Source organism: Sinomicrobium endophyticum, from assembly GCF_052983315.1.
The window spans coordinates 18,991-134,333 of record NZ_JBRKIS010000041.1; the positions used below are offsets into that span (position 1 = coordinate 18,991).

Annotated in this window: 90 protein-coding genes, 2 tRNA genes, 1 pseudogene and 1 CRISPR repeat array (1 of these 94 running past the window's edge); of the genes and pseudogenes, 36 read left to right on the forward strand and 57 right to left on the reverse strand. The window is 42.9% G+C overall.

Going from position 1 to position 115,343, the window contains the following annotated elements:
• Positions 1–252: 252 nt before the first annotated feature.
• Complete coding sequence (gene recG, locus ACVBDU_RS15385; protein ID WP_447180620.1) at positions 253–2,358, forward strand: ATP-dependent DNA helicase RecG; 2,106 nt, start codon at positions 253–255, stop codon at positions 2,356–2,358.
• 115 nt (positions 2,359–2,473) lie between these two features.
• On the opposite strand, the gene ACVBDU_RS15390 is transcribed toward recG, so the two are convergent.
• On the reverse strand, positions 2,474–2,755 hold the full coding sequence (locus tag ACVBDU_RS15390; RefSeq protein ID WP_447180621.1) for a chaperone modulator CbpM: 282 nt from the start codon (positions 2,753–2,755) through the stop codon (positions 2,474–2,476).
• Positions 2,706–3,668 (reverse strand): DnaJ C-terminal domain-containing protein, encoded by a 963-nt coding sequence (locus ACVBDU_RS15395; RefSeq protein ID WP_447180622.1) that lies wholly within the window; start codon positions 3,666–3,668, stop codon positions 2,706–2,708. Before ACVBDU_RS15395 ends, ACVBDU_RS15390 begins: the two co-directional genes overlap by 50 nt.
• Before the next feature lie 235 nt (positions 3,669–3,903).
• Here ACVBDU_RS15395 and ACVBDU_RS15400 point away from each other — a divergent pair, with 235 nt between their 5' ends.
• Both ACVBDU_RS15400 and ACVBDU_RS15405 read left to right on the forward strand, forming a co-directional pair.
• Positions 3,904–5,922 (forward strand): S9 family peptidase, encoded by a 2,019-nt coding sequence (locus ACVBDU_RS15400; RefSeq protein WP_447180623.1) that lies wholly within the window; start codon positions 3,904–3,906, stop codon positions 5,920–5,922.
• 548 nt (positions 5,923–6,470) lie between these two features.
• On the forward strand, positions 6,471–7,166 hold the full coding sequence (locus tag ACVBDU_RS15405; RefSeq protein ID WP_447180624.1) for a hypothetical protein: 696 nt from the start codon (positions 6,471–6,473) through the stop codon (positions 7,164–7,166).
• Positions 7,167–7,234: 68 nt separating this feature from the next.
• Here ACVBDU_RS15405 and ACVBDU_RS15410 read toward each other — a convergent pair whose 3' ends face one another.
• From ACVBDU_RS15410 to ACVBDU_RS15420, 3 genes are all read right to left on the reverse strand, one after another.
• The gene (locus tag ACVBDU_RS15410) at positions 7,235–9,010 is read right to left on the reverse strand and encodes a MutS-related protein (RefSeq protein WP_447180625.1); all 1,776 of its coding nucleotides are present in this window, start codon (positions 9,008–9,010) and stop codon (positions 7,235–7,237) included.
• 275 nt (positions 9,011–9,285) lie between these two features.
• Entirely contained in the window at positions 9,286–9,738 is a 453-nt protein-coding gene (locus ACVBDU_RS15415; protein WP_447180626.1) for a type II toxin-antitoxin system VapC family toxin, read from the reverse strand.
• A gap of 86 nt (positions 9,739–9,824) precedes the next feature.
• On the reverse strand, positions 9,825–10,073 hold the full coding sequence (locus ACVBDU_RS15420; RefSeq protein ID WP_447174962.1) for a DUF6364 family protein: 249 nt from the start codon (positions 10,071–10,073) through the stop codon (positions 9,825–9,827).
• 144 nt (positions 10,074–10,217) lie between these two features.
• On the opposite strand from ACVBDU_RS15420, the gene ACVBDU_RS15425 reads away from it, so the two are divergent.
• The 3 genes from ACVBDU_RS15425 (at position 10,218) to katG (ending at position 16,715) form a co-directional block, all read left to right on the forward strand.
• Positions 10,218–11,123 (forward strand): AEC family transporter, encoded by a 906-nt coding sequence (locus ACVBDU_RS15425; protein WP_447180627.1) that lies wholly within the window; start codon positions 10,218–10,220, stop codon positions 11,121–11,123.
• A 570-nt stretch (positions 11,124–11,693) separates the two neighbouring features.
• Positions 11,694–14,120, forward strand: coding sequence for a phenylalanine--tRNA ligase subunit beta (gene pheT, locus ACVBDU_RS15430; protein WP_447180628.1), 2,427 nt, complete (start codon positions 11,694–11,696; stop codon positions 14,118–14,120).
• A gap of 387 nt (positions 14,121–14,507) precedes the next feature.
• Positions 14,508–16,715 (forward strand): catalase/peroxidase HPI, encoded by a 2,208-nt coding sequence (gene katG, locus ACVBDU_RS15435; RefSeq protein ID WP_447180629.1) that lies wholly within the window; start codon positions 14,508–14,510, stop codon positions 16,713–16,715.
• A 152-nt stretch (positions 16,716–16,867) separates the two neighbouring features.
• On the opposite strand, the gene ACVBDU_RS15440 is transcribed toward katG, so the two are convergent.
• Together ACVBDU_RS15440 and ACVBDU_RS15445 are read right to left on the reverse strand one after the other, a co-directional pair.
• Positions 16,868–17,836: an SRPBCC domain-containing protein gene (locus ACVBDU_RS15440; protein WP_447180630.1), complete on the reverse strand. Its 969-nt coding sequence runs from the start codon at positions 17,834–17,836 to the stop codon at positions 16,868–16,870.
• The gene (locus ACVBDU_RS15445; protein ID WP_447180631.1) at positions 17,833–18,159 is read right to left on the reverse strand and encodes an ArsR/SmtB family transcription factor; all 327 of its coding nucleotides are present in this window, start codon (positions 18,157–18,159) and stop codon (positions 17,833–17,835) included. The genes ACVBDU_RS15440 and ACVBDU_RS15445 overlap by 4 nt, the downstream gene beginning before the upstream one ends.
• A 451-nt stretch (positions 18,160–18,610) precedes the next feature.
• Between ACVBDU_RS15445 and ACVBDU_RS15450 the strand changes: the two genes are divergently transcribed.
• Entirely contained in the window at positions 18,611–19,324 is a 714-nt protein-coding gene (locus tag ACVBDU_RS15450) for a hypothetical protein (protein ID WP_447180632.1), read from the forward strand.
• A 78-nt stretch (positions 19,325–19,402) separates the two neighbouring features.
• On the opposite strand, the gene ACVBDU_RS15455 is transcribed toward ACVBDU_RS15450, so the two are convergent.
• On the reverse strand, positions 19,403–20,227 hold the full coding sequence (locus tag ACVBDU_RS15455) for an N-acetylmuramic acid 6-phosphate etherase (RefSeq protein ID WP_447174955.1): 825 nt from the start codon (positions 20,225–20,227) through the stop codon (positions 19,403–19,405).
• Positions 20,228–20,659: 432 nt separating this feature from the next.
• Entirely contained in the window at positions 20,660–21,409 is a 750-nt protein-coding gene (locus tag ACVBDU_RS15460; RefSeq protein ID WP_447180633.1) for a DeoR/GlpR family DNA-binding transcription regulator, read from the reverse strand.
• A 315-nt stretch (positions 21,410–21,724) separates the two neighbouring features.
• On the opposite strand from ACVBDU_RS15460, the gene ACVBDU_RS15465 reads away from it, so the two are divergent.
• From ACVBDU_RS15465 to ACVBDU_RS15495, 7 genes are all read left to right on the forward strand, one after another.
• Positions 21,725–24,949 carry a SusC/RagA family TonB-linked outer membrane protein gene (locus ACVBDU_RS15465; protein WP_447180634.1) on the forward strand — a complete coding sequence of 1,075 codons (3,225 nt, stop codon included), beginning with the start codon at positions 21,725–21,727 and terminating at the stop codon, positions 24,947–24,949.
• A gap of 17 nt (positions 24,950–24,966) precedes the next feature.
• Entirely contained in the window at positions 24,967–26,679 is a 1,713-nt protein-coding gene (locus ACVBDU_RS15470) for a RagB/SusD family nutrient uptake outer membrane protein (protein WP_447180635.1), read from the forward strand.
• A 95-nt stretch (positions 26,680–26,774) separates the two neighbouring features.
• Positions 26,775–28,313, forward strand: coding sequence for a glycoside hydrolase family 10-like protein (locus tag ACVBDU_RS15475; RefSeq protein ID WP_447180636.1), 1,539 nt, complete (start codon positions 26,775–26,777; stop codon positions 28,311–28,313).
• Between the two features lies 1 nt (position 28,314).
• Positions 28,315–29,763, forward strand: coding sequence for a sodium:solute symporter (locus tag ACVBDU_RS15480; RefSeq protein ID WP_447180637.1), 1,449 nt, complete (start codon positions 28,315–28,317; stop codon positions 29,761–29,763).
• Positions 29,760–30,950 (forward strand): C40 family peptidase, encoded by a 1,191-nt coding sequence (locus tag ACVBDU_RS15485; RefSeq protein ID WP_447180638.1) that lies wholly within the window; start codon positions 29,760–29,762, stop codon positions 30,948–30,950. Before ACVBDU_RS15480 ends, ACVBDU_RS15485 begins: the two co-directional genes overlap by 4 nt.
• A gap of 523 nt (positions 30,951–31,473) precedes the next feature.
• Positions 31,474–32,391: an N-acetylmuramoyl-L-alanine amidase gene (locus ACVBDU_RS15490; RefSeq protein ID WP_447180639.1), complete on the forward strand. Its 918-nt coding sequence runs from the start codon at positions 31,474–31,476 to the stop codon at positions 32,389–32,391.
• Positions 32,388–35,387: a serine hydrolase domain-containing protein gene (locus ACVBDU_RS15495; RefSeq protein ID WP_447180640.1), complete on the forward strand. Its 3,000-nt coding sequence runs from the start codon at positions 32,388–32,390 to the stop codon at positions 35,385–35,387. The genes ACVBDU_RS15490 and ACVBDU_RS15495 overlap by 4 nt, the downstream gene beginning before the upstream one ends.
• 1,897 nt (positions 35,388–37,284) lie before the next feature.
• On the opposite strand, the gene ACVBDU_RS15500 is transcribed toward ACVBDU_RS15495, so the two are convergent.
• The 4 genes from ACVBDU_RS15500 to ACVBDU_RS15515 form a co-directional block, all read right to left on the reverse strand.
• Positions 37,285–38,385 carry a slipin family protein gene (locus tag ACVBDU_RS15500; RefSeq protein WP_447180641.1) on the reverse strand — a complete coding sequence of 367 codons (1,101 nt, stop codon included), beginning with the start codon at positions 38,383–38,385 and terminating at the stop codon, positions 37,285–37,287.
• A 411-nt stretch (positions 38,386–38,796) separates the two neighbouring features.
• Positions 38,797–38,870: transfer RNA gene (locus ACVBDU_RS15505), tRNA-Lys, on the reverse strand.
• A gap of 3 nt (positions 38,871–38,873) precedes the next feature.
• Positions 38,874–38,936: transfer RNA gene (locus tag ACVBDU_RS15510), tRNA-OTHER, on the reverse strand.
• 306 nt (positions 38,937–39,242) lie between these two features.
• Positions 39,243–40,610, reverse strand: coding sequence for an RtcB family protein (locus tag ACVBDU_RS15515; RefSeq protein ID WP_447180807.1), 1,368 nt, complete (start codon positions 40,608–40,610; stop codon positions 39,243–39,245).
• Positions 40,611–40,778: 168 nt separating this feature from the next.
• On the opposite strand from ACVBDU_RS15515, the gene ACVBDU_RS15520 reads away from it, so the two are divergent.
• From ACVBDU_RS15520 to ACVBDU_RS15565, 10 genes are all read left to right on the forward strand, one after another.
• Positions 40,779–41,798 carry a helix-turn-helix transcriptional regulator gene (locus ACVBDU_RS15520; RefSeq protein ID WP_447180642.1) on the forward strand — a complete coding sequence of 340 codons (1,020 nt, stop codon included), beginning with the start codon at positions 40,779–40,781 and terminating at the stop codon, positions 41,796–41,798.
• A gap of 283 nt (positions 41,799–42,081) precedes the next feature.
• A complete protein-coding gene (locus ACVBDU_RS15525) occupies positions 42,082–43,245 on the forward strand; it encodes an alpha/beta hydrolase-fold protein (protein ID WP_447180643.1) in 1,164 nt (387 codons plus the stop codon).
• A gap of 86 nt (positions 43,246–43,331) precedes the next feature.
• Complete coding sequence (locus ACVBDU_RS15530) at positions 43,332–43,823, forward strand: hypothetical protein (protein WP_447180644.1); 492 nt, start codon at positions 43,332–43,334, stop codon at positions 43,821–43,823.
• Positions 43,824–43,827: 4 nt separating this feature from the next.
• The gene (locus tag ACVBDU_RS15535) at positions 43,828–44,565 is read left to right on the forward strand and encodes a hypothetical protein (RefSeq protein WP_447180645.1); all 738 of its coding nucleotides are present in this window, start codon (positions 43,828–43,830) and stop codon (positions 44,563–44,565) included.
• A gap of 731 nt (positions 44,566–45,296) precedes the next feature.
• Positions 45,297–45,869, forward strand: coding sequence for a Crp/Fnr family transcriptional regulator (locus ACVBDU_RS15540; RefSeq protein ID WP_447180646.1), 573 nt, complete (start codon positions 45,297–45,299; stop codon positions 45,867–45,869).
• Between the two features lie 73 nt (positions 45,870–45,942).
• A complete protein-coding gene (locus tag ACVBDU_RS15545) occupies positions 45,943–47,073 on the forward strand; it encodes an oxidoreductase (RefSeq protein WP_447180647.1) in 1,131 nt (376 codons plus the stop codon).
• Between the two features lie 121 nt (positions 47,074–47,194).
• A complete protein-coding gene (locus tag ACVBDU_RS15550) occupies positions 47,195–47,602 on the forward strand; it encodes a RidA family protein (protein WP_447180648.1) in 408 nt (135 codons plus the stop codon).
• Positions 47,603–48,095: 493 nt separating this feature from the next.
• Positions 48,096–48,857, forward strand: coding sequence for a helix-turn-helix domain-containing protein (locus ACVBDU_RS15555; RefSeq protein WP_447180649.1), 762 nt, complete (start codon positions 48,096–48,098; stop codon positions 48,855–48,857).
• A 123-nt stretch (positions 48,858–48,980) separates the two neighbouring features.
• Positions 48,981–49,436 carry a DoxX family protein gene (locus tag ACVBDU_RS15560; RefSeq protein ID WP_447180650.1) on the forward strand — a complete coding sequence of 152 codons (456 nt, stop codon included), beginning with the start codon at positions 48,981–48,983 and terminating at the stop codon, positions 49,434–49,436.
• Positions 49,433–50,068, forward strand: coding sequence for a hypothetical protein (locus ACVBDU_RS15565; RefSeq protein WP_447180651.1), 636 nt, complete (start codon positions 49,433–49,435; stop codon positions 50,066–50,068). Before ACVBDU_RS15560 ends, ACVBDU_RS15565 begins: the two co-directional genes overlap by 4 nt.
• A gap of 650 nt (positions 50,069–50,718) precedes the next feature.
• Here ACVBDU_RS15565 and ACVBDU_RS15570 read toward each other — a convergent pair.
• From ACVBDU_RS15570 to ACVBDU_RS15580, 3 genes are all read right to left on the reverse strand, one after another.
• Complete coding sequence (locus ACVBDU_RS15570; protein ID WP_447180652.1) at positions 50,719–51,816, reverse strand: hypothetical protein; 1,098 nt, start codon at positions 51,814–51,816, stop codon at positions 50,719–50,721.
• A 1,457-nt stretch (positions 51,817–53,273) separates the two neighbouring features.
• Positions 53,274–53,444 (reverse strand): hypothetical protein, encoded by a 171-nt coding sequence (locus ACVBDU_RS15575; RefSeq protein WP_447180653.1) that lies wholly within the window; start codon positions 53,442–53,444, stop codon positions 53,274–53,276.
• 60 nt (positions 53,445–53,504) lie between these two features.
• Entirely contained in the window at positions 53,505–54,314 is an 810-nt protein-coding gene (locus tag ACVBDU_RS15580) for an RNA polymerase sigma factor (RefSeq protein ID WP_447180654.1), read from the reverse strand.
• Between the two features lie 555 nt (positions 54,315–54,869).
• Here ACVBDU_RS15580 and ACVBDU_RS15585 point away from each other — a divergent pair.
• On the forward strand, positions 54,870–55,115 hold the full coding sequence (locus ACVBDU_RS15585) for a helix-turn-helix domain-containing protein (RefSeq protein ID WP_447180655.1): 246 nt from the start codon (positions 54,870–54,872) through the stop codon (positions 55,113–55,115).
• Positions 55,116–55,532: 417 nt separating this feature from the next.
• On the opposite strand, the gene ACVBDU_RS15590 is transcribed toward ACVBDU_RS15585, so the two are convergent.
• The 5 genes and pseudogenes from ACVBDU_RS15590 to ACVBDU_RS15610 all read right to left on the reverse strand — a co-directional run.
• Positions 55,533–56,000, reverse strand: coding sequence for a nuclear transport factor 2-like protein (locus ACVBDU_RS15590; RefSeq protein WP_447180656.1), 468 nt, complete (start codon positions 55,998–56,000; stop codon positions 55,533–55,535).
• 151 nt (positions 56,001–56,151) lie between these two features.
• Complete coding sequence (locus ACVBDU_RS15595; protein ID WP_447180657.1) at positions 56,152–57,681, reverse strand: dienelactone hydrolase family protein; 1,530 nt, start codon at positions 57,679–57,681, stop codon at positions 56,152–56,154.
• Between the two features lie 180 nt (positions 57,682–57,861).
• Positions 57,862–58,788 carry an alpha/beta hydrolase family protein gene (locus tag ACVBDU_RS15600; RefSeq protein ID WP_447180658.1) on the reverse strand — a complete coding sequence of 309 codons (927 nt, stop codon included), beginning with the start codon at positions 58,786–58,788 and terminating at the stop codon, positions 57,862–57,864.
• A gap of 159 nt (positions 58,789–58,947) precedes the next feature.
• On the reverse strand, positions 58,948–59,373 hold the full coding sequence (locus tag ACVBDU_RS15605; protein ID WP_447180659.1) for an SRPBCC family protein: 426 nt from the start codon (positions 59,371–59,373) through the stop codon (positions 58,948–58,950).
• A gap of 221 nt (positions 59,374–59,594) precedes the next feature.
• A pseudogene (locus ACVBDU_RS15610) lies at positions 59,595–59,978 on the reverse strand (DNA alkylation repair protein); the annotation flags it as partial.
• On the opposite strand from ACVBDU_RS15610, the gene ACVBDU_RS15615 reads away from it, so the two are divergent.
• Entirely contained in the window at positions 59,872–60,168 is a 297-nt protein-coding gene (locus ACVBDU_RS15615; RefSeq protein WP_447180808.1) for a winged helix-turn-helix transcriptional regulator, read from the forward strand. The pseudogene ACVBDU_RS15610 and the gene ACVBDU_RS15615 sit on opposite strands and share 107 nt — an antisense overlap.
• Positions 60,169–60,238: 70 nt before the next feature.
• On the opposite strand, the gene ACVBDU_RS15620 is transcribed toward ACVBDU_RS15615, so the two are convergent.
• The 21 genes from ACVBDU_RS15620 to cas9 all read right to left on the reverse strand — a co-directional run bounded on the left by ACVBDU_RS15620 (position 60,239) and on the right by cas9 (position 79,846).
• Positions 60,239–61,150 carry a helix-turn-helix domain-containing protein gene (locus ACVBDU_RS15620; protein ID WP_447180660.1) on the reverse strand — a complete coding sequence of 304 codons (912 nt, stop codon included), beginning with the start codon at positions 61,148–61,150 and terminating at the stop codon, positions 60,239–60,241.
• Between the two features lie 232 nt (positions 61,151–61,382).
• A complete protein-coding gene (locus ACVBDU_RS15625; protein ID WP_447180661.1) occupies positions 61,383–62,183 on the reverse strand; it encodes an SDR family NAD(P)-dependent oxidoreductase in 801 nt (266 codons plus the stop codon).
• Between the two features lie 154 nt (positions 62,184–62,337).
• Positions 62,338–63,258 carry a helix-turn-helix domain-containing protein gene (locus ACVBDU_RS15630; RefSeq protein WP_447180662.1) on the reverse strand — a complete coding sequence of 307 codons (921 nt, stop codon included), beginning with the start codon at positions 63,256–63,258 and terminating at the stop codon, positions 62,338–62,340.
• Between the two features lie 18 nt (positions 63,259–63,276).
• Complete coding sequence (locus tag ACVBDU_RS15635; RefSeq protein WP_447180663.1) at positions 63,277–64,110, reverse strand: SDR family NAD(P)-dependent oxidoreductase; 834 nt, start codon at positions 64,108–64,110, stop codon at positions 63,277–63,279.
• Positions 64,111–64,297: 187 nt separating this feature from the next.
• The gene (locus tag ACVBDU_RS15640; RefSeq protein WP_447180664.1) at positions 64,298–65,224 is read right to left on the reverse strand and encodes a helix-turn-helix domain-containing protein; all 927 of its coding nucleotides are present in this window, start codon (positions 65,222–65,224) and stop codon (positions 64,298–64,300) included.
• A 65-nt stretch (positions 65,225–65,289) separates the two neighbouring features.
• Entirely contained in the window at positions 65,290–66,042 is a 753-nt protein-coding gene (locus ACVBDU_RS15645; RefSeq protein ID WP_447180665.1) for an SDR family oxidoreductase, read from the reverse strand.
• A 90-nt stretch (positions 66,043–66,132) separates the two neighbouring features.
• Positions 66,133–66,960, reverse strand: coding sequence for an SDR family oxidoreductase (locus tag ACVBDU_RS15650; protein WP_447180666.1), 828 nt, complete (start codon positions 66,958–66,960; stop codon positions 66,133–66,135).
• Positions 66,960–67,337 (reverse strand): putative quinol monooxygenase, encoded by a 378-nt coding sequence (locus ACVBDU_RS15655; protein WP_447180667.1) that lies wholly within the window; start codon positions 67,335–67,337, stop codon positions 66,960–66,962. The genes ACVBDU_RS15650 and ACVBDU_RS15655 overlap by 1 nt, the downstream gene beginning before the upstream one ends.
• Before the next feature lie 720 nt (positions 67,338–68,057).
• The gene (locus ACVBDU_RS15660) at positions 68,058–68,492 is read right to left on the reverse strand and encodes an SRPBCC domain-containing protein (RefSeq protein ID WP_447180668.1); all 435 of its coding nucleotides are present in this window, start codon (positions 68,490–68,492) and stop codon (positions 68,058–68,060) included.
• A gap of 14 nt (positions 68,493–68,506) precedes the next feature.
• The gene (locus tag ACVBDU_RS15665; RefSeq protein ID WP_447180669.1) at positions 68,507–68,917 is read right to left on the reverse strand and encodes a RidA family protein; all 411 of its coding nucleotides are present in this window, start codon (positions 68,915–68,917) and stop codon (positions 68,507–68,509) included.
• 161 nt (positions 68,918–69,078) lie between these two features.
• Positions 69,079–69,288 (reverse strand): SymE family type I addiction module toxin, encoded by a 210-nt coding sequence (locus ACVBDU_RS15670; RefSeq protein WP_447180670.1) that lies wholly within the window; start codon positions 69,286–69,288, stop codon positions 69,079–69,081.
• 17 nt (positions 69,289–69,305) lie between these two features.
• Positions 69,306–70,037: an acetolactate decarboxylase gene (locus ACVBDU_RS15675; protein WP_447180671.1), complete on the reverse strand. Its 732-nt coding sequence runs from the start codon at positions 70,035–70,037 to the stop codon at positions 69,306–69,308.
• Positions 70,038–70,060: 23 nt separating this feature from the next.
• Positions 70,061–70,399, reverse strand: coding sequence for an MmcQ/YjbR family DNA-binding protein (locus ACVBDU_RS15680; RefSeq protein ID WP_447180672.1), 339 nt, complete (start codon positions 70,397–70,399; stop codon positions 70,061–70,063).
• Complete coding sequence (locus ACVBDU_RS15685; protein ID WP_447180673.1) at positions 70,399–70,782, reverse strand: nuclear transport factor 2 family protein; 384 nt, start codon at positions 70,780–70,782, stop codon at positions 70,399–70,401. Before ACVBDU_RS15685 ends, ACVBDU_RS15680 begins: the two co-directional genes overlap by 1 nt.
• A 266-nt stretch (positions 70,783–71,048) precedes the next feature.
• The gene (gene rhuM / locus ACVBDU_RS15690) at positions 71,049–71,222 is read right to left on the reverse strand and encodes a RhuM family protein (protein WP_447180674.1); all 174 of its coding nucleotides are present in this window, start codon (positions 71,220–71,222) and stop codon (positions 71,049–71,051) included.
• Between the two features lie 226 nt (positions 71,223–71,448).
• Positions 71,449–71,781, reverse strand: a complete 333-nt coding sequence (gene rhuM, locus ACVBDU_RS15695) for a RhuM family protein (protein WP_447180675.1) — start codon at positions 71,779–71,781, stop codon at positions 71,449–71,451.
• A 196-nt stretch (positions 71,782–71,977) separates the two neighbouring features.
• The gene (locus ACVBDU_RS15700; RefSeq protein ID WP_447180676.1) at positions 71,978–72,772 is read right to left on the reverse strand and encodes a hypothetical protein; all 795 of its coding nucleotides are present in this window, start codon (positions 72,770–72,772) and stop codon (positions 71,978–71,980) included.
• A 374-nt stretch (positions 72,773–73,146) separates the two neighbouring features.
• A CRISPR array of direct repeats spans positions 73,147–73,723; the repeat unit is 46 nt; unit sequence GTTGTGAATTGCTTTCAGAATTGTACTTTTACCTAGGATTCACAGG.
• A 70-nt stretch (positions 73,724–73,793) separates the two neighbouring features.
• A complete protein-coding gene (gene cas2, locus ACVBDU_RS15705; protein WP_447180677.1) occupies positions 73,794–74,099 on the reverse strand; it encodes a CRISPR-associated endonuclease Cas2 in 306 nt (101 codons plus the stop codon).
• Positions 74,100–74,288: 189 nt separating this feature from the next.
• Positions 74,289–75,182, reverse strand: coding sequence for a type II CRISPR-associated endonuclease Cas1 (gene cas1, locus ACVBDU_RS15710; RefSeq protein ID WP_447180678.1), 894 nt, complete (start codon positions 75,180–75,182; stop codon positions 74,289–74,291).
• Positions 75,179–76,156, reverse strand: coding sequence for a virulence RhuM family protein/type II toxin-antitoxin system death-on-curing family toxin (locus ACVBDU_RS15715; RefSeq protein ID WP_447180679.1), 978 nt, complete (start codon positions 76,154–76,156; stop codon positions 75,179–75,181). Before ACVBDU_RS15715 ends, cas1 begins: the two co-directional genes overlap by 4 nt.
• 129 nt (positions 76,157–76,285) lie before the next feature.
• On the reverse strand, positions 76,286–79,846 hold the full coding sequence (cas9, locus tag ACVBDU_RS15720) for a type II CRISPR RNA-guided endonuclease Cas9 (protein WP_447180680.1): 3,561 nt from the start codon (positions 79,844–79,846) through the stop codon (positions 76,286–76,288).
• A 322-nt stretch (positions 79,847–80,168) separates the two neighbouring features.
• Here cas9 and ACVBDU_RS15725 point away from each other — a divergent pair, with 322 nt between their 5' ends.
• On the forward strand, positions 80,169–82,130 hold the full coding sequence (locus ACVBDU_RS15725; RefSeq protein ID WP_447180681.1) for a glycoside hydrolase family 97 protein: 1,962 nt from the start codon (positions 80,169–80,171) through the stop codon (positions 82,128–82,130).
• A gap of 4 nt (positions 82,131–82,134) precedes the next feature.
• Here the strand turns inward: ACVBDU_RS15725 and ACVBDU_RS15730 are convergent, their stop codons facing one another.
• The 6 genes from ACVBDU_RS15730 to glyA all read right to left on the reverse strand — a co-directional run bounded on the left by ACVBDU_RS15730 (position 82,135) and on the right by glyA (position 94,112).
• The gene (locus ACVBDU_RS15730) at positions 82,135–83,118 is read right to left on the reverse strand and encodes an arabinan endo-1,5-alpha-L-arabinosidase (RefSeq protein ID WP_447180682.1); all 984 of its coding nucleotides are present in this window, start codon (positions 83,116–83,118) and stop codon (positions 82,135–82,137) included.
• Between the two features lie 116 nt (positions 83,119–83,234).
• The gene (locus ACVBDU_RS15735) at positions 83,235–85,214 is read right to left on the reverse strand and encodes an alpha-L-arabinofuranosidase family protein (RefSeq protein ID WP_447180683.1); all 1,980 of its coding nucleotides are present in this window, start codon (positions 85,212–85,214) and stop codon (positions 83,235–83,237) included.
• Between the two features lie 179 nt (positions 85,215–85,393).
• Positions 85,394–86,356, reverse strand: coding sequence for a glycoside hydrolase family 43 protein (locus ACVBDU_RS15740; protein ID WP_447180684.1), 963 nt, complete (start codon positions 86,354–86,356; stop codon positions 85,394–85,396).
• A 307-nt stretch (positions 86,357–86,663) separates the two neighbouring features.
• On the reverse strand, positions 86,664–88,238 hold the full coding sequence (locus ACVBDU_RS15745) for a RagB/SusD family nutrient uptake outer membrane protein (RefSeq protein ID WP_447180685.1): 1,575 nt from the start codon (positions 88,236–88,238) through the stop codon (positions 86,664–86,666).
• A 30-nt stretch (positions 88,239–88,268) separates the two neighbouring features.
• Positions 88,269–91,355, reverse strand: coding sequence for a SusC/RagA family TonB-linked outer membrane protein (locus tag ACVBDU_RS15750; RefSeq protein ID WP_447180686.1), 3,087 nt, complete (start codon positions 91,353–91,355; stop codon positions 88,269–88,271).
• Between the two features lie 1,482 nt (positions 91,356–92,837).
• The gene (gene glyA, locus ACVBDU_RS15755) at positions 92,838–94,112 is read right to left on the reverse strand and encodes a serine hydroxymethyltransferase (RefSeq protein ID WP_447180687.1); all 1,275 of its coding nucleotides are present in this window, start codon (positions 94,110–94,112) and stop codon (positions 92,838–92,840) included.
• A gap of 179 nt (positions 94,113–94,291) precedes the next feature.
• Here glyA and fahA point away from each other — a divergent pair, with 179 nt between their 5' ends.
• The 3 genes from fahA (at position 94,292) to ACVBDU_RS15770 (ending at position 97,821) form a co-directional block, all read left to right on the forward strand.
• Positions 94,292–95,581: a fumarylacetoacetase gene (fahA, locus tag ACVBDU_RS15760; protein WP_447180688.1), complete on the forward strand. Its 1,290-nt coding sequence runs from the start codon at positions 94,292–94,294 to the stop codon at positions 95,579–95,581.
• Between the two features lie 97 nt (positions 95,582–95,678).
• Positions 95,679–96,152 (forward strand): GNAT family N-acetyltransferase, encoded by a 474-nt coding sequence (locus tag ACVBDU_RS15765; RefSeq protein ID WP_447180689.1) that lies wholly within the window; start codon positions 95,679–95,681, stop codon positions 96,150–96,152.
• Between the two features lie 328 nt (positions 96,153–96,480).
• Positions 96,481–97,821 (forward strand): M28 family metallopeptidase, encoded by a 1,341-nt coding sequence (locus tag ACVBDU_RS15770; protein ID WP_447180690.1) that lies wholly within the window; start codon positions 96,481–96,483, stop codon positions 97,819–97,821.
• Here the strand turns inward: ACVBDU_RS15770 and ACVBDU_RS15775 are convergent.
• Positions 97,818–100,226 (reverse strand): zinc-dependent metalloprotease, encoded by a 2,409-nt coding sequence (locus ACVBDU_RS15775; protein ID WP_447180691.1) that lies wholly within the window; start codon positions 100,224–100,226, stop codon positions 97,818–97,820. The genes ACVBDU_RS15770 and ACVBDU_RS15775 overlap by 4 nt on opposite strands.
• 136 nt (positions 100,227–100,362) lie before the next feature.
• Here ACVBDU_RS15775 and prfB point away from each other — a divergent pair.
• Positions 100,363–101,458, forward strand: a protein-coding gene (gene prfB / locus ACVBDU_RS15780; RefSeq protein ID WP_447180692.1) for a peptide chain release factor 2 whose coding sequence is annotated in 2 segments (ribosomal slippage) — positions 100,363–100,425 and positions 100,427–101,458 — 1,095 coding nt in all. Because the reading frame shifts where the segments join, the coding sequence is not laid out codon by codon here.
• A 189-nt stretch (positions 101,459–101,647) separates the two neighbouring features.
• Positions 101,648–101,989 carry an arsenate reductase (glutaredoxin) gene (arsC, locus tag ACVBDU_RS15785; protein WP_447180693.1) on the forward strand — a complete coding sequence of 114 codons (342 nt, stop codon included), beginning with the start codon at positions 101,648–101,650 and terminating at the stop codon, positions 101,987–101,989.
• Positions 101,990–102,193: 204 nt separating this feature from the next.
• On the opposite strand, the gene ACVBDU_RS15790 is transcribed toward arsC, so the two are convergent.
• The 8 genes from ACVBDU_RS15790 to ACVBDU_RS15825 form a co-directional block, all read right to left on the reverse strand.
• Positions 102,194–103,519 (reverse strand): acetylxylan esterase, encoded by a 1,326-nt coding sequence (locus ACVBDU_RS15790; RefSeq protein WP_447180694.1) that lies wholly within the window; start codon positions 103,517–103,519, stop codon positions 102,194–102,196.
• Positions 103,520–103,780: 261 nt separating this feature from the next.
• Complete coding sequence (locus ACVBDU_RS15795; protein WP_447180695.1) at positions 103,781–104,356, reverse strand: DJ-1/PfpI family protein; 576 nt, start codon at positions 104,354–104,356, stop codon at positions 103,781–103,783.
• 255 nt (positions 104,357–104,611) lie between these two features.
• The gene (locus tag ACVBDU_RS15800) at positions 104,612–105,151 is read right to left on the reverse strand and encodes a YceI family protein (protein WP_447180696.1); all 540 of its coding nucleotides are present in this window, start codon (positions 105,149–105,151) and stop codon (positions 104,612–104,614) included.
• Between the two features lie 251 nt (positions 105,152–105,402).
• Entirely contained in the window at positions 105,403–106,275 is an 873-nt protein-coding gene (locus tag ACVBDU_RS15805) for a pirin family protein (protein WP_447180697.1), read from the reverse strand.
• Positions 106,276–106,293: 18 nt separating this feature from the next.
• Positions 106,294–106,578, reverse strand: a complete 285-nt coding sequence (locus ACVBDU_RS15810; protein WP_447180698.1) for a GNAT family N-acetyltransferase — start codon at positions 106,576–106,578, stop codon at positions 106,294–106,296.
• 283 nt (positions 106,579–106,861) lie between these two features.
• Entirely contained in the window at positions 106,862–107,575 is a 714-nt protein-coding gene (locus ACVBDU_RS15815) for a pirin family protein (RefSeq protein WP_447180699.1), read from the reverse strand.
• 98 nt (positions 107,576–107,673) lie between these two features.
• Entirely contained in the window at positions 107,674–108,534 is an 861-nt protein-coding gene (locus ACVBDU_RS15820) for a helix-turn-helix domain-containing protein (RefSeq protein ID WP_447180700.1), read from the reverse strand.
• Between the two features lie 228 nt (positions 108,535–108,762).
• Complete coding sequence (locus tag ACVBDU_RS15825) at positions 108,763–110,226, reverse strand: aminoacyl-histidine dipeptidase (RefSeq protein ID WP_447180701.1); 1,464 nt, start codon at positions 110,224–110,226, stop codon at positions 108,763–108,765.
• Between the two features lie 206 nt (positions 110,227–110,432).
• On the opposite strand from ACVBDU_RS15825, the gene ACVBDU_RS15830 reads away from it, so the two are divergent.
• The 4 genes from ACVBDU_RS15830 to ACVBDU_RS15845 all read left to right on the forward strand — a co-directional run.
• Positions 110,433–111,488 carry a DUF3810 domain-containing protein gene (locus ACVBDU_RS15830; RefSeq protein ID WP_447180702.1) on the forward strand — a complete coding sequence of 352 codons (1,056 nt, stop codon included), beginning with the start codon at positions 110,433–110,435 and terminating at the stop codon, positions 111,486–111,488.
• Positions 111,489–111,710: 222 nt separating this feature from the next.
• Complete coding sequence (locus ACVBDU_RS15835; RefSeq protein WP_447180703.1) at positions 111,711–114,686, forward strand: amidohydrolase family protein; 2,976 nt, start codon at positions 111,711–111,713, stop codon at positions 114,684–114,686.
• A 116-nt stretch (positions 114,687–114,802) separates the two neighbouring features.
• Entirely contained in the window at positions 114,803–115,126 is a 324-nt protein-coding gene (locus ACVBDU_RS15840) for a GIY-YIG nuclease family protein (RefSeq protein ID WP_447176633.1), read from the forward strand.
• A protein-coding gene (locus ACVBDU_RS15845; RefSeq protein WP_447180704.1) for an amidohydrolase family protein crosses the window boundary here: on the forward strand, positions 115,113–115,343 show its 5' end (the start). The gene runs 1,077 nt beyond the window's last position; 231 of the gene's 1,308 nt are visible here — the first part of the coding sequence; its start codon is at positions 115,113–115,115; its stop codon lies off the right edge, out of view. The genes ACVBDU_RS15840 and ACVBDU_RS15845 overlap by 14 nt, the downstream gene beginning before the upstream one ends.

The window sequence follows — 115,343 nt, forward strand, 5'->3', positions numbered from 1 at the left end:
ATACTCAGCCACCGGGATTACAGGTCCCTCAGCGGAACCGAAGGGCAGTCTTTAGCAATACAAAGCTTCACAGAGCGGCCACAAAGTACAATTGCTCCGTGCATCTATGTGTTTTCTTTGCGCATCTCCGTGTAATATTTTTTTTATTCACTATAATCAGGAACTACCAACTAAAAAAACGCCACAACTTTTATACCTGATCCGTCTCGTCCCGGTATATACATTTAAGGTTAATTAATTATCTTCGTCCTTATGAATCCTAACCTGTTGCAAACTCCTATCGATTACCTGAAAGGTGTAGGGCCCAACCGTGCCGACCTGCTCCGTGGCGAACTGGGTATTCATACCTACCAGGACCTCATTAACCTGTTCCCTAACCGCTATATAGACCGCACCCGGTATTACAAGATACGCGAACTACAGGAAAACACATCGGAAGTGCAGGTTATCGGTAAGATTGTTCACCTGAAAACGGTAGAACAAAAACGTGGAAAACGACTGGTGGCTACGTTTGTGGACGACACGGGAGAAATGGAACTGGTATGGTTCCGGGGACACAAATGGATACGCGAAAGTGTTCGTATCAATGTACCTTATGTGATTTTCGGCCGTTGCAACCGCATAGGGCATCTCTTTTCCATGCCCCACCCGGAGATGGAACTGCTTACGGAACACGAAAGCAGCCTTCGCACCGCCATGCAACCCGTCTATCCGTCAACCGAAAAACTGGCGAATAAAGGGATTACCAACCGGGTCATCAACAAGCTGATGCAACAGTTATTTACAGAAACGGGCGGCAGGTTCGCGGAAACCTTATCCCCTTCCCTTCTGGGAGAATTAAACCTCGTATCCAAACAGGCGGCCCTCTTTAACATTCACTTCCCGAAAAGCCAGGAACTCCTGGCCAAAGCACAGTACCGGTTAAAGTTTGAAGAACTGTTTTACATTCAACTGCAACTCCTGATAAAAAACCTGATACGGAAACAAAAAATCAAGGGTTATGTTTTTGACCTCGTAGGTGAGCATTTTCACAGCTTTTATGACGATCACCTGCCTTTCTCCCTCACCGGGGCGCAGAAAAGGGTTATCCGGGAGATCCGGCACGACCTGGGCACCGGGGCACAGATGAACCGATTGCTTCAGGGTGATGTAGGTTCCGGAAAGACCATTGTTGCCCTTATGGCCATGCTGCTTGCCCTGGACAACGGTTTCCAGGCCTGTATCATGGCTCCGACGGAGATACTCGCAACACAACACTTCAACGGCATTCAAGAATTGGTTAAGGACCTGGGAATAAACATAAAAATCCTAACGGGTTCAACAAAAACTTCAGCCCGAACGGAAATACACGAGCAACTCCGCAGCGGAGAATTACATATTCTTGTGGGCACACATGCCCTGCTGGAAGACAAAGTGAAATTCCACAACCTGGGACTGGCCGTTATTGATGAGCAACACCGTTTTGGTGTGGCCCAGCGGGCCAAGTTATGGCATAAAAACACCATTCCGCCACATATCCTGGTAATGACCGCCACGCCCATTCCCCGCACATTGGCCATGAGCCTTTACGGCGACCTGGACATTTCGGTGATCGACGAACTCCCGCCGGGACGAAAACCGGTGAAGACCGTCCATCGTTTTGACAGTAACCGGTTGAAAGTATTTCGTTTCCTCAAAGAAGAGATCGCCAAAGGCCGGCAGGTCTATGTAGTGTATCCGCTGATCCAGGAATCCGAAAAAATGGACTATAAAGACCTGATGGACGGTTATGCCAGTATAGAACGGGAATTTCCCAAACCGGAATACCAGATATCCATAGTACACGGACAGATGAAACCTGCCGATAAGGATTATGAAATGGACCGTTTTGTACGGGGGGAAACGCAGATCATGGTGGCCACTACGGTGATCGAGGTAGGTGTGAATGTACCGAATGCTTCCGTAATGATCATTGAAAGTGCGGAGCGTTTCGGGCTGTCACAACTACACCAGCTTCGCGGAAGGGTGGGCCGCGGAGCGGAGCAGAGTTATTGTATCCTGATGACCAGCCACAAACTCTCTAACGACTCCAAAACCCGCCTGGAAACCATGACCCGGACCAACGACGGTTTTGAAATAGCGGAGGTCGACCTTAAACTCCGCGGACCCGGAGATATTATGGGAACCCAGCAAAGCGGGGTGCTGCATCTCAAAATAGCCGATATCGTAAAAGACAACCAGATACTCAAAGCCGCACGCTATTATGCACTGCAACTGCTAAAACGTGATCCCTCCCTGGCCGCGGAAGAAAATAAGATCATACGATATACGTACGGGCAGCTGAGCAAACATAAAAATATCTGGAATTACATAAGTTAATCCTTTACCTTGTTTATTGTGGAAAGGGATCGGAGGACAATGGATGCCCGTTGCAAACAAACGCCAGGGAAATAATCGTATAATGACATTAAAGCTTTACTACGGATTTCCCGCATTAAAAATTCCTGTTCCTGAGCCGTATTAATTCATTTTGCAGTTCATCTATACGCTGTAACAGGTGATGTATGGCATTTAATCCTTCTAAATTGATTTGCAGGTCGTAATGTAACCGCATCAGTTTTTCCACATCTGGCAGATGGCTGCTGTACAAAAACTCTTCTTTGTCCCGGTTTACGATCTCCACAAGATCATAAGCCGCCAGTTGACGAATAAAGGTTACCTCTATTTTATGAGACGTACAAAAAGTGGTGATGGATATTAATTCTTCCTGGCTCATGATCTCTGTTTTTGAAGTTCCCAAATAATTTTTTCTCTTCCGCCGTAAGCTGTTTCGGGATCCTGATGCTATAGGTAAGGTACAGGTCGCCAAAGTTTCCTTCCTTTTTATAAACCGGGAAACCTTTTCCTTTTAGCTTTATCTTCGTTCCGTTTTCGGTCTCCGGTTTTACTTTCAGTTTCACTTTACCGTCAAAAGTAGGTACGGTTATCTCGCCCCCCAGCATTGCGGTATAAAGATCCAGGTCCGTTTCCGAATAGAGATCGTTCCCTTCTCTTCGGAACCCCGTATTGTTAGTGATTACAAAAGTGATGTAAAGGTCTCCTTTCGGTCCGCCGTTAATACCCTCTCCCCCGTGCCCGGCAATTTTAATGGTTTGCCCGTTCTCTACCCCGGCAGGTATGGTAAGTCGTATGTTTTTACCGTTTACCGTCAGTGTACGTTTATGTGTACTGTATACTTCGCGGAGATCCAGGTGTAGTTCCGCATTGAAGTCCTGTCCGCGGAAACCGGCCGTCCTGCGGCTTCCCCTTCCGGCTGTCCCTCCGAACATGGATTCGAAAAAATCGGAAAAGTCTTCGCCGTCTCCGCCGGTGTAAGTATACTGCCTCTGCCCTGCACCGGGTCCGGAACTACCGGCGTAGCCCGATTGTTGTTGTCTCCGCTTAGCCTCTTCAAAAGCCTCCGCATGTTCCCAGTCTTTACCGTACTGGTCGTATTTTTTACGTTTCTCGGGGTCTCCCAGAACTTCATTAGCTTCATTAATGCGCTGAAATTTTTGTTGTGCCTCCTTATCATTCGGGTTGAGGTCCGGGTGATATTTCCGCGCCAGTTTGCGATAGGCCTTTTTTATATCCTCCCGGGTAGCATTCTTGCCCAGCCCGAGTTCTTTATAGTAATCTATATATTCCATATCAAAAAGAGCTATTATTAGCTTAAAGATACGGACAATTTAAGGGTTTTACACAGGGTAAAAAAATTAAATATCCCCGGAAATGCGGAATATATCACAGCATAATATGCATTTTACCGGGAGATAAAAAGTGATTTTTCCAATTTTCCTGTTACTTCTCCTTTTACGTACCCATATCACGTGTAAAATTCGTATTTTGGTAAAACTAACTTCAAATTCATTAACTGTCCATACTATGAAAATAAAATTCCTGCTACCCCTGCTTTTAGGATGCCATGCTATCTTCGCCCAGGTATCTGACAAACTGGAGCTCATTGATGTTTTTAACCTCGAATATATTTCCAGTCCCGCAATATCCCCGGACGGGAAGAAAATCGTTTACGTACGGCACTTCTCTGATATTATGACAGACAAAAACCTGTCAAATCTCTGGATAATGAATGCGGACGGAAGCAATAACAGGCCGTTAACGACCGGCAATCATAACGACACACAACCGGTATGGTCGCACAACAGCCAAATGGTGGTTTATAAATCCAACAAGGATGGTAAAACGCAATTGTACCTGCATCGGCCGGATAACGGGGAGGAAATAAAGTTGACCAACGGTGTAACCACTCCCGGAAGCGTTAGTTTTTCCCGGGATGGCAGCTACCTGGCCTTTAACATGTTCATCCCTTCCCGTAAAAAGCAAACGGCCATTAAACTCCCCGAAAAACCGGAAGGTGCCAAATGGAATGACCCGCCCAAATATATCGATGACCTGAAATATCGCGCGGACGGCTCCGGGTACCTGAAAGAAGGATATTCCCATATTTTCACATTACCTGTCACCGGCGGAACACCGCGGCAACTGACTTCCGGGGACCTGAATTACGGATCTCCCGTTTGGGACAAAGACGGTAAGCACCTGCTCTTTGCCGCTAACCTGCACAACGACCGGGAATACGAACCCAATAACAGCGAAATTTATCGTATTTCCATAAATGCCGGAACCATAGATACCCTGACCACAAGGAAAGGCCCGGACAGGAATCCTGTGATCTCTCCCGACGGAAAAACCATCGCTTACCTTGGGAATGACGAACGTTATATGGGCTACCAGATGACCCGGTTATACACCATGAATGGAGACGGTTCTTCACCAAAACTCATTTCCGGGGATTTTGACCGGGATGTGCGAAATATTTACTGGGCTAAGGACGGTAAGTCCCTCTATTTCCAGTACGATGAAAAAGGCGATACCAAAATAGGCAGCATAGATCTGAACGGAAAGATAAAAACCCTGGTCGAAGGCGCAGGCGGACTCACATTGGGACGCCCGTACAATGCAGCTGATTTTTCTGTTTCCTCCAACGGGACCATCGCGTATACGCTTGGCGGAACACAACACCCGGCCGACCTGGCCGTTTTCAACGGAAAAAAATCGTCACGACTGACGGAGGTGAATAAAGATATTTTCGATTACAAAAAACTGGGGGATGTAGAAGAAGTATGGTATAAATCTTCTTTTGACGGTAAGGACATACAGGGATGGGTCGTTACCCCGCCGGATTTTGATCCGAACAAAAAATACCCCCTGATCCTCGAAATCCACGGCGGGCCTTTTACCAGCTACGGTTCCGTTTTTTCTGCCGAGATACAAATGTATGCCGCACAGGGTTATGTGGTGTTATATACCAACCCGAGGGGAAGTACCGGCTACGGCGAGGAATTCGGTAACCTCATACACCACGATTACCCGAACCACGACTATGACGACCTGATGAGCGGTGTGGACGAAGTGATCAAAAAAGGATATATAGATACGGATAACCTGTTTGTCACCGGCGGAAGTGGCGGCGGGGTGCTTACGGCATGGATCGTAGGGCACACCGATCGTTTTGCTGCGGCCGTGGTGGCCAAACCGGTGATCAACTGGTACAGCTTTGTCCTGTACGCCGATAATCCCGCATACTTTGCCAAATACTGGTTCGGGGAATTTCCTTGGGATAACCCGGAACCGTACCTCAAACGATCTCCCCTGACCTATGTTGGCAATGTAACCACTCCAACCATGTTACTCACAGGAGAATCGGATTTCCGCACACCTATACCCGAATCCGAACAGTTCTATACTGCCCTTAAACTCCGTAAGGTAGATGCCGCCATGGTCCGTATACCCGGGGCCTCACACGGCATTACATCCAGGCCGAGTAACCTGGTAGGCAAAGTTGCCGCCGTATTGTCCTGGTTTGACAAGCACAAAAAATAACGATACCGGAAGCTGTCCGAAAACCAGTCAGAACCGGTATTTCGACCGAAGCCGGGAAATACATCGGACTGAAAGTCTGTCTTGCCACGGATATATGAATAGTTACCTTAAAATTATCCGTGTATCCGTGGCTAATATGTATAGAAAGTAAATAACTGCTACAGACTTCTTTTCCTTTTCCCTGAAAGAAACGACGTCAGAAAATCAGGAATATTCTTTCCCTGAATCCGGATTATGTAAATCCGTATTGTATATTTACATTCTGAACTCATTTAAGCTTTTTTGCATTAGTGCATGACGGAATTCAATCCCGGAAGATTTTCCTCTCCCGAAAGCTTTCGGGATTTTCACCCCGACCATTTCGATTGGGCTCAATGCACCGCCTAAAGGGAAAAATTGAGGAAAATCAGGCTCCCTTTAGTCCCGATAATTATCGGGAGGGGTAAAACGGATTTTCCGATAAAGTATAAAAAATCAAATTTTGTCATGTACTAAAATTTTTTGCTTTAATCAAAAAAATTTAAACAAGCTCTTTATAACCATTCGACATGAACAACAGACTGAAACACTTATTCTTTATTGCGACATTTGTCTTAGGACTGACCACAGTATGTGCTCAAAAGACATTTGACAACGGGGTTATTACCTATAAAATGACCACCAAGGCACAGGACCCGCAAGCCGGGGAAATCACCATGGAAGCCGACCTGGTATTTCATATCTCCGGCAAGGAAGCAAAAACCGCAATGGTCATGAACGCTATGGGAATGAACATGAACGTGGAAAGCCTTATCAATTCGGAAAGCCGGACCGGCCTGGTACTTATGGAATTCTTCGGGCAGAAAATGGCCGCCAAGGTTACCCCGGACGATTACGACGACCTGATCAAAAAAAACAAGGACTTTGAGGTGGAAAAAGTAGTACCTACGGATGAAACCAAAGAAATTCTGGGTTATTCCTGTAAAAAAGCGATAGCCACAACAAAAGAAGGTATGGAACTGGAAGTGTATTACACGGAAACCATAAAACCCGTATCTATAGACGGCCTGGGGAACATCAACATGAAAGGCATAAACGGGTTGCCACTGGCATATACCATGCAGACCCCGGATGCCGACCTTACCTTTGAGGCTACGGAGATCAAAGAAGGTGGCGTAAACGCATCGGACTTTAATTACAGTATTCCCGAAGGATTTAAAGAAATCAGCTATTCGCAGTTGAGCCAGATGAGTGGCGGTATGTAACTGAAAAACATGAACTGAAACCTGATTTTTAAATATCCTAAAAGGCTTCAGCCAAAAAATAATAGAACTTAATCATCCACAATCTCCATTTTACGGAGCAGGAAGGAAGCGTTCATATTCCGGCAGATCCCCTCTTTGAACTTATAGTCGAAATACAGTTCATCCCGGACAATTTCAGCGTCAAAATAATGGTTTTTCACCTGGGGAATGTTATCGGCTACTTCACACAGACTTAAATCGTGTGTAGCTATAATGCCCGTTGCGTGAGAAGCCACCAGTTTTTCGACAAACTTCCGGGAACCAATGGCCTTATCTGTGCTGTTGGTTCCTTTTAATATTTCGTCCAGCACAATAAAATAGTCCTCTTTCTTAACGGCATCCACGATAAATTTCAACCTGCTGAGTTCCGCGTAGAAATACGAGGCTTCGTCCGCCAGGGAATCTACCGTACGCATACTGGTGATAAGTTTTACGGGCGTGTATTCACAGGTTTCAGCACAGACCGGAAGCCCGGTATTGGCCATGACGATCTGCAGGGAAACCGTTCGCAAAAAGGTGCTTTTCCCCGCCATATTCGCCCCGGTAATAATAAAGAATTCTTCTTTTCTGATAATGTAATCGTTCTTTACCGCTTCGGCAGGATCAATGAGGGGGTGTACGGCACTGGTGGCCTTCAGGATATTTTCTCCGGAATTAATTTCGGGGAAAACGTAATCCGGATGATTAAAAGCAAAATTCCCAAGGGAATTAAAGGCATCCGTAAAATGAATAACTTCAAACCAGTCCTCCACTTTATCCCCGTAAGTCGTTATCCATTTTTCCAGCTTATAACACTGGTTCAGGTCCCACAACATAAAACCGTTGCCTAAAGCCCCAAAAATAAAGTTGTTCCGCTGGTCCAGGGCATCTATAGCCTTTGCAAACTGTCTTAAAACAGCCGAAGCTTCCCTGGACAATTCTTTAATCTGCTCCTGCCGTTCCCGAAGCAGCTCCGATGAAAATTCCTCTTTTTCAATAGCTGCAAGCAACTGATGATACTGATGAAAAGTATCCTGTACTTCCGTGACATGCACAGAAAGTTCATTGATCTTTTTCAGTCTGGTGGTGGTGATCGCCAACCCGAGGAGAAAAAATATAAAAATGGGATATCCGGAAACAAAATCCAGGAAATACGAGGCTATAAGGCCGGCGGAAATCATCGAAAAAACCATTGGCAACCATCGCATTAACGAAGGAACAAAGGTCCGGTAATTTTTCAGCCAGTCCGTAATAACCCTGGCGGACGTCTCTGTTTTTATAATCCGCGCAATAGCGGTAAATTCCTGGCGAAATTTTATCTTGCCCGCCAGTTCCCGGACAACTTCCTGTTTTTGAGGGATTCCCTGTGTATTATTAGATGTCAGGAACGCTGCCAGTTTTTGCTTACCCGATGCCAGTGCCGTACGGTTCAGGTATTGAAAAAACGAACGGTTACCAAAAAGATCGATGTCCTGGCTGAACGCATGTGTGGCATCTGTAAATTCCTTTCCGTCCGGCAGGTGATCGAAACGGCGATGCAATACTTCTATCTCGGTTTCATTAAGCGCTATCAGTTCCTGCAATTTTCGTTTTCTCTGTTGCAGGTTGGTATGCCGGGATACCAGGAAGAGAAAAATGGCAATTCCACCAAGGATACACCCCATCATAAGCCTGGTATTGCCAAAGAAACTGTACATAAGGAATACAAAAAGCAAAAACACCGCCAGCCGGAACATACTGGAGACCAGTAACTGCTTTTTTACCTTGTTTAAGGTTTCTTTATATTGACTGATATTATTTTGATAGACCGATAAAGGTGAACTCATGGAAAAGGAATTGCTTTGGATTGGTGGCTAAAATACACAAAGCTGCCCTTTTTTACTAAAAAAGAATAAGTAGAGCTGTAAATTTTTGGTTGCAGGTTGCAGGTTGCAGGTTGCAGGTTTGCAGGTTGCAGGTTCCAGGTTGCAGGTTTCAAGTCCCTCATAGCCGAAGCACAGATTTTAGCGGTTATATAAAGTAAGTACAAAAAACTACAAAAGATAACTCGCGTAATAAGCGGGAATCGGTCTTTATAAGGCTTCTTTTCTTTTTCTGCCGATTATTTTTTCCGAATACTGCTCAAATATTCTCCTGCTGTCATTACCGGAATTAAAGATTCTTTAAAGTCTTTTCCGTTTCTTGTAATAATAATTTCGCAATCAGCATCAATAGCACAAAAGTATTGAAGAGCATCTTCAAAATCTTTAAAAGAAGAGTTCAGTCCTTTTTCTATGGTGTGTTCATCTAACCTGCAGATATCGCTGATAATTTTAAACTTTCTAAGTTTCTCTTTGGCAATTTCCGGTGTTTCAAACTTGGCAAGAAAATAATTTACCGTAGCAAATGAAATCGGAGAAACCACTATTTTTAATTTTCCTTTATCAGCAAGTGTTGCCAACCTGGCAGCATTTTCGTAAAACGGTTGCCTCTCCCCAAGAAAATCGAGCATTACATTCGTATCGATAAAAATCCTCTTTTTCATGTGTTTTTTTATTGCTTTTTTAACGGTCACTACCTGTCCCGAAACATTGAGGATGTAACCTCCACTGGTTTGACGATTAAAACAATCAGCATGTTTGTGTTTTAATCATGTCGGTTTCATTTATATTTTTTTAGCAGATAATCCGAATATTCCTTTTTATAATCCAGGTTTTCCGGAATGCTCGTGCCCGTGGAAATACTTTTTACAAAAGGAGAAATTTCAATATCATCATTTTTATTTTCGGAGGTAAGAGATTGCAAATAAAATTCTACAATCCGCGAAAGACTGAGTTTTTTATCCGCAGCGTATTTTTTCGCCCTTTCAATAACTTCCTGATTAAGCTTTAATGTCAATTTAGTATCCATCTCATCCCACTTTTACTTATACGTACAAATTTAAAAAAATAATCCGTACATATAGAAACTGTCGTCTGAATTTACCGATATTCCCTGATCTATTTCATCATACCTCCTATCTTTGCCCTTCGAATAATTACAACTAACCGGCACATGACCAATTTTATTCTTATTGCCGTATGTATCCTCTCCGGTATCCTGGTAAAACGTTATAAAGCGCTGCCCCCGGACAGTTTTAAATCGGTCAATGCCTGGCTGATCAATATCGCCCTGCCCGCCGTGGCGCTGAAGTACCTGCCGCAAATGGAATGGACGGAAGAACTGTTACTCCCTTTATTTATGCCTGTAGTCGTATGGACGGGGGCATATCTTTGTATCCGGGTATTGGACAGGGTTCATCCTTTAGACAAGGAAACCAAAGCCGTTTTGCTGCTGACTGCCGGGCTCGGAAATTCTTCGTTCATCGGGTTTCCGCTTACACAGGCTTATTTCGGAGATAAAGGGCTTCCCATAGCTGTATTTTACGACCAGGTGACTTTTATCATTATATCCACCCTGGCCATTTTCACCGCCATAAAAGCATCCAATGGCGGTAGTTTTCACCCTCGTGCCACTATAACGAAAATATTCTCCTTCCCTCCCTTTATAGCATTTATACTCGCTTTTATACTGCCGCGGTTTCTCTCTTTCGATCCCATACTCCCGGTGCTGGATGCGCTGGCCGTAACCCTGGTACCACTCGCCCTTTTTTCCGTTGGTATGCAACTTCCACTGAAAGACTGGAAGACCGACCGGGGACTTATCACTTTTGCCCTATCCTATAAACTCGTTCTTGCCCCCCTGTTCCTTTTCGTCATATGCCTGCTCTTTTCCTTCAAAGGACTTACCACCCAGGTCAGCGTTTTCGAAGCCTCTATGGCGCCGATGGTCACCGGGGCCATCATTGCTATCGACCACAACCTCAACCCTCCCCTGGCCAACAAAATCCTGGGGATCGGGATACTGGTATCGTTTTTCACTACTTTCCTATGGTCGTTCGTACTTCCGGCTATTGGTTAGCTTGGGGGAGGTTGCAGGTTACAGGTTCCAGGTTACAGGTTGCAGGTTGCAGGTTGCAAAGCAGAAACGGAGGTGGCTGAGTGCCCGGGCGCAGCGAAGGGTGTATCGAAGCCACCGGGGGTTACAGATTTAACATATTGACATCCGCAACCAATAAACTCCCAACTAAAAAACTCCGAACTCCCCAACTAATCAACTCTCCAACATTATTCAGCAAAGATCGCTTTTATAGGAATTTCATAACTATTATCTTTGCGCTTCGGTAGAAGAAGAAAATAGGGATAAGACTTCATTCCTCTGCCGGTTAACCTGTAAGAGCATGTTTAAAAAGGATTGATTGTAGCGAAAAATGATGATTTTTGTTCCATATGAAGGCTTTTTTGAGCTGCATAGCCGTAGCTATGGGGCGAGAAAAAGACAGGACCGAACGTTAAGAAAACAGCCAGTGGCTGTTTTTAGTGAAGGGGCCAGGTGGCGCATTGGCAACAAAAAGGGCATTTTTTTAGCCTCCCGATATTTATCGGGATGAATTCTTTTTAAACATGCTCTAAGCTACAAATTTCAAAATAGATGAAAATATCCTACAACTGGCTTAAGCAGTTCATTAAACTGGACTGGGAAGCGGAGAAAACTGCGGAACTCCTCACAGATCTAGGCCTGGAAATAGAAGGTATTACACCTTTTCAATCGGTAAAAGGCGGACTGAAAGGTGTTGTGGTGGGCCAGGTGTTATCCTGCGAAAAACACCCCAATGCAGACAGGCTTAAAGTAACCAAAGTAGATTTGGGCAATGGCGAAGCGGTACAGATCGTATGTGGCGCTCCCAATGTAGCGGAAGGACAGAAAGTACCCGTAGCTACCATAGGGACCATACTCTACGATGACAAAGGAGAGCCCTGGAAGATCAAAAAAGGGAAGATCCGGGGAGAAGAATCCCACGGGATGATCTGTGCGGAAGACGAACTCGGCCTGGGGAAAAGTCACGATGGCATTATGGTGCTGGATGAAAGCCTGGTACCCGGAACACTGTGCAGTGAGATCTTTAAGGTCGAAGACGATATTGTTTTTGAAATAGGCCTTACCCCAAACCGGGCTGATGCCATGAGCCACTTCGGTGTGGCGAGGGACCTGCGTGCGGGACTGATACAGCAGGATATTAACCTGGAAATGATAACGCCTTCGGTCAGTAGCTTCCGGGTAGATAACAGGACGTTGCGGATAGATGTAGAGGTAATGGATAAGAAACTTACGCCGCGATACGCGGGAGTTACCATATCCGGCCTGAAGGTTATGCCATCCCCGCAATGGCTTCAAAACCGGTTGAAAGCTATCGGCATCACCCCTAAAAACAACATCGTGGATGCCACCAATTACGTACTCCACGAACTGGGACAACCGCTCCATGCCTTTGATGCGGCAAAAATAGCAGGAAATAAGATCATCGTTAAAACCGCAGAACCGGGTACGAAATTCACTACCCTGGATGATGTGGAAAGAGAACTCAGCCCGGAAGACCTCATGATCTGCGATGCGGAAAAACCGATGTGTATCGCCGGGGTTTTCGGAGGGGTCCATTCCGGGGTTAACGAGAATACCACGAGTATCTTCCTGGAAAGCGCCTACTTTAACCCGGTTTCTATCCGTAAGTCGGCAAAAAGACACGGACTGAGCACCGACGCATCGTTCCGTTTCGAAAGAGGTATTGATATCAATACGGTAGAATATGCCCTTCGCAGGGCTGCACTGCTCATCCAGGAAGTAGCCGGGGGAGAGATCACCAGTGATGTGGTAGACCTTTACCCTAAAAAATTCGAAGACTTCCAGGTATTCCTGCACTATGAGAAGATCAATCGTCTTATCGGCCAGAACCTGCCCGAGGAAGTGATAAAATCCATTCTCAGTTCCCTAGAGATCAAAGTAAACAATATTACAGAAGCCGGTATGGGCCTTACCATCCCCTCCTATCGTGTAGACGTACAGCGGGAAGCCGATGTCATAGAAGAGATATTAAGGGTATACGGGTATAACAATATAAAATTCGGAGAAAAACTGAATGCTTCCGTATCCAATTCTTCCAGGTTCGAGGATTACAAAATACAGAATAAAATAGCAGACCTGCTTGTAGCCAGGGGCTTTTTTGAGATCATGGCCAACTCCCTGACCTCCCCCGGGTATAATGCGCTGTCCGACAAAATAAAAGAAGAAAACAACGTCACGATGCTCAACCCGCTGAGTAATGACTTGTCTATTATGCGGAGGACATTACTCTTCTCCGGGCTGGAAGCAATTGCTTATAATGCAAACCGTAAGCGAGGTGACCTTAAACTGTTTGAGTTCGGAAAATCCTATCACCGGTTTGGCGAAGAACGCGTTGAAAATAAACACCTCGCCCTGTTCTTCACCGGGAACAAGAATGAAGAAAGCTGGAATACGACAACCGATAAAACCGGTTTCTTCCATGCAAAAGGTATAGTAACTGCCATACTCGAACGCCTCGGCTTCGAAGAAATGAAATTTACCCCGGTAAAGAATGATATCTTCTCCGAAGGGATCACCTTTAACACGGATAAAATAAAACTCGTGGATACAGGAGTAGTCCGGACAGATATCCTGAAAGCATTCGACATCAAACAGGAAGTGCTTTATGCGGATTTCTACTGGGACAACATCCTGGAACACCTGCAAACTTCCGGTATGAAATACACCGATATCCCCAAATTCCCGGAAGTACGCAGAGATTTCGCCCTTCTGCTGGACACTTCGGTGAAATTCAGTGATATTTACACTACGGCAAGACAAACCGAAAGCAGCCTGCTTAAAAATATCAACCTGTTCGACGTTTACGAAGGGGACAAACTTCCGGAAGGCAAGAAATCCTATGCTGTAAGCTTCGTTTTCCAGGATAAAAACAAGACACTTACGGATAAACAGGTAGACAAGATCATGGATAAATTCCGTGAGGCCTTTGAAAAACAATTACAGGCAGAGTTGCGCTAACCGGATAACTCCCGAATAATAATATAAAGGGCAAAACAGTGTGCTTACTTCACTTGTTTTGCCTTTTTTATATCCTTCTCCTTCCTCCGCCCCCTTCCTCCCACCCCGTTCAGCACAAACAAAATCTGAAATACAGGCCGTTTCCGGATTTTCCAAAGCCAGAACTAAAATAATTTTCCCGTCCATATCGCTTTCAGTACACATGGTAAAATTTATAGTTTCCTTATTCCTCGTGAGATGCATAGTTTTTTACGATAATAATTACATGTATTATAATTAAAATCGATTTTGTTATTATAATATTTTATTCTCAGAATTGAGTTAGGGCAGTTTTTTTAGTAATTTTAAGCAAATTAACTTACGTATAATGCAACAAAAACAATAAAAATGGAAAACAACTCAAACGACATGAGTAAGTGCCCGTTTATGGGAGGTGCTCCAAAACAAGCAGCAGGTGGCGGTACCAGTAACCGGGACTGGTGGCCTAACCAATTAAAAGTAAATATCCTTCGTCAGAATTCTTCGCTTTCCGATCCCATGGATAAAGATTTTAATTATGCCGAAGCGTTCAAAAGCCTGGACCTGGCCGCGGTAAAAAACGACCTGCACCAGCTAATGACCGATTCACAGGATTGGTGGCCGGCAGATTTCGGTCATTACGGAGGTTTGTTTATCCGTATGGCCTGGCACAGTGCAGGCACCTATCGTATAGGAGATGGCCGTGGCGGTGCCGGCGGGGGACAGCAACGTTTCGCTCCTCTTAACAGCTGGCCGGACAACGCCAGTCTGGACAAGGCACGCAGGTTACTCTGGCCTATAAAACAGAAATACGGTAAAAAGATCTCATGGGCCGACCTGATCGTACTTACCGGTAATGTAGCCCTCGAATCGATGGGATTCAAGACTTTCGGTTTTGCCGGGGGACGCGAAGATGTATGGGAACCGGAAATGGATGTTTATTGGGGCTCCGAGACTACCTGGCTGGAGGACAAGCGTTATTCCGGGAAACGGGACCTGGAAGATCCGCTGGCTGCGGTAGTAATGGGACTTATTTATGTAGACCCGGAAGGACCTAACGGAAACGGTGATCCCCTATCGGCAGCTGCGGATATCCGCGAGACCTTTAAACGAATGGCCATGAACGACGAGGAAACCGTGGCGCTGATCGCGGGCGGACACAGTTTCGGAAAAACACACGGTGCAGCCAATCCCGGCGAATATGTAGGTCCGGAACCGGAAGCCGCACCGATAGAAGAACAAGGATTCGGATGGAAAAACAGTTTTGGTACCGGCGTAGGACCCCATGCCATTACCGGCGGCCCGGAAGTAACCTGGACTCAAACTCCCACGCAATGGAGCAATCTTTTCTTTGATAATCTTTTCAAATTCGAATGGGAGCTGGAGAGAAGTCCCGCAGGTGCCAAACAATGGGTTGCCAAAGATGCGGAAGCTACTATACCGGATGCTTTCGATCCGAACAAAAAACACCGTCCCACCATGTTGACGACGGACCTCTCCCTGCGTTTTGATCCGGAATACGAAAAAATTTCAAGACGTTTCCACCAAAACCCGGATGAATTCGCAGATGCTTTTGCACGTGCGTGGTACAAACTCACACACCGTGATATGGGGCCAAAAGAACGTTACCTGGGGCCCGAAGTTCCCGAAGAAGAACTGATATGGCAGGATCCCATTCCGGATGTAGACCACGAACTGATAGACGAACAGGACATTGCTGCCCTGAAATCGAGAATACTCGATGCCGGACTGTCCGTATCCCAACTGGTATCTACAGCCTGGGCTTCCGCTTCCACGTTCCGCGGTTCTGACAAAAGAGGAGGCGCCAACGGAGCCCGTATCCGTCTTGCCCCGCAAAAGGACTGGGAAGTAAACAACCCGGCACGACTGTCCATCATACTGAATATACTGGAAGACATTCAGAAAGATTTCAACAGCTCTCAATCCGGCAATAAAAAAGTCTCTCTCGCCGACCTCATTGTACTTGCAGGTTGCACAGGTGTGGAAAAAGCGGCTAAAGATGCCGGACATGCGGTAGCGGTTCCTTTTACTCCCGGCCGTATGGACGCCACCGCAGAGCAAACCGATGTGGAAGCATTCGAATACCTGGAACCGGCAGCAGATGGTTTCCGGAATTACAGGAAGACAAAATTTGCCGTATCTACGGAAGAATTGCTGATAGACAAAGCACAATTGTTAACGCTTACTGCCCCGGAACTAACCGTTCTTATCGGCGGATTGCGGGTGCTCAATACCAATTACGATCATTCCCAGTACGGTGTTTTCACGAACAAGCCGGAAACGCTCACCAATGATTTCTTTACAAACCTGCTGGACATGAGTACGGAATGGAAACCCGTTTCACCGGACAATACGGAAGTATTCGAAGGCAGGGACCGTAAAACAGGAGAACTGAAATGGACAGGAACACGGGCCGATCTTATTTTCGGTTCCAATTCCGAATTAAGGGCCGTAGCCGAAGTTTACGGTTGCTCCGATGCCAAAGACAAGTTTGTCAAAGACTTTATAGCCGCCTGGGACAAGGTGATGAACCTGGACCGTTTTGACCTGGCTTAATTCCGGCATACACTCCGAAAATAATTTCGATTGAAGAGAGGTATTTTTACCGTTATATATGTAAAAGGTGGTCCTGAACAGGCCACCTTTTTTAATACGGAACACGTTTAATTTTTTTGATTGCTTTTTGAACTCGTCTTGAGTTGTTTGTTTTATTCTTTATTTTGAAAGTTTATCATCCAGTTAATTCCGTATTTATCGGAAAACTCTCCGAAGTAGGCGCCGAAAAACATATCTGCCATTGGCATTGTAACATTACCACCTGCCGAAAGTTCATTAAACAATCTGTCTGCTTCTTCTCTTGTTTCCGGTTCGATGCAGATGTGCATATTGTTTCCTTTGGTCAATGTAAAGCCCATTTCTTTTGGTGCATCAGTTCCCATTAAAACGTGGTTTCCTGTGATCGGCAACTCAACGTGTATTACCATCTCCTTAATTTCTTCGGCAACAGGCGGGTGCCCTGCACTTGCGGGAATGTCTCCAAAACGTTCAATACCTTTTCCCAAAAACGCTGTTTTGAAAACGCTCTTGTAAAACAAAAATGCTTCTTCTGTTTTTCCGTCAAAATTCAAATAAGTGCAAACTCTTGCTTTGTTACTTGTTTTGTTTTGTCTGCGAAGTTTGAATTTTGTTTCAATGTATAGGTCAAGATTTTGCATAGCCATGGTAAAGCCCTCTTTAAATCCGACTTCAATTACTCTTTCAAGCGCTTCCAGACTTTCGTATTGAATGGTAATGTTTAAACTTGTTATTTCCCCGTTTTCGCTAAAAACATTTGTCCAGAATGAATTAGGAAATTTTTCACTCACATTTCCGTTCTCATCACAAAAATTGTCCGTGTATGAATAACTTTTTTGATGTTCAATTTTTTTGTAATCTGCCCTACACCAATGTATTTCGTCTTTCGGACTGATCATTGCATAAAGCCACATTCCACCCTCCCGAAAATCCATGGACCTGGTTTTGGTTTTATATGGCTTCGGTGCCCACCATTGGTCAAGAATTTCAGGGTTTGTCCATGCTTCCCAAACCAATTCAAGGCCTGCGTTAAATTCACGTTTTACGTTTACGGTGTTGTTTTCTTTGTTGACCGTAAAATCAAATTTTAAGTTGCTGTTCATTTTTTCTTGTTTTTAATCGTTGATAATACTTCGTCAAGTTGATTGAAGCGGGTTTCCCAGATCTTCCTGAATTGGTTTAGCCATTTGTCAATTTCTTTCATTTTATCTACTTCAAGTTGGTAGTAGATTTCTCTACCTTGTTGTTTTTGTGTTACCAATTCGCACTCCGTTAAAATTTGTAAGTGCTTTGACACCGCTTGCCGGGTGGTGTCAAAGTGTTTAGCAATGGCGTTTGGTGTCATTGCCTGTAAAGCGATAAGCGCAATAATCGCCCGCCTTGTCGGGTCGGCTATTGCTTGAAAAATATCTCGTCTTGTCTTCATTATGAAACTATTTGATTGCAAATATATGTGCAATTATTTAGTTGCGCAAATTTTTAAATAGTTTAGGGTTACAAGTTGCAGGCTTACAGGTTGCAGGTTTCAAATTACAGGTTACAGGTTTCAGTTACGGGTTGCAATTACAGGTTGCAGTTGCAGGTTTGCATCAGAGCGTAGGCGGCTGAGTGCCCAAGCGCAGCGATGGGTGTACCGAAGCCACCTAGTCTCCCGATCATCCCTGCAATTTCCATTCATCTAACTCCATCCCTTCCCAAACTCCTTTACCTCATTATCAAGTTCTCCCATTCTCCCTTTCTCCCTTTCTCCCATTCTCCCTTTCTCCCACCACCAAATGCGCTACACATAATGCGTTTGCCCTGCATTAATAACCCGGCAATTTGACGGTTCTTATCATTTTCCTTATTTTTGAAGTAACATTCATTTCTTCAAAAAAATGCTGTTACCCAGGGTCAACATAGAGGATAAATTAAAGAGATGCCGTGACAGGTCGCCCGGGGTTCCCGATATGCTGCAACAAGTAGCGAGGATCCTGGAAGAAGACGACCGGAGGGAAATCCGTATTGCCGGAATTTTAAATGAAGGTACTCCGGGGATCAACCACTGGCAAATTTCGCAATTGGATACGGAACGGATATATCATATTTCGCACATCAAAAAGATCTGTACGGATTACAGGCTCCGTTTCCTGGATACGAAATATTTTAAGGGTGAGTTTCCCCGGGAAGCTTTATCAGAGATCAAACGATTGGAAAAACAGCATCAGACCGAATTCCGCAGTTTTAAGATCGTCGCTCCTGCAGGTTTGTTCCGCCTGGAGAATGCGGACGACCCCCTGCTCTTTGCCCCTCTCGGTAATGACTATTTTTACCTGGTACACCAATGGGGCAATGATCTCCACCCGCTGCGAAAGTGGTTCATGCTTCCGTTTAAAAACCTGCTCAACCTCTTTTTGCTTATTGCCGTTATAAGCCTGGCAGTAACCGCCATGATCCCCTTAAAGTTGTTTACCCCGCACCCGGATGCTTCTCATTTCTGGATGCTGTATTTCTTTGTCCTGAAATCCATTTGCGGTATTACCTTGTTTTACGCTTTTGCCCTCGGCAAGAACTTTAACGGGATGGTGTGGAATAGTAAGTATTATAATTAGGTAGGCCTATCGACAGGCAGGTTTGTATAATAGCTATCTCACAGAGACTCACAGAGGTTTCGCAGCGTTTCACAAAAATCACCCCTTCTTATTTCCGTAGGCATCCATGGCTTTTTTTACGGAACCGTACTTTTTCAGCAATGCTTCGGCCTGTTTGTACTCCAGTTTCAGTTCCTCCGCTAAAAAGCGCACGCCACGATCTACCAGCTTTACGTTATTGAGCTGCATATTCACCATCTTATTGCCCTTTACCCTGCCGATCCTTATCATTAAAGCCGTACTGATCATATTTAACACCAGTTTCTGGGAGGTCCCGCTTTTCATTCGCGTACTTCCGGTCACGAATTCAGGACCAACATTCACTTCGATCGGGATATCCGCAGCGGCGGACAAAGGAGAACCGGGATTATTCGTTACACCGGCGGTTAAAATGCCGTTTGCCCTGGCGTCTCTGATACCCCCCAATACATAAGGTGTTGTCCCCGAAGCGGCAATGCCCACTACGGTGTCCTTTTCGTTTATATCATACTCTTTAAGGTCTTTCCATGCCTGTGCCATATCATCTTCGGCATATTCCACCGCCTTTCGGATAGCTTTATCCCCTCCGGCAATAATTCCTATCACCCTGTCATGTGGTATACCGTAAGTAGGCGGAATTTCGGAAGCATCCAAGACCCCTAACCTGCCACTGGTCCCGGCGCCAATATAAAACAAACGTCCGCCATCCATAAACCTCAGGGCCAGTTCATCAACTAATTTTGTAACCTGCGGAATGACCGCGCGAACGGATTTCGCCACTTTCTCATCTTCTTTATTTATATTCTCCAGGATAGAAGCTGTTTCCATCTGTTCCAACTCCGTATAAGGAGAGGGCTTTTCCGTAATTTTTGTGTATTTGGACATAAGTATTGAGCTATTAAAGCGTATTGTTGACCATTAAATAGTACTAATGCATTACATTTTGATTTGAATTTGCCTTTTGTGAACTTTGTGCATACTTCGTGTTCTCTGTGGTTAAATATCAACCACAAAGAACACGAAGTTGACTTGTTATAAATATTTAATGCATCAGTACTAATCATTAAATAAGAAACAAGAGGCCTTTATTTACCTGTGACGGACATGAAAATTGAATTTTGATAATTCCTCTCCCGAAAGTCCCGATAATTATCGGGATCGGGATTGTTACCCCAACCCTAAAGGGAGCATCCCGATGAATATCGGGACGAGGAAAATCAGGCTCCCTTTAGTCCCGATAATTATCGGGAGGGGTTAAACTGATTTTCCGATCAAATTGTGCAAAACCGGTTTTTGTCATGTACTAAAATCCGGGGATCAAAGCACTACTATATTTTTATCGCGGAAACTTTCCAGTGTCCTGTCTTCGGGCTCCAGTTCGGTTATAAGGACATCCACTTCTTCTATATTGCATATTTTATACCGCTGCACCGTATTTAATTTCTCGGAAATCACCGGGGCCACAATTTTTTTGGACGCCCTGATCATAGCCTTCTTCATCTGCACGATCTCCCAGTCAAATTCCGTAAGCCCCTGTCCCGAATCAATGGAATTGGTCCCCAGGAAACAGACATCCACTTTTATTTCCGAAAGCATATTTATTGCGGTCCCTCCTACGGTAATCTGTGAATCTTTGGATAATTTTCCGCCTATAAAAATCACTTCCACGTTTTGTTTTGCCAGTAATTGATTAGCTACCCCAAGACTTGGTGTAAAACAGGTTATGGCAAGTCCGGGCGGCAAAACCCGGGCCAGTTCCATATTGGTTGTTCCACCGCTTAGCAAAACTACCTGCCCGCTTTTCAATAATCCCGCGGCCTTCCTGGCTATTTGCAATTTCTTTTCGATGGAATACACATTTTTATCCTGTACATTATGATTGTAAAAACCTAAAGAGATTGCACCCCCGTGAACCTTTTTAAGTTTTTTCTCATCGTGTAATTCCTTTATATCTCTCCTTGCCGTATCTATGGAAACCTTTACAAGTTCGGCAATATCGGTAAGCAGTACCCGGTTGTGTACCATGACCTCATTGAGGATGATCTGCTTCCTCTCTTCTTTTAACATTCTTCCTATGCTCTTTAAAAGATTAAAACACCACTAATTCCAGCAAATATAAGAAAGAAAAAACCAAGATAATTAAAAATACTGCATATAACTGCAAAACATTGCAATTAATTTCAAATAATTGCATACATTTGAAAATAGTTAAAATTTAACATAATACCACAAATAGCTAAATATAACCTTTAATATTGTTAAAATAGAATAAATAACACACACTAGTAAAACTCACTCACCACGAGTACGCACTTTATATTGCAGCAATTTGCAGCAATAATTGACATTAAACTAAATAACTAACTTTTAAACAATCAAATTATGAAGCATTTCAAATGGATATTTTTGTTCCTGTTTTGCTTGTTCTCCGCATCTTTACATGCCCAAAACATAACGATCTCGGGGGATGTAAAGGATGAAGAAGGAGCGCCTTTACCGGGAGCAAGTATTGTGGTAAAGGGTACTTCAACGGGTACGGAAAGCGATTTCGACGGCCTGTTCACCTTAGATATTCCGCAGAAAGAGAATACAATCCTGATCATTTCCTCCCTGGGTTTTATCGCACAGGAGGTGGAAGTCGGAGATAAAACATCATTTTCCATATCGCTCCGGACAGATATAGAAAGTCTTGATGAAGTAGTCGTAGTCGGTTACGGTACCCAGAAAAAGAAAAACTTAACCGGGGCCGTAGCTACCATAGACTCAAAAGTACTGGAATCCAGGCCTATTACAGATGTGGGAAGAGGGCTTCAGGGGGTTTCTCCCGGTTTAACCATAACTTCGTCCAGCGGACAAATAGGCCAGGATCCGAAAATAACGCTAAGAGGTTCCACAGGCACCCTGGGAACACCCGGTGGCGCCCAACCGCTTATATTGGTGGATAATGTGGAGATCCCCAGTCTTCAAACCATTAATCCCGAAGATATTGAAGATATCTCCGTACTTAAAGACGCGGCTTCAACCTCCATTTACGGGGCCCGTGGAGCATGGGGGGTTATCCTTATCACCACCAAGAAGGGTAAGCGCAATTCGGCCCCGACAGTCTCCTATTCCAACAACTTTTCCTGGGCCACCCCCACCAATACCCCTAAAATAGCCCCTGCAGCAGAAGGGGCCGAAATGGCCTTTGCAGCGGTACAAAGAAGAATTCCTTCTTTAGACGCGTTTGGTATTGTGGGAATGTACATAGACCAGGTGGCCATAGATAAGATGAGAGAATGGGACGAACTGTATTCCGGCCAGGACCTCGGTATGGAAATGGTCGAAGGCCGGGATTATGAAATACGCGACGGGAGACTTTTCTTTTACCGGTCGTGGGATCCCAGAAAACTGTTTGTAGACAAATGGGCATTACAGCAAAAACACGATGTCTCCGTTGCAGGTGGTAGCGAACGCACCAATTATTACCTGGGACTGGGATATTTAAATCAAGGGGGCGTATACAAAACCAATCCCGATAAATTTGAAAGATATAATGTAAACCTGAGTTTAAATACCACTGTTACGGACTGGGCCGAGGTCCGGGCCAAGATCTTACACACCAATTCCAAAACTACAGAACCTTTCAAATTCGGTTCCAATACCTATGACGCCTGGTATTATACTACCCGGTGGCCCGCTTTTTATCCGTACGGGACCGTGGACGGCAAGCCGTTCCGGAACCATATTTCGGAAGTGGAACAGGCCAATATGAATGAAAACAACTATTCCCTATCCAGGTTAAATCTCGGCGCTACACTTACTCCTATCGACAATTTGTCCTTAAATTTCGATTTCACTCACGACCGTGTCGAAGAGCACGAGCACCAGGTCGGGGGAACACTCTACGCTTATAATTTCTGGGCGCAGGGCGCTGATTTTTCATATGTTCCTTACAGCAGTCCTTCCTTTAATCGTGTACAATATAACTCGGAATGGAGCCGCAGAAACACTTTTAAGGCATTTGGTATTTACGATATTGACCTGGATGATCACCAGTTCAAAATAACCGTAGGAGGAGATATGGAAAAATATGAAGACTGGTTCCATTACTCCCAACGGAGAAATCTCTTAAACCCGGAACAGGGAGAACTGGACCTGGCTACCGGGGATCAGTTTGTTGGCGGTGACCGGGACAAATGGTCCACTCTCGGATTTTTCGGGCGTGTAAACTATTCGTATAAAGATAAATTCCTGGTGGAAATAAATTCGAGATATGACGGTTCGTCCAGGTTGTCTTCGGATGAAAAATGGGCTTTTTTCCCTTCTGCTTCCCTGGGCTACGTTCTTTCCGAAGAAGATTTCATGCAACCCGTCAAAAACACGTTGTCCTTTTTTAAACTGAGAGGGTCTTACGGGTCTATCGGAAATCAGAATACGTATTTGCGTAACATTTACCGGATCATGACATCGACGAATTCCGGATGGCTCATAGATTCGAACAACCAGGCTACAGTGGGTACACCGGGAGCCCTCCCCTCATCACTCACCTGGGAAACCATAACCACGCTCGATTTTGGTTTAGACGCCAGGTTTTTCAACAATAAACTCGGGTTTGTTTTTGACTGGTACCGGCGTACGGTAAGCGATATGCACAGTCCCGGTGTTACCCTGCCCGCTACTTTTGGTACCGCTTCCCCGGTACGAAATTACGGTGAACTGCAAACCGACGGATGGGAAATTACCCTGGATTTCAGACACCAGTTTAAAAATGACCTGAATATCAACGCTACGGTAGCCCTGACCGATTATAAAGAAAAGGTCACCAAATATGCCAATACAATCCGGGGAATAAATTCGAACTACGAGGGCAAATACCTCGGGGAGATATGGGGATATGAAACCGATGGTTTCTTTACCGAAGCCGATTTCAATGCGGACGGAAGTTATGCATCCGGTGTAGCGGATCAAAGTCTTCTCGAAGGGAATTACGGATGGTTCAAATACGGTCCCGGAGATGTTAAGTTCAAAGACCTTAACGGCGACGGCGTCATTGATTTCGGATCCGAAACGGTTGGCGATTCCGGCGATATGAAAGTAATAGGGAACTCCACTCCCCGCTATCAGTACAGTATTCAGCTGGGAGCGGACTGGAAAGGTTTTGACCTGAATATTTTCATGCAGGGCGTAGGCAAAAGAGATTTCTGGGCCAATGGCCCTGTCTTCATCCCGGGATTCCGATACGGCGAAGGCTGGTATGACCATCAGCTGGATTACTGGACACCCGAAAACCCGGATGCATACTACCCGAGGCCCAATGACCAGTCACAATCCAACAAAGCGATGAATTTCCATCCGCAGACCAAGTACTTGCTGAACATGGCCTATCTGAGAATGAAGAATATCAGTTTCGGATATACATTGCCCGAATCCGTAACGAGCAAGTTGAAGCTCTCCAGGTGCAGGCTTTATTTCAGCGGGGAGAACCTGTTTGAATTCACCCCGGTACAGATCCCGGTAGACCCCGAAGTGGATTATACCACCGCAGGTTTAAATGACACTTCTACATTCGGAAGGGTTTATCCCTACCGAAGGTCTTTCTCTTTCGGACTTCAAGTTTCCCTGTAACCGCAAAAACGAAAACAATGAAAAAGGTATATTATATTTTAACTATAACACTGTGTTCCTTCCTGCTAACAGGTTGTGACAAAGATTTTTTGGAAGTTCCCCCGCAAGATCAGTTGGTAGACGAAACCTACTGGACCAGTGAGGAAAATGTCAGGACATTTGCATACGGTTTTTATACGGGGTATTTTATCGGGTACGGGTCCGGTTATACCTGGGGCAAATATTTCTCAGGGCAGGCCCTGAACGATGATTTTGCACCTTCCAATCCTTCCATGTTTCCCCAACAGGTTCCTACCTCTGGTGGCGGATGGAGTTTTGCATGGGTGCGAAAAGCCAATATATTTATAGACCGGGTTCAAATCGTCCCCATGGAAGAAGAAGCTATTAATCACTGGACCGGCATCGGTCGCTTTTTCCGTGCCCTGGAATATCACGACCTGGTCAAAGCCTTCGGGGACGTTCCGTATTTCGATGCGGAATTATCCGAAGACGATTACGACATGCTCTATAAGCCCAGGGACGGTCGTGTTGTTGTCATGGACAAAGTACTCGAAGATTTTACTTATGCCGTAGATAACGTACGAACTTCCGTAGATAACGAAGGCCTGGAAGTCAACAGGGATGTTGTCCTGGCCTATATGTCCAGGGTATTCCTTTTTGAAGGTACCTGGCAGAAATACCATGAAAACAATAGTGAAAAAGCAGCCGAATACCTGGAAGCCGCCAAATGGGCCGCCGAACAGGTAATAAACTCGGGAAATTACACTTTGGGAAATTACAGGGAGGTTTTTAATTCCCTCAGCCTGTCCTCCAATCCCGAGGTTATCTTATACCGGGAGTATGAGGAGGGGATGCTTACACATGCTCTTAACAGTTACAACAATAAGGAACCCCAGAGCGGAGTTTCCAAAAACGCGGTAGATACTTACCTGTGCAGCGACGGGCTGCCTATCTCCGTTTCCCCGCTTTACCAGGGAGATCAGGGTATTGAAAATGTAATGACGGACAGGGACGGGCGTATCTATGAGACTCTGGTTTCTACCGAACTCCGTCTGAACGGCATTGCTTTTAATCATTCCACAACAGGTATAGCCACTCATAAATTTCTCAATGAAGACATCAAAGATGATCCTATAGGAAGTTCCAATTTAAACCCTACCGACGCCCCCGTGATCCGGTTCGGTGAGGTACTTATGAATTACGCGGAAGCCGCTGCCGAACTGGCTAGCGTGGGAGGTGGTAGCCTGAGCCAGGCCGATTTGGACAAATCGATAAACGTTTTACGAGACAGGCCCGGAACAGACATGCCCCATTTACAACTTAACGGCGGTCAACCATCCGCCAATGGCGTAACCTATGACGACCCCGACAGGGATCCTGACGTATCTCCGATACTTTGGGAGATAAGACGGGAGCGCCGTATAGAACTCATGATGGAAGGATTCCGGCTGGACGACCTCAGACGATGGAAAAAACTGGAATACGCGGATATGACAGACAATTCTGAGATCAACAGGGGCGCGTGGATAAGAAAGAGCGATTACCCCGATGCCAACCTGGACAACATGGTACTTACGGAAGGTACCGAAGGTTATATCATACCGGCCCCTGCTTCCGAATCCCAGAGAGTATTTGACGACCCGAGAGTTTACCTGGCCCCTATTCCGTTGGATCAGATCAATCTGTACCAGGAACAGGGATATCAGTTGACACAAAACCCGGGTTGGTGATTTTAGTTAGTTGTTGTTTGAGATTCTTTGAGAATGCTCTCAAAGAATCTCTTTCTTTACCTTTGAAGTTTAATCGTTATCCCATCATTTAAAAAATGGCAAAAAGAAAATCCGTACGGATATACTTCATAGCACTGCTTGGCATCCTTATCACCGGGTGTCATTCCGGTTTAAAATCCATATATACCAATAAAGCCGGTAAGGCCAGGTGGGACCCGGAAACCCCATATAACACAGAAGAGTTCCGGGCCGCCTGGATCGCTACCGTGGCCAATATAAACTGGCCCGGTGCACCCGGACTGCCTGTAGATATCCAAAAACAGGAAGCCATAAAACTCCTGGACTTCCTGGAACAACATCATTTTAATGCCGTTATTTTCCAGGTACGCCCTCAGGCCGATGCTTTGTACAACAGTTCCCTGGAACCCTGGTCTTACTACCTGACAGGCAAGCAAGGCGAAGCCCCCTACCCATTTTACGATCCGCTTGAATTCTGGATAGAAGAAGCCCATAAAAGAGGGCTCGAACTACACGCCTGGTTAAATCCGTACAGGGCACATCATACCCAGGGTGACGTTATCAGCGATAAATCTGTCATTCGCACCGATAAAGAACTCGTCGTGGAGCTCGACAACGGCATGTGGTGGATGGACCCCGGGTTAAAAGGGACCCAGGATCACTCCCTGGCTGTGGTTATGGATATCGTTAAAAGATATGATGTAGACGGCATTCATTTTGACGATTATTTCTACCCTTACGACTCTTACCATAACGGAAAAGATTTTCCGGATGATGTAAGCTGGCGGCAATACCGGGAATCCGGTGGCAAATTATCCCGTAATGACTGGAGGAGGGAAAATGTCAACCGGTTTATAAAAAGGGTATACGGTGCGATCAAACAAGAAAAACCATTTGTCAAATTCGGTTTAAGCCCCTTCGGAATATGGAGACCCGGACACCCGGAGTCCGTTTCCGGTTACGATCAGTACGACAAGCTGTTTGCCGATGCCAGACTGTGGCTCAACAAGGGATGGATCGATTATTTTTCGCCCCAGTTGTACTGGAGCATAAACAAAGCAGGACAAAGTTTCCCGGAACTCCTGGGATGGTGGCAGGGAGAGAACACCTATAACAAACACCTGTGGCCGGGCATAAAAGACGACCTCGGCGGAGGTATTGCCAATGCGGATGAAGTGGTAAACCAGGTCATGATCACCAGGGGCATGGTACCGCAAAGTAAAGGTGTCATACACTGGAACGTAGCCCCGCTTATGAAGTACGACACCGTAACCGAAGCCCTTATGAACGGTCCTTATAAAAACAAGGCCCTGGTCCCGGCCAGCCCCTGGCTGGACAATACGCCGCCGGATCAACCTGTTATTGATTTGTCGGATAAAGGAGATACTATTTCCGTATCCTGGACACATTCCGATGAAAAGGATATCTTTAAATGGGTAGTATACTATCAGTATCAAAATGAAAACTGGCAGCATTCGATCTTAACCGGGCCCGACAGAAACCATGCTTTAAAAAAATTATCGGAGCATGGGAACAGGTTGCATAAGATAGGAATAACCGCCGTGGACAGATCGGGAAATCAAAGCAAATTCTTTACTAAAACAGTACATAACTAATATGGGACCGGCAGTAGTTTTTGGTGTTATTGCTATTTATTTTATTCTCCTGATGGTCATCGGGCACCTGACATCCGGAACAGCGGACAACCGGGCTTTTTTTACCGCTAACAAACAATCTCCGTGGTACCTGGTCGCTTATGGTATGGTAGGGGCTTCCTTGTCCGGCGTTACTTTTATATCCGTTCCCGGGGAAGTAGGAAACAGCGGCTGGACCTACCTGCAATTCGTCATGGGGAACATGGTGGGATATGCCATTATAGCATACATACTCATTCCCCTCTTTTATAAAATGAACCTCACTTCCATCTACGAATATCTCCAAACCAGGTTCGGCCACAAATCGTATTATACCGGGGCCTCCTTCTTTTTGGTTTCCCAGACCATAGGAGCTTCCTTCCGCCTGTTCCTGGCCGCACTGGTATTACAACTGGCCTTCTTTAACGCTTTTGGCATTCCTTTTTGGGTAACGGTTCTTGTAACCATAGCTTTAATATGGCTATACACCAGAAAAGGCGGTATCAAAACCATCGTATGGACCGATACCCTGCAAACCACATTTTTACTGCTCGCCGTCACGATCAGCATTTATGTAATTATTCGTCACCTGGATATCAATACCACCCTCCTTATCGATAAAGTAAAAAACACGCCTATGTCCAGAATATTTGACTGGGAGTGGTCCTCCGGCACTTATTTTTTTAAAAATTTCCTCGCCGGTATTTTTATAACCATAGCCATGAACGGCCTGGACCAGAATGTAATGCAGAAAAACCTGACCTGTAAAAACGAAAAAGAGGCCAGGAAGAATATTTTCTGGTTTGCCCTTACGTTCTTCATGGCTACCCTCCTCTTCCTGGTCCTGGGGGTCCTGCTGTACGAATATGCGGATGCACATCACATTGCCATCCCCGACAGGACCGACGACCTTTACCCGATGCTGGCCCTCAATCATTTCGGAACCGTGGCGGCAATCGTCTTTTTGATCGGTATTGTAGCCGCAGCGTTTTCCAGCGCCGATTCCGCGCTGACGGCTTTGACCACATCTTTCTGTATTGATATTCTCGACATCAACAACAAAAGAAAAAACCCGGAAAAAACCCGGCTGTTCGTACATATCCTGTTTACGGTGTTGATGTTTTGTGTAATTCTTATCTTTAACAGTTTTAACGACAGCAGTGTAGTAAACGCCGTTTTTAAAGTTGCCGGATTTACCTATGGCCCCCTGCTGGGGCTGTTTGTTTACGGTATTTTTTCCAAACTTCAGGTCCGTGATAAATTTGTTCCCTGGGTTTGCATAGCATCTCCCGTTATTGCCGTTATCCTGGATATAAATGCCGAAAAATGGTTCGGGGGATATAAATTCGGATTTGAAATACTACTTGTGAATGCCCTGATAACCATTGCCGGGCTACGTTTGCTGTCTTTTAATTTTAACCGGACAAGATGAAAAATATAATTGTCGTATTATCCCTATGTGTACTTTTCACGACTTCCTGCACAGAGAATTCCCGATCTGAGGAAACCGAATTTGTAGAAAAGAGCATACTGGATATCAAAAACGAATTTGCTCCCGACAAGAGAGTCGCCCTCTTTGATATTACTGCAAAAAAAGAGACGGACACATACGTACTGAAAGGTGAAACCAATCTTCCCGATGCCCTGAAGGTGTTAAAGGCCGGATTGGAAAAAAATAATATAACATATACGGACAGTATAACCCTATTACCCGTACCCGCTGCGAACAGCAAAGGCATCGTCAGAATATCCGTAGCCAATCTCCGGGCAAAGCCTTCACATGCTGCCGAAATGGTTACCCAGGCCACATTGGGAACCCCGGTTACCATCCTCAAAGAACAAAACGATTGGTACTATATACAAACCCCGGACAAGTACCTGGCATGGGTAGATAAAGGGGGCCTGGAACCAAAAAACAATGCTGCTTTCACCGCATGGGATAATTCGTCAAAAATTATCTACCGGGGCGTATACGGAACATCGTATACCGAACCGGAAACTACGGCAACTCCCGTTTCCGATCTCGTTGCCGGAAGTATACTGGAATACCTGGACGAAACACCGGAGTATTACAAAGTACAATATCCCGACCGGAAAACAGCGTATCTCAAAAAGACCGATGCCGTACCGTATACGGATTGGCTGCAATCGCTTTACGCCGACAGTACCAGCCTGGTAAAAACGGCAAAACGTTTGATGGGACTCCCCTATTTGTGGGGCGGAACTTCAACCAAGGGAGTAGATTGCAGCGGATTTACCAAAACCGTTTATTACCTCAACGGGATGATACTTCCACGCGATGCCTCCCAACAGGTACACACCGGTGTTCCCGTAGATGATTCCGGGGATTTTAAAAAACTGGTACCGGGCGACCTGCTGTTCTTCGGTGTCCCGGCAAAAGATGGCAAGCCCGAACGGATCATACACGTGGGAATGTGGATAGGCGACAACAAATTCATCCATTCCATGGGAGATGTTCGCATCAGTTCGGTGGATAAAAATTCTCCGGAGTTTGACGAGTACAATTACAACCGTTATCTCCGTACGAAGCGCATCATCGGCAAAGAAGGACTGGATTTCAAAGACAAAGAGAAGCACATGCTTATAACCTCAAAGTAGAACAATAGCTATAGAATTAAAATTTAATACATGACAAAATTTGTTTTATGCGGATTTATCGGGATCCATGCAGGGCGCCTAAAGGACAAGGTTATTCAGTTAAACAGATTTTTCATTTTTTGTCCTTTTTCAGGGCTCCCCTCTTCATCCCGATGATTATCGGGAGAAGAGGGGTGGACCGCTTTGCGGGACGGGGAGTTTTGACCAGCCCAGGCTTTAGCGTGAGTACGCAGGTATTTGCGGTTATACCAATGACCCGGGATTTCAAACCCTCCCCCCATTGCTTCGCTCGGGTACCTCCCTTCTCCCGATAATCATCGGGATGAAGGGAGGAGCCTTTAGACATTTATAATATGGAACATCTGTCTTTTTAAAATGACTATAACACTAACTGAATAACATTACCCTTTAGACCCTGCATTGATCCCGATCACGATAATTATCGTGATCGGGATTATCGGGAGAGGGAAATCTACCCGGATCGAATTTTATCATGTGCTAAATAATTAAAAAACAAAACCTTATGCCAGCCAATCCGATTAAACCCCTGATCATACTACTGCTTATTCTCGGCGGTGCAATTTCCTGTAGTCCCAATCCTTATGCCGCTACCGACCGTTTTTACAAAAAACAGGCGCGGGAGTATGCGAAAATACTTTTGCAACGCCCTTCCGGCAAACAGAAGACCCAGCCGCAATTACACTGGGTAGGCACTACCAATTACAACATGCGAAAACCCAATTACGTCGTTATTCACCACACGGCACAGGATTCCGTAGAACAGACCTTGCGCACCTTTACCCTGCCCCGGACCTCGGTCAGCTCCCATTATGTCATTGCCAAAAACGGTACGGTGTACCAGATGCTCAACGATTATTTCCGCGGATGGCATGCCGGCGCCGGGAAATGGGGAAGCAACAGTGATATCAATTCAGGTTCGCTGGGTATAGAGCTCGACAACAATGGTTTGGAACCTTTTCCGCAAGCACAGATAGACAGCCTTATTTCCCTCCTGAAAGTCCTGAAAGAGAAATACGACATTCCTTCGGAGAACTTCCTGGGGCATGCGGACATTGCCCCCGCCCGGAAGAACGATCCCAGTATATTCTTTCCCTGGAAAGAACTTGCGGACAACGGGTTCGGTATCTGGTATGACGACACCCCGGATATCCGGAACACGATAACCAAAGAACTTGTCGTTGAAAAAGACACTATCCGGCTAAAGGAAACCGCGCCGCCCGTTACGACACCACAGGACAATCCGGTTCCGGATTTTAACGAACAGGAAGCCCTGAAGATCATAGGTTATGACATCTCAGATCCGAAGGCCGCCCGCAAAGCCTTTAAGATCCACTATATACAACAAAATATAAACGATTCTTTAAACGGGCCCGAAAAAGCCATACTCTATAATATGTATAAAAAATTCCTGCATTTATGATCCCTTTCCCTCCTACAGAAGACCTGAACACGACAATAGCACACAAAATGATGAAAATAAAATACATGCTTCCGCTTATCCTGCTCCTCCTTACGGGAATACGGTCAAATGCCCAGAAAGTTCCTGTTCAAAAACCGGAATTCCTTGAATACACACACAGTAAATGGGTAGATTCGATCATGAACACCCTGGGCTTAGACGAAAAAATAGGACAATTATTAATGGTACGGGCCTATTCCAACAAAGAGGAAAAACACAAACAGGACATACTGGCCATCATTAAAAAACACAAAATAGGCGGAGTGGTCTTTTTCCAGGGCAACCCGGAAAAACAGGTGCAACTGATGAACGAATTTCAACAAGCTTCCGAAATACCGCTATTGGGCGCTATTGACGCGGAATGGGGCCTGGGCATGCGCCTGGACAATACCGTCAGTTACCCGTTCCAGATGGCTTTGGGGGCTATACAGGACAATGCACTGATATACGAGATGGGAAAGGAAATCGCCGGGCAGGTAAAACGCTCCGGGCTGCATATCAACTTTGCGCCGGTTGCGGATATTAATAACAATCCCGATAATCCCGTTATAAATGCCCGGTCCTTCGGGGAAGATAAAAAGAACGTCACCGCCAAGGTCATTGCCTATATGAAGGGTATGCAAGACAGCGGACTGCTCACCACCGCCAAACACTTTCCGGGACACGGGGATACCAATGTAGATTCCCATCACGATCTGCCGGTCCTGAATCACTCCAGGACCCGTATGGATACCCTGGAGATCTATCCCTTTAAAGAACTCATAAAGGCAGGCATTAACGGGGTTATGGTAGCCCATCTCAATATCCCTGTCCTGGACACCACCGGAAAACCCGCTACCCTGTCCCGCCAAATCGCCACTTCCCTGCTACAGGACGAACTCGGCTTCGAAGGGCTTATCATTACCGATGCCATGGGGATGAAAGGAGTTACCAAAGGAAACGCTCCCGGAATCGTAGACCGGGACGCCCTGATGGCCGGGAACGATATCCTGGAATTATCGGAAGATGTGGAAAAGGCCATTTTTGAGATCCGGAAGGCCGTACAAAAAGGAATGATCCGTGAAAAGGATATTGATGCCAAAGTCCGCAAGGTCCTCGCCGCCAAACAGTGGGCAAAACTGTCGGACTACCGGCCCATGGAAAGCAAAAATATCGTACGGGATCTCAACACCCCCCATGCCCGGTTACTGAACCGAAAACTGGTGGAGGCCTCGCTTACCGTACTTAAAAACGACGGCAATATCCTCCCGGTATCCGGACTGGAAAAACTCAAAATAGCTTCGGTGTCCGTAGGCGCTTCCGAAGAAACCGTATTTCAGAAAACCCTCGCACTGTATACCGCGGTCGATCACTTCCGGCTTCCCCATGATGCATCTTCCGCTGCCATTGAAAAACTCAAAGAACAACTCGACGATTACAATTTAATTATTATAGGTATTCACGACCAGGGAAGACTTCCGAAAAACCAGGTCGGTTTCCCGGAACCCGTGTTGGCGTTCCTGAAAGAGATCAGTGGTAAAAACAGCATTATCACTTCCTTTAAAAACCCGTATGTCCTGGACAAAATACCGGGAATTGAATATGCCGGCGGACTTATCGTAGCTTACCAGGACAGTAAACTCACGGAAGAACTCAGCGCGCAACTTATTTTCGGGGCTTTTGGCGCCGGCGGTAAACTTCCCGTACGTATCGGGAACAAGTTTCCCATCGGCTCGGGTATGGAGACCCGAGGGGGTATCCGGTTCAAATATACCCTTCCGGAAGAAGCGGGAATGAATTCGGAATTCCTCAATGGCAAAGTCGATTCTCTCATGCAGGTGGCCATGGACAATAAGGCTATCCCGGGCGGACAGGTTTTCATTGCCAAAGACGGTAAAGTAGTACTGTATAAGGCTTATGGTTTTCAGGATTACAGGGATACCCTTGCCGTCCGGAAAACCGATTTGTACGACCTTGCCTCCGTCACGAAAATCTCCTCTTCCCTGCCAGCACTTATGCAATTTTACGACCAGGGAAAATTTGATATCGACAAAAGCCTGGGGGATTACCTCCCCTATTTCAAAAATTCCGACAAAGGGGACCTTTCGTTCCGGGAGATCCTTACGCACCAGGCCGGGCTTACCCCCTGGATCGCCTACTGGAAAAATACGTTGCGGAACAACGGTAGCTATAAATGGAGTACGATAAAAAAAGATTCTTCTTCCCGGTTTCCCGTCAGAATCACAGATCATATGTGGCTGCATCGTAATTACAGGAAAAAAATATACAAGGCCATCAAAAAATCACCGCTTACCGGAAAGAAGGAATACCTGTACTCCGGGCTGGTGTTCTATCTCATGCCGGAGATGGTGAAAAACATGAGTAATACTCCCTTCCTCACCTACCTGGACAGGGAGCTATACCAAAAACTCGGGGCAACCACCCTGACCTATAATCCGCTTTCCAGATTCCCGGAAGAACGCATTGTTCCCACGGAACACGATTATGAATTCCGTCACCTGCCCATACACGGTACGGTACACGATGAAGGAGCGGCAATGATGGGAGGTATTTCCTCGAATGCCGGGCTCTTTGCCAATGCCAACGACCTGGCCAAACTCATGCAGATGTACCTGAATATGGGTACCTACGGAGGTGACCGTTATATCGAGGAAAGCACGTTCCGCGAATTTACCAGGGCCCAGTTCCCGGAAAATAACAACCACAGAGGACTTGGCTTTGACAAGCCGTGCCTGGAAAGTAAAGGCGCAGACGGAAATACCGCTGCAGATGCTACTAAAAGCAGCTTCGGACATACCGGGTTTACCGGGACCATGGTATGGATGGACCCGGAAAAAGGAATTCTTTATGTATTCCTGTCCAACCGGGTATTGCCTACCAGGGAAAACACCAGGCTCTACAAACTCAATACCCGTACCAATATACAACAGGTTATTTACGATGCCCTGAAGGAATAGCAATTGGGGAAAAGGATGGGTTATTAGGTTACTGGGCTATTGAGTTAATAAGTTATTTAGGCAATGCCTGTAAACTCAGTAACCCAATAACTCAATAACTTAGTAACTCAGTAACCAAAGTCCAATAACCAAAACCCAATTTCCCCGTCCGCCGGACAGACAGGATTGTTTATCAAAATATCCCCCTAAGGTTATAAAGAAGCCGGGGACAGCCCGCACTATGCCCGGACAAACTATACACTCCTGTACCTGACCCCAAAAAAGCGCCCCGATTCTTTCCGCTTTAATACCCGGAAAATGGCCATTTAGGGGATTGCGTTTACACCGAACCGGGTCCGGTATACGGCTTACCTGTTTTCTTTAGCTGCTTATCGGGTTGCTTAGGATATCCTATACAACTGCTTTAGCCGCTAACCGGGTTAGGTTTACCGCTTAAGGGAACGGGCATGAAATCGTAAGGGATCCAGTTTGCCGCATACACAGTTGCGTTGACCGCTTACCGGGTTGCTTGTGAATTCCTACGCAATTGCTTAAGCGGCTAACCGGGTTATGTTTGCGGCTAAAGGAAATGGATATGCGGCCTAAGGGATTCCGTTTGCAGCATATACAATTCCGATGACCGCTTACCGGGTTGCTTGTGAAATCAAACGCAATTGCTTAAGCGGCTCCCCGGGTTACGTTTACCGCTTAAGGGAATGGGTACGAAATCGTAAGGGATTCCGTTTGCAGCATACGCAGTTCCGTTGACCGCTAACCGGGTTGCTTGTGACATCACACACAATTGCTTAGGCGACTAACCGGGTTGCTTTTGCGGCGTAAGGGAATGGATACGAAATCGTAAGGGATCCTGTTTGCTGCATACGCAGTTGCTTATGCTGCAAACGTAACCTGGTTCAGTGTATACACAATCCCTTAAATGGCAAAAACCGGCTCCGGAATATCCGGCCGGGAATACGATATGACGGTCCCGTGACAAAGGCAGGCGTATCTTTGCCGGGAGGCTACCCGTCCTGAACTTGCCGGGAAGCCGGCAGTGATACCGTCTGTTTGACGGTTATGTTCCTACCGGTATTACACCGGGAGAAATGCTTTTGGTTGTAACCCCGGGGTTTTACCGAACGCAGACTGCGAAGTCAGAGATATTCGCAATACCAGAAGGAGCACACGCCGTATCCGGATTTACACAGTGATGATAGCCTATTGCTCAACAGCAATAATATATGATAACCGGAGCGTGGATCGTTTAACTTACGGAATGGAACTAACCCCGGATACCTCCCTGCCTGACAAAACACCTGTAAAAAGAACTGTTTGCAAGTACAGATTACAATTATGTCAAAGAATACAAGTGTAAATATATGAAAATCAAACTACTTTAAGCAGACACGAATATTCAGCAATATATAATATTTACGAACTCCTATAAGAAACGATAAGCACATACCGGGAGTAATTGAACTTTTACCCGGGATAGGAGGTTCGAATCCTGCCATCCTTCGAATAATAGGTTAAAGTCAAGAAACCTTTGCAACATTGAGAATAAATGTAATCGCTTTCGATTCCAACGTTTCTCATACATTGGTTGCTGTGTTGGAAAGAACTTAACTTACAGCCATTTCATTCACTTTGCCCAAGACATCATTATGAAATGTTTGAGGTCAATTTCCGTGGTTTTTAGTGAATTGTGCCCGAGCTTTCACTTTAATAATTTCCGTAGAAACTCCTAAACATTTGGTGATGGTGGTAGTTAAAAGTAAAAGAAGTAATGTTTTTTTCATGGTGATTAATTTTCCCTAAGTACTAAAGTTACACTTTTAAATTCAAGTGTCAATGAGTAAAGGGGTTATATGTGTTAGGGAAAAGAAAAATACGCCAGCTTTCGATGGCGCATTCCATTCTACTTATTGACAGAGAAAATCTCTTTCAATTGTTTTACCATGCCTCCGTTTCCAGAGACGGTGATCTCACCAATTTTTTCAGCAATCTTTTCCACGTATTCCATCTCCTTCAACTTGAAGAGCATTTCGTTTTCCTCCATCAGTTTTGCTGTGTTCAGCAAGCTTCGGGTAGAAGCGGTCTCTTCACGACGGGTAATGATATTTGCTTGGGCTTTCTTCTGTGCCACCAATACCTGGTTCATGATGTCTTTCATTTCCCCGGTAAGGATCACATCACGGATACCGCAGTTCAAAACAGTGACCCCTAAAGTAGTGGCCTCAGTTTTTATGTTTTCAAACACTGCTTCCGCAATGCTTTCTTTGCGTTCCAAAAGCTCATCCAAACTATATCCGCCAACATAAACGCGCAATACAAGTTGCATGGCGATATAAAGCTGCTTTTCATACTCCTTGTTTTCCAAAAGCGCCTTTTCAATATTGGTCACTTTATACTGGGTATAAAAGTTGATACGAACGGCCGCTTTGTCCTTTGTCAACAATTCCTGTCCCGCGATCTCCAATTGCAATTGACGCATATCGGCTTTGGCAATTTTGATGGTGGTGTCGTTCTTCCAGAAGCGGTAGGTGCCACCTTCTAGGGTTTTGACATATACATCATCAATTAGCATTACCGCCTTTTCATAAGCTGCCACTTCGAACAAACGAATATACTGGTTCAATTCAGGTCGACTAAACCAAGACTTATCAATTTCCTCTATGATTTCAATCTTGCTTCGGTCAATGGTAATGAACTTGTAGTGCAGCAGATTTTTCCAGAAGAAATACCTGCCTGCAGTAAGCACCTGCTTGAAATTTCCGTTCTCAACTACCAAGATCAACTCGTTGTCCTTGACCTCGACCACATGAAGCATTGCCTCCAAGTTTTTGTCCTGAAGCAAGATCTCTGCTGCTATTGGGGCTACAAAAGGTCTTGTAAGGTCATATTGAACCAATTGTTCATTAAACCCTAACCAATAGGTTCCATGGGGCATCACTCTTTTGTAATCTCCCTTTTTAAAAACTAAACCTACTTTTCCCGCATTGATTCTTACTCGTTTCATTTTTTTACAATTTTAATTAAACAATGATTGGACACAAGGCCTGTTGTGGCTTTGTAAACTTTGAATATCCGCTACGGGTATCGCTTTTATCCAAAGGGTATTTTTATTTGATTCATTCCTTTTTTTTAAAAACAGTGGATGCAAATCATCCGTCCACTACGGAAACCTGATGATTGATAAGCTCCAAGAATCTGTTTTGAGCAGTGGGCCAAATCCCGATTTGGGTTGCAATGCAACTGACATATCTAAATTGGCTGACCACAAAAAAGTGATTCCTTTGCTTGACAATACTTTCAGATTTCAAGGTACTTTTCAGATTGTTGTTCGTCCAAAAAAGACATACAACTAATCTGCATACACTGTTTTTTGTCAATTTTGCAGCGTGACAGGCTGGAGACCAGTTTTACAAGATGGTCAGCTTTGGTATGGATTTTCATCCATAATCCTACGTTAAAAGCGTAGTGCTCTACCACTGAGCTATCCCGCCATGGCGGGAGCGGGAGTCGAACCCGCGGCACCCACGTCTGTTGTTCTGCCCCCTGAACTATCCCAAATAATTGGGAGTGGGATTCGAACCCACGTCCTACAGATTTTGGCGATTGTTTTTTGGCTAACAATCCAAACCTCCAAGTCAAGTTGCACATGAAAACATGATACCTCTCGGCAACATTTCATACAATAGTGCCATTCAGAAACACCCAACAAGACCCGCTTGATATCTAGTTCCCACTTAAATGGGATTTTTATTTTCAATGTACTTTTTTATTGGGTTTGACCAATTGTCCCACAAATTTCAAACCCTTCAATGGTTATGGATGTGGCCAAAACATCGAATAATTTCTTTTTCAAAGCTGCCATCACTTTTTTCTTTTCTTCCAAGGGGCACTCTTTTTCCAATCCCCGGCCATAATACAGCCATAAGGCAATACTTCATCAACCACGGTTCCCAAACCAAATTCCTCCATTTGGTTTCTAACGTTCTCAGCATTTTTATAGGCACTAGGCAATTCGGTGATATCAATCTCATTGGAGAAAAAACGAATGTCCAAACCTTTGGTTTCTTCCTCAAAGATTTCCTGAAGGGTACCGATCTTGCTTTTTCTGTGTTGCGTTCTGCTCATGTTTCTACCGGCACCGTGGGGAGCAAAACCTAAATTGGCCTTGGTGGTTCCACCTTCAACAATCAATACGGGTTCCGACATGTTCAAAGGAATCAGTCTAGGACCAGTGATATCTGGCATGAATTTGGCATCCAATGGAGTTGCTCCTTTGGCATGGTAAAATAGTTCGTCATCGCGGAACACAAAATTGTGTTCGTTCCAAAATCTGTTCTCTGGGTTGATGCCCAATTTATGCAAAGTGGCGTCATGAATACATTCATGATTCTTCTTGGTCCATTTTCGCACAATTTGCAAAGCATTCCAGTATTGCTCCCCCTCTTCACTACCGATAGGAATCCAAGCGTTTTGTTTTAGCGTTTCAGGCGATAATTCTTTTCTGAACTGCTCGGCAACTTTTATCCCTTTTGAGTACAAATTGGCACCAAAACCGCGGCTGCCGTGATGAGTTATCATCATAGTATTGCCTGTCTTTTTGGATATGCCCACAAACAGGAAATGATTTCCGTCCCCCTGTGTTCCCAAATGAGATCTAGCTACTGAAATTGACTTTTGATCATTCAAAAAATAGTTGTCTTTAATTTCCTCCAATAAATCCATTGGAAATCTAAACTGGTTTTCCCTTGAACGCCCACCTGGACCAAAATGCGTAACCCCATGTGCTGCATCCAATACATCTTTTGGATCAGCATTTCCAAAATCGGTCAACAATACAGAACAACAGATATCCGCACTGTGCATCCCGGGATGGATTGCATTTTTGGCAACCGCCACTCCGCCAACAGGAATAGTTCCGGTGGGGCCTGTTGGACAGGCATCAGGCATTAGGGCACCGTCTACCAATGTAGGCGTACGCATTAAAGCATCCATGGTTTCAATAACGGAATTGACATTGGTCTCTTCCAATTCATTTTGCGCTTTTATATTAACTGAAAAAGGAACGACCTCTTCATGCAATCCCACTGCCGGAGGTGACTTGAACTGTTCCAAGTAGTTGATCAATGCCTCACCTTGTAATTGGTTTTTATTAATATGTACTATGGCCTCTTTAAACCATTTCCCCGATTTGAAGCCCATGGCTATCAGTTCCTTTCCGGTAAAATTCATTTTTGGTTCCATTGTATTTCTTTTTTAAGCTCCGTCGACTCCCCGTTCGACGGAGCACTACTGATGAGCCTTCTTGACTCTTATGATTCCATACAAAGATTTCACAAATACTGCGCAAACATTTTGCGTAGATAAAATAATTTATTAGTTTTCAACAAAAAAGTAGGAATGGCCCTTAATAAAAATGCCCTGATCAGGTATAAAACCATTGACCGATGTTTACAGAACAACTATCGTCAATGGACTTTGGAGGCTTTGATCGAGGCTTGTTCCGATGCACTTTACGAGTATGAAGGAAGATCGGTCAATGTCAGTAAGCGAACCGTGCAATTGGATATTCAAATGATGCGCAGCGATAAGTTGGGTTACAACGCACCGATAGTGGTTTATGACAAGAAATTTTACCGTTATGAGGATGAGGATTATTCCATCACAGATATTCCTTTGAACGAAAATGATATGAATGTGCTTACAGAAACGGTGGAAATGTTAAAACAATTCAAGGATTTCTCCCTTTTTTCCGAACTTGGTGGAATCATCCAAAGGTTGGAGGACAAAGTTTACACAGAGAAAACCCACAGGTCTTCTATTATTCATTTGGACAAAAATGAAAACCTGAAAGGGTTGCATTGGCTTGATGAACTGTATCGGGCTATACAAAAAAAGATAGTCCTTGAAGTGGAATATAAATCTTTTAAGGCCACCGAGTCAAATGTGATTATTTTTCACCCTTACTTGCTGAAGGAGTTCAATAACCGTTGGTTTCTGATTGGGATGGGGAATAAGAACAGAGGAGTGGTAAACCTTGCCCTTGACCGGATCATTGCTTTGGATTATGACTTCAGGATTCCATACGAAGAACATGATTTTGATGCCGATGAATTCTATAAGGATGTAGTTGGGGTAACTGTAAGCAGGGGACGTCCTTCTGTCGTGAAATTACGGATAGACAGTCATAATGCTCCTTATGTGTTGACGAAACCCTTACACCATTCCCAAAGATTGGTCAGAGAATACGAAGATGGTAGCATTGAAATTACCTTCGTGGTCAAACCCAATTTTGAATTGGAACGTTTGTTATTGGGGTTTGGCGATTCCCTAGAAGTTCTTAAACCTAGAAATTTACGAAACAGGATAGCAGAGAAATTAAAAAATGCAACAAAGAAGTACGCTGTACTAACCGAATAACGGTTATTTAATGCGGAATAAAAGTAAAATTATTGACAGATTATTTAAACAAATACCACATTCACGGAATGGCAAAAAGAAGATTGAGGAAGGAAAATAATGAAAAATTATGCATTTTTTACCAATCAAATAAGTAACGAAATTGAAAGAATTTTGGGAGTACCCCAAGATTTTGGACACTGTCTATAATTCATACCTTTAAGTGGATATTACAGTTGAGCAGGTTTCGAGGTGACCTGAACGAATTAAAAAACCTATTAAAGAAAATAAAAACCACCTGATTATGCCAAGAAAAATTCATTACTTCCTTCTTGCCATACTTTTACCGTTTGTGACCTACTCACAATTAGATAGTATTCCGGTAAATAATGATAAAGCATTCCTGATACACTCAAAAGAACTTAATGAACCGAGAAGTATATGGATACATCTTCCCGCTGATTACTATTCAACCAAAAAATCCTATCCTGTACTCTATGTACTGGATGGTGAGGGCCATTTTAAATATGTTTCCGACCTCGTCGATTACCTTTCAGGTTACGACAGAAACAGGACTCCTGAAATGATAGTAGTTGCCATTCCCAATGTTGATCGCGGAAGAGACCTTACACCTGTTCAATTATTCAATGGAAAAACGAGGCAAGTAGAAACATCAGACACCGATGGCGGATATGACTTCCTGCAATTTATACAGAATGAACTTGTACCCTATGTCAATACCAATTACAGGACCGCCCCATATCGCATTTTAGCAGGGCATTCCTTAGCCGGACTTTTTAGTTTATATACAAAGGTAACAAGCCCTGATTTGTTTAATGTAACAATCCTTATGAGCCCGGCCATTGATATTGATAGCGGAAATACGAAAATTCTTGATGACTTTCAATCGTTCCTAAAAAACCATCAGAATCTTTCAGATAGATTTTTTATCTCCATTGGAAATGAAAACACCCGGGCTGTTGATGCCATTGTTAAGCAACTAAGAAAGTTTGCACCCAAAAGTATGGATTGGAATTTTAAAAAATATGAAGATGAAAATCATTTTTCGGTGACTTACAAAAGCATGTTTGATGCCCTTAAATTTATCTATAAAGATTGGTTCATCGATAATTATGCCACAACAAATATGACCTATGATGAAATCCGGTCACATTTTGACAAATTATCCGAAGAGTTCGGCTATACTATTGTCCCTGGAGAAGATTTTATGAATAACTATGGTTATAAACAACTCCGGTCAAATAATATAGATGATGCTATTAAAATATTCAAACAGAATATACAGAACTATCCCGGTTCATGGAATGTCTATGATAGTATGGGCGAAGCGTATATGAAAAAAGGTAAAAGACAATTGGCCATAGAAAATTATGAGAAATCAATAGCATTGAATCCCGATAATGAAGATGGAAAAGAAATGTTGAAAAAACTTAAAACAAACAGGTAGTATTTTGGATGAACTATTTAAAGCAAAACACTAAATCAGACGTACACAAAAACGCCAAAATTAAAATTTATTAAAACTAAATACTGTTGAAATTTATTAAAAAAATTAACCTTAAGATAGTATTATTAGAAGTACTGGCATCAACTTTCCTCATACATGGAATTCAAAGATTATATGTTGCTTCACAAGGAAAAGAATATGATGCCCTGGTAAACATGGATTTTGATAAATTTGAAACCCTTACCTCTCAAAGAGTAGGAGATTTTTTTATGAGTAGATTCTACTGGACTCTTTATGCATTTATTTTTCTGACTTTATTTATTTTTTTACTTAACAGAAAGTTTAACATTCATTACATAAACTCAATACTAAATTTTGTAATAGTCTTTACCCTGTTTCCTTTAGGCTTTTTTTTCCATGGGTTTGCAAATAATTACCTGAACTATTTTTGTCGACTGTTTGGAGAAAAACACGGTTTAAGTTTTTTCATTGGAGGCACAATTCTTTGCATCATTGGATTTTTAATTTTAAGTATGGTCATTAAGCAATATCAAAAAGTTTCAATTATTTTAAAATAAAATGATGGATAAAAGGGCAAAATCAATTTTATTTAAAACATATTGGAGTTCCCAAGGTTGGAAACGTGAATATAAAACCGATCCTGAAGATTTTAAATATGCAAAATCAAAGGGATTGATGTTTGATCCTGTTTCATTTACAGTGAATGAGATCAAGAATGAATTGAAAGGGTTAATAAACCGAATAGAAAAAGAAAAAATAGTTAAGGGCTTTATAACCAGTTTAGGCAACAAAAGACTCGATTGGCGCTCTGCTATTGCTAGTTACTCCAATGCCAAACTTATACTTGAAAGGAAAAGAGAATTCTATCGCCCCGAAATTTTAAAATATGAAAACGAAGACCTCAATATTTTAAATTTTGAACGAATTAAATGGGGTGGGGTTAGACGCTCCGATTTACTCTATAATTATCTGGATTTAAAATTATTTGAAAAAGAAAAAATAACTGAACTAACTGAATTGGATATTAATACTCTTAAAAATCTTTTGCGTTGTATAAACGATTCCGAAACAGGAGAATATCCGGGGAAATTGAGAGAACGATTAAAAGATGTTATAAAAGGAAATAAAAATGAACGTCATATTTTAATAGAAATTCTAGGATGTTGTGAAATTCTATCTCCCAAAAGCTATGATAGGCCGACAACGGGAAGACATGATTGGTCTTTTGCAGAATATTGGAGAGGTGAGGATAAATTTAATATGGAGGTGGTTAATGAATATTTTAGCGAGTACATATAATAAAACACTTCTAAGTAGAGAAAGGAAGTTTTTAATTATATAGCCTCAAATAATTCCTATTACATCAAACAAACATATTACATATAAAATCGTATCTATAACAAGTAAAGACACCCAACAAAAATGCTCTTTCCCATACCGGGTGTACAAATAGGTGAACAAAAAACGATTAACACTGTAAAGTATTCATATACAACGGGTATAGCAAGTGAAAATTCTTCCTGCCACCCCGACGAACCTAGAACAAAACACTATTAATCATTTGATTTTCAGTGATTTTCATTTTTTATGATTAGTACCGATACATTAAATTTTGATAACAAGTCAACTTAGTGTTCTTTGTACATACCTGGAGCCTCCTTCGGCATCGCTAGGACATCGCTTTGTGGTTGATATGTAACCACAGGGAGCACGAAGTTCCCAAAGGCAAATTCAAATCAAAAAACGAAAAACATGTTTAAGGCCAGTTATATTAGTCCTTTACAAGGATGGACTGAAAATTAACGCAGCACTACTATTTTATAATATAGAATGAAATCATCTGAAAAGTGTGCAAATTGGTGAGAATTTTTAAGTATATCATACTGTATTACAAGTTATTACTTTCAGTTTGACAGATTATAGAAAGTAAAATAAAACGTATTAAAAACAACCCCGGTTTACAGTATTCCATATGTTGACAGGATTGAATTTGTAAATTTGCACGATGCAAATCATTTGAGTACAATTTTATGAATGAAAACGGTTTAATAAAGAACATTTCCAAACATATCAAACTAACCCAAGAAGAAATCTCTGTTTTTGAAAGTTTTTGGGAAGAAAAATCATTAGAAAAGGGAGAATATCTTTTAAGGAATGGAGACGTTTGCCGTTACGACAGTTATGTAATTTCAGGAACATTAAAAGCGTTTTATATCAATGCTGAAAATGGCAATGAAGAAGTTTTATTTTTTGCTATTGACGATTGGTGGGCTTCTGATTTAGATAGTTTTTCCAAACAAAAACCGTCTATTTACAACATACAAACCATAGAGAAAACAACTGTTTTACAAATCAGTTATTATTCTTTTCAAAAGCTGCTGACCGAACTTCCTTGTTTGGAACGCTACTTTCGGATAATATTAGAAAGCTATTTAGGAACGCTACAAAAAAGAATTATCTATAACAATGTCTATGATGCTGAAAGCAGGTATTATGATTTTTTAGAAAGCAATCCCAATATAGCATCCAAAGTTCCTCAATATTTGATTGCATCATATTTAGGAGTTTCCCCGGAATTTATAAGCCGTACTCGAAAAAAATAAAACCATCTTGACCTACATCAATTTTTCTTAAATCAATAACCGGGAATTTTGCTTCATAAAATTTAAGAAGCAAATGAAATATCATCCCATTTTTCAAAAAGCCAATATATGGCAAAGAGAACTGATTAACCGAACGGTAGTAGCCCCCATGTCACGTGTTAGTGCTACGCCAAACGGCTTAGCCACTGATGAAATGGCGGACTATTACTCCGCTTTTGCTACCGGGGGCTTTGGCATTATTATTACCGAGGGTATCTACACCGATGTATACGGCAGCAAAAGCTACAACAACCAGCCGGGACTTACAAACGCTGAGCAATGTGCCTCTTGGGAAAAGGTAACCCAAGCTGTTCATGAATCGCCCTCGTTGATATTTGCACAATTGATGCATGGAGGTGCCTTATCGCAATGCGGCGAAAACACGCTAGCCCCATCTGCGGTACAACCGACGGGTGTAAAGATGGTTTCCTACGGTGGTGAAGGAAGTTTTCCGTTCCCTAAAGAAATGAGTTTAACAGATATTCAAAGCATGCAACAAGGCTTTATAGATGGTGCAATAAATGCCTATAACGCAGGCTTTGATGGCGTAGAAATTCACGGTGCAAATGGCTATTTGTTAGACCAGTTTCTCACACCGGAGTTGAACCACCGTACAGACCAATACGGAGGTACAATGCAAAATCGTTTCCGTGTAATTGCTGAAATTATCGCCGGTATAAAGGCTTCCGTGCCACAGAAGTTCATTGTCGGTTTGCGGGTCTCGGAGGGAAAAGTAAATGACCTCCCATATCGTTGGGCAGACGGTATAGATACCGCCAAAGAACTGGCAAAAGAAATAAAGACAAACCAACCTGATTTTGTGCACGTAGCAGTACAAACAGGTGAATGGGAACGGGATAGTTTTTATGGAGACGGAATATCATTGGCATCGGTCATCCGGGAGGCTACGGGCATTCCTGTAATAGCCAACGGCGGCTTCCATAATCTGAGCAAGGCTGAAACAGCTTTGAATGACAAACACGCAGACCTGCTTGCTATTGGAAAAGCAGCTTTGGCTGACCCCCATTGGGTAGTAAAAACATTGAACAATTTACCGGTAGTTCCTTTTCACCGTGATATGTTATGGCCGGCGGCAACCATCGGCCATTCACATAAAATCATCCGCAAATTGAACACAGAAAATAAGGAAAGAAGCAATATCTAAAATGAGTTAACTATATCGGGACACTTAGTAAGTAAACTATTTGTAATCGGCACCTTGTTTTCGCTATGTGGCATTACAGGAAAAACATTCACAAAGAAGAATAATTCTAAAACTATAAAAAATGGAAATTTCACAAATTAAAATTACGCCGGACACTTATGAACCATTTCGTCTGTCACAAGGTCATCGAGTTGGTGATTTATTGTTTATTTCAGGACAGACAGCTATTGGCGATGATGGAAAACTGATTGGGATCGGCAACTTCGACGCGCAGGCGCAAAAGGCTTTTGAGAACCTGGATAAAGTGTTGAAAGCCGGAGGTTCCAGTTTAAAGAATGTGGTTAAAGTCACCATCCTGCTCCGTGATATGGGAAATTTTGAAAAGATTGTAGCATTAAGAGGAAAGTATTTTACAGCACCATATCCGGCAGATACTATTTTTGAAGTATCATCATTGTTCTCGCCCGACGCACTTATTGAAATTGAAGCCATTGCAGTGGTGGATGAAGTGGCAGATTGGAAAAAATAATTACGGGATAAACCGCTTCTGCTCTGAAAAATACAGAGGTTTTGATAAGCAATCCTGCCCGTCCAGGCAGGGAAATTGCGACTTAGTTATTGGTTATTAGGTTATTCAGTTAGTTAGGCAACACGCATAAACTCAATAACCTAATAACCAGACTATAATTTTTTCGCACTACTAAAAGTGTGATATACGGAGTTTACCGAAGTTATGTAATAAATTACAGGGTTTTAGACCCTTAACTGAGACCAATAAAAACGGAATCACAAGGAGAAGATACAATTAGTCCTTCTCCTGATTATAATAGCGATTTTTGTATAGGGTAGACAACATCAAAGTGGTTTTTTCTATTTTTATAGATTGAACGATGAGTTCATTAACTAAATACCTGACCATGGAGTTCAGAAAACATTCAACCAACTTCGACCTGCTAAAGCATTTAAAATCCCGAAAAAGGGATCGAACGGAGGCACCCTATTATTTAGCGTCAAAAGAATGTTTGGAAAATGCCGGGATTACACATGCTTTTAAAAATTACTTTTATACGGTTGGCTTCTACTACGGTGACGGAGCGACTATCAGAATAGGCAGTAAAACTTATGAATTGACCCACGGAAGCTTATTAACCATTGGTCCCGGTGTCACTTGCCAGTGGCTGAATACCGGATTTCCCTTAAATGATACGCTTTTCTTTTATGATGACATCTTCGTAAATAACTTCAGCAGTTCGTTTTTTTACGCTTTGGAATTCTTCTGTCCGGATGAACAAAGTGTGATTCAGCTGTCAGATGGTCAGTTTGAAGAGATGCGGCAGCTCTTCCGTATACTTCGGATGGTGGCCGATAAGCCGGAAGCATTATCCGGAATATTGTATTCGATTCTGATCATCGCACAGAAGTATTTCTGGCAGTTACATCGTGGTAATAAAATAGAATTAAGTGATAAGGAACGTACTGTTGTAAAATTCAGGGAATTGGTTGCCAAAAACTTCGCCGACTATAAAGATGTCGGTTTTTACGCAGGTCAGTTAAATATGTCAGCAAAATACCTGAGTGAAATATTAGTTGAACAAACTGGTCTTTCAGCAAAAAAATGGATTGAATTCCACATCATGCAAGAAGCAAAATATCTGCTGAGCTTTTTGGATTTGTCCGTTAAAGAAGTAGCGTTTCAACTCGGTTATACAGACACTTCCCATTTCTCCCGGGCTTTTAGGAATTACGACGGGCAGCTCCCCACCGAATTCAAAAATACCCGTTAGCAATCACACATCGCCTCTCCCCTGGGTCAAAAACAGAAAAAACTACAGTTTTTACCGTTTTATTTACAGCAACGTCGATTGCGATTCTCAATAGTTTTGCAATTGATTTTAATAAAACGTACCATGAAACTAAAATACTATGCTCCATCGAGATGGGCTAATGCCATTGCATATGCCTTTTTCCGCATCGCATTCGGCGTGCTCCTCATAATTAACGGATGGGACAAATGGGTGGCTTTGCCGGATTCTTCCATTGATTTCCCAGACCCGCTTGGTATCGGTTCGGAATTTTCGATTTACCTGGCCATATTTGCCGAGTTAGTTTGCGGGCCGGCGATTGTACTGGGATTAATGACAAGGGTCACAGGCCTCCCTGTTGCAATGACCTTTATTGTTGCAGTATTTATGGTTCATGTCAATGACTCTTTTGATGTCAAACAAGCTGCTATTCTCTATTTATTTACTTCCATTTATATAATCGCTAAAGGTTCCGGACGCTATTCTTTTGACAACCTTATTTGGTCCGCCATTCCTGAAAAAAGAAATAAAAAGATTAGGAATACACTACCTGAAAGATGAAAAAATCAAAAATAACAAAGCGGATTTTGGTTTGGACATTTTCAAATATGTGGTTCGTTTCAGTTTGGGCCCAAATACCCGTAGAGATCAGTGTTGGTCATTCCGGCTATTATTATCAACACTCGTTCGCAGCTAAATTCAATCCGGAAAAGCCTGTTGGTTTCTTTCACACTTCCTCCGTTCTTATACCTTATGATAAAAATCGTGGGAATGAAATCATGAGCCAGTCTTACGTTTCCTATACACTTAGCGAACACTGGACATCAGGGATTGGTTCCATTTTTACGCCCTTGGACCGTGTCAGGCCATCCGTCTTTTTTCAGTACTTCCAAAAGAAAAGGACAACTTCTGTTTTGGTTTTTCCAAGGATAGATATTTGGTCAGAACCAAATTTTGAAATGATGGGCTTCATTGAATATCGGCAGGCAGGCAGACAGAACATAAAGATTTATGCCCGGTTACAATACATGACCACCTGGAACCTGAGAGAACATGTCCGAAGCTACCAATATGGAAGAGTTGGGATTGACATGGAAGAGATTCAATTTGGGCTGGCTGCAAATTTTGATCAATATGGAAGTTTTGCTACAAGCTATAACAGTATCGGGATTTTTGTGAGAAAAGAATTTTGATAAAATGGTTTTAACCAGGTTTCGCGGAAAATCAGTTTTACCCCAGCCTAAAACCTGCCGGCCAGGCAGGGGAGCCTGATTTTCCAATCAAATTGTGCAAAACCGTTTTTTGTCATGTACTAAGATTCGAATTCTATATGCTCTTTTAAAACCTTCTGCACCTCCCATTTCCAATGTCTTCCCTATTTTTTTCAATGTACCGACAGTGTACGGCAAACCTGCCCTTGGCAAAGACACTTTTCCTCATTCAGAAACTACCCCAAAAAAACATATAGATTGGGGGTGGTTGTATATGCCGTATGCATTTAGTGAGTGTCATTAACCTCACCTTACGGGTGTACAAGCACCCTCGATAAACCTCTTAATCTGTAATAAGTTCAATATCTGCTTTCTCAGTCTCATACTTTTATAGGCATTGATTGTATATGCTGTTCGCATTTAATGAGTGTCATTGACCTCACCTTACGGGTGTACAAGCACCCTCGATAAATCTTTTAACTATGGATAAGTTCAATATCTGTTTTACATTTAGTAAGTATTGCAGAAGTGAGAAGGACTATATACCTTTAGAATGGCTGTATATGCTGTATACATTTAGTGAGTGTCCTTAACCTCACCTTACGGGTGTACAAGCACCCTCGATAAACCTCTTAACCTGTAATAAGTTCAATACCTGCTTTCTCGGCTTTGTACTTTATTTTGGTCATAAGTTCATAATAACTCCAGTTCCGTAGTACGAATTCTTCCTCTTTGGCAATCCCGATCTTGTCTTCCTGGTTTACTAAAATGAGTGTTCCTGCCTGGTGTTTGATACAGAAATTAATAAGTCTTCGGCTGTAGACATGAATACGCTGGGATACATAATTACTTTCCGTGTTACGAAACCTGTCTGCCGCTTTAAGTTTTCGTTTACGCCCTTTTCCCGATTTGCAGTAGGTAGCCCCTGCCTGTGCCCTCTTCCGGGCGGCCTGTATAGCGAGCCTTCGGTATAAAAACTCTTCCTGGGTACCAATAGTGAGCCTGGTTTTACCCGTTTTTACTACAATCGGATATTCAAGAGAGAGCGAGGCTTCGGCTATTTTCTCCGGCATTAAGCGATGCTTTTCCTTTTCGACTTCAAATGTCGCCAGCCAGAATATTTTTCCGCCTTTTAATTGAATATGCGAAGTACACAACTTGATGTCCCCTTTTTCCAGACGCTCCAATAGTTTTGGCTTATCGGTAAAATCCTTCCCTAAATACGTTTTAAAAGGAATTGAAAACAGGCGGAAGCAGAAGGCCTTTTTATCGGGATTGTAGGTTATCCGGCTCATACACTGTGAACCGAATGGAAACGCCATGTCTCGTTTAAAAGTTTCTAATGAACGCAGACCTCTCCAATATTCTGTTTTGTTTTTATTGAAAGTAGCAATTAAGGATGTATTTAAACAAGACAGTATGTTCATAGGGACTTCCCCTTTAAAGCGGTCCGATAACATGCGATAGATCGTATTGGTCCGGGAGCATTGCAGGATGCCGTCTTCGTCTTTTTTTTCATCGGCCAGTTTATACTTAATCCTTTCGGACAGGTAAAAGAAATCTTTAATCATTTCCTGTACATACAAATGGGAAACAATAAGGTTGGCTGCCTTAAAGCTCCTGTTCTGCCACTGGTAGAGTTTACCTATTGCTTCCTTTTTTTCTTCCTTGGTGGGCAGGTCTATCAATACCTGTATCTTCTTTGTGAGTTTGAGTGTTGATTTTTCCATACTTAGCGGTTTCTAATTGTTTCTCCTGTATTTTTCATTTACGGATACTAAGAAACTGTTTAAATTTTATCTTCCGACCTACCCTGATATCAACACAAGCAATCGTCACTACGAGAGATAACATTTTGGCAACCGTATAAATTGATAATGACGCCCCCTCTGTCGCCCCGTCCCGATGGTTATCGGGAGGAGTCGAGGGGTTTTTAGCCCAAATGGTCTCTAAAAAGGGTCTCGACTACGCTCGACCTGACAGTTGTTTATGTTACTGTTATTTATGTTGTTATGAAAAAAGCGTCATGGGTAGCCCTTCGATAAACTCAGGACAGGCTGTAGCGTAGCAGTCCGGAGGTGGGTATGTGCATGCCATTGGGGGTAGTCGCTTTCCCTAAGAAATTGCCACGTCGCCTCCTTTGGTCGCCTCCTCGCTCCCGATGGTTATCGGGAGACGCTTTTCGATTGTGTTTTCGGGAGATATTCTCATCAATACGCTAAAAATTTAAACAGTTTTTAAGAATAGTATCCGCCAGGAATGATCAGCATCAACCGTTTAAGGCCTAAGTGATTATTTCTCATGATTTGAAATGAATTTAAATGAAACATTCGTTTTGTTTAAGTCAAGCCCTTCCATAAGTGTTAGTGTGTATTAGTGTGTGTTAGTATATGCTGTCCGCATTCAGTGAGTGTTATCGCCAACCCCACCTTACGGGTGTACAAGCACCCTCAAATTAAATTTTCAGGCCGTAATTAGTTCAATACCTGTATTCTGAACCTTGTATTTTATTCTGGTTATAAACTCATATAGGGCGCAAGTAATTATTTTTCATGATTTGAAATGCGTTTAAATAAAATATTAGTTTTGTTTAAATCAAGGCCTCCCATAAATATATCACAAAGATAATTTGTATATGCTGTCCGCATTCAGTGAGTGTTATTGTGAACCTCACCCTACGGGTGTACAAGCACCCTTAAAATTAAATGGTCAGGTCGTAATCAGTTCAATATCTGCATTCCCTACCATGTATTTTATTCTGGTCGTAAACTCACATAATTTTTCATATTTTGAAATGCGTTTTAATGAAACATTAGTTTTGTTTAAGTCAAGGCCTTCCATACGTTTAAAGACAGACATTGTTTATTTTGTATATGCTGCCCGCATTTGGTGAGTGTTATTTGAACCCCACCCTACGGGCGTACAAGCACCCTCTAATTAAATTTTCAGGCCGTAATTGGTTCAGTATCGGGATTCTCAGCCATGTATTTTATTCTGGTCATAAGCTCATATAAAGCATAAGAATTGTTTCATGTTTTTTAAATGCGTTTTAATGAAACATTAGTTTTGTTTAAGTCAAGCCCTTCCATAAAAAAAACTCGCTCTCATTTGCATATGCTATTCGCATTCAGTGAGTGTTATTGTCAACCCCACTCTACGGGTGTACAAGCACCCTCAAATTAAATGGTCAGGGTGTAATTAATTCAGCACCGGCATGCTCAACCATGTATTTTATTCTGGTTATAAACCCATATAGGGCTTGAGTAATTGTTTTTTCATCTTTTTGAAATGAGTTTTGTTTATTTAAGTCAAGGCCTTCCATTTGTGGGGTGCTTTCATTTGTATATACTGTTCGCATTCAGTGGGTGTTATTTCAACCCCACCCTACGGGTGTACAAGCACCCTCAAAATTAAATGGTCAAGCCGTAATCCGTTCAACACCGGCATGCTCAGCCCTTTGTCGATTATGTTTCTCCTGCATAAGCTTATACGCGGTTACAAATTCCTTGTGCACTTCCTTTTGGGACAGGTTCAGCGCTTCGGCAATCGACGCAAAGGAATATTTCTTGTTGCACCTGAGCTCCAATACCCTTTCCTGTTCTTCGGTCATCACACCCGGGGCCTTCCTTTCAACAGCAGACTTTTGTTCCGTTTTAATCTTCCCCCCTTGATGGACGATGGTTTTAATGTCCCGGATAGCCCGTTTTACCTCGTTGCTGGTTTCGGTGATCCCCTTTCCCATCACCTCGGCAATGGCTTTATATTGAAAACCGTATTTTAAGCAGAGTTCAATCAAATGCCTTCTTTCCGCACCCAGCAGGGGCAATATGCTTTTGACCCGGTCGAAGGCTTTTTGCTCCGACTCCTGGTCTTCCAGGTTTTCAGACACACTTGCCGGATCGTACCCCGCCAGATAGTCCTGGTAATTGTCGTAATCCTCTAACGAATTGACTTTCCTGAAAAACTTATTCCTGGGTTTGGTGTAGTATGAAATACATTCCCTTCTCATCACAAACTTTAAGAAATAGAGAATATGCTCAGGCCTTTCTATCTTGTCCCTAAGCACCCATAACTTTAAAAAAGTATCCTGAACCAGGGATTCTACTACAAAATGATCTTTTAGAATTCGATTACCGATCCAAAAAATGATTCTTCGATATTGCTCATAAATTTGCTCTAAAGCGGCAGGGTCGCCGTTTTTTAATAATTCGTAATTACTGCGTGACATAACAGACTTCGTTTAAATAGCTGATGCGAGTTCTTACGGTTTATAAAGAGAAGGTAACTTTGAAAATGGTTGAGAAGAAGGCCCTATATCTAAAAATAAAAGGCGTGGAGCTCAACTTATCACATTGAGGTACTGGTATACCGTGCAACAATAAGAGAGCCCACGCCCCGGGTCGTGAGCAATCTGCTTATCATCTCGTTGCTAAAAATTACCAGTTTTCAATGTGAGATTCAAAGCGAATGCTTCTAATATTTTTTACTAAGAAGTTCGCAAATATATTAAGAAACTGTTTAAGTTTTATCCTTCGGTTCTTTTATGCGTCTTTTTCCATCATGCTTCAGCTATTTTTCGGTCCGTAGCTATGGCTATACACCTCAAAATACCTTCGCCTGACGAAAAAATACACTATAATCCCGATGATTATCGGGACCAAAAACAAAATTTAAACAGTTTCTAATTGTGGATCAAATATATAAAAAATAATTAATTGTAGATCGTTTTGCCTACATTTTTTGTGTTGAAATTTATGAGATTGCCTGTTATAAGAACTCATAGATGAATCGAGACCAGGTTTACATTCGAAAATTCGGGGAAAATGTTTTCAAGCGAAGAAATGAACTAAAGCTAAGTTACAGACAGTTAGCGCAAAAATGTGATGTAGATTTCAGTGCTATTTCAAAAATTGAAAAGGGCCAGAAAAGTTTGGAATTCCGGACAATTATTGAACTTGCTAAAGGTTTGGAAATCCATCCCCAAGCATTATTTGATTTTAGTTTTCCAATGAAAGAAGCAGAAAAATAATTTCCCCATGTGGCTTTCCGGAAGTTGGGTTCCTTGAAATTTACTTCTTTGGAAAAACAAAAAAGCTCCGTTGCGTATGGAGACTAGGGCCTGTTAACACTACCAGAAAAGATGGATTTTTGAGTATATTTTTTGTCTATCGAGGCATGTTTGACGAGTTTGGCAGCGCCAAATAAGGAAAAAATAACGAAGAGAGGCAGAAAATAGGCCAAAAAGCCGCTTTGAGTGTGTAGTGTTAACAGGCCCTAATATCTTTTATATTTATGTACTGAAAATAAACACGATATGATGTTTGTCCCTTTATTCCGTTGGCTAAAAAACAAACCCTCCTTAAAAAGTGGTCATGAAAGTTACACGCTTTAAAATTTATGGGCTTGTGCAACGGTTACCGATGTCAGACACAGTATTTATCCTAATTTACCAATATTCAAAAATCCGGGATATTTTTCCGTTTACAAACTCGAAAAGTGTCATTTGTGGTTCGCCATCTATGATTTCGCCATCTTTTCTTTCAACAAAGCTTTTTTGAACAACCACGGCATTTAGCCCGATAATTTTGTTTATTATTTTTATATCCACGACTCTGCCGTTATAACGTCCGTTTTTTTGATTCCTGACAGATCCGTTATACAAATCCTCCCTTGTATAAGTCCCTCCGTATTTCGGATGAACATATTCAAAGTCACCTGTGAAAAGTTCAAAGATTCTGTCAATATCTTCGATTGTTGAGTTCGCCTGAAACATTTTAAGGTTCAGATCATAATATTTCTTAACAACAGTATTTAATGAATCCTTATGGGCTTTGGTGGCATCCTGTGCGATAACATGGTTAATTGCAAAAAGAAGTAAAAAAATTGAAATTGAATTTTTCAAATGTGTTTTCATATCAGGTTTTGTTATTTTTAAATTGTATGTAACGGCCAAGCATAAGCTTAATGCGGGATTTCATGGCTTTTCACTGTCGGCATACCGCAAAGTTTTTTAGGGCCAAAATGCTCATTTTTTAGTAATACAGCTCGCATTACGCTGGCTGGCTTTACTCCCTTAGTTGTTTTAATCTATCCATCGCATTTTGATTTTGGGAATTCAATTCCAATGATTTTTCAAAGTTTTCAATCGCCTTGACTTTACTGCCAACAAACAGATATCCCTCAGCCAAGCTATCGTAAAGATTTGCAGAATCCGGATACAGTTTTGTTGCCAATAAAAATACATTTATTCCTTGTTCCGAAGTATCCGGGTTGAAAACAAGTTGCAGACCAAGTGTGTTTAGATTGCCTTCCGGAATTTTAAAAGAAGGATGTATTTTCGCTATGGAGTCATAGCACTGTAATAAGTTCTCATAGTTTCGGTCTGATGCCAGGTCGTTAAAATCCTGGAATGTGTACTCCTCTTTTTCCGGTTGTTTAATTTTCAGAGTTACCAGGCTATTTGCAACTCCGTTATCACGCGGATTGTTTTGGATGAACTTTGATGCGTTTTTATCCTTATTTAATGCGGCATTCAAAAAATTCAATGTGTACATCGCAACCCATTTGTAGGATTCCATTATTTCAGCATCGCTTTTGTCTTGTCTTTTATCTCTATTTTCAAAGAGAACGCCTAAAGTACTGAAATAGCTATGTGTAAGATTGTGAAACTTTAACCGATATGCCTTACTCCTCGATAAACTGTCGAATAACTGGAATTTTGTGTTAAGTCCGGCATTAATATTATCTTCTTTCAAGACTATTTCCGGAATGTCTTTCTGTGCCATATGAATGTACGGGACATCTATTTTTTGAGCAGCGAAAAACGGTGATTGCTTTAGTAGCGCATATTGGTATCTTTCTGTACCGTCAAGACTGACAACAGCCCTTACATTGTCATTGCGATTTTGCACGATGATATTGGATAAACCGCCAAAGCTAAAACCCATAATTGCAATTTTGTCGTAATCCGCAATTGGAAATTTATTTACTTCTTTCAACAAAAACTCCACATCCCTGGCCTGGGTTTCCATTTCCTTTGCATTGTTATTGCCGAACCAACGGGTTTCGGTTCCCCGACTAGGGCTTGATATAACAATATATCCGTGACTTGCCAAATATTCACAAAGGGCAAAGTTCTCGATGGATGATGCTTGGTAACTTGGTGCATAGACAATTACCGGGAATTTTCCTTTTCCGAATGCTGCTTTGGCGTATGCTGTTGTTTGTTCGACAAGGTGTTTTTGATTTGCAGGCGTGTTGGGATAATAAAACCAGTTTAATATTTGTTCATTGGGCAAATGCTCCCATTCCTCTTCTTCTTTCAGGATTTCAAGGTAATCTATAACCGCCAACGGCTCTCTGTTAACCACATCTTGTTCGGAAGGATACCATATACTTACGGGAATTGGTCTTGCTACCTTTTTATTGGTGAAGTCAAAGATCCGGCTGTAAGTTCTTGTGCTGTCAGCAGTGGTGTAGTGTCGAAATCCTACTTTGTATTTTCCATTGTTCAGGTCAATTTCATTTAATGAGGTTTGTCCGAACACCAGGCTTACCTGAAAGATTATTAATATTGTCAGTATTTGTCGTTTCATAATTTGGTTTAGTGTTCAATATAAAAATGTAAACCTTTCTTAATTGTTACAGATGTCTTTTTAGCTTACCACTAATGAGTTGCAACTATGAAAAGTAGCGTACAAGTAAACACAAACCTTGCCGAATAGCCCTATTATTGGTTTGAAAAATACAAAAACTTTGGGTTAAGCCTGTTGTCGCTATTTTTTAATAGCCGCATTGGGTGTAGTTTTTAACTTTTCATTAAACCAATCAATAACCAATTCATTCAATTCGGTCTTTTTATCTGAAAAGAAATGGTCTGTTTTAATTTTTTTCAATTCAAAGTCGTAATTTATTCCTTTTAAGCTGGTTGCGATTTTATCTGCTTGATTTGGGTTTACTCTTTTGTCGTTAGTTCCACATAAAATTAGGAGACTACTGTTCTTGTCCAATTCGTCGGCCCAATAAATTACAGAACGTTTTTTCAATTCAGAATTTTTATTTTTCCAATAGTCCGGAACGCATTCAGCTATTACTTTTGTTTCCATTTCCGGTCGGTCTGCAATTGTTCCAAAAAGGTCTGTTGGTCCATTCCCAATGATTGCAGTTTTAATTTTGTCCGATTTTTGAAGCGCTAAATAAGTCATCATTCCACCTCTTGACCAACCGAACATGCCAATACAATTTGAGTCAGCTTTTTCCATTTCTTTCACGGTCTCCGTCAAGTTTAAAACATCATTAATTTCCGCACCTCCAAATTCATCTTTTTGGCGGTAGTTACTACCAATCACCACATAACCTTGTTCTGCTAATTTTGAAGCATACATAATCATTGTAGCTACTGTCAATTGAGCAAAATCCCTGTTTCCACCACGATTAAAAATCACAACCGGATATTTTCCGTCTTTTTCAGGCTCAACTAAAAGTCCGTTTACTTTTAAACTGTCGCTTTGGTAGGTGATGAAATAGAAATCCAACTTTTTTAAGTGGTTGAAATCGGATGTCAGAGAATCATTTTCAGATATTTTATTCCAAATCGGGGTTTGTGAAAGATTAACCAATCTTTTCGATAGAATTTTACCGTTTTGAGCAAGCCCAAAATTTGATAAAAAGACCAATAATAGGATTGGTAAATATTTGTTCATTTGTTTGTTTTCAAATTGCAGGTAACGGTCTCTTATAACCGTCAGTTACCGGATGAAAGTTAATGTTTTTCGATTATGCACAGACCTTAGGAATTCCGGGTGGATTCAGATGTAGTCGAATCTGCCGTAATTGGGGTTATACATTATTACCTGCTGGCTTTATTTCTTTTTTATCGATTCTGCAATACTTTTTATTTGGCTCAATGTCTCTTCCCAATTTTTATCGGAGTGTTCGTACATTGTTAGGTTTTTAATTTCGGAATGTGTCAGTTTCAATGAGGTACGCCCACCCTTTTCTTCCAGTTCAAATCTGATTTTTGAATAGTTCTCAGGTTTGTCGGCCAGTCCCGAAAAGTTACTCCAATAGGTATAGGCAAAGAGTTTGTTCTCATCAAATCCTATAATTTTCCCCTTATCGACAAATTCTTTTCCATCCCAAGAGAATTTAAGGAGTAGGTCACTGTTGATTTTCCAATCCGATTCTGCTGTTACGCCCAGCCATTTTTCAATATGTTCAGGTTTTGTCAGAACATTCCAAATCACCATTGGAGATGTTTCTATGGTCTGTTCTTTTTTTATTTCCATAATGTTTTGGCTTTTCGGTTCCAAGTATGTTAGTAGTAATATTGTAAGAAATAAGTATTTCATTTCGTTTTTTCAGCTTACAGGTATCGGGTTGCGATTATGAAAAGCGGCGTACAAGTACACGCAAACCTTTCCGAATAGTTTTATTGTTTTTAAAAATACGAAAAACTTTGGGTTAATCTTTTTATAGCTATTTTTTATAGCCGCTGTAGCTACAGTTTTTATTTCCCGATTGTCCTTAATGCTCGTTTTACCATTTTGTCCGTTTCGGTTGTCGGTGAATCAAATTTCCATTTTTTACAAAGTCCGATTACAAATTCGGGTTTGGACTTACTTGCATCATTAAGCCAGTTCCCAACGCTATCCTGAACATATTTTGATTTATCCGACTTTAATGGTTCCAAAATCGGTAATGCCTGTTCGGGATTTTCTTTTAATGATTCAATATGTTTGCACCAAACTCCTCTTGGTCTGGTCGATTCTGTTGTAAAGCGTCTAATGTTCTCGTCCGTGTCGTTAGTCCACTTGCTCAATATTTCAATTGATTCTGTAAGGTTTTTTTCGATTTCAGGTCTTAATGCCATCCAAACTATCTCTCTGACTCCAATTATTTGGCAGATTCACGAAGGTAAAAAACGTCCGAGTGAGTTTTTAAGAGGAACAAATCAAGTCGATAGAAGAGTGTTAAACCAACATTTAAGTGAAATGGTCTCGGATGGATTGTTGACTAAAAAATCTTTCCATGAATTACCTCCAAGAGTTGAATATCAATTAACCGAGTTAGGTCAGAAATAATAATCACTACTAAACCCATCTGCATCGTGTTCTTCCCGGTCTTAGATTGGACGTATTCATGCAATGCATGTCAGTTAAACGAGTTCCGAAACTCCAAAGGGGATAAATTGGTTTTCTTCTTGAACAGCTTGTTGAACGATTGTGGATATCCAAAACCTAAACGGTAAGCAACCTCACTTACTGAAAGTGCTGTCGTAGTCAGCATGTCTTTGGCGTGGTCTATCAATTTTTCATGTATCAATTGCTGTGCGGTCTGCCCTGTAAGTTGCTTTAAGCAATCGCTTAAATATTTGGGCGACAAATTTAATTGGGATGCTAAATCCGCAGTCGTTGGCAAACCTTTTTCACTTACATTGTCAAAAAAGGCGTTCAATATTTTTTCTACTTTACTCAGCAGTTCGTTATAGCCTGTTTTTCGCGTGATGAACTGCCTGTTGTAATAGCGGTTGCAATAAGTAAGCAACAAGTCAAGGTTTGCAATGACTACCTCTTGGCTGAAATTGTCTATTGGCAATCGATATTCCTTTCCAATTTGCTCAAAAATAGTTTCTATTGATTGTTGTTCTTCATCCGATAATATCAACGCTTCATGGATGGCATAATCGAAAAAGCCAAGGGTTTTTATTTTTTGACTTAACGGATACCTTCTCAAAAAATCGGGGTGAATCAGCAACAACCAACCCGATGTGGCAAAAGAAAAATCCTTATCAACAATACTAACCTGTTTTGGAGCAAAGCAAGAAATTACACCTTCGTCAAAATCAAACGGGGTTTGCCCATATTGCATTTTGCACGGGCATTCCCTTTTCAACGTAATCTGATAGAAGTCCGAGATTAGTTTTATGCGTTGGTTGTTTTCTACTTTCGGTAAATCTTCAAAGCGTAAGATACTGAACAATGGATGTTTTGTTTTTGCTATCCCTACTGCCTCGTGAAGCTGTGAAGTGGATTTAAAATGTAAGACTATACCATGGCTGCTCATTTTTTTAATTTTTCCTTGTTAAATCTAACGTGAGTTCGATTTATATCATACAGAATAATAGATGGTTAGATTAATATCTGTCAGGTCGAGCGCAGTCGAGACCTCTTTTATAGGAGTTAATCCCCAAAAACCTCTCGACTGCGCTCGAGGTGACAGCACTATTTTGACTCAAGAACCTTATAACCAGTATATTTGGCATTGTCTTAGATCAAACTCACGTTAAATCTACAAATTAATCCCCCAATCTTTTCCTGTATGATTTGGCAAAGGCCTTCGCTAAAAAAGCATTTGGTAAAAAAGCTGATAATTTTGCAGCCATTCGGTTCATTCTTCCGGATACGATGTAGCTTCTCCTTTTATCCAATGCTTTCAACATTTCGTCTGCCACTTGTTCGGGGGTTTGCGTAGCGTTGTTATATTCGGTATTTAGTCCTTTGCCTATTTCATTTTCAATACCGGCTGCATGATTGAAATTGGTTCTGGTCAAGCCCGGACAGAGCAGCATGACGTGTATATGGTAAGGGGCACACTCCTGGGTCAGGGCTTGCGTAAAATAACGGACAAAAACTTTACTGGCGGAATAAGTTGCCATATAAGGAAACGGAAAAAAAGAGGCCATGGACGCTACGTTTATAATTGTTCCGCTTCCGCGTGTTTTCATTTGTTGCAGGAATAAATGGGTAAGGGCAACCAAAGAAGAAATATTTAATTGCAACATATCCAGTTCTGATTTCAAAGATAGCTGCGAAAATTCTCCACCAGAACCTATTCCTGCATTGTTGACGAGCATTTCTATTTCCAGCCCACGTTGTTGTGTCTCTGCAAAAACCTGCTCCGCAGTTTCGGGTTTTGCCAAATCGGCTGCAATGAACTCGGTGTGGATGCCAAATTTTTCAGCAAGTTGTTTGGATTGAATGGCTAACTTGCCGGCATTACGGGCTACAAGCAAAAGGTTGTGTTTTCTTTCTGCCAATTTAATGGCAATGGCTTCACCTATTCCGCCCGATGCACCTGTTATTAAGATTACTTTCATTTTTCTGCTGTTTTAAGAGACTGTCTGAATCTACGATACAAAGTTGGGATAATGTGTAAACTTAAAAGTGTCCAAAAGTCGGTTTCTTGTATTCAAATGGCAGGTTGTGCAGGGTCTAAATATTCCCGCTGCCGGCAGCACAGGCTTTTGTCCGTCAGTTAAACGACTGCCGAAACTCCAAAGGCGACATTTCGGTCTTCTTTTTGAATAATTTACTGAAAGACTGCGGATATTCAAAACCAAACTGATAGGCAATTTCACTGACAGACAAATCTGTAGTGGTCAATACTTCTTTGGCTTTTTCTATCAAATGATTGTGGATATGCTGTTGTGTGTTTTGTCCTGTAAGGTTGCGAAGCATATCGCTTAGATAATCTGCCGAAACATTTAATTTGCCTGAGATATACTGAACGGTTGGAAGCCCTGATTCCCGCAGCTGTTCACTGTTGAAATAATCGGATAATAAACTTTCCAGTTTTATCAACAAATCGTTGCTTGCTGCTCTGCGGGTAATAAATTGCCTGTTGTAATAACGGTTGCAATAATTCAGCAGCAATTCTATGTGGGAAACAATGACATCCTGGCTAAAATTATCGATAACCGAACGATACTCGTGTGCTATGCTTTGTATGATTGCCGTTACCGCTTTTTCTTCATCGTCCGAAAGATGTAAGGCTTCATTCACGGCATAAGAAAAATAACCGTATTCCTTTATTGCTTTTCCCAAGGGGTAATTTCTGATAAAATCGGGATGAACAACCAACCAATATCCCGATAGCTTCAAGTTCTCAACAATATCGGTGGTGACCACCTGCATGGGTGAAAAGAAGGTCATCACTCCTTCATCAAAATCATAATACTGCTGCCCGTATTTCATTTTGCCTTCAAAATTCTTTTTAATGGCAATGCAGTAAAAATTATAGGAAACACTCCGCAGACTTTCATCGTCAAAGCATTTGATTTCCTCAAAATTGATAACACTGACCAATGGATGTTTGGGCTTTGGCAATTCCAATAGCTTGTGCAATTCTGAAATCGAATGGATGATATACGGTTTATGCCCTGTTTTTTTCACTGATGTAAAGATAAAAAATTAGTCAAAATCGGTTGATAAGGTCAAATGCTTCCATGCCTCAAACTCCTGCCTTTCTTTTTCCCGGTGTTCTTTTATCAGCTGATAGGTGTCAGGTCCTAATAACAGGCGTAATGGCGGATTTTCCAACTCAACTATTCCGGTAAGTATCTTTACCAATTTTTCGGGATCGCCGACTTGTTGTCCGCTGTATGCTGTCCACATTTCTTCTGCTTTATCCAAACCATATACCGGAATCCTGTTTTTAGCAAATTGCATAGAGCCTTTTTCCATAAAATTAGTCCTGAATTGTCCCGGTGCTACTGCCGTAACTTTTATACCAAAAGCATTCACTTCCGGTGCCAGTGCTTCGGAAAGCCCTATTACGGCAAACTTTGCCGCATTGTAGCTAGTAGCATTTGCAAACCCAACATAACCTGCATTGGAAGATATATTGATGATATGCCCCGATTGCTGTTGTCTTAAAAAGGGAATCGTATTCCGTATAACATTTACCGTTCCGAAAAGATTGACGTCCATCGTTTGGCGAAACTCCCCGTCTGTCATTTCTTCCATACTTCCCACCAGAGCGTAGCCCGCATTATTGACCACCACGTCCAATCTTCCAAATTTTTCGATGCTTTGCCGAACTGCGTTTTTCACTTCTTTGTCAGATGTAATGTCCACATTCAAAGGCAAAAAATTGTCCTGATGTCCCGTAATGGATTTTTTTAACGCATCGGTATTCCTTGAAGTAGCGACCACTTTATCGCCTTGTGATAGTGCCAATCTGGTCAATGCAAGTCCTAAACCTTTCGATGCTCCTGTGATAAACCACACTTTTTTGTCGCTCATAATTTCATATTGTATTTATGATACAAAAGTCACCAAGTTCTAAAACTAAAAAGTGTTCAAATCCTATATGGTTGTATCCAGAACAAGGGAAGTTCTTTTGTGTTGGTCGTGGATGTTGGCTCGGTCGGTTGCCTCATTACCGCTAACGACACGCTGCTTTGCGTTCGGGCGGGCTTTTTACCACTACTCAGGGCAATCCATTCTGATTTCTATAACCGGAAGGTGTTGCATTGGTTTCCTTCCTGAAGAAATGATTGAAGTGAGAAACGTCTTTGAAACCGAGTTCATAGGCAATTTCAGAAATACTGGAATCCGTATGTTTCAATAAAATTAATGACTCTTTTAAAAGCCGTCCACGGATATGTTCGCTTGTGGTTTTTCCGGTCAGGTTTTTTAAAATCCGGTTAAGATAATTAATGTGTATGTGCAAAGCTTCGGCAAATTCGTTTGGGGAACGCAGAATTTTACCGCTATGTCCGCCCACGGGAAACTGTCTTTCCAATAGTTCCGTGAAAATGTTGTGCAATCGTTCCTGGGATGTAAATTTATCGGACTTCTGATAAGAGGGATGGAACTGATTTGCTAAATGAAGCAGCTCGTTAACTTTATTCAGAAACAACTCATTTTTTAGTGCATAGTCTGAGAAATAACACTTTTCGATTGCATTAAACATGGATAAGACAGACGGTTTCTCTGCTTTACTCAAAAGAAAAATGGGTTTGAAAGCTGTGTTGAATAAAGGAAACGAATTAATGCCTTTAACAAAAAAGTTGTCATAAGAAGCTTCGGTGAATATAAAATATCCCGCGTTTTCTTCCTCTTTTAGTTCTTCAATAGTATACGGCACACGCGGACTGAAAAAAGAAAGCGAAGTTCCGGAAACTTTGATACTTTCATCCATATAATGAATAATGTATTCTCCACGAAGTAAACTTACCTTGTAAAAATCCCTTCTCCGGTAAGGAATTGTGTTACCCGACTTACACTCTGTGGAAGTAAAGAAACGGATTTCTTTTTGCTGCCCACCCATAATTTGTACATTCGGAAATCCGGAATCGAATTCGGATAGGTCTTCTGATTTTGAGATATTCCTGTAGGTCCGCTTATTGTTCACTCTTTAATTTTTATGAAAATAGACTACCCAATTATTTTGAGCACCCTAATATAAGGATTTAACCTTTACTCACCAGTAGCCTGATTGAGCATCAATAATGCTTTCTGTGGTGATTTTGAATATGCCTGATAGATCTGCTCGGTAAGTCCCGGACGTATTTCATACACTTTGTTTTCAATAGCATCTATCATTTCTTTGATTACCGATGCAGGAGATACTTTCCTATCGGATTGTATTGCTGCTGCAAATGGCGAATCGACTAATGGAGCCATTAATTCAAATACTTCAATGGATGATCTTTTCCGTTGCAGTACCAATCTTAAACCCATAATGTAATTATGCAGTGCGGCTTTTGTGGCACTGTAAGTAGGATGCATCAAATCGGGAATAAACGCAACGCCTGAAGTGGTCAGTACCATTGCGGACTCCATTTTATCGGCAAGCAAAGGTTCCAGTTTGTGTGTAAGATAAACAGCAGAGTGGAAATTAGTAACCATTTCCCTGATACTTGTTTCGTAAGCATTCTCGTTTTTCAGCAGTTTGTAATTGGTTGCAATTCCGGCATTCAGGAAAATCACATTAAGATCAGGATATTGCGATTTTAGTGTTGCAACTAATAATTCAAGATCGGCAAAGTTAGAAAGATCAGCAGCGATATAGTTGGCATTTCTTAATTTTCCGGCTTCTGCTTTTAATCGTTCTTCGTTTCTGGCTACCATAATTACTTTGTTTCCTTTTTCAGACAACAGTTTTGCAGCAGCCAGTCCCATTCCGGTACCTGCACCGGTAATAAGAATTGTTTTATTTTCCAATTTCATAATTTGTTATTTTAATCAACTACCTCGGGGCAATCCCGATAATCCTGATAATTATCGGGATCAGAACAGGCTTTGGGGAATAAGACCCATTTAATGGGATTTAAGATATACAGGGATAAATCGATTGCGCATATAATCTACATAGGTTTGATCATCGCCCGACTGCATTTTATTGATGTATAATTCCGCATCTTCTCCGGCTTTATATCTCAAAACATCGTTTTCGTCTGTAGCGGCTCTAAAGACCACTTCGGCGACTTCTTCCGGCTGTGAGGTCATCGTGTCGTATTTAACCCAATTATCCAACCCGATTTTTATAAATTCCTGATAACCGGGAATATTTCCAGGCGTTCCTTCGGCAGCACCTACAAATTTTGTCGCTGTAGATCCGGGCTCAATTATTTTTGTGCGGATACCAAAAGGGATCAATTCATAAGCCAGTGATTCTGTAAATCCCTCAAGCGCAAATTTTGCTGCGTGGTAGAGGCTGCAGGTTGGGAAGGTTATTCTACCACCCTGTGATGTAACATTGATAACCGTTCCGCTTTTTTGATTCCTTAAATAAGGCAGGATAGCTCTGAGAACCCGCATCGGACCAAAAACATTTACTTCGAAAGAACGATTGATCTGTTGTTGCGTAGCAAGCTCAAATACACCAAATACTGCAAAGCCCGCATTATTTACCACAACATCAATTTTACCAAACTTTTCGATACCTGATTTTATGGCATTGTCTATGGTTGCTTGGTTCTCAACATCAAGCTCTGCCACGTGTACATTGTCCATTTTTGTTAATTCGGTTTCCTTTTCCGGGGAACGCATCGTAGCAATAACGTTCCAGCCTTCTTTCCGGAATTTCAAAACCGAAGCTCTTCCAATACCGGAAGAAGTACCTGTAATTAAAACTGTTTTTTTCATTATTTTAAATTTTTGAGAATTATATTTTCTGGTGAATTACTGATCAGCGGAAGGGCTTGTTCCATATAGCCCTTTCCTTCTACATTGTCGGCGTGTTTTTGCAGGTCGCTTTCCGCATGCCATTTTTCAAAAATGAAATAGATATGGGGTTCATTCTTTTCAGAGTATACTTCGTAAGAAATATATCCCTGTTCCTCTTTAACTTCACAGATTAATTTTTTGAAAATACTTTCCAGCTTTTCTGCTGCAGACTTATCTACTGCTTCAAATTTTGTGAGTACGGCTACCATAATTCTTTTATCATTGAACTCGTCTTGAGTTGTTGTATTTGAGCGAACCTGCCTGGCCGGCAGGCAGGAAGTCATGCTTTTGTCCACTAATGAAGTAATTTTGGAGAAGCATAGCAGCGCTACGGTTCGAGAAAATTACGAAATTAGGGGGCAAAATGATGATTTTGTAGGTAATAGAACAACTCAAGACGAGTTCATTTATTACAGTACAAAGGTATCTACTGGTCCGGAGGAAATATTGTCTGTTTCAAACCAATACTTGTCCGGAACAATCTTTTATGAAGAATATAGATAACAGACGAGGACTTAATCTTATACTTTTGGAACTAAACCACTCTGCATTGAAAGGTGCAGAGGTTTTTTTACTGGGGACTAAAAGTCCCCCTTTTTAGAAAGCAATAAAATAACCAAGTTATTAGGTGGATTGAGTTATTCAGTCAACACCCAATAACTTCATAACTCAATAACCTGGATTATAATTTTTTCGAACTACTAAAGTGCTGCAATAAATAGCAGGGTTTGACACCCTTAACTGAGACCAATCAATAGCTCAGAATGATTTTTAGTGTTTATTTTTTCTTGGAATTTCTTTATTATCAATCGGTAGTATTCGATAGTTGATTCTGGCCCAATACCTCCAATAAGTCCTATTCTGTTTATTAATGTTGATTTTGTCTAATGTTTGCCAACGGCCTTGGCTATGACAGGTGTGGGATTTCAAGGCACTTACCTTTCCGCTTAGTAGTTAGTTATTTTGTGTAATTACTTTCATTTTAACACTTTAGCCCGCATTTGCTATAGCCGATGTTAGCGGGTCGTTGTTTTTCCGTTCGTTAATGCTTTTTCAATCTTGGTCATTTTCTCGTTCCAATAAGTTTTCATTTCCTCTCTTTGTTTGTTGTCCAATAACTTTTCTTGATGAAAACTTATGATTGCTTTTTTGTTATCTCCCATTACCCGAACTTGTACAGTGGATAGGTTCTCCCAATTTTGTTTCTTCCAATTCATTCGGATGTGGGAATAGGGCGTGAAAACTCGGACAAGTCCGTCAATTCCGTTTTTAGTTTTGTACGGCTTTTTTATTTCAAGTTCTTGTTCAAGTTCGCCTAGCCATATTTTTAGTCCTTGCTTAGAAAACATAAACTCCCAAACGTATTGCCGGGATAAGGGAAAGGTCTTTCTAAGTCCAAATTGCCAACCAACGTCTTTGGTCTTTCCTATTTGCCTGTTTTGCTGTTCCATTTTACTCACAAATTTTATTGTTCAGGAATGAATGCGGTTGCGTCAATTTCAATCAGAAAGTCAGGATTCGCCAGACCTGCAACCATCAGTACAGAAATAGCTGGTGGGCTTGAAAGTTGCCCGAGGAAATTTTGAGAAGTTTGGAAAGCACTATACAAGTCTTGTCCCTGAACAATATAGATTGTCAGTTTTACAAGGTTTTCAAAGTTCGCATTGCAGGTTGAAAGGGCTATTTGAAGGTTGTTCATCACCTGTTCAGTTTGTTCGGCAATGTTGTTTTTCCCTATTATTTTCCCTTTTTCATTTACAGCATCCTGCCCGCCAATGTAGATTGTCTTTCCACTTCCTTGTGTTGTCACAATTTGTGAAAATGCAGGATTTTTAGAAAGTCCGTCTGGATTGATATGTTCTATTTGACTTTTCATTCAGTTTTCTTCTGTACGATTTACTCACAATGCCCGCTGACGGTTTGGGGCTTGGGGAAGGCGGGAATTTTAGCACTAAAGCCTAATTCAAATTTAGCAAAAATGTTTCATATAAGCACATCAGCCCCTCTTTTGCAAAACCCTTGTCAGCGGCTGTATTTTCATTCGTCTGTTTGATTTTTCTCGTCAACAGTAATGGTTATTTTATTTTTTTCTTGTTTTACTTTAATTGTCTGCCCATGCTCAAAGCCAATATCCTGTAACCATTTTCCACATAGTCGGATTTCAGGGATTATGATTAGGACGCCAGGAATGGACACGGTCAAAGATCTTGTCTTTTTAAAATCATAGGCTTGTGCAACGGTTATCAATGTTGGCGATAGTTTTTTTATTTTTTCGGTAAAAACAATTTCATTTCTTCGATTTCTAATTCGTCCAAATGTCCCATTTTAGTTTCGTCTTTTGTTATCAAGTGCATATGTAAAAATGAGTCGTGATGTGTAAAAACTCCTTTGTGGTCAGACGAGAAAAATCCGATTATTTCTACGTCTTCACTTTTGATATTATAATTTATCTGCCCTTGATGCGCTTCATCAGGTGAAGATACTTTTGTTCCTTCGGGTAAGTTTTGAATATGAATAATTGCTCTTGAAACCTGTCCGATTAATTTGAAGGCAAAAGGTCTTTTGAAATCCGTTGTTTTGTCGTTAATAAATTTTTCTAAATCTTGAATTGTCTTGACGTCAGATGGTAATTCAATTTCATTCCATTCAGTCACGTTGCCATACACAAAGAAAGGTGCGGAAATTTCAAATGTTTTTTCAACGGTCATTGTCGAGTCAGAGGTCACTTTTGATACGTAACTCTTTCCATTGTTGATCAGTAATTCGCCTGTCAAATAGCTAACAGGTCCAAGTCCATAAAGTCCGCTTTTGTCCGAAATGATGTCAAGGTCAATACTACTGCCTAATTCTCCTTTCCACATAACATTTTTCATTGCACCTACAATTTTAATGTCAGGATAGGTTTTTCTTGCTTTCGTGTCCTCTTTTTTCGGTGTCGAATTACAACTTACCAGTCCAATAGTTAGAAGTCCAAATGCTATTTGTTTTATCTTCATATATGGTTTTTCGTTTTTATTTTTCATCCGTTTTTAATCTGTTCAGAGAGTTTCTTTGGTGCAACTCCGCAATATGCAGTTTTTAGAACTTCTGTCAGCAATTCTTGGGTTACTTTACTCAATTCAATAAATGTCCAACCTTGTTTTCCCCATTTATTGTCGACTTGGTAAATACCGAAGCTTAATGAAGAAAAATTATCTTGGTCAATTTCTGATAATTTTACCGTAACTCTATTGTTTCTTTCATCATAAGTTGCGAATATTTTTCTCTTTATCCGAAATGATATTTTCTCAAAATGTGGTTCGACCGTGACTTCGGGAAAGGACAAGGCTATTTCTTCTAATGCTCCAAAAGTTGTCATCAGCTATTTTTTACAGGTGTTAAATGTGTCAAAACACAAAGCCATCTATCGCTTTCTTTTTTATAAACGTCCGTTACCCATTCATCCGCTTCAATTTTTTGTCCTTGCCAAATTGCTGTGTTCTTTCCTCTTCCTGTTACAAGTGCAATGTCTCCATAGAGTTTAATTCTTAAAATTTCCTTGGTCATTGTCGAATGTGAAAGCAATCCCTGTTCAAGTACCTGAAAAAATCGTTCTTGTGAAATAATCCCACCTTGACTATCAATGAGTTCCCAATCTTCAGTAATACACTTTTTGATTTCGTCTACATTGTTTGAAATCACGGCCTGATTAAAGTTTTCTTCAATCTGATGGAAATATTCTTTTAATTCTTTTTCTGTCATATCCTATCGTTTTTCAAATTACCGCGAAATCATAAATATACGTAATACTACAACCTATTTCCTGTTTTTTCAAAACTTATATTTATCCCAATACACCTTTAAAATACAGAATGTTATAGAAATTATGCTGATACGCATTTTGTATTGCCACAATCGAAAACATTTTCTTCCTTTTTATAGAAACAATAGAAAATACGAATTAATGGAAGTCAAAATATCATCTTTCCATCCTGAAAACAATATCTTTCCGCCTGGCGAACACCGCGTTAAAAAATGGGCAGGAATAGCCCTCCTATAGGGAATGTATTTAAGCGCTCGGTAGCCCAAATTCTGGATCTTGTCCCTTGTTTGGATTTTACGCGGTAACCAACGGAGATGATGGCATCAAGGTTGTAGTGGGCTACCGGCTTATCTGAATTTGCAATATGCAAAAAATGCATATTGCTTTCTTTCCCCTATTCTCCTTCGTTAAATATATTCCGGATGTGTCTTGAGATTACCGACTGGTCACATTGAAACAGTGTAACTAATTGCTCTTGATTAAGCCAAACCGTTTCCTGTGTAAATTTCACATCAATTTGAACAGTATTATCGCTGCCTTGGAATATCCCTATTTCGCTCATTCCTTCCAATTCTGAACTTGTTGTATTCTTGCACAAGTTCGTTTTACGCTTTTGAAATGCTGCCTAAAACTCCCCCACCTCCGCTATATCCCCGATATGGCAGATCTTCCGGGACTATATACCCTAAATCTTCTATGAGAATAATAGCAGTTTTTTTTCCTCCTCCGGAAAAATTCACCACTAACTGTTCGTTTCTGGTACTCAAATACACGGGATTGCCGAAAAATTGAGTACTGCGTTTGGAGTTCACGAGATAACCTACGGATAGAATGGCATCTAAGTTGTAATATTCGACCTGCCTGGTTTGTGTTTTTCTTTTGCCCGCCCCGTATTGAGTGGTTGTTGCAAAAAATGCGACAACCACTTCCTTTTGCAATTCACCAGAATCAAAAATATTTTTAAAATGCCGGGAAATAACAGATTATTTGTATAATTCTATTTCGTTCATCTACTTTGTTTTTTATACTGGCTCGCCACCAATTTCTCAATATCAAAGTAGAAAACCGGGGGGCTGAAAAAAAGGTACGTTTTTATTATGGTTTCGTAATTCGTTGAAAAAACTGCTTCAACCATCAAATAATTTTCAAAACGCCATCCCTTTTCGTATCTATTGTACCTCCCTGGTACCCGCAAACTCCGGTTCTCGGGGAATTGACAATTGGCATGCCGGAATAATCGGCAAAATCCTCGCATTTTTTAGCATGCTTTTTGGCACATTTAGTGCAAAACATATAGTCGTCATCATCATACCCGCATACGGAACACATTTCCGTTGCAGTTTCCTTACCACAGCTATGACATTTTATAGCAGGGGGCTCATTACGGGAAAGCAATACGATGTTCTTATCGGCTTTACTCGGGTATGCTCCCATAACCGTAAGCTGAAGGTGCGTAGTACTCCCAAAGTCGTACTCATATTCTACCTTCCTTCCTTCATAAAAGACATCTTTAGCTTTCCGGCTCATCGGGATTTCTCCTTTGGCTTGCTCCATCATATCTTCATATTCCTTTACTCTGCCCTGTTCCAGCATCTCCTGAGCCTCAAAAAAACTCCACATTCCTTCCCGTTGTCTTCTTTTTACAGGATCGGTAAAGGCACTGAGATGATCGCAACATTCCAGCCATATTCCTCTTAAAAAATTATCAAGATCATGCATTAAAGTATCACCGTCTACCCAAAGTGAAAGAAAAAATGGATTTTTCATCCAATAACCGGGATCGGGTTCTACCTTTAGCAAAAACGATGCTCCCGGTTTATTCTGGATTGCTACTTCTGCCAGATGTGTCTTCAGATGTCTGTTAATTCCTGCTTTAGAGTACTGTTTTTTGCAGAACAGGCATTCGCCTGTGGATTTTAGGTTTTCCATCAACTATATTTTATTTTTTCGTAACGTAAAGTTAAATAGGAGTATTGAGAACTAAAAACTGATTTGATTAATCATTTTCAATGCCAATATGGTGCGGTTAAAAACCTGGTACCCGTTGTGAATTGCTTTCAGAAATATAAAATGTTCATGAACTCCTATAAAAAACAATAAATACATACTGTGAGTAATTGTACTTTTACCAAGGATTCACAGGTGTCACTATTTATTCCGTTTCCTTTTGAGCGTTGTGAATTGCTTTCAGAAACATAAAATGTTCACGAACTCCTATAAAAAACAATAAATATATACTGTGAGTAATTGTACTTTTACCTAGGATTCACAGGCACATACATGGGAGATTGATGTGGATAGTGGTTGTGAATTGCTTTCAGAATTGTACTTTCACCTAGGATTCACAGGTTTGGCCGCGGTCGCAACACTCACAAAGCAAGTTGTGAATTGCTTTCAGAATTGTACTTTTACCTAGGATTCACAGGTACGACGTGCTTATCGCTTAGGTAGTCGTGGTTGTGAATTGCTTTCAGAATTGTACTTTTACCTAGGATTCACAGGCTAAACAAAAAAGAGAAACAGGAGCATGAGTTGTGAATTGCTTTCAGAATTGTACTTTTACCTAGGATTCACAGGAGAAGGCACGTTATTCAACAACGGGTATTAGTTGTGAATTGCTTTCAGAATTGTACTTTTACCTAGGATTCACAGGTAAATATTTTAAGTTAAAGATTAAAGAAACGTTGTGAATTGCTTTCAGAATTGTACTTTTACCTAGGATTCACAGGGTAACGGGTCAACCTTTATGTTGTTAACAGGTTGTGAATTGCTTTCAGAATTGTACTTTTACCTAGGATTCACAGGACTTATAAAGCCTACAGATATTGTTGTCCGTTGTGAATTGCTTTCAGAATTGTACTTTTACCTAGGATTCACAGGATACCCGTTGTAAAAAACTGGTATCCTGTTTTTTATGCTCTAAACCAGGATTAAAAAATGAAGGGGATTTTTAGAACAATTCCAATTGCTGGCTTGGTTTTTCCGGTTCCATTTCTTTTTGCCCGTGAAAGAGTTCTATCATTCCGAACTGCTTGTCCGTAATTTGCATAATACAGACTTTACCTTGTTTCGGCAGGGCATTTTTCACTCGTTTGGTATGTACCTCGGCGTTTTCCCTGCTTGGGCAAAAGCGCATATAAATGGAAAACTGAAACATGGAAAAACCGTCATCCAGCAGGCTTTTGCGGAACCTGGTGGCTACCTGCCTGTCCCGTTTGGTTTCGGTCGGAAGATCAAAAAGTACAAGTACCCACATACAACGGTATTGGTTTAATCGTGAAAATCTGTCCTTCTCCATGAGTTGATCTCACTTTTATTTCTTATAAGCCGGGGTTTCGATACGATTGCCTGCGACAATCACCAACCGCCTCCGTGTTTTCCAAACAAAGGTTGCTGAGTGCCCGAGCGAAGCAAAGGGTGTATCGAAGCAACCGTTTCTATAATTTCAAAACTCCGGGTAGAGCACTTTCCTGCTTATGCCTGCAAAACAGTCGTATAAGCTATTGGTTGTACGGCTCATGGCCACCATTAAAGGGCTTTTTTTGCCATCTATGCTTACGTCCATAGCTGGAATGGTCAATAGCATTATTTTTATATCCCGGTTAAGTTCCATATACTCCCCTTCCTCTACTATTTCCCTTACCAGGTCGTCCACAAAGGGCCGGTAGGGTTCCATAATATCATCGGCCAGGCAGAAAGCATTGTATTTATTGCGATGAAAAATACCGACGGAAGGTAGCATACCGCTGCTTACCAATGCCCTGGCCGTAACGGCACGTAAAATGGCATAACCGTAATTGAGCAGGTTATTGGGCGGTACTCCTTTCTGGTTGCGGCTGAACTCTTCTATATCGGCAAAAAGCAGTTGAAAATAATACGCCGCGGCAATGGCTTCATGGTTTTCGGCATCCCCGCTTTTTACTTCACCGGCCCACCGACGCAGTTTTTTAACATTATGCCCGTAGCCGGATAAATGCGTGGCCTGGTTGCTGATCTTTGCCATGACCGTCTGCTGCCATAGGTTCTTCTTCAGGGGCAGGCTGGCGTTAAGTTGGTGGCGCATACGTTCCGTTTGTTCACTGTGGCCCACCAGCGGCTGTAAAAAAGAACACGGCAGATGTTGTTTGTCACAGGTTATTACGGCGGTCTTGTTCTGTACCAGTTTCATCAATAAGCCATTGGTAATGGTTATCTGCGGGTCTTCCAGCACAATGTATCCCAGGTCTTCAATGGGGATAGTTGCAGGACTCTTTTCTTCCTCCGGAAAATTCACTACCAACTGTTCGTTCCTGGTGCTCAGATAGGCGGGATTGCCGAAAAAGAGAGTGCGTTTTATCATCGGTTGGCGATTAGTTGAACGATCAGTTGAACCATCAATTCCTTTTCCTTCGGATCGCTTTGCGCTACCAATAGAGCCAAAGTCACCAGGGCATTGTCATTTATCTTAAGTTCACCAGATTTTTTAAAACGGTGCTTATTTTTTTCGAGAAACCATATAAACAGGAAGGCGCCGATACGCTTGTTACCATCTGAAAACGGATGGTTTTTGATGATGAAATACAGCAAGTGGGCAGCCTGTTCTTCTATAGTCGGATAAAGATATTGACCTCCAAAAGTTTGGATAACACTTTGCAAAGTTCCCCCAAAGCTATTATCTTTTTCATTACCGAAAAGGCCGGTAGCTTCTTTTCGGGCGATGAGTTGTTTTTTGAGTTCAGTTATGGCAGTTTTGGCTTCCCGGTATTGTATTTCATAGGTAATTTCTTCAGAAAGCTTACCTGTTTCAATGGACTGGCTGTCAAACTGGTTTAGTAGTGCAAAACTTTGGGTATAATTGCCGATGATGTTGAGCAGGCCTTTGGCTTCTTCTATATTGGTTTCGTCAGTCATGGAACTTTGGATGAACATTACTGTTTTCTGCAATTGTTCCAGCCTTTTTTGGTTTACCGTATAGCCCTTTACAAGGTGTTCTTTTAAGCGTTCTGTTGCCCATTGGCGAAATTGAGTACCGCGTTTGGAGTTCACGCGATAACCTACAGATAGAATAGCATCTAAGTTGTAATATTCGACCTGCCTGGTTTGTGTTTTTCCTTTGACCGCCCCATGTTGAGTGGTTGTTGCATTTTTTGCAACAACCACTTCTTTTTGCAATTCACCAGAGTCAAAAATATTCTTAAAATGCCTGGAAATAACAGATTTATCCCTTTCAAAAAGAGTAGCTATTTGATTGAGGGACAACCAAAAAGTTTCCCCTTCAAATTGAACCTCAACTTGTGCTCCGTCTTCTGTTTTGTATATTGTCAATTCACTCATAACAACACGGTTTTTTACAGAACGGGCATTCGCCTGTGGATTTTATTTCTTCTATCATTTATGCTTCGCTTTTAGTAGAATTAACAGAATTGCTAAAAAAAAAGGTTTTTTACTATTATATAAAATCATTTATTCCCCTACTTTTACAATTTGACCAAGGTGGTTTAGCCTTATTTTTGTTATTCTTTTTAAATACGAATTAGATTGAAAATTTATCCAAGTAATTTCTTTTATATTTCTATTTATGCCAGCTTCTAAATGGTGTCTAAAATGAATATCAAAAGTCCCATTCCCTTTTTTACTCATCTTTTGCACTCTAAACAACTTATCACTTATTAACTTTCTATTTTTATCCTCAAAAAAATTGATTTCATTTTCTTTTTGTGGGATTTCAGAATGTTTTAAGTCAAAAACAAATAAATCATTGATTTGCATAGAAAATTGAAAAATACCCAACGTGTCATCATTATTTCTATTGATAATGGGATAAGGATTACCCTGTTCGGCAATATTTTGCAAACCAATAGCTACAACTTCCCAAAACGACACTACCTTATCTTTAAACATTCCTTTATCATCCCTGTAAATCAAAGCGTGATGGTTTCCTCCAGTTTTTACATATCCATTTCTGACTTTTTCGACTTTGCTTTCATCTGATACCGTTACGGTTTTTAATATCATTCCGTTCTTTAAACGTATTGGATTCGCAGCTAAGTTTTTGAATGCTTCTTTGATTTTACCTCCATTTAATCTCTCTTTTACGACACGTTTACTCTCGTTATCAATAATTTTTTCTATCTGTGCTGCTGTGATATTTTCATTTATATCAACACGTTTGGTATTAACCCATTCATAAACCGTCACTTCTTTTAATATTTCATTTTTGTATATAACAGGCTCTTTTTTTAATATTTTTGTTGCAAAAGCTGCTTTATAATCATTGTTAAATTTTATAAGATGTTGAAAAAGTAATTCTTTAATTTCTGAATTGACAACCATTTCAGTTTGTTCCAAAGAAACTCTATCATTGAGTTTCATCTTCTTTTCTGCTATACGTTTTACACGCCCCATTACAGTATCTTCATGTAATCTTGCACGAGGTACCCAAGTTATTTGATCTTTACTATTTTTTGGTTGATTAATGTTTTTGGTTAACACTTTACTATTCTCTTTTTTAAAAGAAATAAAGACATCTTCAAGATGTTTTTTTGCCTCTTTACGAATATTTGGAATTGCACATTTTATAATATCCCCCTGTTGATCAAAAAACTCTTTTAAAGAAAATCTTCCATCTATAAAACTTTCTATATTTGCAATTTCTTCTTTACTTAAAGCATTCTTTTCAAATTGATAAATTTTATTGAGATTATTGAGTTTAAAAATAATTTTTTGGTCAGTTAACGCACAGATTAAAGCATCAACTGCATGGTGCCTGTGATCATCTCGTTTACTCCAATCTTTGATAACTTCAAAGGTTTTGGTTTGTTCTCCACTAGTCTTTATTGTTTTTTCTTCAACTTGTCCAATAGCTTTGTATTTATCAAAACCTAATTCCTGTAACAAATGTTTCAATTCCCATTCATCCCGCAAAAAATCGGTTACTTGTCCGGTTGTGGTATAAACATTCGAACAAACCGTTTTTAACATTTTTACAGCTTCCTTGGCTATGAACTGAGAATCTTTTTTCATCCTTTCTACAAAATCGGAAGGGATATCTTCGCCTTTACATAGTAAGTTTTCAAATTTAACCCTTGAAATATTACCTTTTCCATCTTTATACAAATCATTTACCTTTTCCACATATTGCTGTAATACTCCCTCTCCCCTAGATTCCATAAAATCATACGCCGTTTTTTGACCTTTATCTGAATTGCATTTTCTATGAGCGATAACATAATTGTTCAGTGCATTATTAAAAGAACGGGATTTTGGCAAAATATGTTCAATATCCGCATTTCCCGTGAGCATTTCTGTACCTGTAATCGGATTATTACAATACAAACATTTGTGATCTGTTTCTTCCCATAATACGAAACGTTTTACATCTCTGCCATTTACTAATTTGAAACTATGTTCTTCCTGTAGTATATTTCTAATCCTATCATTATTTTTCTTATTCCTTGAATTTGCCAAAGAAATATTTTTCCTCGTTTTGGCACTATTTCTCAGTTCACGCGCCAATTCAACTCTTATTTCATCGATTTTGCCATATTCATCAACAACAAGATTTACAATGTTTACTACTTGATTAAGAATTTGTTCAACTACAGGGTTTCTTAACTCGTTCTTTTTTAATGGTTTCATTTTGGATTGAAGGGCAATTTCTGTTCTCCAACCGCTATGATCATAACCAACTCTGTCACAAGCCTCACTATAACCAAATCCTTTTTCCAAATGCGGAAGTAGTTTTCGGATGGCTCGTGTAGATAGACTTGCATAATCCGAAGGATATCCAACTTTTTTAGCAATAATTTGGCTTTGCTTTTCTGAGAAACCAAATCTACTTTTTAAAGCATTAACTACTTCTTCTTCCGTTGGCAGCGAGTATGTAATGTGCCATAACTCAAACAAACCTCCCTTTTCGTCATTGATATCTAAATTGAAAAACAAATATTGTTCAGGACTTTCAATTCCTGCTTCTTCCAAAGCATTCTTTAAAATGGAATAAGTTCTACTTCCATCTAACTCTGTGAAGTTTAAATAAATTTTCTTCCTTGAACCATATCCGAGAATTTCTTTAATTCTGGACACCGTAAGTTTGAATTTAGATTTTACGGTTACTTTTTCCCATAACGTATCTTTAAGTTTTCGTTTCTGTTCCTCTGTTGGATAGAATGTTTCTCCATCAGGAGTTTTCCATGATAAATCATTTACCCTTTGCCAAATCCTAAACAATTCAAAATATGGAGAACTCTTTGCCCCCGCTTTATGATGTTTTTCAAAAGAACATTCAGAGATCAATCCTTTTTGGCTTTTTAGAGGACGTTGATAGTAAATAATTTTATTTCGAAGTAAACCATACAACGTCCCTTCATTATTATCTTCATTTGAACCTCCTGTTAAAACAGAATGATATTTTTTTTGTTCGTCCCAAATGCGGGCAAATTCTTCCATATATGAAGCCCTTTGATAAGTACGTTCTCGTAATAATACTTCAAAAGTATTGTCACTTTCTTCTAACTCCGAATATAACTTTTGTCCAATCGTTTTTCCTCCTAATTCTTTTTCAAGTATTGCAATTCGCTCCTTATATTCTGTAGAATTTTCTTCTTCAGAAACAGATTTTCTATTGCTCAAAAATCCTCTACGTTGGTTCAGAAGAATAAAGATTCTCCCCAATTCCTGTAAAGAAATTTGTTCAGAAACAGCTTTTGCTCTTAATCCATATAACTCTAACGCTGAAAGATTAAATAATTTTTCCGTTGGAAACATATTATATTCTTTCAGAAATTGATATAATTTATCTCTTCTTGCCTTATATCTTTGATTATTCCTTCTTATTCCTCTTTTAATAGTTCTGTCTAGATTTTTACTCGCTGTATTTCCAGAATAAAATTTCCCATGAAAATCGGGATCTTCAGGAACTATTCTAACTGCTAATTTTTCTATTGACTTATTATTATTTTCCTCCTTTACAATTGCCACTCCAACAGAAGAAACACCTATGTCCAATCCTAAAATTCTTTTCATAATTTAAACGGTAAATCAGTTAGTTAATAATCTTTAAAACATTGCAAAATCCGGAAAAATTCAGGGGGCTTTTATTGGGTTTTTAAAAATAATTAAAAAAAATTGATCTGTTTTACGGGAACCCTCAGTATTTTATTTATTTTTTTTATACTTTTACCAAACAATTTCTGAAAAGCAATTCACAATAAGGATTATTCCGTTGTGAAAACATTCAAGGCGGGGCAACTCGCCTTTTTTATTTCCGTTTACTCTCCCGTATCCGAATCTTTTATTTTGCACTATTTAAAAATAAATGTATATTGTACATATAAATTATATTCACATGTATTATCCGATCAAAACATTACTTTTTCGAAGTTTTGCACTCCTGATGGTTGCCTTAATGCCGGCTTGCTCCGGGGAAAAAGAAACTTCCGCCCTTTTTACGGCTCCCTCCGAACATATACGGGTTGAGTTCGGACTTTCGGAAAACCGGTCCCCTTTTTACCTGGTAACCTACCGGGATTCCGTAGTCCTGGATACTTCCCGTCTCGGTGTAGTCCGGGAAGACGGGGATTTTCACAGCGGCCTCTCCCTGCTTTCCGTAACGGATGAAGGGCAGGTGGAAGATCATTATCAATTGGTATACGGTAAGGAAAAAGATATATCCTACAATGCACATCGTTATGTTGCACACCTGCAGAATAAAGACGGGAAACCTATGGATATCGAATTCCAGTTGTCCGATGACGGGGTGGCTTTCCGGTATTATTTCCCGCATAGCGGGGAAGGAACGGAAACCGTAACGAAAATAACAGAAGAAAAAACAACCTATCACTTTCCCTCCGAAAGCCGGGCCTGGTTGCAACCTATGGCCAAAGCGAAAACCGGGTGGGAGCGCTCCAATCCGTCCTATGAAGAAAATTACCTGGCGGAAGTCAGCCCCGACACCCCTTCCCCTATCGGTGAAGGCTGGGTTTATCCGGCGCTTTTCCGGAACGGGGATACCTGGGCATTGGTATCGGAAACCGCACCGGAACGCAATTTCTGCGCTACCCGCTTACGGTATCACGAGGAAGAAAAGGCGTACCAGGTAACTTTTCCACAGGAAGAAGAAGTTTTTCCCGGCGGTGGACTGTTACCGGAATCGCGCTTACCGTGGTATTCCCCCTGGCGCATCATCGCTATCGGCGACCTGAAGACCATAGCGGAGTCTACGCTCGGCACCGACCTGGCGAAACCCGTGCCGGAGGATACGGACATTTCCTTTATAAAACCCGGGGCTGCTTCCTGGAGTTGGGCGCTTCTGAAAGACGAATCCATCACTTATGATATCCAAAAGGAATTTATAGATTACGCTTCGGAAATGCAATGGCCCTATTGCCTGATAGATGTTAACTGGGACACGACCATCGGGTATGACAAAATAGCGGAGCTGGCCGGTTATGCCCAACAAAAAAACGTAAAACTCATCCTTTGGTACAATTCGGCGGGAAGCTGGAACACCACACCCTATCATCCCCGAAACCAACTACTGACCTCAGAAAGCCGGCAGGAGGAATTTCAGAAACTCCATGATATGGGAATTGCCGGGATCAAGGTGGATTTTTTTGGCGGTGACGGACAATCCATGATCGCTTATTACCACGACATTTTTAAGGATGCCGCCGAATACCGGTTGATGGTCAATTGTCACGGTACCACCCTTCCGAGGGGCTGGCAACGGACGTATCCGCACCTGGTTACGATGGAATCGGTAAAAGGTTTCGAGTTCATTACCTTCGACCAGGCAAATGCCGACCTGGCCCCGGAACACTGCGCGATACTGCCTTTTACCCGCAATGTCTTCGACCCGATGGACTTTACTCCCATGTCTCTGACGGAAATCCCGAATATAGACCGGAAAACCACCAAAAGCTTTGAACTGGCGCTTCCCGTACTTTTCCTTTCCGGTATACAGCATATGGCGGAAACCGCAGAGGGCATGTCGCAGGTGCCGGATTATGTAAAAGAATATCTCAAAGCCCTGCCGACAGATTGGGAAACGTCCCGGTTTATTGACGGTTACCCCGGGAAATACGCGGTATTTGCCAGGAAAAAAGGGGAACACTGGTATGTATGCGGTATCAACGGGGAAGATTCGGAAAAAGAGCTCAATCTCGATCTCTCTTTTATAAACGCTGATGTCGGGTACATGATAACGGATGACAAAGAGGCGCAAAGCTTTTCCAAAAACGATCTTTTCCCAGACGAAAAAGTTTCGGTAATTATGCAGCCTTACGGCGGATTTGTGATGAAGTTCTGACCGGTTACAACTTGCTTTTATCCACTTCCGGCCAGCCGTCTTCCCAGCGCACTTCCATGATCCGGAGTTTGGGACTGCCTTCGTCCGTACTGTCATAGGCATGAAAGACAAGGTAGTCCTTACCCTCAAAAGTATATATGCTGTTATGCCCGGCCCCCGCCCAGCGATCGTTACCTTCTATGACGAGAGAGCCGCCCCCTGCCGTCATGGGTTTTCCCTCTTTATCGAGATAAGGGCCCGTTACCTTTTCGGACCTCCCCACGACCACTTTATAGGTGCTGTCCTCTCCCCTGCAACAATAGTCAAAGGAAACAAACAGGTAATACTGCCCGTTTTTCCGGAAAATAAACGGGGCTTCTATAGCGGCATCTCCGGGGTCTTCACCTGCGATACCGAAGGAACGCTCCCTCCCGGCTATGGTATGCCATTCTTCCGGATCGGCAACAGAAACCAGGTTTTCGGACAGTTTTACAAGCTTTATGCCTTCCCAGAACGAGCCGAAGGTAAGCCAGGGCACACCGGTTTCATCCAGCACTACATTGGGGTCTATGGCATTCCATAAATCGCGGTTAGGGACAGACCTTACCACTATACCGTGGTCCTGCCATTTGAAATCCGCCGCATCCGGGTCCAGGGTCGCATTGGTCGCTACGCCAATGGCGCTGGTATTCTTACCGAAAGCGGAAACGGAATAATAGAGATAGTACTTCCCTTTATGCTTAAAAATATCCGGCGCCCAGATGTGATTTTTAAATCCCGGCACAACCTCCTGTGTCCATGCCGGGGCGGATTCGAAAACCGGGTCTTCCTGTTGCCAGTGCTTCATGTCGGGGGAGGAAAAAACAGAAATTCCCCTCCCCGTACAAAAGAGATAGTAGTTTTCCCCTTCCACCGCCATCACCGGATCGTGAACACGTATATCCTGTGCGTTTACAGCTGGTATTGTACACAGGGATAAGAGATAAACCAAATAAGAAATACGTTTCATATACTCTTATAGTTATTTGTTTTTCAAAAGTCCTCCCGATGGTCCCGAAAGCTTCCGGGAGGTATCCGGATTTTCGGCTATGGGTATTTCACAAGACCTTTTTTCCGTAACAGTGCCTATCTCTTTTTAACCCGGATCACGTTAACGGAATACGGTTGCAGGGAAACCTGAAGTCCGTCTTTTTTCACTTTGATCTCTTTTTCCGCGGGACTTACATGCTTTGCGTTGTCCAGGGAATTCTCCGCTTGCAGGTCATCGCTTTGCAGTACTGTTATTTTTCCTCGGGAATGCAAGCGGGAAACACCTTTAAAAACGATTTCATGCTCCTTTGCCTGTCCGGAAGTATTTACGATCTTCAGAACAATTTCATTGGTCTTTTCATCCAGCGAAGCTGTTGCATACAGGTCGTCCTGCCCGGTCAGGGCTTTGTCATTGAGAGTAACGGGAACCACATGAGTTCCCTTGTTGAGGGAAAACAGTTTTTGCACATAATAATTAGGTGTTCCGTAAGATTTCAGGTTGTCAAACCAGATGAGATCGGGGGTCCATTGCCAGCCTTCTTTGTGGGCCATCAGCGGGGCATAGGATGTGAGATGCACCACTTCCGCATTGCGTTCCAGGCCGGTGATAAATGCCGCTTCGGCCAGGGCGCATTCCCAGTTGTTCCGGTTTTCCGGACTGGCAATAGCTACACTTTGAGCCGCGTATTCCCCCGCAAATACTTTGGGCCCGTTGCGATCGTAACTGTCATAACGGTCTGCATTTTCACGGAACCACTCCGGGGAGCGATAATAGTGTTCATCTATGATCTCCGCATTCAACTTTTTGAGTTCGGCCATACCATACTCGAAGTGTTCACCGTCAGGGAACGGACCGCTTCCGGATACAATGATCATATCCGGGTATTTTTCCTTGATAGCTTTTTCAAAAACCTTATAGCGCTCTATATACTCGGGTCCCCATTGTTCATTTCCGACACCAATATATTTCATATTGAACGGCTCCGGGTGTCCCATGTCTTTCCGTATTTTCCCCCAGGAGGAATCCACAGGGCCATTGGCAAATTCAATCAGGTCAAGCGCTTCCTGCACGTATGGGTCGAGCTGGTCCATAGGCACCAGTTCTCCGGTGTTGAACTGACAGGCGATCCCACAGCCCAGAATGGGTAGGGGCTCGGCCCCCAGATCCTCGGCCAGCTGAAAATATTCGAAGAATCCGAGCCCAAAAGACTGGTAATAGTCCGGAGTAAGCCTGTGCTTGAATTCCATGTTCCAGCGGTTTACCATAATCTCCCGGTTTTCAACAGGCCCTACGGTTTTTTTCCACTGGTATCGCTCGTTCAGCGTCCTTCCTTCTACAATACAGCCGCCGGGAAACCTCAGGAATCCGGGGTCTATGTCATACAGCAACTGTACCAGGTCCTTCCGCAGTCCGTTAGGACGATTATTCCAGGTGTTTTCGGGAAAGACGGAGATCATGTCCAGATCAATGATCCCGGTACCTTCAAAGGTTATCTTCAATTGCGCTTTAGCTTCTGTTACGGTAGGTGTTATCGCAGCTGTATACTCCTTCCAGTCCCCTCCATCGGGCTGCACGGCGGTTTCTCCCAGTACTTTACCGGAAGTGTCGATAAACCGGAACCGTATAGTGGAAATATTTCCTTCCTGCTTTGCCGCCATGAGAGACAGGTTATAAGTCTCGCCTTCCTTTACTCCCATACCCCGGAAACCTTCGTTAATAAGGCTGTACTCCTTATCGTTCTTCACCTCCACCCTGCAAAAACGGGTGTTGTTCTCCTTTCCTGACTTTAACACCTGAGCAAAACCGGAGTTCTCGTTCAGGGAATGACGGTCGCTATTGGGTTGTAACCACCCCATAAGCGGAAAGGTAAATTCGAAAGAACGGTTCTTTACCAGTTCGGCATACAGTCCGCCATCGGCGGCGAAATTAATGTCTTCGAAAAAAACGCCGTACATGGTGGGCTGCATTTCGGCCACAACTTCATCGGCTTTGACTACCATTGGCCCGGATTGCTGGGCATGAACACCGGCAAAAAAAGCCAGGCCGGCTAAACTTGTAAGGATTGGTTTTATCATGATGATCAGATGTTAGATTCTGGATATTAGATGTTAGATTTTAGATTTTAGTATTTGGGGCTTTATGGGAATCCACCTTCGCCTTCGGCACCTCCCCGGGGGGGAGGAATTTGTCTTTTAACTTCTGTTTTTGCATTAATTCATTATCAAATTGGCACATTGGCAAATTATCTCATTACCTAATCAACAGGATCAATGCCTTCGGAGGTCATGATCACCCGTTTCATGGTGCCGTCTTCATTGTAATATAGATAATCTATACATACCGAACGCCTGAAACTACCTCCTTCGGTGGGAATCCCGCCGTTGTGATATATAAAATAGTCTTTTCCCTTGTAATTAATTATCGCCTGGTGATTGGTATTGCTATTCCCGGCGATCTCGTTGAGAATGCCCCGGTATTCCCAGGGTCCGGTTATAGACCTGCTCATGGCATAGGCTATTTTTTCCGGAAATTCATAGGCATAGGACAGGTAATACCAGTCTCCCCGTTTGTGGATCCAGGGGGCTTCGGTAAAATTCGGAAGTTCTATGGTATGGATGGGACCGTCCAGTTCTGTCATGTTTTCTTTTAACCTGACGTAATAGCATGCGGTATTTCCCCAATACAAATAAGCCTGTCCGTCATCGTCAATAAACACCGTAGGGTCCAGGTCGTCCCAGCTAATATCCGTTGCTTTGGTCATGTCATTGGTCACCAGGGCTTTCCCCAACGCATCCTTAAAAGGTCCGACGGGACTGTCGGACACGGCCACTCCTATTGCTTTTCCGGGGACTGTGGCATGGGTTACGGTGGCATACCAGTAAAATTTACCATTTCGCTCTATGACCTGTGAAGCCCAGGCATCTGCTTTTGCCCAGGAAAAATCCTTAACCCTGAGCGGGACTTTATGTTCTTTCCAGTTCACCATATCGGAAGAGGAAAAAACGAGCCATTCTTTCATATTGTAAAAATGGAAATCCTTATCGGCTTCATCATGGCCGGTATAGAGATAGACGGAATCGTTATAGACCAGTGCTGCCGGGTCTGCCGTATATTTATGGGTTATAACCGGGTTTTGCCCCTGCACATAAAGGGCGGTAAAGAGATAAAAGAAAAATACACCCCACCGGTGCCGGTATAATTTTGTCGTTGTCTTCATTTACATCATTTTTTGTTTAAAATACCATACGGCAGCATATTAAAACCACCGCATGATATTTTTCAAACACACCAACTAATTTTAGTACATAATAAAAATTGTTTTTGTATAATTTAACCGGAAAATCAGTTTACCCCCTCCCGATAATTATCGGGACTAAAGGGAGCCTGATTTTCCTCGTCCCGATATTCATCGGGATGCTCCCTTTAGCCTGGTCGAAATGGCTGGGGGTAACAATCCCGAAAACTTTCGGGAGAGGAATTACCGAAATTCAATTTTTGTCATGTACTAAACAAACTAATATATTTTAATTGGCCGAATTCGGTTCGAGATTCGGGTTTACATCCAGTTCCGTTTGCGGAATGGGCAGGTATTCCTTTCCGGGAGACCAGGAAGTAAAATCCCTGTCACGTTCCTGAAGTTCGGCGAGTTTTTCGCTGTCGTACAGCCATCCCCAGCGGATAATATCGTGAATGCGAACACTCTCTATAGCCAGTTCCGTAAGGCGCTCATGTGCGATCTGATCGCGCATTTCCTCCTGGCCCATTCCCGGTTTTATCGTAGCCAGTTTCGGGAGATGAGCCCTGTCCCTTACTTGTTGTATATACGCATAAGCATCCTCCGTACGGCCCAATTCATTGAGCGCTTCGGCATACATGAGCAATACATCGGCATAACGCATTATCCTGTAGTTGATCCCTGAACGCTCTACACCACCCTGGCTTTCCGTAGTGTATCCTTCCAGGCCATCGTGGGTATATTTTCTCGGGAAAATGGCATCTTCGGCATGAGGCCAGGGCGTTCCGCCATATACCGTAACGGAATTATCGTCCGGTTCATAAGAAGCTATGGTAGCGAGTAACCTGGGGTCACTTTTACCGTCTGTTGTCTTTTCCTGTTTGAATTCTTCATACGCCCATCGGGTAGGCAAAAAGTCGGAATAGCCGTAACCTTCCATGGCATAGGTATGTCCTACGGAAGACACCTGTCTCCAGTCCGATCCCGGTTCGCCCCCGTAATTCATTACGGTACCACCTACTTCTTCGGGGGTGGCGAACTGTACTTCAAAAAGCGATTCGGCATTGTTTTCGGTCCCCGGACTGAAATTATCCCGGTAATTGTCTACCAGGCTGTATATGTTAACTTCAGGCCCTTCTATAAGCTTTCGGAACTCCTCTTCTGCCTGTGCCCATTGTTCTGTATACAAATAAGCCTTTCCCAGAAACCCGGTGGCAGCACCCTTTGTGGCCCTTCCTGTTTGTCTCCGGTCCGGTCCGTTTACGGAGTCGTAACTAACCGGGAGTAACTCCTGCGCCCTGGCAAAATCGGAAATGATCTGTTCCCAGATAGCTTCGGAAGCAGCCGTCGGCTGGTAGTAATCTTCTTCTTCCTCAGGGACTTCGAGAATTAGCGGCACCTTTTCAAAATTGGTCACCAGGTGAAAATAAGCCAGTCCGCGCAAAAAATAAGCTTGTCCCAGGCAACGGTCTTTAAGTGCATCGTCCATTTCAATGCCGGGCACATGGGTAATTACCTGGTTTGCCCGGAATACCTGTTGATAATACGCACTCCACATCCACTGTACCGGGCCGGAAGTTGGCAATATGGTAAAATTGGCCACCTGTATGAGATCCAGCCACGGGCTGTCCCCGGTAAAATCATCTCCGCGTCCGTCCGTAAGTGCGGGGGTCATACGCATGTAGTAACCATCCACAAGCAGGCTGTTGTATACGGCATTGATGCCTTCATAAGCATGGTCTTCCGTAGACCAGTACACTTCTGTTTCGGGTGCACTGGGGTTTTTCAGGTCCAGTTCGTCATTACAGGCTGTCAGCAGGCTTATACCTGTTGCTATTGCTATATAATAAATTCGTTTTTTCATCGGTTTGTCTTTTGGCAGGTTCAGGATTGTCTAAAAAGATAGCTGTACGCCCAGTAACAAGGTAATTGGCCTGGGATAGGTTCCGTCATCATAACCGGGGTTCCATACCCCGGAATTAAAATCGGGGTTAAACCCTTTGTATTTCTGAAACGTATGAACGTTCTGCGCTGTGGCATATACCCTTGCCGAACTTATAAAATCGCCGAAGGCTTCTTCCGGTATGGTATAGCCCAGGGAGATCGTATTCAGTCTCAGGTAATCCCCCTTTTGAAGCCAGCCCGGCCTGTCGGAATCCCTCGAATTTCCGTTAGCATCATTAGATACTACCCTGGGGATATTGGTGTCGGTATTTTCCGGCGTCCATCTGTTGAGGATATCGGTGTGAGAATTGATATAGTCCGTAGACCACATCAGGCTGCGGTACAGACGGCTGTTAATATAGAAGCCGGCTGCCCCGGAAGCAAACAGGGTAAAATCGAAATTGCGATAGTTCGCGGTAAAATTCAGTCCGTAAGTTACGGTTGGCAGGGCGCTACCCAGGTAAGCCCGGTCGTCCGCATTGATGACATTGTCCCCGTTCAGGTCCCGGAACCGTATATCTCCCGGCGCGGTGATCGCGCTCTGAAAAGCATGGTTGCTCACTTCTTCTGCGGACTGGAAAATGCCGTCGTAAACGTAGCCGAAATGCCGGCCGACTTCCCCTCCTACTTCTGTTTTTGAGCCGGTACCATACACCGGCTCATTATTACCTCCCAGCGCCAGTACCCGGTTTTTCAGGGTACTCGCATTGGCGGACAGGTCAAAACTGAATTCTTTTCCGTTATTGTAATGATAGGTTACCTCCATATCCAGTCCGGTGTTACGAAGGCTCCCGGCATTTGCTGTAGGTGCAGTATTAATGGACCCTGTAGAAGCAGGTATGGGCACCCCTACCAGTACATCGGTTGTTTTTTTGTTGTAGTATTCCACGGTAAGGTCCAATACACTGTTGAACAGGCTGGCATCAATACCAATATTGGCGGATGTGGTGGTCTCCCATTTGATATCCCTGGAAAAAAGACTGGTTTGCAGTCCCCCGGAAACCTTTTGTCCGTTAAAATTGTACAGTACGTTGCGATTTACTACCTGCTGATACAGGTAATCGCCTATATTCTGATTTCCCAACTGTCCGTAACTTCCCCGTATTTTAAGTTCGGAAATGATATTGTCCGGAACCGTAAAGAATTCTTCGTTGGAAAGCCTCCACCCCAAAGCCAGGGAAGGAAATGTACCAAAACGGTTATTGGGTGCAAAGCGCGAAGAACCGTCTCTCCGTACTGTAGCCGTAACCAGGTAACGGTTATCAAAGTTATAGTTAATACGCCCGAAATAAGATGCCAGCGCACTTTCTTCTTCCATACCGCCGGAAGTCTGGTTGTCCCCGTTGGAAAGTACCGGATAGTAGGGCTCGGGAAGGTTTTCGGAATGTCCCGTACGAAGCACGAATTTATTCTTCTGGTAAGTCTGACCGAGCAATACATCCAACGTATGTTTATTCAATGTAGCGGTATAGTTGAGCGTATTCTCCACCAGGCTCACGGTATATTCGCGGGAATTATCGTCCAGCAGGGAAATACCGGAACCGAAGAAATACCCCATTTCAAAGGCAGGTACAAAAGAAAAATCGCGTGAATGTGTTTTATCGTAACTGAGGTTCAGCTTATACGTAAGCTTGTGGTTTTCCGTATCGAGTAACTTTATTTCCGGGTTTATTACGGCAAATATGCGATCGGTCTCCACCCAGTTTTCAAACAAACTGTTGATTCCGGGTACATTGAGAACAATGGCGTTGTGTACCTGCGAACTGGTCCCTCCCCAGCCACCTTTGTTATTTTCGTCGTATAGAGGCATAGTGGGAATGGCCATGGCCAGATCATTGATCAGCGGCGGTCTTCCCCCGGTAAGTACGTCTGTCCTGTAGGTCAGCGAATTTTCAAAGGAATGCGCATAGTACAGGGAGGGGGACATTTTAAACCTGCCTTTTTCTATAGTAGTATTGATCCTGCCGGAATATCTTTCATATGTGGGGCCATTCCCTACAAAGAGTCCCTTGTTCTCAAAATAATCGAGGGAGGCATTATAGGTTATATTTTCGCCACCACCCGAAAAATTGAAATTATGACTTTGGCGGCTCCCGGTTTTCAGGCCTATTTTCTGCCAGTCGTTATCTATATCATCGACATAAAGCGGTGAGGACGGATCATTGCCCGGAATGAGCGCCAGGCCCGCATTGCTCTGCTTTTCGTTAACGATCATCTGGTAATCCTCTCTTCCCAGTACGGGAATTGTCCGGTTTACCCGGTCTACTCCGTAGTACCCGTGATAATCTATTTTCAAAGGGGTATCTTTTCTTCCTTTTTTGGTGGTGATTATAATCACCCCGTTTGCGGCCCTCGAACCGTATATGGCACCGGCGGAAGCGTCTTTGAGCACCTGGATGCTCTCTATGTCATTCGGACTGAAATCGCGTATGGAAGTCCCCACAGGCACCCCGTCCACTACATACAGCGGCTGGTTGTCCCCGAAAGTACTGACTCCCCGGATACGTATATTGGGCGCGGCCCCCGGTTGCCCGTCGCTGGTAACGGTTACTCCGGAAGACCTTCCCTGCAATAATTGTCCCACATCATTGCCGGACACCTTATTGATCTCTTCGGCATCGACTACAGCGATGGACCCGGTGAGATCGGCCCGCTTCTGAGTTCCGTACCCCACTACCACAACTTCGTCCAGTTTGGCGAGGTCTTCTTCCAGGGCTACATTAATTTCATTGCGACCGTTCACAGGAACCTCTTCGGTACGAAACCCGATATAGGAAAAGATCAGTATATTGTTCTCCCCTGTAAGTGAGATGGTATAATTGCCGTCAAAATCGGTAACGGTCCCCTTATCAGTTCCCTTTACCCTCACGGTAACCCCCGGTAAAGGTTCATCGTCCGCCCCTGAAAGCACAGTTCCGCTTACCGTACTGCCTCCCTGGGCATGCAGCCCTATTGCCACACAAAGCGTTACTACCGAACACAACCATCTTTTAAATAAGCGAAGTACACTGTGGCTTTTTGGTGATTTGTTGCACATGGATCTGGGTTTTGGTTGTTATTAATTAAATAAGTGTAGTCAATACATTTACAAATATAACCAAAGAACCCTTAAAAAAACAAATGTTTTATTGTAAAAATTACACTTTTGTAATGATTTTAATCCGCGATACGTAAAAAGTTGAGGAGTTTTTTAGTTGGGAGTTCTGAGTTATTTCTCTGCAATTCTTGTATTTTTAATTACTGGTGATGCGTCAATTTCTTTAAAATATATGTAATGGATTAAAAACAAATATGTTACTAATGCGAATTAAGGGTCAGATTTTTGTTTTGGCTAAAGATCAATCAATTGCGGTTTTTCTGTCCGGTTATTAGGCTACTGAGTTATTTAGGTTATTTAGGCAATACCTATAGATTTAGTAACTCAATAACTAAATCGTAACAACGTATACCCCTGAAGGTATAAAGATTTAATTTCAATCCTTAATTCGCATTACTATGGTTTTCAAGGCAAACGCATCATATACAGGAAGACAAGGAGACGAGGAGAACGGGAGATTTGTGGTGATTGATAAAGATTGCTCTTCGACTTTAGTTCCTGCCCGTCCGGGGGGAATCCTAAGTTTGCCGAAGGACTCAGGAACCTGATAAAGATAGAAGATATTGGGGGCTAAGTTTGGGAGTCTTGGAGTTGGGGAGTCTTGGAGTTGGGGAGTCTTGGAGTTGGGGAGTTTTGGAGTTGGGGAGTTTTGGAGTTGGGGAGTTTTGGAGTTGGGGAGTCTTGGAGTTGGGGAGTCTTGGAGTTTGGGAGTCTTGGAGTTGGGGAGTCTTGGAGTTGGGGAGTCTTGGAGTTTGGGAGTCTTGGAGTTTGGGAGTCTTGGAGTTTGGGAGTCTTGGAGTTTGGGAGTCTTGGAGTTTGGGAGTCTTGGAGTTTGGGAGTCTTGGAGTCCCGATATATATCGGGATGGAGTTTTGTAGGGAGGGTTTCCCATTTCAACTCCCTAACTAACCGACTCCAAACTAATCAACAACCGGGAAACTGGCAAACCGGTAACCGGCAACAAACCTTAAACATAGAATTACTCAATATATCTTTTTACCACAAAGGAATCAAAGCAGGCACAAAGGGACACAAAGTAGATTTTCTTAGATATAAATTTTAACGTTCCCGTACTATCTTTCAATTAAAAAATATTTTTTTTGCATTTATACCAGTATTATGCTCCTTGCACCTTCCCGACTCTTTTGATAAATATCTCAAATTTCAGCTTCTGTGCATCCTCCATAACTCCTAAACTCAGAACTCCAAAACTTTTGGATTTACCCCGGGTACGTCAATATTTTTTCAGGCCCAAACAAAAAAAGAAGTCCCTAAGGACTTCTTTTATATCAGTATTTTCTTGGTACAGAAGGAAAAACAAAAATGAACTCATCTTGACTTTTCTATCCCGATAATTATCGGGAGGCTACAAAATGATCTTTTTACTTCAATCACAAAAGTCAAGATGAGTTCAATATCAGATTACCATTGGAACAACGGTTTTTCTTTCATCATCGCATTTACTTTTTCCCTCACGCCTTCCAGAACATTCTCGTCGTTAAAGTTAGTGATCACTTCATCGATATACTCCACTACGGTCTCCATATCAGCTTCTTTTAATCCCCTTGTGGTAACAGCGGAGGCACCGATACGGATACCAGAAGTAACGAAAGGTGATTTATCGTCAAACGGCACCATGTTCTTGTTCACGGTGATATCCGCTTTAACCAGCGCTTCTTCGGCTTCTTTACCGGAAATATCCTTGTTTCTGAGATCTATTAGCATCATATGGTTATCCGTACCGCCACTGATCACTTTATAGCCTTTTTCCACAAACAGTTTGGCCATAGTCTGTGCATTTTTCCTTACCTGGAGTGCATAATGCAGGAATTCATCGGTAAGCGCCTCTCCGTAAGCAATTGCTTTGGCAGCGATAATATGCTCCAGCGGACCGCCCTGGTTACCCGGGAATACGGCACTGTCGAGCAACGAAGACATCATACGCGGTTTTCCGTTTTTCAGGGTTATACCGAAAGGATTTTCGAAATCTTTTCCCATCATTATCATACCACCCCTGGGACCGCGCAGGGTTTTATGTGTAGTAGTAGTTACAATGTGGCAATGCGGAATCGGGTCGTTGAGTATGCCTTTGGCGATCAGCCCGGCAGGATGCGAAATATCGGCAAACAATATGGCGCCAATACTGTCGGCTATTTCCCGGAAACGTTTGAAATCTATATCCCTGGAATATGCGGAAGCCCCGGCAATAATAAGCTTGGGCTGCTCTTTTTTAGCTATTTCTTCAATTTTATCGTAATTGAGCGTACCGGTCTCTTCATCCACTCCGTAAAAAACAGGATTATAGAGTTTACCGGAAAAATTCACAGGCGAACCGTGTGTAAGGTGTCCCCCGTGAGACAGGTCAAAACCAAGGATCTTATCTCCCGGGTTCAGACAGGCGTGATATACCGCCGTATTGGCCTGGGATCCGCTATGCGGCTGTACGTTAACCCATTCGGCACCAAACAGGGCTTTGGCTCTTTCGATAGCTATATTCTCTACTTCATCCACTACTTCACATCCTCCGTAATAGCGTTTTCCGGGATACCCTTCGGCATATTTATTGGTCAGTACCGAACCGGCCGCTTCCATAACCTGTCCGCTTACAAAGTTCTCCGATGCTATCAGTTCCAGCCCGTGTAACTGGCGTTCCTTTTCGGCTTCAATCAGTTCAAAAATCTGTTCGTCTCGTTGCATTATTTTTAAGTTCAAAGTTCAATAATCAGTGTCCGGTTGTCCGTCGTTTTCAAGAACATGAGGAGTATTCGAAACAACTTTCTCAAAGAAATGCCAAAAATAACAAATACATTCGGTAAATTGGTCGAAAATAATATCTTTGAATACAATTTTATCAAACATAAATTAACAATTTTATTATGCCTATCACCGCGAACGACCCGCAGAGAAAGTCCTGGATACAGGTAGACAAAGATTCTGATTTCCCCATCCAGAATATCCCTTTCGGTGTTTTCCTCACCAGGGACGATGTGATAACCATCGGTACCAGGATAGGGAATACGGCTATAGACCTCGGCGCCCTGCACCAGCTCGGATACTTTGAAGGCATTCCGCTCACGGACGATATTTTTTTGCAGGACAGCCTTAACGATTTTATTTCCGACGGAAAAAAAACCTGGCGACTGGTACGTAACCGCATCGCCGAACTATTCGATATAAATAATCCTGCCTTACAGGAAAATCAGGGACACAGGCACATCGTACTCTTTACCCTGGACGAAATAGAAATGCAACTCCCCGTGCAGATAGGGGATTATACGGATTTTTACAGCAGTAAAGAACACGCTACTAATGTAGGCAAGATGTTCCGCGGTCCGGACAATGCCCTGCTGCCCAACTGGCTCCATATCCCGGTAGGGTATCACGGCAGGAGCTCTTCTATTGTCCCTTCCGGTATTCCGGTACGCCGTCCTATGGGGCAAACCATGCCTCCCGGGGAAACGACCCCGGTTTTCGGTCCGTCAAAACGGGTGGATTTTGAGTTGGAAATGGCCTTTATCACCACAGATGCCAACCAGCTTGGTGAGCCTATCCCGGTAAAAGAAGCGGAAGATTATATCTTCGGTATGGTACTTTTTAACGACTGGAGTGCACGGGATATCCAGAAATGGGAATATGTACCGCTGGGACCTTTCCTGGCAAAAAATTTCGCCTCTTCCATTTCTCCCTGGATCGTTACCCTCGATGCCCTGGAACCTTTCCGTGTAGCCGGGCCAAAACAGGAACCCGTGCCCCTTCCCTACCTGCAATATGAAGGAAAAAAGAGTTTTGACATTGAGCTGGAAGTGAGCCTTACGCCGGAAAACAGTGAACCGGTAACCGTATCCAGGAGTAATTTCAAATACATGTACTGGACGATGGCGCAACAGTTGGCCCACCATACCGTCAACGGGTGCAACGTCATCTCCGGGGACCTGATGGGAAGCGGTACCATATCCGGCCCTACGCCGGACAGCTACGGCTCCATGCTGGAACTTAGCTGGAGCGGAAAAAAACCTTTGAAGATGAAAGACGGTACGGAAAGGAGTTTTATCGAGGATGGAGATACCGTTACCATGAAGGGTTTCTGTAAAAATGAACAAGTACGTATCGGCTTCGGGGAAATTTCTACGAAATTGCTGCCTGCTCCCGGGGAAAAACGAAAATAACGACAACTGTCATAAAACAGATATATGTCCGGACACTTTACCTGTATGCTATTGCAGACCGTGTCCGGGCATTTTTTATTTCTTGGAAAACATACTCATGCCTGACGAAATAACCATAAGACAGGGAAAACCGGAAGATCTTCCGGAATTGCAACAACTGTTCTCCAATACTGTACTTTCCGTTTGCAAGGCAGATTATACGGAGGAACAAGTCCGGGTATGGGCTTCAGGCATTGAAAACAGGGACCGTTGGCAAAAAGCACTGACCGAACAGTTTATCCTGGTTGCGGAAGACCAGGAAAACATTACCGGTTTCTGCACTCTCCGGAATTATAATTACATAGATTTCCTGTTTGTACATCACAGATATCAACGAAAGGGAATAGCACAAAAATTGTACGGTGAAATAGAAAAAGAAGCCCTGCGGAACAGACAGACAAAGCTAACAGCTGGTGTCAGCAAAACGGCAAGACCTTTCTTTGAAAAATGCGGGTTCGGAATTGTAAAGGAACAGGTGGTCACTATAAAAGGGACGGAACTCGCCAATTATCTTATGACAAAGACTTTATAATTTCACATCCTCCCCTACAGATTCTCTACTTCGGATACTTTTTATAATCGTAGTTAGCTTTCAGAAAGAAGTTTTTATATATTTAAAACCGGAATACTGCCGTAAAACCGGGCTTTTCGGAGATTTGTATTCTGACTGACTGATTTTTCCTGGTATATGACAAAATAGGTTTTTTGCACTATTAGTCGGAAAATCAGTTTGACCCTACCCGATATCGGGACTAAAGGGAACCCGATTTTCCTCTCCCGAAAGTTTTAGGGAGAGGAAAATCCTGTGGAATTCAATTTTGGTCGAATACTAAACCGATTTTTATAAAAAACTAACTACCATGAAAATTCGATTATCCTTAATTCTTGCCTTTTGTTCCGTTCTTTGTGTTGCACAGACCGATTCCCGTATTTATGATATTGTGAACGCAGTTTCGGCCGAAAGGATCGAAAAGGACATTCGCACGCTGGCCGGTTTCGGAACCAGGAACACTTTTAGCGACACGGTTTCCGAAACCCGGGGTATAGGCGCTGCAAGGCGGTGGATCAAAGCGGAGTTTGACAAGATCTCCAAAGACTGCGGCAACTGCCTGGAGGTATTTTACCAGAAAGACCTCGTTACTCCGAAAGACGGCAGCCGTATTCCTCATGATGCCTGGGTGGTCAACGTGGTAGCTATACAAAGAGGCACCAAATATCCCGATCACTATATCATAATGAGCGGGGATATAGATTCCCGCGCATCCGACGCGATAGATTATGAAACGGACGCTCCGGGTGCCAATGACAATGCCAGCGGTATGGCCGGCGCCATAGAGGCAGCAAGGGTATTGTCCGGATATAAATTTGAGAGCAGCGTGGTCTACGCAGGCTTATCCGGTGAAGAACAGGGACTTTTCGGCGGTAAAGGATTAGCCGAATACGCCAAAAAGAACAACTGGGAGATCACAGGTGTGTTCAACAACGATATGATAGGAAACATCGAAGGCGTAGACGGCGTTATAGACAACCGCACCTTCCGTATCTTCTCCGAGCCTGTTCCTCCCACGGAAACCGAAGAACAGCGAAAAATGCGACGGTTCTACGGCGGGGAAGTCGATGGTATTTCCCGGCAACTTGCCCGGTATATCCATAAAACGGTACAGACCTACATGCCGGAAATGAACCCTATGATGGTTTATCGCCTGGACCGTTTTGGCCGGGGCGGGCATCACCGTCCCTTCAACGACCTGGGTTATGCCGGAGTGCGTATTATGGAGGCCCATGAAAATTACAACAGGCAGCACCAGGATATCCGTACGGAGAATGGTATTGCATACGGCGATGTCATAGAAGGTGTGAATTTCGACTATGCTAAAAAGCTCACTGCTGTCAATGCCATTAATCTTGCCGCACTGGCCTGGGCTCCCCCCGCCCCGCCTAAAGTAGCTATTGGCGGTGTTGTGGAAGCCGCAGCCAGATTAAAATGGGAAAAAGTCAACGATCCCAATGTGAAGGGATATAAAATATACTGGCGTTATACGACCTCCCCGCAATGGGAGTTCAGCCGTTTCGTGGGTGATACCGATCACTTTACCCTCGAAGGCATTGTCATTGACAATTTCTATTTCGGAGTGTCGACTGTCGGTAAGGACGGGTATGAAAGCGTTGTCGTATTTCCTTCGGAAACCTTCCGGGATTAATCCGCACAATCCATTCCTATCGGGGAACCGTCGGGTATTTCGGATACCGGCAGTTCCTCAAATTCTTCCGGCCGTTCCATAAAGCGCTCTATCCTGTCTATACATTCCGCGGCATAGGCCCCGTCGTCTCCTTTAAGGATATTACCGGACAGCCATTCGCTGATCTCCATCAGTTTATCCCTCGCTATGGCATTTACCTGCGGATAAGTTTTATCCTGCTTTACCAGGTTCATCAGATAGTAAAGTACCCGGAAGTTTACCATGTGCTGTACTTCTTTCCTGTAGGTGTCCTTATAATTCTTTTTGAATGTAGCTGCAATCAGTTCATCCAGTACCTCTTCCAGTCCGGGAAGTGTCTTATCCAATGCTTTTTGCTGTACCAGGCGCGATGCCCTTTCGGGATGCAATAAAAAGGACAAGGTAAAATCTCCCGCGGTTTCAGCCGCTCCGAGGGCATCGAAGACTACGCCGGTTTTACCGGAAAACGATTCTCTTGTTCGCGGATATCCCTTTGCCCGTGGCGGGAACAACTTCAGTTTATCTTCCGGAATAGCCAGTGTCTCAGCGGAAAGGGTTTTCAGTACGGATTTGAGCGCTTTTTGCTGTATACCCTTATCCAGCATTTTTGTGACCAGTTGACCATCCCCTTTTACGGCATAGTTGTAGTCCAATCCGCCGATAATTTTGGTCACCGCCTCAGCCTGGTAACGGTGAAAGAAATACAACGGGACGAAAACGTCTTCCAGCGTGGAATAGGCTTCCCCGCTTCGTATATTATCCACAGAAAAATTCCGGATGGCTGTTTCTCTCAGTTCCAACAAACGATCCAGTTCCGTCACCGGATCCTCCCCGCTGTCCCACAAATGCGCATAGACATGGGCCCCTCCCGGAGCACGGGCATCTGCATCGGATATATACCTCAATCCGCGGGATCGTGCTTCTTTCAATATTTTTTCCAGCGCTGCCCTTTCGTCTGTTCCTTTGGCAAAATCGGAATAGGCATAGGCTACGGTTACTTTATCCCAATCTCCAATCCCCGTATCATAGGCATCGGAAAGGTCAGGTTCCCCGTTTTTAAGGGTAACCAGGGGATGCGGATAATCCATTACCGAGGCCCTGTCGCTGATACTCGCGGAAAAATTATGCGCAAAGCCGAGCGTATGCCCTATTTCGTGCGCCGACAATTGCCGTATCCGGGCCAGGGCCATATCCATCATGGCCTGGTGATTATCGTCCCTTTCCGCGAAGGGTTTGTTCATAAGCGCCTGTGCTATGAGAAAATCCTGCCGTATACGAAGACTTCCCAGGCTTACATGCCCTTTGAGGATCTCCCCGGTCCGCGGGTCCCTTACACTGGCGCCATAGCTCCATCCGCGGGTAGAACGATGCACCCATTGCACCACGTTATACCGGATATCCATAGGATCGGCATCTTCGGGCAGCACTTTCATCTGAAAGGCGTTTTTATACCCTATACTTTCAAAAGCCTGGTCCCACCATTTCCCGCCTTCCAGAAGCGCCGATCTCACCGGTTCCGGCGTTCCGGGATCGAGATAATATATTATGGGCTCTACCGCTTCACTTACGGCTGCTTCGGGGTCTTTCTTTTTCAGCCGGTGCCGGGCTATATACATTTTAAGCATGGGTTCGTAGACCGGGGTGGCGTAATCGTAATAGGAGACAAAATTCCCCCCGCTTCCGGGTATGAATATCCTTGGTGTGTAATTATCATCGGGAAGTTCTACAAAAGAATGATGTTGTACGACAGATACCAATCTGGCATCCGGTGCAACGGAACGTATTTCTTTCCCCTGGGGCTCTCCTTCAAAGGTAAGCAGGGCTTCGAATTCGGAGTTTTTCGGGAAAGCCTTCGTTCGTTCCAGGGCAAGGGCACTTTTACTCTTGTCCAGTTTATATGTACCCTGCTTCTTCTGCTTAAACCGGGTGGCCACCCCGTGCGCGTCCCGCAACAGGAAATCCGTAAAATCGATAATATAACTGCCGTTGCGTTTTTCCTTGATCTCAAAACCGAATATGACCGACCTGGCAAAGGCCTGCTCGACCGAACGGCGCTCTGTTTCGTTTTCGGTAATGGCCCGGTATTTCATATTGGGCTGTATGAGAAGCAGCTTATTGCCTTCTTTTTTAAAGTACACTACCTGTTCATTGCCCAACTGTCCGCGGTCCAGCCCTATATCGTTACTCCCCACCCCGTTACTCAGGGAATAAACATACAGGAATTCGGTTTCGGGTTTGTCTACTTCCAGGTAGATCTTTCCTTCTTCATCATCGTAATAAAAATCAAAATAACCGGTAAATTTTTTAAGGTCTTTCTTTTTGTCCAGGAACTGCGCCTGCAGCACTCCTGCCGAAAGCAGCAGGGTGAAGAGAATAATCTTTTTCATGCAATTTGTCAGTTAGTTCGTTAGGTCCATAAATTTATGATAAATAATTTTTACTGCACCGCGTAAATGTTATTTTTGCCTGGAGAATGCCACATGCCGGAAGACTTCGGCGGCAAAAAAGAACTTAAAAACAGATATGGTTACAACAGAACAGGTGAAAAGCCTTATGGAACGCCTTGGCGCGTTAAGGAGGTATCTTTGACATAGATGTCAAACTTATTGAAATACAAAACGAAGAAGAAAAAACTTTTGCGCCCGATTTCTGGGACAACCCCAAAGAAGCGGAGGCGCTGATGCAGTCGCTCCGCAGTAAAAAGAAATGGGTAGAAGGCTACGAAGAAGCCAGAGCTCTTGTGGGCGACCTGGAAGTACTGTATGATTTCTACAAGGAAGGAGAAAGCGAAGCGGAAGAGGTGGAATTACAGTATAAAAACACTGTAGACCATATAGAGCACCTGGAATTTAAAAACATGCTTTCGGAAGAAGGCGATGCCATGAGTGCCGTATTACAGATAACCGCCGGTGCCGGGGGTACGGAAAGCTGTGACTGGGCCGCGATGCTCATGCGTATGTACCTCATGTGGGCGGAATCACAGAAATACAAGATAAAGGAACTCAATTACCAGGGAGGTGATGTTGCCGGGATAAAAACAGTGACCCTGGAAATAGAAGGAGAATATGCTTTTGGCTGGCTTAAAGGAGAGAACGGGGTACACCGGCTGGTACGTATATCGCCTTTTGACAGTAATGCCAAACGCCATACTTCTTTTGCTTCGGTTTATGTATATCCTCTTGCGGACGATAGCATAGAAATAGATATCAACCCTGCGGACATTACCTTTGAGACCATGCGTTCCAGCGGTGCAGGAGGACAAAATGTCAACAAGGTGGAAACCGCCGTACGTCTGCGGCACCACCCTACGGGAATTGTCATTGAAAATTCCGAAACCCGGTCGCAACTGGACAATAAGACCAAAGCCATGCAGCTCCTGAAGTCACAGCTCTACGAAATAGAACTGAAAAAACGACAGGAAAAGAGGGCCGAGATCGAGGCCGGGAAAATGAAGATCGAATGGGGTTCCCAGATAAGGAACTACGTCATGCATCCATACAAACTGGTTAAAGATGTAAGAACATCCAAAGAATCTACCGATGTAGACGGGGTAATGAACGGAGAAATAGATCCTTTCCTCAAGGCCTACCTTATGATGATGGGCCAGAAGGAAGAGTAATGGGTGTGAAGGTTACAGGTTGCAGGTTCCAAGTTTGGGGTATAGTTCCAGATTTGAGCACAAAGCGAGGTGGCTTCGATACATTCCGAACCGACTTCGGTTCAGGCAGTGTAAACTTGTTATCTGTAACCAAAAATCGGGTTCTGTCCGCTCTCTAAAATCTTAAATCTAATATCTAAAATAGGGATCATGTTAAAAATATATCACAATCCGCGTTGCAGCAAATCCCGGCAGGGGCTTGCCCTGCTGGAAGCATCCGGTAAAGAATTTGAAGTTGTAAAATACCTGGAAGACATACCTTCGGAGAAAGAGCTCCGCGAGATCATAAACCTCCTGGGAATTTCCCCGATAGACCTCGTCCGGAAAAACGAAAGTATCTGGAAAGACAATTACAAGGGAAAAGACCTTTCGGATACCGACATTATCAAAGCTATGGCAGATAATCCGAAACTGATAGAAAGACCTATTGTCATATCCGGAAAAAAGGCGGTAATAGGCCGGCCACCGGAAAATATCAAATCCGTCCTGTAAAGGACATGCTATTAAGGCTACTACGGCAGCAGGCAGGGAAATTGTGCTTTAGTTATTAGGTTATTCAGGCAACACCTATAAACTGAATAACCTAATAACTCAATAACCCAACTATAATTTTTCCCACTACTAAAGTGTGATATACTGAGTTTACCGAAGGGCTGCAATAATTCCGAAGCAAGGGTTTTAACCCCTCAACTGAGACTAATAAAGTGTTTTCAGACCGTGTTCTTCCAGAATATCGTTATATTCCGGTAATATCCGTAGCAGGGCAATACCTTCAATACTATTCAGTTTATTCACATCCTTAAAGCCCTGGTTCAAAAGCTGCTCCAGGTAGAACAGCGCCATTCCGTATTCGCTTTTCTTCACACTGTAACGCAATACTTCCAGGTAAGCATCTTCCCGTCCGGGGTCTAGCAGGACCATAAAAGCATTGGCGAACAGCAACCGGTCCGTATGCGTACTGTCCAATGTGGGTATGGTTTCCTCCATAACCGCTTTCAGCATATTCTTTAAGCGCTTTGCCATCTTGGTCCTGGCCCGGTTATCCCCTTTCTCTATTTTTTCGAGTGACAGCATTTCTTCTTCCCAGGACGGAAGTTGCCCGACGTTCCCGTTGGAAAGGTCATCGGACAGGAAGGTCAGGTAATCGGTCATAAAGTAGCTTTCCTCTTCCGATACGCCATAGTTATCACTGCGTTGCTTCCCAAACTGCCTGTTTTTACGGATTTCTTTTTTTCGCTCTCGAAATATGCCTTTTTCCACATACTTGCTGTAATTGCTCATCAGCTGATCCACATCCTCAAATGCGTATAAAGCCTGCCCTATGCGTTCCATTTTCCTGTTAAAATCCAGATCGGCTTTAAACAACGAATCCACCATTTTTTCACCTTCGGGAACCGCGCCCTTTGCTATAGCTTTTATCATCAGTGTACGTATGGCCTTATCCATGTAATCCGCAGGCGGATAATAGGAAGAACCATCGTATACCGCCAGATCCGCCTCAAATTTTTTCCCGTACAGTATGCTTATCGTACTTTGCATTTCCCTGTAATTCCCATCTTCATCCCCTACAAGGCCAACAAACAGGAAGTCGTTTTTCTTAGGTTCGTATTTTTTATTTCCAGGTAAAGCCGCCCCACAGGCAATTACACCATCTACATCTCCGGAAATAGCTGCAATAGCAGTAGCCAGTCTGCCACCACCACCGTAACCCGAGGTATAGATCCGTTTACTATCTATAGGAAAAGTTTTCAGTACCACCTCAAAAAGTCGCTTGGCTATATAAAAATTCTCTTCATAAGATACATTTCGTACATTATTTGCCCCGATAAGAATAAAGTTTTTCCCTCCGGGGGAGGCCGTAAAGGCTTCCAGTCCTTTTTTCCCTTTTCCTTCGATATCAAAAACAAAAATGACCGGCCATTTTTTATCCGCTGTATAGTTTTCGGGGAGATAAATGGCATAATTTATAGGTTCGGAACCGCCGGGCACGGGAACAGCATCGGTAATAACACCTTTCGACAAGTGTAAATCCTGGGCTTTTCCGGAAAAAAAGCAAAGGAAAAGCAAAATAAGGAGTCCGTTTTTTATCGGTAAGTCACGCATACTTTCATCTTGAATAAGTAAGTACAAGATACTTCAAAAAAGAAGATTAAAAAAATAAATCACGTCGGATAAACAAGGTGACTTTCTTTTGATTTTATCCTAAGATCACAAGGGAAAGCCCGGAAAAGAGCGATGGGAATGTCTCTTTTCCGGGCCTTGATAATATTAAACGCATCCGGGCTATAATGAAATTTTAGTCCCCAGTAAATCCAGGAACGCTTTGATAAAGGTAGGATGGCCGGGCCATGCCGGTGAAGTTACGAGGTTTCCGTCCACTACCGATTCGGTGGGCGGCACCTCTTTGTAAATACCTCCGGCGATGGTTACTTCCGGTCCCACTGCCGGGTAAGCCGTGAGCGTTCTTCCGGAAACCACCCCGGCAGTGGTAAGAATCTGTATACCGTGGCATATGGCTGCTACGGGAAGATCTTTATCAAAAAAGTATTTTACAATATCCAGTACTTTCGAATTTAGTCGCAAATATTCCGGGGCACGTCCTCCTACGACTACCAGGCCATCATAATTTTCAGGCTTTACTTCATCGAAAGTATAACTGAGCTGGAAATTATGTCCCGGTTTTTCCGAATACGTCTGGTCTCCTTCAAAATCGTGGATTGCGGTTTTTACCGAATCTCCTTTCTTTTTACCGGGGCAGACGGCATGTACTTCGTGGCCTACCATCAAAAGCATCTGATACGGTACCATGGTTTCATAATCTTCTGCGAAATCACCGGTTATTAACAATATTTTTTTCATGTGTTTATTTTTATCGTTTTTCAATGGTTACTACCTGTTCCGAAGCATTGAGGAATGGAACCTTAAAAGATCAAATTAATCATGAAACACACAGGATAATGATTATTTTGATCATGTCGGTTTCATTGGAATATCCGTTGCTTTTCACACTTTCCGGCTTCCTTCTTCCTATGCTTTGCAGTACCTTAAAAGTACCAAAAAAACGAGGGAGCAGATACTCCCCGGCAGATTTTAACCTTTAAACGAGTTCATTATTTAATTTTTGACATATTGCATATTGATCAGCAGTTTCACTTCATCTCCTACTACAATACCTCCTGTTTCGGTGACTCCATTCCATTCCAGTCCGAATGCTTTCCGGTTCAGTTTCCCGGTAAATTCAAACCCGGCTTTGGTATTGCCATAAGGGTCTACCATTGTCCCGCCATATTCCGCCTTCAATACTATGGGTTTTGTATTTCCCCGAATGGTAATATCTCCCGTAACTTCATAGATGTCTTCCCCGTTTTTTTTAAAGCCACTGGACACAAAAATGATTTTGGGATGGTTTCCCCCATCGAAAAAATCCCCGGATTTCAGGTGATTATCCCTGTCTTTATTATTGGTGGAAATACTGTCCACTTCAGCTTCGAACACCGCCCTCGCATTTTCAAAACTCTCCCCTTCCGTTTCCAGTCCTCCCGAAAAAGAGGTAAATTGTCCGGTTACGGTAGAGATTACCAGGTGTTTCACTTTAAATTGAACTTCGGAATGTGCAGGGTCTATACTCCACGTTACTTTTTTTGCTGTTTCCATTTTTCTGCTTTTTATGATTCAACCAATTTTTTTTTTAGTACGTAACAAAATTTGTTTTATGCAGGTTTATCGGTAAATCAGTTTGACCCTAACCCTAAAGCCTGCCTGCCGGCAGGCAGGGGAACCTGATTTTCCTCTCCCGATATTTATCGGGATCACCCTTTAGGGATGGGGTAAAATCCCGAAAGCTTTCGGGAGAGGAAATCCGCCCAGATCAAATTTTGTCATATACTAAACAATTTTTCTTAATCCTATTCGGGCAAAGGCACGTATGTGTTGTCTCCCGAAACTTCCGGGAATCGTTTTTCTTTCCAGTCTTCTTTCGCTTTTTCTATGGTTTCCCTGTCGGAAGAAACAAAATTCCAGTAAATATGTCTTTCCTCGTCCAGGGGTTCACCACCGAACAACAGAAGATGTGTACCTTTTTTCACCTGTAATGCACATTGATTATCCAGTTTGGATACGAGCATATTTCCTGCCCCCACTTCCTGATCGCAGGCGTTAACCTGTCCCTCTACAATACAGATACCTATTTCCCCTTTCAGGTTCCCGGCGATATCGAGGGCAAAATCCTCTTCTGCCTTTACGGAAACCATAAACAGGTCGGAATATGCGGGAACGGGGGATTTTTTGCCAAACCCTTCTCCCGCCACCAGGGTAAAATGTGCTCCGTCCTCACTCCACACCGGTAGTTCATCCTTGGAAACATGATAAAACTCAGGTTCCATGTTCTCGAGTTTTTCAGGAAGGACTATCCATATCTGGTAGCCGTGCATGGTAAATTCGCGACCTTCTCTCATATCGTCCGGGGTCCTTTCGGTATGTGTCACTCCTTTGCCGGCCACCATGAGGTTTACCGATCCGGGACGGATGCGTTGCTCCGTACCTATACTGTCCCTGTGCATAATCTCTCCTTCCAGGAGATACGTAAGTGTAGCCAGGCCAATATGCGGATGCTGGTCTACATCCATATATTTTTTGGGGCCCAGCTTTTCCGGGCCCATATGATCTATAAATATGAATGGTCCCACCATTCGCTTTTTGCGGAAAGGGATCAGGCGGCCCACCAGGAAATCTCCGATATCCCGGCTTCTTTCTTCGATGATAAGATCGGTATTGGACATCTGTTAATTTTAATTTTTTCAGGCAAGAACATCCTGCCATTCGGTTACTTTTTTGAATGTTGCATTGGCAAACGGGCACAAAGGCACTACCTTAATGCTATTTTCCCTGACATAGTCCACCAGTGTTTCGAGCAGCTTTTTGCCTATGCCCTGTCCTTTCAGGGATTCGTCTACCCCGGTGTGTTCTATGATCATTTTTTTATCGCCGGCCATGACATAGGTCATTTCCGCCAGGCGCTTTTTGTCCGCTTTATAAACAAAAGCGCCTTTGGTATCATTGTGAAGATGCTTTATCTCTCCCATTTTTTGTACGTATAAGATGGTTTCTATAAATATACTAAACTTCCTGCTCTTTTCCAGGTGAAAAGCCGGTTATATCAGGGTAAACACATCATAAGATTATTTTGACCTGATTTCAGAAATTCCGCACCCTTTTCAGAGGGAGTAACGGGATTTTGGCATTTGAAGGTGAATTCTTCTTTAGCCCTGGCCTAAAGGGCGAAAAAATCCTTGACTATGAAAAAGTTTCATTTCTATTATACCAGGATGGTCCAGGACATTCAAAATAATGTCCTGGTCCTGGTAATTATATGGCCATCGGTACTTCCATCAGGAGGAACTGCGTATCGCTTTCGGCTTCAATGGTTATTTTATCGGTATCCCATACGCCGTAAGCGTCTCTCTTCCCCAGGGATTGTCCGTTGACATTAACCGCTCCTTCAATAACAAAGAGATATATGCCGTTCCCTTCTTTTTTCAGGTTATAATCCCTTGCCGTCCCTTTGTCAAAGTCTCCCAGGTGAAACCAGGCATCCTGGTGTATCCATGTTCCCTGGTCATCCGCATTAGGGGACACCACCTGGTACAGCTCATTCTTTTCCCGATAATCTTCTATGGATATCTGGTCGTACCGGGGTTCTGCATTCCTCTTGTTGGGTATCAACCATATCTGCAACAGGTTGGTTTCTTTATCTTTATTCGGGTTATACTCGCTGTGAAAAACACCCGTTCCGGCGCTCATTACCTGTATTTCCCCGTTTTTGATTCGACCTGTGTTTCCCATGCTATCCTTGTGTTCCAGGTCTCCGCGCAAGGGAATGGTTATGATCTCCATATTATCGTGCGGGTGCATTCCGAATCCCATGCCTCCGCTTACAATATCGTCGTTAAGTACCCGCAGGGAACCGAAGTTCATCCTGTCGGGGTTGTAGTAGTTGGCAAAACTAAAACTGTGATGGGCGTTCAGCCAGCCGTGATCGGCATGGCCTCTTGTATCTGCCCTGTGCAATGTTGTTTTCATGATTATATTCCTTTTTTTGTTCTGTACAAAGTTGCGAACAATAAAGGCACGGAGAAATACAAGAATACGGGAAAGACTTATAAAAATACGATCCGGAACTATCTCCTGAAGTCCGAAGGGGACATTCCCGTACATTTTTTAAAGAAACTGCTAAAATGGGCAGGTTCGGAAAAACCCAGTGCATAGGCTATTTCTTTTTGCGGTTGCCCGGAAAAGTAAAGCATGCGGCGGGCGGCAATTGTGATTCGGGATTGTAAATATTCTTTAGCCGTCTTGCCTATAAGGGACTTTACGGTGCGGTTGAGATGATCGGGGGTAACATGGAGTGCATCTGCATACTGAGAAACCAGGTGCCATTCCATAAAGTGTGCTTCCACCAATTGCCTGTAATCTCTGAGCAGGGTTCCGCCGGCATGAAGTTGTTGCGGATTGTCACCGTGCAGGGAGCACAGGTTATTACAGGATATAAGAAAAAGCCGAAGCAGGGAACCTATCCCCTGGGAACGGAACTTCATGTTCCTGTTGCTCCATTCCATCATTTGTTCGCAATAAGCACTCAACTGTTCCAGTTGCTGTTCTGCCAAAGGTAAAGGTGGCGCTTCCCCGTAATCCTTAAATAAATTGATATCGTCTATAAAACAGGTGTCTATCTGGTTTTCCGTCATAAACCTGTTAGAGAACGTTATCACATAGCCACGGGACTTTTCTTTTTCCACTATCTGATGTACCTGCCCGGGACTTACAAAATATACCTGTTTGTCCGAAAGCGGGTATTCCGTAAAATCTATGCTGTGTTTTCCGCTACCTTTCTTCACCAGTACAATGATATAGTAATCGTGCCGGTGGGGTTCGTCCGCTTTCCCGGAGTTCTCGTCATAGATATCTTCCATCGTACGGATACGAAAGGTCATCCGGCTGTCTGCCGGGTCTACATCATTATATGTTTTAATGAGGTTCACCCTGTTTTTTTTACCTCGTCTAAGATACTTCTTTTGGCAATTACGCAGGGCAAACGCATTAAAAAAACTATAATTGCAACGTTTACCAGTTATAGGTTACAAGTTACAGGTTTGGGCATGCCTGAATATGGTTGCCTTTTTTCTGGTTAATAATTAATTTTAAATCTTGGTCTTTGTTGAGCAGTTAACTGCTCAACAAAGGTTTCAAATTCTACAGGTTTCATATTTTTATTCTTTTTCGGGAATATCCTTTAATATCTCTTTAAGAAACTTCCAGAATTTCTTTACGGATGTTATGTTTGCCTTTTCATCGGGTGAATGCGCACCGCGGATGGTAGGCCCGAAACTGACCATATCCATTTCCGGATAGTTCTGTCCCAATATCCCGCATTCGAGTCCGGCGTGACATGCAGCTACATCGGGTTTTTCATCGAACAGGGTTTCATATTTTTTGCGAAGTACCTTTAATACGGGAGAATCCAGGTCGGGTTGCCAGCCGGGATAACTTCCGGAAAGCTCCACTTCACAGCCTGCCAGTTCAAAAACCGCACGGAGGGCATTGGCCAGGTCTGTTTTGGAACTGTCTACCGAAGAACGGGTGAGACAGGATATCTTTATATTTCCTTCTCTGATCTCTACCCTTGCAATATTATTGGATGTTTCCGTAAGCCCTATCATTTCCGCACTCATACGATATACGCCATTGTGTGCACCGTATAAGGCTCTGATAATGCCTTCCTGCACCCCTAGTTCCATAATTCCCGCCGGGCTATCTGCGGGCTTTGCGGTGATCTCCAGGGACGGCTCCATTGTTTGCAGTTCGTTTTTGATATCCCGTTCCTGTTCACCGAATTCAAAAACGAAAGCATCTTTATGTATCTTATCCATCACAACCACTGCGGTACTTTCGCGGGGAATGGCATTTCGGAGCCCTCCTCCGTCTACAGAGGCAATACGTAAACCGTAGTTTTCAAAACCGTCAAAAAGCAGGCGGTTCATTATTTTATTGGCATTCCCCAGACCTTTGTGGATATCCATCCCGCTATGGCCGCCCTGTAATCCTTTGACCGTGATCTTAAAGGCTATGGTATCTTCGGGTACAGGCTCTTCTTTATACGTACGCCGGGCGGTTATATCCACACCTCCGGCACAACCTATACCTATTTCATTATCTTCTTCCGTATCGAGGTTCAGCAGTATTTCTCCCTTCAGCAAACCGGGTTCGAGTCCTTGTGCCCCGGTCATACCGGTCTCTTCATCAATGGTAAACAAAGCTTCTATAGCCGGATGTGGTATATCGGTACTTTCCAGGATGGCCATAATAGCCGCTACTCCCAGTCCGTTATCGGCCCCCAGCGTAGTTCCCCTGGCTCTTACCCAGTCTCCTTCCACATACATGTCTATGCCCCGGGTACTAAAATCAAAATCGGTATCCGCATTTTTCTGGTGTACCATATCGAGATGTGATTGCAGTACAACCATTTTCCTGTTTTCCATTCCGGGTGTTGCCGGTTTACGGATAATGACATTTCCGGTCTTGTCCCTGAGGGTCTCCAGTCCTAGTTTTTTGCCAAAATCCAGCATAAATGCAATAACCCGTTCTTCTTTTTTGGAAGCCCTGGGCACGGCATTGAGGTCTGCAAACCTGTTCCACACCACAGAAGGTTCGAGGGATCTTATCTCTGAATTCATATTTTTCTCTTTTTGTTTGTTACAAAACTACAGAAACTTTTAAATCCGTATACGATTATTAACACCTCTGTTTCCTGGTATTAAAAAAAATAGTCTACTACCCCGGGACAAGCCTACGAGACATTCAAAAGAAACAAAACATAAATCCATTTCCGAATCCGTTTCCTTAGCATATATTTTCCTATTTTTAGCCCATGTCCGAAAAAGTGAAAAATATACTGGCGCTTTCCGTGATCCCCCAGGTTATCGCAGTAAAATTACTGGCCCTGGCTCCGGGCTTTATCGAAAAGTATTACAGCAATGGCATATATCCGTTCATATCGACAGGATACCGGTATACTTTCGGATGGATCCCATTTTCCGCAGGAGATATTTTCTATACCCTTGCCGGTATATTCATCCTCCGTTTTCTGATCCGGAAAACAAAATACCTTTTCCGGAAACCCTGGTATTTTTTCCGGGAAATACTCCTTGTAATTTCTTTCGTTTACTTTACATTCCACCTGTTCTGGGGAATGAACTATTACCGTCCTCCCCTGCATCATACCCTCGGCATCGGAAATACGTATACCACGGAAGAGCTGGTAGCTTTTACCGAAAAACTGATTGCCAGGACCAATATCCTGCAAAAAGAAATTACGGGAAACGACTCCACATTGGTCAAACCACCTTATTCCCGCAGGGAGATATACCGTATGTCTTCCTCCGGGTATACCGTCATATCCGCAAATAATCCGCATTTCACCTATGCTCCTGCAAGTATTAAAAGCTCCCTTTTTTCCCTTCCGCTCACCTATATGGGATACAGTGGCTACCTGAACCCGTTTACCAACGAAGCCCAGGTAAACAGCCTGCGGCTGGATTATCGTTACCCGCTCATAACCTGTCATGAGGAAGCACACCAGATAGGGTTTTCCGCAGAAAACGAGGCCAATTTTATCGGTTACCTGGCGGCAACGGCCAATGAGGACCTTTACTTTAAATTTTCCGGTTGCGCTTATATGCTTCGCTATTGTCTGAACGAGGTTTACCGGAGAGACCGGGAAGAATTCACCAGGCTGAAGGAACAGGTGCACCGGGGTATTCTTAAAAACTATGAAGAAGTTGCCAAGTTCTGGGATAAATACGAGAACCCGGCAGAACCGGTGTTTAAAAATACCTTCAATGCCTATCTGAAAGCCAACAGCCAGACGGATGGGATAAAGACATACAGTTATGTCGTGGCATTACTGGTAAATTATCACAAAAGGCATCCTTTATAAATGGCGCTGCCCCTATCAGCCTACCTCCGGGCACATCAGTTTACCTGTGGTAAACCAACAATACACAAATCGTATAAATCTCTTGTTTTTTTGTCTTAAAAGAAATATCAAGGAATGTCTGTTTGATCATTGGCAAACAAAAGTTAAAATTTCCTTAAGTCACTATTGCTTTTTAACAGTTATCTTAACTTTAAGCCTACTAAACTCTAATTCAAATATGTTATGAGAAAAAGGCTACCCGTATTACTACTGGTATTCCTGTGTTCGTTTACTCTACACGCCCAGGAATATTTTCCGAAGAATGACGGTGTCAAAACCACAGACAACAATTACACGGCATTTACCAATGCTAAAATTTACATCACGCCCACCCAGGTTATCGACAAAGGGACTCTTCTTATTCAGAAGGGCAAGGTTATCGCTGTGGGAAGCAAAGTTTCCATTCCCGGTAACAGTGTGGTGACAGACCTGGAAGGAAAATATATTTATCCTTCTTTTATTGATATCCACAGTGAATTCGGTGTACAAAAACCTGCCAGGCAGGGTCGTGGCAGACGTTCACCCCAATACGACGCTTCCAGGAAAGGGTTTTACTGGAACGATCATATTATGCCGGAACAAGATGCATACGACAAATTTTCGTTCGACACCAAGAAGGCCAAAGAATTACTGCAGGCTGGTTTCGGAACGGTAAACACCCACGTGGCCGATGGCATTGTACGGGGGACCAGTGTTCTTGTAGCCCTGGATTCCACGGACACTTACGATCTGCGTATCCTGGATGAAAAAGCCGCCCAGCATCTCTCTTTTGCCAAAAGCGTTGCTTCTGCACAAAATTACCCTACCTCTCTTATGGGAGCTATGGCGCTTATCCGCCAGATGTACAAGGATGCAGAGTGGTACGCAGGAGGAAATGCAGAAAACAGGGATATGTCTCTCGAAGCACTGAACGCCAATAAAACCCTTCCCCAGATATTTGACGCGGGCAGTTACCAGAACAACCTTCGTGCCCATAAGATCGCTAAGGAATTCGGCCTGAAATATATATTAAAAGGCGGTGGCGATGAGTATCAGCGTATCCCGGAAATAAAAGCTACGGGAGCCAGTTATATACTTCCGCTCAATTTCCCGGAAGCTTATGACGTAACCGATCCTTACCAGGCCGGAAAAGTATCCCTCGCGGATATGCGTTTGTGGAACCAGGCTCCCGGAAATCCCGCTGCCCTTGCCAAAAATGGGGTTCCGTTTGTCTTTACATTATCCGGATTGGAAAAAACATCGGATTTCAAGGCTAATCTCCTTCGTGCCATTGATTACGGACTGGACAAAACCAAGGCCCTGGAAGCCCTTACCACTACTCCTGCGGAGCTTCTGGGAAAAGGCGACATAGGTAACCTCAAAAACGGAAGTTATGCCAATTTTCTCATAACCTCGGGAGATATCTTCGACAAAAAAACTACCCTTTATGAAAACTGGGTTTTAGGAGAAAAGCACACCGTAGCGGACAGGAACGTCAAAGATATCCGTGGCGAATACACTTTAAATGCAGGCGGCAAAACATACACCCTGAACATTACCGGGGAAGTTTCTTCCCCGAAACCGGAACTGAAATCGGACACGACCACACTGGGTTCCAAACTCACCTATGAAAACGGCTGGCTCAACCTTTTCTTTTCTCCCGATGAAGGGGATTCCGGTTTCCTGAGACTATCCGGTTTTGTTACCACTGCGGAAACACTTGGCGGCAAAGCCCTGTTGGGGAATGGCACAGAAGGAAACTGGACCGCGACCAGGAAATCAGCTTACGAAGAAAAAGAGAAAAAAGAAAAAGAAGAAAAATTTGTCCCGGAGGCAGTTCCGGTTACCTTTCCGAACAAAGCATACGGATTCTCAGAACTTCCGAAACAGGAAAGCATCCTCTTTAAAAATGCCACCGTATGGACCAGCGAGGAAGACGGTGTACTGGAAAATACGGATGTGCTGGTCAAAAACGGAAAAATATCCCGTATAGGTAAAGACCTTTCCGCAGGCGGCGCTACGGTTATAGATGCCACCGGAAAACACCTTACCGCGGGGATCATAGACGAACATTCGCATATAGCAGCTGCTTCCATTAACGAAGCCGGGCATAATTCTTCCGCGGAAGTGATTATGGAAGATGTTATAGATGCGGATGACATCAACATATACCGGAACCTGTCCGGCGGAGTTACTTCCATACAGATACTGCACGGTTCCGCCAATCCTATCGGAGGAAGATCGGCCATTATTAAACTGAAATGGGGACTGCCCGCAGAAAAACTCATTTACGGGAACTCTCCTAAATTCATCAAGTTCGCCCTGGGCGAGAACGTAAAACAATCGAACTGGGGAGATATGCAAACCATCCGTTTTCCACAGTCCAGAATGGGGGTTGAACAGGTATATATGGATTATTTCCAGCGCGCCAAAGAATACGATACCAAAAAGAAAAGCGGGAAACCATACCGTTTTGACTATGAGATGGAAACTCTCGCCGAGATCATTAACAAAGAACGCTTTATTACCTGCCACTCCTACGTACAGAGCGAGATCAACATGCTGATGAAAGTTACGGAAAGATTTGACTTTCCTGTCAATACTTTTACCCACATACTCGAAGGTTATAAGGTAGCGGATAAGATGAAGGAACACGGCGTGCTCGGCGCTTCCACATTCTCCGATTGGTGGGCGTATAAGTATGAAGTGAATGATGCCATTCCTTATAACGCAGCCATTATGCAAAGCCAGGGACTGACCGTCGCCATCAACTCCGATGATGCCGAAATGTCGCGCAGACTTAACCAGGAAGCGGGTAAAACCGTAAAATACGGTGGTGTTTCCGAAGAGGAAGCCTGGAAAATGGTTACCATCAACCCGGCCAGAATGCTGCATCTTGACGACAGGGTAGGAAGTATCAAAGAAGGGAAAGACGCCGACGTAGTGCTCTGGAGCGATCACCCGCTGTCCATTTACGCTATTGCCGAAAAAACCTTTATAGAAGGAGTCCCTTACTACGATTATGAAACGATGAAACAAATGCAGGCAAGCATTGCACAGGAAAGGAATGAACTCATCAACCAGATGATCAAAGCCAAGAATAAGGGAATGAAAACCCAGGCTCCGAAGCAGAAAGAAGAGAAGCATTTTCACTGCGATACGGAAGTGTACGGAAGTTAAAAGGCCTCGACTCCGCTCGGCCGGACAGCTTGTAAAGTAACTCTGTCACCTCGAGCGGAGTCGAGAGGCTTAATATGCTTGTAACACATTGTTCAGATAAATATAAACTCAGGGAAATGAAATTCTATTTCGTTTATATTGTAAAATGCTCCGATGATTCTCTTTACACAGGTTTAACCAATAACCTGGAAAGAAGAATTAAAGAGCATAATAATGGCCTAAATAAGGATTCCTATACGTATAGAAGAAGGCCTGTGAAACTTATTTTCCATCAGGAATTCATGCAATTTGAGCAAGCAGAGATATTTGAAAAGAAATTAAAAAAATGGAGTAGAAAAAAGAAACTTGCCCTCATAGCAGGTAATTCTGAATTACTTCAAACATTATCTGAATGCAGAAATAAAACACATTATAAAAATTTTACTCATGAAAATTCATAAAAATATATTTTATTTCCTGCTGCTACTTTCCTGTACGGTTATCTCCGCACAGCAAACCCCGGCAGCAAAGCAAACCGAATCTGTTCTTATAACCGGCGCTACGGCGCATATAGGTAACGGTAGTGTCATAGAAAACAGCGCCATCGGATTTAAAAGCGGGAAGATCACCTATGCCGGGCCGCAATCGGGAGTTCAGGCTTCGGAATACGACAAGGTT

Bases quoted from the DNA above. Each gene is read 5' to 3' on its own strand.
- ACVBDU_RS15450 (WP_447180632.1), top strand. From the start codon at position 18,611: ATGCTGTTACCCAGGGTCAACATAGAGGATAAATTAAAGAGATGCCGT.
- katG (WP_447180629.1), top strand. From the start codon at position 14,508: ATGGAAAACAACTCAAACGACATGAGTAAGTGCCCGTTTATGGGAGGT.
- ACVBDU_RS15675 (WP_447180671.1), bottom strand. From the start codon at position 70,037: ATGAAGATAAAACAAATAGCATTTGGACTTCTAACTATTGGACTGGTA.
- recG (WP_447180620.1), top strand. From the start codon at position 253: ATGAATCCTAACCTGTTGCAAACTCCTATCGATTACCTGAAAGGTGTA.
- ACVBDU_RS15480 (WP_447180637.1), top strand. From the start codon at position 28,315: ATGGGACCGGCAGTAGTTTTTGGTGTTATTGCTATTTATTTTATTCTC.
- ACVBDU_RS15750 (WP_447180686.1), bottom strand. From the start codon at position 91,355: ATGTGCAACAAATCACCAAAAAGCCACAGTGTACTTCGCTTATTTAAA.
- ACVBDU_RS15715 (WP_447180679.1), bottom strand. From the start codon at position 76,156: ATGAGTGAATTGACAATATACAAAACAGAAGACGGAGCACAAGTTGAG.
- ACVBDU_RS15805 (WP_447180697.1), bottom strand. From the start codon at position 106,275: ATGTCCAATACCGATCTTATCATCGAAGAAAGAAGCCGGGATATCGGA.
- ACVBDU_RS15825 (WP_447180701.1), bottom strand. From the start codon at position 110,226: ATGAATTCAGAGATAAGATCCCTCGAACCTTCTGTGGTGTGGAACAGG.
- ACVBDU_RS15650 (WP_447180666.1), bottom strand. From the start codon at position 66,960: ATGAAAAAAACAGTTTTAATTACAGGTACTTCTTCCGGTATTGGAAGA.
- ACVBDU_RS15745 (WP_447180685.1), bottom strand. From the start codon at position 88,238: ATGAAAAAACGAATTTATTATATAGCAATAGCAACAGGTATAAGCCTG.
- ACVBDU_RS15425 (WP_447180627.1), top strand. From the start codon at position 10,218: ATGACCAATTTTATTCTTATTGCCGTATGTATCCTCTCCGGTATCCTG.
- rhuM (WP_447180674.1), bottom strand. From the start codon at position 71,222: ATGCATTTTTTGCATATTGCAAATTCAGATAAGCCGGTAGCCCACTAC.
- ACVBDU_RS15620 (WP_447180660.1), bottom strand. From the start codon at position 61,150: ATGAGCAGCCATGGTATAGTCTTACATTTTAAATCCACTTCACAGCTT.
- cas9 (WP_447180680.1), bottom strand. From the start codon at position 79,846: ATGAAAAGAATTTTAGGATTGGACATAGGTGTTTCTTCTGTTGGAGTG.
- ACVBDU_RS15395 (WP_447180622.1), bottom strand. From the start codon at position 3,668: ATGGAATATATAGATTACTATAAAGAACTCGGGCTGGGCAAGAATGCT.
- pheT (WP_447180628.1), top strand. From the start codon at position 11,694: ATGAAAATATCCTACAACTGGCTTAAGCAGTTCATTAAACTGGACTGG.
- ACVBDU_RS15540 (WP_447180646.1), top strand. From the start codon at position 45,297: ATGAATGAAAACGGTTTAATAAAGAACATTTCCAAACATATCAAACTA.
- ACVBDU_RS15515 (WP_447180807.1), bottom strand. From the start codon at position 40,610: ATGAATTTTACCGGAAAGGAACTGATAGCCATGGGCTTCAAATCGGGG.
- ACVBDU_RS15475 (WP_447180636.1), top strand. From the start codon at position 26,775: ATGGCAAAAAGAAAATCCGTACGGATATACTTCATAGCACTGCTTGGC.
- ACVBDU_RS15575 (WP_447180653.1), bottom strand. From the start codon at position 53,444: ATGCGAACAGTATATACAAATGAAAGCACCCCACAAATGGAAGGCCTT.
- ACVBDU_RS15460 (WP_447180633.1), bottom strand. From the start codon at position 21,409: ATGTTAAAAGAAGAGAGGAAGCAGATCATCCTCAATGAGGTCATGGTA.
- ACVBDU_RS15570 (WP_447180652.1), bottom strand. From the start codon at position 51,816: ATGGAAAAATCAACACTCAAACTCACAAAGAAGATACAGGTATTGATA.
- ACVBDU_RS15580 (WP_447180654.1), bottom strand. From the start codon at position 54,314: ATGTCACGCAGTAATTACGAATTATTAAAAAACGGCGACCCTGCCGCT.
- ACVBDU_RS15740 (WP_447180684.1), bottom strand. From the start codon at position 86,356: ATGAAGACAACGACAAAATTATACCGGCACCGGTGGGGTGTATTTTTC.
- ACVBDU_RS15840 (WP_447176633.1), top strand. From the start codon at position 114,803: ATGAAATTCTATTTCGTTTATATTGTAAAATGCTCCGATGATTCTCTT.
- ACVBDU_RS15455 (WP_447174955.1), bottom strand. From the start codon at position 20,227: ATGTCCAAATACACAAAAATTACGGAAAAGCCCTCTCCTTATACGGAG.
- arsC (WP_447180693.1), top strand. From the start codon at position 101,648: ATGTTAAAAATATATCACAATCCGCGTTGCAGCAAATCCCGGCAGGGG.
- ACVBDU_RS15525 (WP_447180643.1), top strand. From the start codon at position 42,082: ATGCCAAGAAAAATTCATTACTTCCTTCTTGCCATACTTTTACCGTTT.
- ACVBDU_RS15730 (WP_447180682.1), bottom strand. From the start codon at position 83,118: ATGAAACGTATTTCTTATTTGGTTTATCTCTTATCCCTGTGTACAATA.
- ACVBDU_RS15810 (WP_447180698.1), bottom strand. From the start codon at position 106,578: ATGGGAGAGATAAAGCATCTTCACAATGATACCAAAGGCGCTTTTGTT.
- ACVBDU_RS15765 (WP_447180689.1), top strand. From the start codon at position 95,679: ATGCCTGACGAAATAACCATAAGACAGGGAAAACCGGAAGATCTTCCG.
- ACVBDU_RS15635 (WP_447180663.1), bottom strand. From the start codon at position 64,110: ATGAGCGACAAAAAAGTGTGGTTTATCACAGGAGCATCGAAAGGTTTA.
- ACVBDU_RS15520 (WP_447180642.1), top strand. From the start codon at position 40,779: ATGGCCCTTAATAAAAATGCCCTGATCAGGTATAAAACCATTGACCGA.
- ACVBDU_RS15595 (WP_447180657.1), bottom strand. From the start codon at position 57,681: ATGAAACGACAAATACTGACAATATTAATAATCTTTCAGGTAAGCCTG.
- ACVBDU_RS15500 (WP_447180641.1), bottom strand. From the start codon at position 38,385: ATGAAACGAGTAAGAATCAATGCGGGAAAAGTAGGTTTAGTTTTTAAA.
- ACVBDU_RS15585 (WP_447180655.1), top strand. From the start codon at position 54,870: ATGAATCGAGACCAGGTTTACATTCGAAAATTCGGGGAAAATGTTTTC.
- ACVBDU_RS15735 (WP_447180683.1), bottom strand. From the start codon at position 85,214: ATGATAAAACCAATCCTTACAAGTTTAGCCGGCCTGGCTTTTTTTGCC.
- ACVBDU_RS15835 (WP_447180703.1), top strand. From the start codon at position 111,711: ATGAGAAAAAGGCTACCCGTATTACTACTGGTATTCCTGTGTTCGTTT.
- ACVBDU_RS15405 (WP_447180624.1), top strand. From the start codon at position 6,471: ATGAACAACAGACTGAAACACTTATTCTTTATTGCGACATTTGTCTTA.
- ACVBDU_RS15685 (WP_447180673.1), bottom strand. From the start codon at position 70,782: ATGACAGAAAAAGAATTAAAAGAATATTTCCATCAGATTGAAGAAAAC.
- fahA (WP_447180688.1), top strand. From the start codon at position 94,292: ATGCCTATCACCGCGAACGACCCGCAGAGAAAGTCCTGGATACAGGTA.
- ACVBDU_RS15420 (WP_447174962.1), bottom strand. From the start codon at position 10,073: ATGGATACTAAATTGACATTAAAGCTTAATCAGGAAGTTATTGAAAGG.
- ACVBDU_RS15800 (WP_447180696.1), bottom strand. From the start codon at position 105,151: ATGGAAACAGCAAAAAAAGTAACGTGGAGTATAGACCCTGCACATTCC.
- cas2 (WP_447180677.1), bottom strand. From the start codon at position 74,099: ATGTGGGTACTTGTACTTTTTGATCTTCCGACCGAAACCAAACGGGAC.
- cas1 (WP_447180678.1), bottom strand. From the start codon at position 75,182: ATGATAAAACGCACTCTCTTTTTCGGCAATCCCGCCTATCTGAGCACC.
- ACVBDU_RS15795 (WP_447180695.1), bottom strand. From the start codon at position 104,356: ATGAAAAAAATATTGTTAATAACCGGTGATTTCGCAGAAGATTATGAA.
- ACVBDU_RS15535 (WP_447180645.1), top strand. From the start codon at position 43,828: ATGGATAAAAGGGCAAAATCAATTTTATTTAAAACATATTGGAGTTCC.
- ACVBDU_RS15400 (WP_447180623.1), top strand. From the start codon at position 3,904: ATGAAAATAAAATTCCTGCTACCCCTGCTTTTAGGATGCCATGCTATC.
- ACVBDU_RS15665 (WP_447180669.1), bottom strand. From the start codon at position 68,917: ATGAAAAGTCAAATAGAACATATCAATCCAGACGGACTTTCTAAAAAT.
- ACVBDU_RS15605 (WP_447180659.1), bottom strand. From the start codon at position 59,373: ATGGAAATAAAAAAAGAACAGACCATAGAAACATCTCCAATGGTGATT.
- glyA (WP_447180687.1), bottom strand. From the start codon at position 94,112: ATGCAACGAGACGAACAGATTTTTGAACTGATTGAAGCCGAAAAGGAA.
- ACVBDU_RS15680 (WP_447180672.1), bottom strand. From the start codon at position 70,399: ATGACAACTTTTGGAGCATTAGAAGAAATAGCCTTGTCCTTTCCCGAA.
- ACVBDU_RS15725 (WP_447180681.1), top strand. From the start codon at position 80,169: ATGTATTATCCGATCAAAACATTACTTTTTCGAAGTTTTGCACTCCTG.
- ACVBDU_RS15625 (WP_447180661.1), bottom strand. From the start codon at position 62,183: ATGAAAGTAATCTTAATAACAGGTGCATCGGGCGGAATAGGTGAAGCC.
- ACVBDU_RS15600 (WP_447180658.1), bottom strand. From the start codon at position 58,788: ATGAACAAATATTTACCAATCCTATTATTGGTCTTTTTATCAAATTTT.
- ACVBDU_RS15550 (WP_447180648.1), top strand. From the start codon at position 47,195: ATGGAAATTTCACAAATTAAAATTACGCCGGACACTTATGAACCATTT.
- ACVBDU_RS15775 (WP_447180691.1), bottom strand. From the start codon at position 100,226: ATGAAAAAGATTATTCTCTTCACCCTGCTGCTTTCGGCAGGAGTGCTG.
- ACVBDU_RS15470 (WP_447180635.1), top strand. From the start codon at position 24,967: ATGAAAAAGGTATATTATATTTTAACTATAACACTGTGTTCCTTCCTG.
- ACVBDU_RS15615 (WP_447180808.1), top strand. From the start codon at position 59,872: ATGTTCTCGTCCGTGTCGTTAGTCCACTTGCTCAATATTTCAATTGAT.
- ACVBDU_RS15590 (WP_447180656.1), bottom strand. From the start codon at position 56,000: ATGAAAACACATTTGAAAAATTCAATTTCAATTTTTTTACTTCTTTTT.
- ACVBDU_RS15565 (WP_447180651.1), top strand. From the start codon at position 49,433: ATGAAAAAATCAAAAATAACAAAGCGGATTTTGGTTTGGACATTTTCA.
- ACVBDU_RS15645 (WP_447180665.1), bottom strand. From the start codon at position 66,042: ATGAAATTGGAAAATAAAACAATTCTTATTACCGGTGCAGGTACCGGA.
- ACVBDU_RS15815 (WP_447180699.1), bottom strand. From the start codon at position 107,575: ATGAAAACAACATTGCACAGGGCAGATACAAGAGGCCATGCCGATCAC.
- ACVBDU_RS15485 (WP_447180638.1), top strand. From the start codon at position 29,760: ATGAAAAATATAATTGTCGTATTATCCCTATGTGTACTTTTCACGACT.
- ACVBDU_RS15410 (WP_447180625.1), bottom strand. From the start codon at position 9,010: ATGAGTTCACCTTTATCGGTCTATCAAAATAATATCAGTCAATATAAA.
- ACVBDU_RS15445 (WP_447180631.1), bottom strand. From the start codon at position 18,159: ATGAAGACAAGACGAGATATTTTTCAAGCAATAGCCGACCCGACAAGG.
- ACVBDU_RS15700 (WP_447180676.1), bottom strand. From the start codon at position 72,772: ATGGAAAACCTAAAATCCACAGGCGAATGCCTGTTCTGCAAAAAACAG.
- ACVBDU_RS15560 (WP_447180650.1), top strand. From the start codon at position 48,981: ATGAAACTAAAATACTATGCTCCATCGAGATGGGCTAATGCCATTGCA.
- ACVBDU_RS15660 (WP_447180668.1), bottom strand. From the start codon at position 68,492: ATGGAACAGCAAAACAGGCAAATAGGAAAGACCAAAGACGTTGGTTGG.
- ACVBDU_RS15465 (WP_447180634.1), top strand. From the start codon at position 21,725: ATGAAGCATTTCAAATGGATATTTTTGTTCCTGTTTTGCTTGTTCTCC.
- ACVBDU_RS15440 (WP_447180630.1), bottom strand. From the start codon at position 17,836: ATGAACAGCAACTTAAAATTTGATTTTACGGTCAACAAAGAAAACAAC.
- ACVBDU_RS15495 (WP_447180640.1), top strand. From the start codon at position 32,388: ATGATCCCTTTCCCTCCTACAGAAGACCTGAACACGACAATAGCACAC.
- ACVBDU_RS15770 (WP_447180690.1), top strand. From the start codon at position 96,481: ATGAAAATTCGATTATCCTTAATTCTTGCCTTTTGTTCCGTTCTTTGT.
- ACVBDU_RS15490 (WP_447180639.1), top strand. From the start codon at position 31,474: ATGCCAGCCAATCCGATTAAACCCCTGATCATACTACTGCTTATTCTC.
- ACVBDU_RS15545 (WP_447180647.1), top strand. From the start codon at position 45,943: ATGAAATATCATCCCATTTTTCAAAAAGCCAATATATGGCAAAGAGAA.
- ACVBDU_RS15390 (WP_447180621.1), bottom strand. From the start codon at position 2,755: ATGAGCCAGGAAGAATTAATATCCATCACCACTTTTTGTACGTCTCAT.